Here is a 106734-nt window from a genome sequence, read left to right as displayed (position 1 = left end):
TTGTTCTTGTTCTCTTGTGGTAAACAATCGTTCAGTCATATTTATCCGCTCCCACATCTTTTTTCTTAATTATAAACAAAAGTACCCCATAGGATAGACTTTTTTCAAAGTGTCTATCGTATAGGGTACATTTTAGTCTAGGATAGCTTTTTTATGATCATACTGGCTCGTAGTTTGCTCTGCCACACCTCCAAATAGGATGGATGATCAATAGTACGGACTGTTTGAAGGGATGTCAGTGATTCAATTGCTTTGGCTGACCTCTAACCGAAATGATACAATACATGCATCTGATATAGAAAGTAAATTAAGTAAAATAGTGCACGAAAAATAAAAGTGATTCATACTAGAGCAGCATATGGAAAGGAAGAAGAACAGATGAAACGTAACCCGAACATCGGCTGGAATGTTGAATGCAGTTACCGTGAATTACCGAAAACATTTTACACAGTAGTGGAACCAAATACCGTCAGCTCACCGCAACTGGTTTTGACTAATGATGAACTGGCGGTATCGCTGGGTCTCGATGAAAAACAATTGCATTCTGAAGAAGTGATTGCCATTTTTGCTGGAAATGAAAAACTGAAAGGAATAGATCCAATTGCTCAGGCCTATGCGGGTCATCAATTTGGTAATTTCACTATGCTAGGTGACGGGCGTGCCATGCTGTTGGGTGAGCAGTTGACGCCAGAAGGACAACGGATGGATATTCAATTGAAGGGATCAGGAAGGACACCTTATTCGCGCGGTGGGGACGGACGTGCGGCCCTCGGACCCATGTTACGTGAGTATTTGATTAGCGAAGCGATGCATGGTCTGAATATCCCCACAACACGCAGTTTAGCCGTCACGGTAACGGGGGAGCCTGTTTTACGTGAAACGGCTTTGACAGGTGCCGTGTTGACAAGAGTTGCTTCAAGTCATTTACGTGTCGGTACATTCCAATATGCGGCAGCCAGACAAGAAGTCAAAGATTTACGTGCTCTTGCAGATTACACAATTCAACGCCATTATCCTGAAGTGGAATCAGAGCCACAACCATATGTAGCATTACTTGAAAACGTCATAAAGCGTCAGGCATCTTTGATCGCGAACTGGCAGCTTACCGGCTTTATTCATGGTGTGATGAATACGGACAATATGACAATTAGCGGCGAGACGATTGACTATGGACCGTGTGCGTTTATGGACAGCTATGACCCGCAAACCGTCTTTAGCTCGATCGACGTGCAAGGACGCTACTCTTATCGCAATCAACCGGGTATAGCAGAGTGGAATCTGACTCGTTTTGCTGAAACACTTTTGCCATTGCTTCACGAAGAACAAGCGGAAGCAGTGAAGCTGGCGGAGAATGAGCTTTCCAATTTCGCCATGATTTACGGCTCGGCATGGTTAACGGGTATGAGGTCCAAATTAGGTTTGTTCAATAAAGAGGAAGCCGATGAACCATTGGTAAAAGATTTGTTGACTATCATGAAAGAACATCAAGCTGACTATACAAATACATTCCGTTCGTTGACGCTTGGACAGCAAGAAGAATGGTTCGACGAGCCCGATTTTCTTGAGTGGAAAAAGCGTTGGGTTGATAGACTGCAACGTCAGTCAGAAGACGCGCAAGAAGTAGAGTTATTGATGAAGCAACATAATCCATCGGTCATTCCGAGAAACCATAGGGTGGAAGAGGCGTTACAGGCAGCTGAAACTGGAGATATGCATCCGTTTATGAAGCTACTTGAAGTTCTAGAAAACCCTTATGCATATACGGTCGAACAAGAAGAATACGTGAATCCGCCTGAAGACGGAACTACTTTTCAAACGTATTGCGGAACTTAAAAAGAGATGCCCTATTGAAAGTGACTCCACTTCAATGGGGCATCTCTTTTGCATGGAAGTGAGGTCAAAATCTATTAAATGACGATTTTTAATTGCAAAGGCTATTTGATAAATAAATTACCCATGATCAAAATCTATTTTACGCACGATTCGTATCGATAACAGAATAGATAACCATGTCAGTAGGGCGCTGACTAGTAGAACTGAGAGTGCGATTGTCCATTGATTGGTAGTTATAAGATCTGCGGTATGCAGAAAGAATTGTTGTTCTGCAACCATTCTGGGATTTTCCATGATATTTAATATGATTCTAAACGACATCATGCTCAGTAGCGGCAAGGCAATCGTTAAAGAAGTCGCCAGTACATAGCCCGCCTTAAATTGTAGCGGATAAAAGAGCGAAATGATGACGTAAAAACATCCAAGCGCGATGAGTACTTCAGGGATTGTCATCATCCGGGTAGGAAAAGGAGCAAACGTATCGAACAAGTAGATATAAAATAACACAGCGGCTGCTGACAAACCGAACCAGATGAAACCAGATGCATACTTCGCTAGTACGAATTGTTTTCTTGTAACCGGAAGGCTGTTTATTAAGACTGATTCTTTCTCAAATGCCTTATTACTTGTTGAAATAGCTATGAAATAAGCGACGAAGATTAGAAGTAAAACATGACGGACAGGCTGACCGTCTGTGAAAAAGTTTGTGAAAATAATGAACCATAATGCTGTAAGTAAGAAAGCACTCGCCTTTTGTGTGTATAAGTCTTTTCGGATCAAGGCCTTCATTCGAATCCTCTCCTTCCGGTGTAGTACATAATATCTTCGAGTGTCGGTTTTTCAACAAGCAATGACGATAGGTGCTCTAAAGGAATTTCCACGGTATCTGCCAGACATTCAAAACCAACGTCTGTAGTCCGTAGTCCAATCACAGGGTATCCATTAAGCAGAGTACGCTGATCGGTTGTACCTTTGACTAATACATAACGTTCGGTGAATTCGTCTTTCTCACCTTGAAAGATAATCTCTCCCTGATGAATGAAAACAATGAAATCCGCTATTTTCTCTAAGTCAGTCGTAATGTGCGTTGAAAAGAAGATAGCCTTTTCTTCGTCTTGTATGAGGTCTTGCATCATTTCGAGCAGTTCACGTCGGACAATTGGGTCCAGACCGGCTGTTGGTTCATCCATAATGATAAAGTCGGGATGATGAGAAAGGGCCATTGCAAGTGAAAACTTCATTCGCATCCCTTTTGATAAATGTTTGACTCGTTGTGCTGTATTCAGCTGAAACTTTCTAAGATAGTAATAGAATAGTTCATCGTCCCACTTTGAATAAAAGGGTGCAAGAATGCGCTTGTTTTTCTCGATAGTCAGGTCTTCGTAATAGAAATCAGCATCGTAAATGAAACCTATGCGCTCCTTGATATCTACAGTGTGATTTTTATGTGACGTGCCAAACACACGTACTTCTCCTTGATCAGCACGAATTAAATCCATTAGACAGCGGATCGTTGTGGTTTTCCCAGCACCATTTGCCCCGATGAATCCTGTAATGTATCCTTTTTTAATATCAAAGTTCAGGTTGTTCAGTGCAAATCCCTTAAACTGTTTCGTCAGATTTCGTACTTCCGCTATATTTTCCATTCTTTTCACTCCTCGTATAGCAATGTCAGCATATGGATTAACTCTTCCAATCCCACGTCAAATGCTCGCCCGTCTTGAATAACATTCAGCAGCTGGTCTTCAATTTTCTTTAACTGCTCTTCTTTCAATAGCTCGTGATTCTGCGCGGCAACAAATGATCCTTTTCCTGGGAATGTCTCAATAAGTCCATCCCGTTCCAGTTCTTCATAAGCTTTTTTCGTTGTGATGACACTGATCTGCAAGTCTTTTGCCAATTTGCGTATGGAAGGTAGCGCTTCTTTCTCTTTCAGTGCCCCCATTAAGATCTGCTCTTTCAACTGATTTTTTATTTGCAGATAGATGGGTTGATTCACCGAATTGGAGATGACAATATTCAATACATCACCCTTTTCCTTTCGTATACTGTATATGCACAGTATATACAGTAATAATATTCATGTCAATAAGAAAACTCTTCAGAGTAAATTCTGAAGAGTTAAGGATGGTGATCAGTATGTTAATTCAACCTGTCTGCACTTGATCATACGAATAACGATATGATTCCTTTTTTGCTCGAATAAGTAAGAAAAACAATGTCAACGGGCCAATTCTTCCTAAGAACATGACAACGCAGAGTATGACCTTGCCTGCGGAACTTAAATCATCTGTAATGCCCATGGACAATCCTACCGTGCCAAAAGCAGAAATGGTTTCAAACAAGACAGGCAGGAAAGGTATACTTTCTGTGATTGATAGTAAAAATAATGCGGTGAAAACTACACAAGAGCTCACTGCAGCGATTGCCATGGAACGTACAATTAACTCTGCTTTAATTGTGCGTTTGAAAATGTGTGGTTCATTTATGCCTCTGAAATAAGAAAGTGTCGCTAATATAATAATCATAAATGTCGTCAATTTAATTCCCGATGCTGTGGAAGCACTTCCTCCGCCGATAAACATAAGAAGAAGTGTAAGAAGCAATGAGGATTCTTCCATATCACCAATAGTCATCATATTGAAACCGGCTGTTCTTGGTGTGACGGCTTGGAAGTAGGAAGTCCACAATTTATCCGTAAAACTCATATCAGCAATGGTTTTTTCATTGTGAAATTCTAGTATAAGCAAAAATAACGTAGCAATTGCATTTAAGGTCAATGTGCCGTAAACCATCATTTTAGTATGTAAAGCCCATTGTCGTATAGAACACTTATGCCAAATGTCGATCACTACTATAAAACCGATACCGCCAATCACAAATAGACTAGATAAGATCAGGATGACAGCGGAATTTCCAGCGTACGATTCCAGATTATCTGGGAAGACGGAAAAACCGGCGTTATTAAATGCGGACACTACGTGAAACAAGCCATAATACAAGCCGTGCTTCCATCCGAAATCAGGCACCCAGAAAAATGATAATGCAATAAATGCAATACCTTCCGCCATGAAAACGAATACTAGTATTTCACGCAGGAATTTTATCGTGCCCCCAATTGACTGATAGTTAAATGATTCCTGAATAAATATGCGGTTTTTCATTCCAACCTTTCTTCCGAGAATCATCAGCAGGGCCACGGCAAATGCCATAAATCCCACTCCACCAATTTGAATCAGAAAAAGTAGAATTATTTCACCAAATAAAGTCAGTGTAGAGTTAATATCGAATACACTCAGGCCTGTAACAGTCGTAGCCGAAGTGGCGGTGAAAAAAGCATCTGTCCAGCTAATAGGTGTATATGTAGCGAAAGGTAATTTCAGAAGCAAGGTACCTATCACAATAGTAACTGCGAAAGACAAAGCAATAAGTGCCGGTGGAGAAATAGTACTGCTACGCTTTAAAATAGTTGTCATATGTTGCTCATCTCCCGTATATCGAATGCAAAACAGCTAGTCATATGTATCGATTAAAGAGTAGTTATATGAATAAAACACAAAAAGACCTGTAGCTCTTTCAATATAGCAACAAGTCTTCGTTTTATGTTCACCGAATATTATGATATGGTAGTGGACAAGGGAGTGAATGTAAATGAGCAAATGTACAATTGATCATACACAGCAGGATGTTGTGCAAAAGTTAAATGAACAACAATCATCCATGCCGCAAGAGCTAATGGAAAGCGGTAAGGTATTTTTGAATAGGCAATTGAGTCAGGAAACATTGAATGAGGTATTTCATCTATTGAAAAAGTATGACTTGGCAACAGAAATGGAACGTGCAGAACGTGATAGTAAGATGCAGCAGTTATTTCTGTGAGCGTGAAATGGACTCTTTATGATAAGTTATTACTGTACATCACTTTGTAAAAGGGAGATCGCAGATACAAGTAACTGAATATCTTCTAAGATAAAAGTTTTGATATCGGCGGGTGCAGTATCGTACTCGTCACTGAGTAGTTCAAGCTCTCGGATGAAAATAGAACTTTCTTTATAGTTGGTCATGATTGCAACCCTCCTTATAAGACAATTTACCCGCCAGGATAGTGTTTTAAACGGAATTGAAATCAAATATTTCAATCACATGACATTTTGATTGCTGACTAACTTGGGTTTCGCCGGCGACCAAGTGAGCAAGAATTCCTTAGTACGACTACTTCCGATTGATAGCAAGTCTTCCATTTGCTCTTCGTTTAGATCAAACTGTGTTGCACTATAATTTTCCACAGGAATGAAAATTATGTTTTGTACATGTTGCTTTGAGATATATTTTTCATCATGCGCGTTTCTCATTGTGGAGAATAGCGCTTCGAATAATTGCAAGGCATTTCGAATGGTACGTCCGGGTACTTCATCTTGATTGCGACTTAGTTTGAGCCCGATTACAGGTCGTTTACATGGCGATGTATCTTCATCAAAAATCCACATCGGGAAATTACTTAATACACCGCCGTCTACTACTATAGTTCCTTTTGGTGCATCGAGACGTATGGGTTCAAAAAAGTAGGGAATACCACAACTCATACGCAGTGCTTTCGCAATTGAAAATCGGTCAGAATCATATCCGTATTTCTCCAAGTCATCAGGTAATACTATCATCTTGCCGTTTGTTAAGTCAGATGCCACTAATTTTAATGATCCTTTCGGAAGATCGCCAAATGCATAACAACCTTTACGTGCGAGTTTATCAAAAAACCACTCTTCCAGCGCCTTTCCTTGATACAATCCCATTCTCCAATAAAGCGATATCCATTTCATAAAGGGAAATGGCAATAGTGTCTTTCTCGGATCTAGCAGTGCTTGGAAATCTTCTTCAGCCAACATGACTCCGATTTCATCCGCTGTATAGCCGGCTGCCAAAAAACTTGCAACAATAGCTCCTGCACTTGTACCAGCTACGTTTTCAAAACGATAACCTTGTTTCTCCAACTCCAGAACCGCTCCAACTAGCGCAAAACCTTTCAATCCTCCGCCTGAAAATACGCCATTGATCCGCACTGTATCCCTGCTTTCATTTTTATTGGTCTACTACTGTAAGGTCTCCGCAACAGAAATAGAACAATATTCATGTGGAAATGTATGAAAATTCCCTTTCGGTGAACTATAATAAAGAATCCATACAAACATGTACAGGATTCGATTATAGATTGTTGGAGGAGGTGTGCAACATGAGCATATTTATGCGAATTGCACTGACATTAGTCATTATTGGTGCACTAAACTGGGGATTGATCGGATTTTTCAATTTTGATTTGGTTGCCAGTGTATTTGGAGGACAAAACACGATTCTTGCCAAGATAGTCTATGCCATTGTGGGACTGAGCGGATTGGCAGCGATTGGACTTTTAGTTAAATCGAATGATGAGATTATTGAGGATGTGGATGAAAGGGTAGAGCCCCATAAGCATTTTGATCGAATTCGGAATGTGAATTACAACACCGAGTTTGGGGAAGACTTGGATATGATGGGGAAGAATAAAAAAGTGGATCGGTCACGTAAAGAACCAAAAGAATGATCAAAAGGGTGTTCTCGTATAAAAGCGAGAACGCCCTTTCTCGTGAGTTTATGATATTTTTGCGTCTCAATGTAACAATGCGACGGTAGGAGACGTAGCTTACGTACAGAAGGGGGTGAATTTTATTATTGTTGTAGGGCTAAAGCGTATGATGATAGCTTAGTTGTCTATACAGAATATACTGATGGAACAGAATAAGTGAAGTAAGGTGCCTTGCGGAAGTAGGCATCTTTTTTGTGCGTAAAAATAAATAAAAATGGATGTAAACTTTTTAGCCAGTGTAGAGTCTAATGTATAATAGGGCAGAGAATGGGGTGACCGTCCAATGGAGATAAAGGAAAAAGAGTTGCATGTGAAAGCAATAGCTGGGGATGATGAAGCATTTCTGGCCGTGATGCAATTGCATAAGCAATCGCTTCTGCGGACAGCCTTGGCTTTTTTGCGAAACGAGGACGATGCGATTGAAGCACTTCAAGAAATAACGTATCGTGCCTATAAAAAAGTTCGGACAGTAAATAAACCTAGCTATCTCAAAACCTGGCTCATTCGTATCATGATAAATTATTGCCAAGATCAGTTGAAACTACGTAAGCGATACACAGTAGACGATAGTGGTTTGGAAACAGTATCTGCAGAAGACATTTCGTATATTGAATTGAGAGATGCACTGGCAACTTTATCTGATGAGGAGCAACGTTTAGTTTATTTGAAATACTTTCAGGAATCAAAAATTAAAGATATAGCACAAACTGAAAATATACCAGAAAGCACTGTGAAATCAAGGCTTTACAAAACGATGCGTACGTTGAGGTCATACTTTGAAGATAAAGGGGGCAGTGATCATGTATGAGACGGAAGAAGCACGATTAAAGCAGTTGAAAGAACATTTAGATCAACAGTCGCTGCCTTTGTCTGAAGCTGACCAGGCGATTCGTCGAGGCATGGAAAGGGCATGTCGGGAAAAAAGGCAAGCGAGAAGGAGATGTAAGAGAATCTTTGGAAGTGTAGCGGTTGTGGCATTGTTGCTACTGACATTCATTACGTCCATTCGCGTATCCCCCGTATTCGCCCAGGCGGTAGCTTCCATTCCGGGTCTAGAGAAGTTCGTGGAATTGATTGCGATGGATAAAGGACTCGATGCGGTAATTCAGAACGACTATTATCAAGAAATCGGAGTGACTCAAACGATTGACGATAAAACATTGACAGTAGATGGTGTCATTTTGGATGAGACGGGAATTAATATTTTCTACACGATTAAATCGGAGCGTTCGTTGAAAGGCTTACAAGTTAACTATATCAATTTGAAGGCGGAAGGTATCCCAGAGGGTAGCTTTTCTTATGGGAATGTAATGGATGAAGAAGAGATCCATACGTATAAAGACCGTATAGACTACCAGTTTGGAGAATTGTATACTTCACAAAATCAGTCGTTTGATTTGAGCGTAGCTATCAAGTTAAAAGATCAAGAGACTGTGTTTTCTGTACCATTTACTGTACCTGAACAAGTAAAGGCAAGTGAAGTCTATACAATAGACAAAAAAGTCGATATACAAGGGCAGCAGTTCACGATTGAAAAGGTTACGGTATCCCCATTACGGGTGGGTGTAAAAATTACTATTGACCCTACTAACACGATGAAGATATTGCAATTCGAGGATATGCGGTTAGAAGATGAAAAAGGCGAGTTGTGGGGATCTATTCGAAACGGTACGACCGCGTTCGGCGGGGAAGACGGTAAATATACGTTCTTCCTGCAGAGTAATTACTTCTCGCAACCTAAAAAACTTTATTTGCGAATCAACAAAGTGCAGGCGTTAAACGTAGAAGAGGTCTTTGCGGAAGTGAATACGGAAACGGGGGAATGGCTTAATCAACCAAATGACCAAAAAATCCAGTTACTGCAATCCAATAAACATCATGCCGAATTCATAATGAAAAATATGGATGAGGAGGAATTTCCATTTTTCTTTCTTGGATCCGCTATTGATGCAAAAGGGGAAGAAGTGGAAACCCCAACGACAGGAAAGTATGGAGATGAAGAAGCGACACATTGGGACTTGAACTTCGGTCGGACTGATTATGCGAATCCATTAAGGCTTGAATTATTCGCTTATCCGAATTACCTTGAAGGCAACATTAAAATAAAGATAAAATAAAAATGCAGTGAAGGATCTTTTCCTCACTGCATTTTTTGCGTTGTTCGTTTGATAAAGCTGACATGACGTCCTGCTTGCCGGTCTTGCCGATAAGAAAAGCCCTCTGGACTTAGAAATGTACAGGTACGGTCGATTGTAATATTTGCTTCGGGTATTCCTGCCAGCTCACATTGCTTCTTCACTGTCAGTTGATTATCAATATGGTACTTTTTTGTCATCGCGTTATAGAGGATGAATTCGTCAGCGTAGCCAAGGTTATGAAGTTTCGTATAAACATCTTCATCCACTTCAAACTTTACTTGACTGAGTGCGGCACCGATTTGTACATGTACACGATTTAGATCACAGTGTTCGTATTGCTGTAGGTGGTGGAATAGCTTCCTTGTGATTTCTTTCACAGTGCCTTGCCAACCGGAATGAATTGCCCCAATTAATGTACTATCGTCACTGTGAAATAATACAGGAACGCAATCAGCTGTTAAACTGCACAGCACGATGCCTGATTCAAATGTATACAGTGCATCCGTGTCGGCAATTGCCGTTTCTTGTCGCAATGCTCCTTTACCACGGTCTTGTGCAGTCACTTTATGAAAGTTCGCGCTATGTGTTTGATTGGCAAATACGAAATCTTCTAACTCACATTGTAAAAAGTCCGCCAATTGTCGGCGATTGTTCGTCACGTCAACTTCTGACACACATGCATGCAAAGCAGTATTATTGCACTCTGGTTCATTGCAATCTTTCATGGTCATACCCTTTAGAATATGGTTGTGGTCTTGATAGATCATGGTTTTCATAATTCTTGATCCGCATTCAGTAATAGTTGTGTCAAAATTTGTGTACCGTAAATTAAGGCATCTGTATTAAAGGACATTTGTGGGTGATGTAACCCGGGCTTCAAATCACAACCTAATCCGATCATTGTCGCAGGAATAGAAGGTGTTTTCCACGTGTAGAAGTGAAAATCTTCCGCGCCTTGAGAAATACATGGTACATCCACGTTTTCTTCCCCTAATACAGAGCCGATCGCCTGTTGTGCAAGTCGTATTGCTGTGGCATTTTCCGTAGCGGCGGGTGAATAACCTTCTTCATTGTATACAATTTCCGTCTCTGTCAAAGCGGCAGTGTGTTGGATCATGTGGGTGGCTTTTGCTAGCAGAGCATCCATTGTTTCATTCGTTTCCGCACGAACATCCAATGTGAATCGTGCACTAGCTGGAATAGAGTTGCTCGTTTCACCGCCATGTAATTCGGTGATTTTAATGGAGAATTTTTTATTGCCCGTCAAACGAATTTGACGCAGTGACTGGATTAAGAAACTTGCTGCTTCGATTGGGTTATTACCTACTTCGGGTCTCGCTGCGTGCGCAGGTGTACCCGTGATTGTACCCGTAATAGTCGCGGACGAGCCGTGTAAAATCGCGGGTGCAGATTTACCGAATGGAACTTCTGTATGCGGGCGTACGTGCAGACCCCCTAGGAATAGAACATCTTCTAGCACGCCTTCTTTCATCATTTGTAATGCACCTTCCGCCAACTCTTCCGCAGGTTGGAAAATGAATCGAATGGTATGATGCAAATCCATTTCGCAGTTCTTCAAAGCAAGTGCCGTATATAGCGCCATCGTACTATGCGCATCATGTCCGCAGGAATGGTTTGCCATTACTTCACCATTGACTTCCTGTACCAATGCATCCATATCCGCGCGTAACGCAATGACACCCTGGTTATGCCCTGCGATTTCTGCAATGAATCCGTGATGGCCGGCATAGCCAGTTATACTCAATCCGGCAGCTGAAAGCTTCTCTTGTAAATACCGTGAAGTCTGCTGTTCTTGCCAGCTAGGCTCGGCAATAGCATGCAGTTCTTGATAGGTCTCTAGTATTTCCTTTTTATGACGTTCTATATAGTTTAGTGGGTCAGTCATTAAGGATTGCCTCCATTTCATGAAGTAGATGATCTTAAAAGTAAAACATATTGACTAGTAAACAGCAAAGATCGGGACGAATCATCATAAACTACTTTACCTTACAAAACTGTTACTCAACAATAGTAATGTAACTGCTGGAATCATTAATAGAAGTATCGATTGTTTTTTTCTTTTCTGAAGTAATTATAAGTGGAGGATGTTAAAATGACTTATATCAGTTTAATTGAAACAATTGAAAAGGAATAGGTGTACAACATGAGTTTATTGACAGTAAAAAATATTAGCCACGGTTTCGGTGACCGTGTAATTTTCGAAGACGTATCATTCCGTCTATTGGCGGGTGAACATATAGGATTGGTAGGTGCAAATGGGGAAGGAAAATCCACGTTTATGAATATCATTACACATAAGCTGGAGCCCGATGCAGGGACTGTCACTTGGTCAAAGCGTGTACGGATCGGATATTTAGATCAGCATGCAGCTTTGAAGCAGGGGATGTCTATCCGTGATGTGTTGCGCACTGCGTTTCAATATTTATATGATAGGGAAACTGAAATGAATAATCTCTTTGCGAAGATGGGTGAAGTAGGGCCGGATGAACTGGAAGGTTTACTAGAAGAAACTGGACAAATCCAAGAATCCCTAGAGCAAAGTGATTTTTACATGATTGACGCAAAAGTAGAAGAAGTCGCAAACGGTCTAGGGCTTGATGAATTCGGACTGGATACTGACGTGAATGACTTAAGTGGTGGCCAGCGTACAAAAGTATTACTGGCTAAATTATTGCTTGAAAAGCCCGATATTTTATTGCTTGATGAGCCAACGAACTATTTGGATGTCGAGCATATTGAATGGTTGCGTACGTATTTGCAAGAGTATCCAGGAGCATTCATTTTGATCTCGCATGATATCCCATTCTTGAACAGTGTCATTAACCTGATTTATCATATGGAAAACCAACAGGTCAATCGTTACCCTGGCGATTATAACGAGTTTTTGCGTGTGCATGAAATGAGACAGCAACAGGTCGAAGCAGCTTATAAAAAGCAACAGAAAGAGATTTCTCATTTGAAGGACTTTGTTGCGCGTAATAAAGCGAATGCAGCAACGAGTCGAATGGCAATGTCCCGACAGAAGAAACTAGATAAGATGGACATTATTGAGTTAGATTCTGAAAAACCGAAACCACATTTCGATTTCAAGACGGCAAGGACGCCTGGGAAGTATTTGTTTGAAACGACAGATCTAGTCATCGGATACGATGAACCCCTATCGAAGCCTTTGAATCTTTCAATGGAACGTGGGCAGAAGATTGCTCTTGCGGGAGCAAACGGAATCGGAAAAACGACATTGTTAAAAAGTATTCTCGGGGAAATAACCGCTCTTTCAGGTAAAGTAGAGCAAGGTGAGCATCTATCAATCGGTTACTTCGAACAGGAAACGAAAACAGATACAGATCATACGTGCCTGGAAGAGATTTGGAGTGAGTTTCCACACTTAGCGCAATATGAAGTACGGGCGGCTCTAGCGCGTGTCGGATTAACGACGAAACATATTGAAAGTAAAGTAAAGGTATTAAGTGGAGGAGAGCGTGCAAAAGTCCGTCTTTGTAAACTGGTAAATAGTGAAACAAATTTATTAGTATTAGATGAACCGACAAATCACTTGGATTATGATGCAAAAGAAGAACTAAAGCGTGCTTTGAAAGAGTATAAGGGAAGTATCTTACTTATTTCACATGAACCGGACTTTTATGAAGATGTAGTATCCACTATTTGGAACGGGGAAACGTGGACTACGAAGATGTTCTGAAAAATGATCCTGTTCCACGTGAAACAAAAAATCCAACCGGCAACGGTTGGATTTTTTGTTTAAAAATTTATAATGCCTGCTCTGATTGACTATATTTTAAACAGCTTTATTACATCTGTCTCAAAACATCTGCATAAACTTTTTCAATGCAAATGAATGATAGCTGTTCTTCCTCGTAACAATACCGAGCTTCCAAAGTAAAGGCGGCCCTTCTATAGGAATCATCTTAATATTTTCGTTAGTAAACTTCGTCGATATGGATTGGGGAAGAAGCGTGATACCCAGTTTCGCAGCGACTAGTTCAATGATCAAATCCCACTGAGAGCTTTCATACGATATAGTCGGATTAAACCCGACCTCTTTACAGGCGTTTATGATATAGCGATGTAAGGCAAAACTTTTAGAAAATAGGATGAGTTGTTCTTCTTTTAGTTCAGTTAATGCAACGGCATCTTGTTTTGCAAATGGATGTCCATGATGGACGAACAGAAAGAATTTATCTGAGATGAAAGGCTGAACATGGAAAACGTCTTGATCTGTCGGCAACACAATAATGCCAACATCGATCTGGCCTTTCTCTACAAGCTCTTCGACGACTTTGGCGCCCAACTCATGCAACTCGATTTTAATATGGGGATAATTCGTCGATAGGTTTTTGGCGATCTGTGGAAAGAACAGTGTCCCAATCAAAGGTGGCATGCCGATTTTAATTTCTCCCGACACGCCCTCGGCCAGATCTTCAAGTAAGACGGGAAGTTCACCGAGTAATTGAAGGATTTGTTTTCCTTGCTCATACACAATGTCTCCTGCATCTGTCAATCGAAGGCTACGTGTAGAACGGTTGAAAAGTCTAACATTCAAATCATGCTCAAGTCTTTTCACGGATTTACTTAAAGAGGGCTGCGAAATAAAAGAATGTTCAGCGGCCTTTGTAAAACTTAAATGATTGGCTACTTGTATAAAGGCCTGAAAGTCTTTAAGCTCGATGATCATCCAACCTTTCATTTATTCCGATTTAGAATACATTTGATTCATAATATTCATTTTACATATAAGTCAGAAATCTGTACACTATTACTAAAGAGTTGGAGGAGGTTACAGTATGAGTAAAGTGATGGATTCATTTATGGAAGCGGTTTCAGACATTCAAGATGGTGCTACGTTAATTGTAGGAGGCTTCGGGTTATGTGGTATTCCGGAAAAATCCATACAGGCGTTACAAGATAGTGGCGTGAAGGATTTAACGGTCGCTAGCAATAATTGTGGAATAGATGATGCAGGTCTTGGCAAGTTGCTTGTTAATAAACAGATTAAAAAGATGATCGCTTCTTATGTGGGGGAAAACAAAACGTTTGAAAAGCAGTTCCTTAATGGAGAGTTAGAAGTAGAACTGAGTCCGCAGGGAACGCTCGCAGAGAGAATCAGAGCGGGCGGTGCAGGGATTCCTGGATTCTACACAGCGACAGGGGTAGGTACACCAATCGCAGAAGGTAAAGAGACAAAAGAGTTTAACGGCAAGACGTATCTACTCGAAGAAGGGATCGTTGGGGACTTTGCACTTGTGAAAGCTTGGAAGGCGGATACACTTGGAAACCTAGTCTATCGCAAGACAGCCATGAACTTTAATCCATTAGCTGCAACAGCAGGTAAAATTACGATTGCGGAAGTTGAAGAAATCGTTGAAGCCGGCGAGCTCAGTCCGGAGGAAATTGATACACCAGGTATTTATGTACAGCGAGTACTACTCGGAACAGATTATGAAAAGCGCATTGAACGCTTAACAGTGAAAAAAGCGTAAAAAGGAGAGATGACCATGACGGAAACACGAAATACAATCGTAAAACGTGCGGTAGAAGAAATTCAGGACGGTATGAACGTCAACCTCGGTATCGGTATGCCCACCCTTGTTGCTAACGAAATTCCAGATGGTATGACAGTTTTATTGCAATCGGAAAATGGCCTGCTTGGCATAGGGCCTTATCCAGTAGAAGGGCAAGAGGATGCAGATTTGATCAATGCTGGAAAAGAAACGATTACGACAGTTCCAGGTTCATCCTTCTTTGACAGTGCGGAATCGTTTGCGATGATTCGCGGTGGACACATTGACTTGGCGATTCTTGGCGGTATGGAAGTTTCGGAAAGTGGAGACTTGGCCAACTGGATGATACCAGGAAAAGTGGTGAAAGGAATGGGCGGCGCGATGGACTTGGTTGTCGGTGCAAAACGTGTCGTAATCATCATGGATCATGTCAATAAACACGGCGAATCGAAAGTGAAAAAAACGTGTTCATTACCGTTGACGGGCCTGGGTGTCGTTGATCGACTCATCACGGATTTGGCTGTGTTTGATTTCGCAGAGGACGGTATGAAGCTTGTGGAAACTGCTGCAGGTATCTCTGTGGACGAAGTAAAAGAAAAAACCGAAGCAATTTTTACGATATCTCCAAACTTTACGGCTAGATAATTCGATTGACGATACCCACTAACGAAGGTGTCGTCTTTTTAATTGGAATGGGGGCAGGTTCATGGAAAGAATAGCTATCATAGGGTGCGGTACAATGGGCCACTCCATTGCACTGAGTGCTGCGTGGGCGGGATACGATGTGACGATGCATGGCATAAACGTCGAAGAACTCGAGCGCGCACTGGTAAGCATTGCGAGTAAGTTACAAGTATTAACGGACAATGACTTGTTGGAGATTGAAGAAGTGGAGTCAGTAAAAGATAGGATTACTACAGTAACAACAATTGATGATGCTGTAAAGGATGCGACGTTCATTATCGAAGCAGTGCCTGAACGTCTGAAGTTGAAGCAACAAATCTTCAAACAACTGGATAAGCTTTGTGATCCTTCCGTGATTCTGGCAAGTAACACTTCGGCAATCAGTCCGACTGACATCGCTGCGCAAACTACACATCCTGAACGCACGGTCATCACACATTTTTGGCATCCGGCGCATTTGATTCCATTAGTTGAAGTAGTTCGCGGATCAAAAACAAATGACGAAACGGTTAAACGTTCGATGGCATTAATGAATGGGATGAATAAAAAGCCGATCGAAGTGAAAAAGGAAGTACCGGGTTTTGTAGGGAATCGTCTACAATTCGCCTTGTTGCGCGAAGCACAGCATATTTTACAAGAAGGAATAGCGACAAAGGAAGACATAGACGCTGCAGTTCTTTACAGTATCGGTAGAAGATTACCTGTCACGGGTCCTTTTTTATCGGCAGATATGGGTGGCCTAGATGTATATACGGACATATCGAATTATTTATATAAAGATTTATCGAATGCAAACCAATCTGCAGCTAGTATGCAGGAATTAGTGGAAGCGGGAGAGCTCGGTAGTAAAACACGCAAGGGATATTATGAATGGGATCCTTCATTTACTGAGGAGATACATTTTGAGCGGGAAAAAGAACTGATTCGCTATGTAAAGCAAGATAGAGGAGGATAAATAAAAATGCCAGAACACCCAAAGCGGGTAGTTCTGGCATTTTTATTTCTTCATGAGTAAATAGCAAAAGTACGGTGCACCTATCAATGAAACAATAATACCTGCTGGAATACCACTCGGTTCCAAAATATTTCGCCCAATTGTATCCGCTAGCAATAGAAGGAAACTGCCTAGTAAGATCGCAATAGGTAAATTCATTTGATGGCGTGGGCCGATTAGAGACTTGGCGATATGAGGCGCCATCAGACCGATGAACGCGATACCACCTGTGACCGACACAGCGGATGCAGCTAGGGCCACGGCGGCCAGTAATAAGACTAGACGTTCTCGTTCAATCGACACGCCGATACCCGTCGCCACAGCTTCATTCAAACCGAGCATGTCGAGCTGGTGTGCTTTAAATAATGCGAAAGGGATTAATATGAGTAACCACGGCGCCAGTGCCCAAATGTAAGGCCAATCCGTTCCCCAAATATTCCCTGCTATCCATCTTGAAATGAAATCGACTTTCTCTTGCTTGGCGGATGAAGTCAGTACGACCATCACACCTGAAAGAGCCATTGAAAATCCAATACCCACCAGTACAAGGCGCATTGGCTGTAGTCCATCTTTTCTACTGTAAGCAAATAGATAAATTAAAACCGAGGTGATGAGGGCTCCCGCAAACCCAACTAACGGCAACAAGTAAGTGAACGCGCCCGACTCGATCGGTACAAACAAGAAAAATAGTGAAATAGCGACTCCAGCACCAGAATTAATTCCGATGATACCGGGATCCGCAAGGTCATTACGTGTGATTCCTTGTAAAATGGCACCTGGTAAGGCAAGCGCAGCACCAGCTAACAACGTAATGATGATTCGGGGAAGGCGAATAGAAAACAGTACAAACTCTTCTTTAAAAGTGCCTTGTCCAAGGAAAGTAGGGACTAGCCGGCTCCATTCAATAGAAGCAGATCCGAAACCGAGTGCAAGAATAGTCAGGAAGAGAATCAGTATAAGTAAACATGACCCAAGAATTCTTTGTTTTCTTCGTATATGTGGAAGTATCATGAGAATGCCTGACCTCCTTTGCGCACAATCAAAAGAAAGAACGGTAAGCCAATGATTGCAATCAATGCAGCAACAGGCGTTTCAAACGGTGCTTGTAGCATTCGTCCAACCGTATCTGCTAGCAACATGAAAGTTGCACCTAAAATGGCGGAAGTCGGGATGATGAATCGGTAATCTGTACCGACGATCGACCGAACAATATGTGGGATCATTAACCCGACAAATGCTAAGTTACCCGCTAATGCCACAGCAGCTCCCGCCAATAAGATAATCACAATAAACAACAGAAATTTTATTTTCAATGTGTTTTGTCCAAGTCCAATCGCTACTTCTTCATTCAGGCTCAATAATGTCAACTGGCGTGAAAGCACGAGCGCGACTAGAATGCCTATAACGATAACCGGGGCAATGGTCTGCAACTGTCCCCATGAAGTGCCAATCAATCCGCCGGCCGTCCACATTGCTACATCCTTTGAAATCTTAAAATACAAACCAACACCCTGTGCAATGGCGAATAAAAATGTAGAGACGGCTGCGCCTGCCAATACAAGTCGAATGGGTGCAAAGCCGCCTCGCATCGCGGAGGCAATACCGAAGACGATCAGCGCGCCGACAGCAGAGCCGATGAAGCAAGCTGTCATGATGCCGAAATAGTTGATAGTTGGAATGCATGCAAGCGCAATGGCTAATGCGGCATTCGCCCCGGCAGTCAGTCCAAGCAACCCCGGATCAGCCAATGGGTTTCGCGTCATGCCCTGCATGATAGCACCGGAAACGGCTAAAGCCGCACCCACAAACACGGCACCTATTTCACGTGGAAAGCGTATTTCGCGCAGGATGAGAATATGATCTTTTTGATTTGACTTGAATGATAGTAAGATATCTTGCCATGAAGTGTGAGCGGCACCGAGCTTCATGGCAAATAGGAAACTGATTAGTAATAGCATCGTGCTAGCAAATAATTTAAGACTAAATGGTATAGCTTTTCTAACGGGTTTGTCCATTTTATTCATCCGCTCCTTTCTTGTCATAAAAAAAGGGGTTCTTCAATGAAGAAGAGCCCCATCTTGTTTGATTACGTAGTTCCTAAAAAACTTTTGATGAAGAAATCAAGCTGATTATCAAGTGTATAGGCATCATTGAAAGAGAATTCTGCTGTATTTACCTGATAAACTTGATCATTTTTGACGGCAGGAATATTTTTGTATGTTTCTGTTTCTAGGAATGAATTATCTCCCGTATCACTTTTACTCAAGATCATATAGTCCCCGGCAAATTCAGGCAAAACTTCTGCGGATAGCGCATAATATCCGTCTTTCTTAGTCATTTCCTTTACCTTTTCAGGCATCGCCAATTTCATTTCCTGATATAAGATTTCTGTTCCTCTTCCCCAGTTATCGCCGAAGACGTAAAGTTGTTTGTCAAACTCTTCGATGACGGAAACTGTCGTATCTTTTCCGATTTTGGCTTTAATGTCTTCTCCCGCTTGCTGCGCACGTGCCTTAAATGCATCTACCCACTCAGTTGCTTCTTTTTCTTTATTCAATAACTTCCCAATTTCGATTTGCTGTGTTAAATAGTCTACTTTTCCATACGTATAGGTAACAGTAGGAGCAATTTCTTTTAGTTTATCAATATTTTTAATAGTGCTAAGTCCAATAATTAAATCGGGCTCCAGTTCAATGATTTTTTCAATATTTTCATCTGAAACTTCTTCTACATCTTTCAAAAATGAATCAAAGCTTGGATTATCTTTTGACCAAGATTCAGCTCCTACCAAATTCACGCCAAATTCATGTACAGTACCGGCAAAACTAGATAACACCACAACACGCTGCGGATCTGCGGGAACCTCCACTGGACCTTCTTCAGATTGATAAGTAATCGTGTCGCTTGTTCCTTGTTGTTTTTCAGATGTATCTTCTTTCGCAGGTTCTTCCTGTTTATTGCCGCAAGCTGCTAACGCAAGTACGATAAGCAAAAGGGCAGGTAATAAAATTTTCTTCACCAGTTATTCGTCTCCTTTTAGTAGATCATATGTGATACATAACGGTTTTCCCGTTCTTGGATCTGTTCCAATTTCGGCGTCAATTCGAAATACTTCTCGCAGTATATCTGGCCGTATTACTTCCTCGCACATACCCGCGCGTACAATTTCCCCATCTTTCATCGCAATGATGAAATCGGCAAAACGTGCTGCTTGGTTCAAATCATGAAGTACCATGACGATGGTGCGTTGTTGCTCTTCGTTGAGCCTCTGCAATAGCTCTAGCACCTCTAATTGATGTGCCATATCCAAATAGGTAGTCGGCTCATCCAGGAAGATAATATCTGTTTCCTGGGCAAGTGCCATCGCAATCCAAACACGCTGGCGTTGACCACCGGATAATGCATCGACTTGGCGATATTTGAAAGCAGTCGTATTGGTGACTTCAAGCGCCCAGTTGATAACATCCATATCATGCGCTGTCAAACGTCCCATTGCATTCTGGTAAGGAAATCTACCGTAGGATACCAATTCGCCAACTGTTAAACCACTGGCAGCTTCCTGTGTCTGTGGAAGAATAGCCATCGTTTGCGCGAGCTGCTTTGTCTTTTGTTTAATAATATTTCTGCCATCTACTATCACTTCTCCTGATTGATGCGGAATTAAGCGCGTGACAGCTTTTAGAAATGTGGATTTGCCACACCCGTTTGCTCCGATAATAGCAGTCACTTTCTTGTCAGGTATTTGAACCGATAACCCATTAACGATCAAGTGATCATCATATGAAACTTGTAGATTTTCTGTATACAAGCGAACCATTTTGTGAAATCAAACCTTTCCTACTAAGTAATCATTGATAATGATTATCAATATCGGTACAATAAAAACTATAAATTGAAATGCAAGCGATGTCAATAATTATTTGTAAGGGAGTAGATGGAATGAAAAGAGATGAGCTACTGGACGTAACGATTATCGGCGGTGGACCTGCGGGGTTATATGCTGCTTTTTATAGTGGATTGCGTGAAATGAAGACGAAAATCATTGAATACCAGCAGCAGCTTGGTGGAAAGATCCATGTCTATCCAGAAAAAATGATTTGGGATATTGGCGGCATGACACCGGCACCAGGAGCACAGGTAATTGAACGGCTTGTAGCCCAGGGGTTAACTTTTGATCCGGAAGTCGTGCTTAACGAGAAAATTGTGAAGATCGAAAAGATAGCAGACAAGCATTTTGCATTACATGGCTCGTCAGGTACCATTCATTACAGCAAAACCGTAATACTAGCAACAGGTACAGGTATTTTGAATCCGCAGAAGATTAAAGTGGAAGGCGCAGAACGCTTTGAAGTGTCGAATTTGAACTATACGGTAAAATCTTTGGGACGTTTCAAAGGAAAGACCGTCTTGATTTCAGGCGGTGGCAACGCGGCAATTGACTGGGCCAATGAACTGCAACCCATTGCTAAAAAAGTGTACCTAACTTATCGTAAAGAGAATTTAAACGGCCATGAAGCGCAAGTGCGACAACTCTTAGAGAGTGGTGTGGTCTGTCACTTTAATACAAATATATCTCGATTCATTGCATCTGAAGATCATAGCTCAATTGAGAGAGTGGAGCTACGACACAATAAAGAAGAAACAGTTACCACGATAGCTGTGGATGAAGTAATTATTAATCACGGTTACGAGCGTGATACGTCGTTAATTGGTGATCAGCAATTGGGTGTTGAACTAACGGAACATAAACAGATTGCCGGAACGTGCACAAGTGCTACGTCTATAGAAGGGATGTATGCGGCAGGGGATGTACTGAGCCACAAAGGCAAGCTGCATTTAATAGCAGGGGCATTTCAAGATGCAGCGAATGCTGTGAACTGCGCCAAAATCTATATCGACCCCGAAGCAAATGAAAATGGTATGGTATCTTCTCATAATGAACTCTTCAAGGAACGAAATCGTGAATTAGTGAAACAGCTCGTATAAAAAAGAACTGACCAACGATTTTTTATTATCGTAGCGTCAGTTCTTTTATTTAGATATTCTCGAGCTTCTCCAACCGTTTCATCAGCATGTTTTGCCACTCTTCAGCCAGTGCATCGACTTCCAGAATTCGTTTCAATCCTTCCATGTCTTTAGGACGCTGAAAATACACTTCATTTGCATAAAGAATGGAAACTTGGTTTGGATCTTGTTGAAGCGAAGTAATTGTTGAATCTGAACGAACAATTCCTTCTTCCACCACACGGCATAAATAGCCTGTGAATCCAGTGTTGACCATTCCTCTCATCAAATCGGGTAAGCCAGTTCGCTTACTAATTGTGCTGCAAGGGACTCGACCTTGTGTTACTTGAATAACTGCGTCTCCCACTGTAAACACATCTCCAATACATATATCTTTCTCAAGCATTCCATCCACTGTCAGATTTTCTCCGAAAGTAGAAGAGGGCAACGTGCAGGAAAATTTCTTTTCCCAGAAAGTATAGTGCTCACTCGGATAGACACAGACCGCTCGATCAGGACCGCCATGATGTTTCATATCCGCAATCCCGTCTCCTTGAAAACCATCCACAGAAAGAAATGCTTCTTCGACAGACTGTTTACAAATAGCACTGGAAAATTCTCCACCAGTAGTAGATTGTACGATTCGCGGCATCCCAATAGATAGCGTCCGCAATGAAGGTTCACTGTTCAATAAAAATCCCTACTTTCCGCTTGTTCATACATGTGGTATACAATAAACGCGATTTATAGAAGGGATGATTATAGCGTATGTCAGATTGCGACCATGATCAACCAAAAGATATGCATGAATAATATTGCAATATAAATAAATAATGCAGTGGTCAAAGAAATACGGACGACGATTCCTGACGAACTAACCGTTACGATATATAAAAGCAGTAAAGGTAACCCTAGTTTTACCACGTAGAACAAAGGAATACTTTGTTCATATAAAAATGATACTAGCAAATTGGCTTCTTCTATAAGACCAAACCGCAAACCATAATCAGTGAAAATGGCATCTAATAAACATAAGCAAACCAATAGAAAGCCTGCATTGATTAATCTGTTTCGTTGAATAGGAAAATCCTTAACTGTATTCATTTTATCGGCTCCTTACATACAGTGTAGTTACCTAGGGTGAGTAGTAAGTGATTATTTTATACATCGATTTACCATAATTTTTATATGATTAGTTATTTGCATTATGTTATGAAAATGCGTATAGTACATTACAACAGTAATGTACTAGGTAACCTTGAGGTGGTGAAATTCTTGCTTGAGATGGATGGAGAAAAGCCGATTTATATACAAATTGCAGAATGGTTAGAGACAGAAATTATTGATGGTACGTTACAAGCGGACGATAAAGTGTACTCGCAGTATCAATTGGCAGATCTTTTCAATATCAATCCTGCGACTGCCGGGAAGGGACTGACGATTTTACTAGATGCGGAACTTATTTATAAAAAACGTGGCCTTGGCACATTTGTCACAGCTGACGCACGTGAGAAACTGCTGACGAAGCGTAAAGGCGGTAGGTTAAGTCGTCTGGTGCAGGAGCTGCTTAATGAAGCGGCATTACTTGGGCTGGAAGAAAATCAGCTAATTAAATTAATCCAGGCAGGGCGAAAGGAGAGGTCATAATGTCAGCAATTACGTTGAAAAACGTGTCAAAAAGTTATCGATCTATTACAGTACTGGACCAGTTGAATTTAAAAATCCGTAAGAATGTCATTACGGGATTGGTAGGACGTAATGGTGTGGGAAAGACGACGTTGATGAAGATGATTGCGGGATTCATAAAAGAGTCGGATGGAGAACTTCGTGTGTTTGGTGAGCATCCCTTCAATAGTCTCAAGGTTTCCGCCAACATGATGTTCATTGACGATATGATGGGCTTCCCGGATGCACTAACATTGGATGATTTGCTAACAGAATGTGATCGCTTCTATGAAAATTGGAATCAAGATCTAGCTGTGCGTCTGCTTGAATACTTTAAATTACCGCTGTCGCTGAATCATCGCGTACTGTCAAAAGGGAAGCGTAGTACATTCAATGCAATTATTGGTATTGCCACACGTTGTCCACTCACGATGTTTGATGAGCCAATTACAGGAATGGATGCTGGGGCGCGTAGGGATTTTTACAGGGCGCTGCTGAAAGATTATATCGCTTATCCCCGCACTATTTTGTTGTCGAGTCATCACATGGAAGAAATGGAGGATTTGCTGGAGGATATTTTGGTGATTGACGGCAAGAGCATCTCGTTTCATGGACCGATAACTGAACTGCAGGAAAAATTCCTGTCACTTCAAGCGCGAGAGAGTGTGCTGAAATCCTATGCGATTCGCTATGCGGTTGTTCATCGAGCAAACGCGGGGCCAATGACGGAATGGATTGTTGACAATCAGCATACCGAAGCGGAAGTGGAAGAGTTGAAGCAGGCAGGCATCCGCGTATCGGCGGTTTCTGCAAGCCAAGCGTACTTGGCGATGACGGGCCAGGCGACGGGAGGTGTAGACGATGTTTTCAACGCAATGGAGCGTCAATGAACTGGCGAAGCGTCAGTATTTATTTAAATTGAGTACCAATGGCGCGGTATTTACTACGCTGATAGTACTACAGATTATTGGGACTATATTTATAAGTGGAGCGGGGTCCTCGTCCATGAACGAATGGGAAGAGATGATTTCTGTTAACTACACGTCCATATCAAATGATAGTCAGGTAGGCTTGACATTATTCTGGGCACTCATTGTTGGATTCTTACTGACATCGGCTGCACAGCGTAATGAATCCTTTTCATTCGTGACGAATCGTCTGACCTTTCAGCTGGCAAACCTTTATTTCATTTGCACAGCGTCATTACTTGGGGGTGTAACGACTGTGTTGATCGGGTCGGTAATGAAGATTGTTGCGCTGTTTGGCGATAATGTCATTATAGAAACGACAGGCCTTCTGTCGTCGCCGCTTGATTTCTTCTCCCGGATTCTCGTAATGACCGCGTACACATTGCTGCTTATGATGATTGGGTATTTACTTGGAACTTTAATACAGTTTAGCAAGTTGTTCATTGCCTTGTTTGGATTGATCTGGTTTGTGTATTTCACGTTCGGTATCAGCTTGTCAGTTGGCGAAGGTGATAGCGTATTGTACTTTTACTACGGAGAGACATCAATTCTGGTATTTGTTTTGAAAGTAGTAGTATCGGTTGCTGTACTGTTTGGTATCAGCCTCTTTGTGACAAATCGTTTGGAGGTGAGAAATCCATGATGTTTTTTATGGTGTTGATACCGATAATCCTACTTCTTGGTCTGGTTCCTATTGTGATATTTACGAAAAACATGAAACGTACGCGATTGAAGAAATCATTTCATCGCAATATTATTGTAGGTTATCTTGTGTTATTGTTACTCGGCGTTGTCGTGGCGGAATTCATGGAGCGTAAGGTAGAATCTCATATTCCACCAAAAGTAACGGATAAAGATATTGAATTTGATTTGCAATCTGCGATTGTAGAAAGGGCCACGATTCCTGAACGTCTCGTTCTAGCGAAGCGGTCACATGAGGTGAAAGATGAACTATCGATATCCCCCTTCACTGGTGCTTATATGTTGATTGAACGTACATCCGATAACAGTAATATGGTCGGGGAAACCGTCTACACCCCTGAGTTATTGGCAAATATCGGTGATGGTGATGGGGATGATGTGTATTATGACTTTACGGATCAGCTCGAAATTGCATTACCAATTTGGGAAAACAATTGGATGACTGTTCCTAAACAGCCTCGGAATAATATTCAGTATACATTTTATCATGATTCAAATATATTGAATCAGTTCACCGGTGAAAAAACGCATGGCTATTCCTCTGGCTCAGTGTCGGCAGCCATGATGATTCACTTGGTCATACCCGAATCGATTGAGTTGAATCTTCCTGATATTGAAAGTGAACGTGGAACCTATATAGAAATTCTTGAATAGAAAAAGACTGAAGTATAAACGCTGCATTGTGCGTTTATGCTTCGGTCTTTTGTATTATCCGCGTTCTACGGGCATTGAGCAACATCTAAAAGAGCCGCCGGATTTGATAATTTCCGAGAAGTCGACTTCAATGACCTCAAATCCATGTGCGCGTAAGTTTTTATTCACTTGTTTATTTTGTGGAAGGCTGAATACTTTGTTGTTACCAATTGAGAGAACATTGGTAACAAGCGAAAACTGTTCATCTTCGGCCACTTCAATCAGTTCATACGAATCGGCCAGTTGATGCAGTGTTTCCTGATCAAATGCCGCTGGAAAGACGAGCGCTTTTTCGGGTGAAAGAATATTAAAAACGCAGTCGAGATGTAAGTACTGCCCGTCAAATGGAATCCGCTTGAGTTGATAATCAGGAAGCTTTTCCTCCAGTTTATTTACAGCTTCCCTGGACGTACGACTACTGATGCCGATGTAGATGGTATCCCTGTCAACGATAATGTCGCCGCCTTCTATTCGATCGGTGGCGGACTGATAGGGGATGTCATGTGCAATCAGCCATTCTTTTAGTGTGATTTCTTCACCTTTTCGAATATTTGCAGCCAAGTCGGCTATGAATACGTCATTGCCGATTGTGAAGCCAATATCTCGTGTGAAAACTTGCTCGGGGTATTTTTCAGAAGGAGGAAGCGTGATGACTTCCACTCCGTTTTCCTTCAAGAGTTTTTCAAATTCTGCGTGCTGACTCATTGCACGTTGTATATCAATGTTTTCATCTTCATACTTTTTTTGTACTTCGTTAATGACTTCATCAATCGCCATAAATTTCGGCTGGCATAATATGACTCGGCGCAGTGTATCGTATTCTGTTACGCACTTTATCGTATCAATTCTTTGGTTAGTAGTTGTCACTGGCAGTGTGCCCCCATTCATGAAAGTACTTTGTATTATTCCCGTTGCCTAGATTTATAAACTACTTTGGCCATTGTTTCCACTACTTTGGAAAGGTGTTAATTTGTAGTAGCTGGTAAATGTACATATTTACAAAACAGCTCTCTCATAGGGACAGACTAGTCAATAGGAAAAAACATAGTAAACGCTTACATATTTATATTGACAAATAATTTAGAAAACGTATAAAATAGATTAACCGACTATATAACGACACATCCTATTTGGCTGAATTTGAATGGAGGGTTGCGTAGTGGAACAGAGGAAAAAAAGAGAAATTGGGTTCTGGTGGTCTCTTCTACCGTTAGTCTTAATGATACTGGTTATGATCTTAACTGTAGTTAAGCTTAAAGAGGGACCGCATATGCCGCTAATTGTAGGGACTGCCATTGCGTCACTCGTAGCCTGGCGTCATGGTTTCTCGTGGAAAGAAATTGAGGAAATGATGTACAAAGGAATTCGTTTGGCCCTTCCAGCAGTCGTCATCATTATGCTTGTCGGTTTGGTTATTGGCTCGTGGATGGGCGGAGGGATAGTTGCCACAATGATCTTCTACGGATTGAAAATCATTACACCCTCTTGGTTCCTAGTAGCCATTGCGCTGATTTGTGCAATCGTTTCATTGGCAATAGGTAGCTCATGGTCGACAATGGCTACGATAGGTGTAGCTGGGATGGGTATTGGACTCAGTATGGGGATTCCAGCTGGAATGGTAGCAGGGGCTGTCATTTCTGGCGCATACTTTGGAGACAAGATGTCACCGTTATCCGATACAACCAATTTAGCCGCAGGACTTACTGGAACGGATTTATTTGATCATATTAAGCATATGTTGTATACGACGATTCCTGGATTAATAATTGCTCTTGGGGTATTCACATTCCTCGGAAGAAGATTTGGGTCAGGTGAAACTGAATTAACATCGATTGCCAACACATCCCAGGTTATGCAAGAGAGCTTCGTTATCTCACCCTGGTTATTGCTAGTTCCTTTGGCGGTCATTGTGATGGTTGCCATGAAGATTCCTGCAGTACCGGCATTGATTATCGGGATTATAATGGGTTTTTTATCACATGTAACGCTTCAGTCGGGGACATTTACAGATGCGCTCGGTGCTCTGCAAAGTGGTTTTGCAATCGAGACGGGTAATCAGCTAGTAGATAAACTATTTAATGGCGGTGGTCTTGATAGTATGATGTATACCGTCTCTATGACTATTGTGGCCATGACCTTCGGTGGTATTCTTGAGTATTCAGGTATGTTGCGGGCCATTATGAAGCAATTGCTGAAAGTCGTGAAGTCTACATCTACATTAATTATTTCAACGATCGGTGCGTGTGTCATGACCAATGCAACTTGTTCTGAACAATACGTTTCGATTGTTGTACCTTCTAGAATGTTTAGTAAAACATATAAGGATATGGGCTTGAACTCGAAGAACCTGTCGCGTGCACTAGAAGATGGTGGAACACTGACATCCGTATTTATTCCTTGGAATACTTGTGGTGTGTTTATATTCGGTACGCTTGGTGTAAGTGTAGTAGAATACGGCCCGTACGCTATCTTGAATTTCGCTGTACCTCTCATTTCGATTCTCTATGCTTTAACTGGTTTTTCTGTTGTCAAAATGACATCTGAGGAAATTGTGAAAATGAGTGAGCAAGAAGCGAAGTTGGAACTCGAAGCGCAACTTGAATAATTAAAAAGCAAAGCCGAGTTATTAACGGCTTTGCTTTTTTACTAGATGGTAAGCTTCATTTTGTACAATGCGCGTGGTCTGCCTTGGCTGTAGGTCATTTCTTCACCAACTGAAACGACAAACTGTTGATCCATTAGTTTTTTAATTGTTCGTTCAGCGGTTCTTCTAGAGACAGCTAAATATCCAGCTAAATCATTAGCAGTGAATGGTGTGGATTGTCTAAATTCATCAAACAGCGTTAGCTTAGAAATGACTGCAGGGCTCAATGTCGTCTTTTCACTGATCTTAAGCAAATTTGGGTCGTCCAACCTCATCGCAACTGCCGGTTTTATAGCAGGCATAGGACCATGAAGTTTCTTATATTCATCTAGCATAAAGACTCCTATGTCGTCCGCTTGTTTGCTGAGTTGCAGTGCGCTCATCGCATTGTCGCTGGCCTCCAGGGTTGTGAGTCCTAATCCAAAAGACAATGTGGATGCTGATTGAAGTGATTCACAGAACTGGACGAAGGCTTTTAAAGCGAAAACAAATTCTATAGTGCCTAGAGTAGTGTAGAAAAAGAAGCTGCCCTCTTTTTCTTTCCACTGCGCCTGCAAGTAGTTCGCTAACTTTTCAATAGTGTCCTGCGGAAGTTTCTCAGGTTGGTGAACTTGTAGTACTCCTACAGCGATTTTAGTTGCTTCACTTCTTGCAAAATCTGCTTGTTGGACTGCATGTTCCATTGCACGTAAAATATTGCTTGTGGAATCCAGCATCCGGAATGATGGGATGCCTGCCGCTTGTAATTGATCGTATACGGCATGCACACTAGTTACTGCTAATTTCGACTTCCCGCTCTTAACATGCTCCATATGAAAATTCACAACCGCTTGTAAATCCGTATTGGCTTGTAATTCATGTATAGCGGGCTTCTGAATGGAAGAAAGAGGACCGAGATCCTGTAAAATCTGTTCAATATGTGTTAGCTCTTTTATATCTATAGAAATATCATGAATCGCCATATTTTTTTCTGAAGCAAGGTATAATAAAGTGACGGCGATTGTATGTTCATTTTGTTGGACATGGAATGCTGGAATTGAGAGGGTCTGTAGAACTTGTTTGGACGCTTCATAAGGCAGGGAGCCAGAGAACAAAATGGCATGACAAGGTCTCATTGTCTTTAGTAGCCGAGGAGCATCGGACGGCCTGTCGTATTGATAGTAATCAATACGCATATTATGTGGTAATACAATACTCCTTGCTTGCCGACAAAATTCTTGTGAGCCGATTAATGCAATGGTAACCTTCTTAATGGGATCCCCTCTTTTCATTAACGACTATTTAACGACAATCATACAACACAGATGAAAAGCTGCCAATAGGAAAGGAAGAAAAATAATGAAAATAACTGAAATAGAAATTTTTGCGATTCGATTACCGCTCTATGAACCCTTTGTAATTAGCTATGCATCTTATGCTGACATGCCATCTATTATTGTGAAATTAACAACAGATACAGGTTATGTAGGTTACGGTGAAGCGGTAGCGGATGACCATGTCACGGGGGAAAGCTGGGAAGGTACATTTGCCGTACTACGTCATACACTCGCTCCCGTTTTACTTGGTGAAAATCCAAGTTGCTTTGGGAAAATTCATGAATTGATGGATCAGGCGATTTACGGTGTGCCTACGGCGAAAGCGGCGCTAGACATTGCTTGCTTTGACGCAGTAGGGAAGGCATATGGTATCCCTGCCTACAATTTACTTGGTGGACGTTATCATGAGAGTTTTCCGATTACACATGTTCTAAGTATCGCTTCACCCGAACATATGGCACAAGAGGCTGCTGACCGTGTGGCAGCGGGTTATAGTTCATTAAAGATGAAAGTCGGTATCAACGCAGCGGAAGACGTCAAGCGAATTCAAGCTGTGCGCGAACGCGTGGGTAAAGAAATTGCAATTCGAGTAGACGTTAACCAAGGTTGGGTCAACAGTGCGACGACATTGCAGGCGATGAAACAATTGGAGTGCTGTGATCTGGATTGGCTCGAGCAGCCAGTAAAAGCAGATGACATCGATGCAATGGTAGAAATCAAATCGAAAATCGCAACACCTCTAATGGCAGATGAGGGATTGCGTGGAGTGCGCGAAATGCGTGAAATCATCGCAAAGCGTGCAGCAGATAAAGTGAATATCAAGCTCATGAAATGTGGAGGTATGTATCCTGCAATGAAGCTTGCACATATGGCTGAGATGGCCGGCATTGAATGCCAGGTTGGATCAATGGTGGAGTCGTCTATTGGATCTGCGGCAGGATTCCACGTAGCTTTCTCACAAAAAGCGATGACGAGTGTAGAACTAACTGGGCCGTTGAAATTCAGTAAAGACGTCGGCAATCTGCACTATGAAGTACCGTTTATTAAACTCAATGAAAAACCTGGACTGGGTATCGATGTAGATGAGCAAACGCTAGAAGAATTAACAGTGCGTAGAGAAAAGGTGACATTATGACATTGCAAGCATCCCTTTCATTGCTAACAGAAGACCAGCTACCGAAAGTTCTAGCGTTACAAGAGCGGATCATAGCGGTTCTCGAGCAACCTGAATTTCTTCAACCGCTTACGGATGAAGAGTTTGAGTATATTCTACGTGGCAACGGCATGATGGTGGGGGCTTTCGTAGACGATCGTCTCGTCGCGTTCCGTGCCATGTTGGATCCTGGTGAAGACGATGAGCATTTGGGAATCGATGTTGGGGTATTACAAAACGAATTATCCAGTGTGCTATACTCGGAGATTTCAGGTGTGGATCCAGACTATAGAGGGCATGGACTGCAAACGACATTAGGTAAATGGCTGATGGAACATGTAGAGAGAGACCGCTACCGCTATATTTGTACAACTGTTGCACCATTTAATATTCCAAGCTTGAAAGATAAATTTTCACTTGGTTTACGAATTAAAGGACTCAACGTTAAATATGGCAATAAACTTCGTTATATTTTATTCATGGATTTGCAAAAGCCTTTTCCTAAAACCACTTCACAGCAAAAATCCGTTCTAATGGGGAATACTGAACAGCAACAAAAATTGCTGAAAGAAGGTTGGATTGGGGAATTTATCGAGAAAAAAGAGAGCCATTGGTATGTACTATACGTAAAATAATAGCTTTGTAACATGTAAGACTATGCCTAAAAGCGTAGTCTTTTTTTCATCCTTCAGTAAAATTTTAAGTGCCCAACAGATCTAGAATGCAAACTCTATGGTAAAATATAGGGACTACAAATTGAAAGGTTGATATCCACAATGCAAAAGTCTTCTGTAAAACTCACTTCATTATCTTCAAAAGGAGGCTGTGGTTGTAAAATTGGACCTGCTGATTTAGCTGAAGTTCTTCGCACATTGCCTCCCGGTCTCACTGATCCTAATTTGCTGGTAGGATTGGATACAGGCGACGACGCAGGTGTATATAAGATAAATGATACGACTGCCATCGTGCAGACACTAGATTTCTTCACACCCATTGTCAATGATCCATATGACTTTGGACAAGTGGCGGCGGCGAATGCAATCAGCGATGTCTATGCAATGGGCGGTAAACCTATTACAGCATTGAACATCGTCGCATTCCCGATACATATACTTGACCGCAGTATCTTGACGGAGATCTTGCGGGGAGCTGCTGACAAATTGAAAGAAGCTGGTGCCGTTCTTGTCGGTGGCCACTCTATTGATGATCAGGAACCTAAGTTTGGTATGCAAGTAACTGGAACAGTGCATCCTGATAAGATCCGTACGAATGCAGGAGCAAAACCTGGCGATCGTCTGATACTGACAAAACCGATTGGCGTAGGTATCATGACCACTTCGTTAAAAAACGGATTATTGTCTAAAGAAGAAGAAATTGACGTGACAAAAGTGATGACCACACTCAATAAAACGGCGGCTGAAGTGATGGATGATTACAACATTCATGCTTCAACAGACGTAACAGGCTTCGGCTTGCTTGGGCATGCCTCCGAAATGGCAACAGGTAGTGGCGTGTGCTTGCGAATTGATAACGACAAAGTTCCTGTTTTACCTCGTACACGGACACTTGCAGAAGAGGGTTCGGTTCCAGGCGGTACGAAAAATAACTTTGCACATATAGAGGATATGGTTGAATATCCGGAATCATTGGATCAAGTTGGCAGATGGATTTTATGTGACGCAGTAACTTCTGGCGGTTTGCTTGTAGCAGTTGCCGGAGATGAAGCGGATCGTTTGCATGAGCATTTGCGTGAAGCGGGAGTCGATGCGCATATTATTGGAGAAGTAACTGATGATCATAACGGTCGAATTATCGTACAGTAAATCAAGGAGATGGGAAATTACATGGCACGGGACATTACATTGAGGGAAGCGCTCGAGTTACAGGAAAAGCATTCACATACATTAGTCGATGTACGCTCTCCGAAAGAGTTTAAGGAAGCAACTATTCCGGGCAGTATGAACATTCCGATTTTCACAAATGAAGAACGTGCGGAAGTGGGTATGCTATATAAGCAAGTAGGAAAACAAGCAGCAATGGATCATGGTCTAGTTATTTTCTCTAAAAAATTACCCGAATTCATTGCAGAGTTCAGGAAAATAGACACACCAATCACTGTGTTTTGTTGGCGCGGCGGGATGCGAAGTAAAACGGCGGCGACCGTACTGGAATTGATGGGAATCCGCTCAAGCCGAATTAGTGGCGGGATTCATACATATCGCCAGCGGGTTATTGCACGACTGCAAGAAACGATCAAACCTAAATTGCTTGTACTAAACGGGTATACAGGAAGCGGCAAGACGAAGATTCTTCATAAGCTGATGGAAGATGGCTATCCGGTCATTGATCTAGAAGGTATGGCGGGTCATAGAGGTTCGATATTTGGACAAATCGGTGTCGAGCCGAACAACCAGAAGAAATTCGAATTGCTACTTGCAAATAAACTAGAGAGGTATGAAAATGAGCCATATATTTTCATAGAAGGCGAAAGCAAACGCATAGGACAAGTACATATGCCGGAACTATTGTTTGAGAAAAAAGGACAAAGCCCTCAATGGATTATTCAACTACCGTTCGAAGTACGTGTCAAAGAAATCCTTTCCGTGTACGAACCGGAAAAACAACCAGATCTGTTTCTAGAAGCTTTTACAAGAATTCGCAAACGCATCCATCAACCAATTGCAGTACAAATTCAGAAGGATCTAGAGAACGGGCGGTTCACAGAAGCCGTAGAACAGTTGTTGACTCACTACTACGACCCACAATACGAACACTCTGTAGCCCGTTTTGCTACAATTGGCCAAGATGTCATCCAGGCTGCAACTATACAAGAAGCGTATGAGAAATGCTTAAAGAGATATAAAGAGCTAATGAAATAAGTGAAGGTAGACTATCTTTTGGATAGTCTTTTCTTTTGCGTAAAAAAACACTAGTTGACTGATAGTATAAAACGCCATATTTTTAAGGAAACGAGCAGTCACGGAAATTCGGGATTGCTTGTTTTTGCGTATGGAAAAGGCCCCTCTTTCCATTTAGTAATATGTGATAAGATAAATAAAGTGTAAAAGTTCATTAACATATAGATCTATTGTACGGTAATAGAAAAGGTGGGGAATTTCATGTCAAAACGGCAAGATTATTCATTCTATACAAAATCAAAGGAAGCGCAGAAGCAATTGTATAAGCGCTCTTTACTTGTCGTGATCATTTCCCAAATATTTAGTGGTGCCGGACTTGCAGCTGGAATTACAGTAGGGGCGCTATTAATTCAAGATATGACAGGGAACGAAAGCTTAGCCGGTATGCCCATTGCGCTATCTACTTTTGGTTCAGCATTCTCAGCCTATCTTGTCGGTAGGTTGTCCCAACGTTATGGTCGCCGCCTCGGCCTTGGCGCAGGCTTTATTACCGGTGGTGTAGGTGCGTTCGGTGTGATTTTTGCTGTGATGACCGGAAGTCTTGCTGTGTTATTCCTTTTTCTGTTTATCTATGGAGCAGGTACATCCTCCAATCTACAAGCCCGCTATGCCGGAACAGATCTAGCGAATGAAAAGCAACGGGCTACTGCGGTTAGTGTCGCTCTTGTTTCAACCACAATTGGTGCGGTAGCCGGACCCAATCTCGTCTTGCCAATGGGATATGTAGCAGATTTCATCGGTATACCTTCGTTAACGGGTGTATTTCTACTAGCAGGGGTCGCCTACGTATTATCCGGGCTGACATTCTTACTGTTTTTACGACCGGATCCTTTACTCGTTGCACGTGAGATTGAATTGGCGGAACAAAAAGAACGTGGAGAGTCTGATGAAGGACGTGTTGCTCGTCAACATACGGTCAAGAGGATGGGAATTTGGGTGGGTAGCATTGTCCTTGTACTATCGCATGGCATCATGGTTGCTATTATGACAATGACCCCTGTCCATATGCAGCATCACGGCGCTTCCATATCGGGAATTGGTTTAGTCATCGGTTTACATATCGCAGGTATGTATTTACCATCCATTTTTACTGGTGTATTAGTAGACCGTATTGGACGACCGATTATGGTAATTGCGTCCGGGGTGACACTTGCGCTAGCAGGTATTCTTGCAGCCTATGTGGCGGGCGAATCGATATTCTGGATGTCCGTATCGCTCATATTGCTGGGGGTTGGCTGGAACTTTGGATTAATCAGCGGAACAGCTATTGTTATCGATTCAACTGACGTGTTAAGTCGTGCGAAGATCCAAGGAAGCATCGACGTGTTTGTCGCACTGGCGGGGACAGTAGGTGGACTTGCATCAGGAATTGTCATGGCATTTTTCGGTTTTTCCATGTTAAGTTTTCTTGGAACGTATATTTCGTTACTACTTATTCCGCTCATTATTTGGATGCGTTATAAAGAAAAGAAAGTTCCAGCACAAACTGCCTGACAAAAACGGATTATTTCCTTGGAAATAATCCGTTTTTCTTTCGTAAACGACATGCTTGGCTGTGTGGCATCTTTCCTTTCCTTCACATAGACTAACAGCGTAGAAGGAAATGGGAGGGGTCATATATTGAATCAGCAAAGTGAGTATTGGATGAATCACTGGCAACATCCGCAATATCGCAGGATTTCAATGGAGCAGGCGAATGAAATCGCACGACAAAGAGTACCGGGTGAAGTGGTGAAATCAGAACTGGAATTTGATGACGGCATGTTGATATATGAAGTGGATATTCGCACAGTAGAAGGACAGAAGTATGAAATCAAAATTGATGCCGTGACCGGTGAGGTACTAAGGGTGAAATTAGATTGATTTAAAACAACGAATGGAGTTCGTTTACTTTTCCAATTCTATTATTCTATGTATGATTAACATAAGAACTGTCACAGAAAGTAGGGAATTAGTATGTATACACCCATTGATTATTCCAATGACTTACAAGAGAAGTACGCACAACTAATCACACAGTTGGATGCACTCATGTCGGGAGAGCCGAACGTCTACGCAAACTTAAGCAACGCATCCGCGTTACTCAATCAATTCTTCGACCGCATCAATTGGGTAGGTTTTTACTTGATGGACGGCGATGAGCTCGTGCTCGGACCATTCCAGGGATTACCGGCATGTATCCGTATTCCGCTCGGCAGAGGTGTTTGCGGAACAGTTGCGAAGACGAAAGAAGGCTTAGTTGTACCAGACGTTAATGCGTTCCCAGGCCATATCGCATGCGACGCAGCATCCCGTTCCGAAGTTGTTGTACCGCTGATTAAAGATGGAGAAGTATTTGGTGTGCTCGACATCGATAGCCCTGAATTAGATCGCTTTACAGAAGACGATTTGGCGGGATTGACGCAAGTAGTAAAAGCGCTCATGAAACATATCTAGTGGAATAGTGAGGTGACGGGAAGGCATAGTTGCTCGACGTTCCAGGCGGACGCTTTTCTTGTAGACCCGCGGTGAGCCAACTAGCATTTCTTTCTCGATTTGGAGATCTTCATGATACATTGAGAAATAGTAATGTACATTATGCAGTGGAACCTGGACTTACTAAGTAAGAAATCAGTACTTGTCATTTACAGATTCCAAACGCTCTCCCTATTAAAAATAAAAAGCACGCCGGAGAAAATCCCCGGCGTGCTTTTTACATGCCTAAAATCCAAGTAAAGAAAATGACGATGATTGCAATAGGTGCGAAATAGCGTACAATTACTTTCCACAAAGAGTGAAGAGCTGGGTGCATCCTTAACTCCTCTGCTGTATCTTCTTTCGTCAGTACAAAGCCGGCAAATAAAGACACAGCCAATGCCCCGAGTGGCATCGCAATTCTACTCGTCAGTATATCCGCAAAATCGAAAATAGAGTTGCCGAAAATACTAATGCCGGATAATAAACCGAATGATAATGCACTAGGAATTCCGACCAAAAAGATTAATCCGCCAAACACCCACGAAGCGCGCTTTCTTCTATCATGCTTTTTACGGATGCCTGTAGAAACTACGATTTCGAGCATCGCTATAGCAGAAGTCAATGTAGCAAATAGCATCAAGAAAAAGAAAATAATTAAAAATACGCTGCCAAATGGAATTTCATTGAAAATAGCTGGCAGGATAACGAAAATTAGTCCTGGCCCCGCTTCCGGTGAATGTCCTAACGCGAAAACTGCTGGGAAAATGACAAGTCCCGCTAGGATCGAAATCCCTATGTTCAGCATAGAGACATTAAACGCGGACTGTCCGAGCTTCTCTTCTTTCGAAAGGTAGGATGCGTAAGTCATCATCGCGGTCACACCGACACTTAGTGAGAAGAATGCCTGTCCTAACGCAACTAGAAAAGTAGTTCCGTTAAAATAACTCCAATCCGGTACGAATAGGAAACGCACACCTTCCATCGCGCCGTCTAGTGTCAGCGAACGAATGGCTAATACAATGAATGACAAGAATAATAAAGGCATGATCCAGCGGCTGGCCCGTTCAATCCCTCCGCGAATCCCGCTTTGAACGATAAAGATCGTTAACGCCATAAATAACGCTTGTGCCAATAATACTTCCCATGGATTCGCAATCGTCGTATTGAATAACTCTCCATAATCCAGCCCACCTAGTGTAAACGTAAAGGCACGCGCCAAATACGATAAAACCCATCCGCCGACGACACTATAAAAAGATAAGATGATGAAAGAAGAGGCAAGTCCCATCCATCCAACCCATCCCCACTTGCGTCCCAATGATAATTTTTTCAAAGAAGTCACTGCATCTGCCTGTCCTCTACGGCCAATGACAAACTCAGCCAATAAAATTGGCAAACCAATCAATAATGTACAAATAATAAATAACAGCACAAACACGCTGCCACCGTTCGTTCCGGCCATATAAGGGAACTTCCAGATTGCACCTAGGCCGATGGCACTGCCAGCAGCTGCTAAAACAAAGCCAATCTTGGATGTCCATTGTTCACGCTGTTTCATAAGAATCCTCGTTTCTTTTTCTAAATCACAAAGTCAATAAATCGTATCATAATTTTGAGAAAGAATCGATAGTTGTATGGTTAACAGAAAGTTTTGAAAGCAACTTGATTACTTAATGACATGGGTGTAATATTACACCAATGGATATGAAATGTAACTATGAGGTGATCTAGTGAATCAACAACAATTAATAGAACTGATTTCATTGAAGTTACGGGTGATTCGATTAGAGAAAGAATATTCCCAACAAAAAATGGCGGATGTACTAGGACTTTCTAAAAAGACGTTGATTCAAATTGAAAAAGCAAGAGCCATGGCCAGTTGGACAGCCGTTATAGCTGTCTGTGCTTTATTTCGCGATAGTGACGTATTGCAAGCTACCGTTGGCGGTGATCCGTTAGAAGTACTGGAAACTATTGCGCATGACGGTATTGACCGCCGAAAGGATCAATCGATGGGTGGTAAAGTGTGGTGGCGCGAATTGGAGGCAAAAGGAATTTTTCGTTTACAGCAAAATGTAATTAGTCAGCATTTCCGTATTTTAGATGAGGAGCATTATCGTTGGTACAGTTCATTTGATGAAGACGAGGCACGTCACCGGTTGGAGGAATTGAGCGGAAAATGAAAGGGAGGAACGCGTATGGTTGCCCCCATAGCATTTGCGGTACTTTTATTAATAGCGTTACTATTTTTCACGGGAATTGGATTGTTGTATTTATTGCTAATGGGATGGATCCACTATATACCGTTAGCGCTAAGTGCAATGATCATTTTATATGTGTGGATCGTCATGATGATCTTTCATTTCTTCAACACGCAGCAACGAAAGCGATTGTTCGGCATTATTGCAGGGGTAGTTCTACTAGGGGCGGCAGTTTGGCCGATAATGCATATATACAAGGAGAGTATTTCAACAGTGGATGCCGAAGTGGAAGTGCGTGATTATGAACCGTTTACGATTGGACAGGAATCAAAGCTTGCCGTACTCGATGAGGTGGCTACACTCGAACTGAAGGATGATTTACCAAGAATTGACGGCGCTACCGCGCTATATCCACTGTATGCAGCTTTTGTTCAAGCAGTCTATCCGAGTAAAGAATACAATCCGTATGATAGTGAAGTAATGGTCAATACAACACCTATCGCTTATGAAAATCTGTTTTCTGGCGAGGTAGATATAATTTTTGCGGCAGGACCTTCAGACGCCCAAATGAAAGAAGCCGAGCAACTAGGTCTTGAGCTGAAATTAACACCGATTGGTCGAGAAGCATTTGTCTTTTTTGTTAATCAAAAAAACCCTATTGATAATCTAGAATTAAAACAAATTCAAGATATCTATGCGGGGAAAATCACCAATTGGAAAGAGGTAGGAGGTAAAAACGAGTCGATTCGCGCATTCCAACGACCAGCGGACAGTGGTAGTCAGACAGGTTTGGAACGACTGATGGGGAATATTCCGATCATGGATGCTCCAAAAGAGAATGTGCCCGAAGGAATGGGTGGTATAATTTCAGAAGTCTCAAAGTATCGAAATTATAAGAATGCCATGGGCTATACATTCCGCTATTACTCAACGGAAATGGTAGGAAATGATGAGATTAAACTGCTCGCAATCGACGGCGTCAAGCCGACGAAAGAAACAATCCGTACTGATGACTATCCAATTGCATCTGAGTTTTATGTCATCACAGCAGGAACAGAAAATCCGAATACTGAGAAATTCATTGAATGGATGGTTTCACCGCAAGGACAGGAATTGGTGGAGAAAGTAGGGTACGTAACAGTGAAGAAGCCTTGAATAAACGGTAATCTAGTAGAATGAAAAGAGGATACACGTTATGCAAAGAGAAAAGAAACAACTAGTATGTATACTGCTCGCTTTTGTATGCGCAGCGGGTGTATTTTTCCTAAGTGATTTATTTCAAAGTATGGCGTACTGGGGTAACGGATTGATCTGGTATTGGATAGGTGTTGTACTCACTTTCGTAACCGGAATAGTAGGAACCGCATTTATTCTTCTATCGTTAAAAGTTGAAGGGCCTACAGAAAAAAGTTGGCTTACCGTTTTACTTATTTCATTAAGGGCGGTCGCAGTTTTAGCTATTGGACTGGGCTTTTTGTGGACTACTTTTGTAGTCGTTGCTGGTATGTCAGGTATGTGAAGGTTTACTAATCATGTTGAATAAACAGTACATGTTTTATACTTAGCAAATTGGAGTGATGAAGCAATGGTAAGACGATATTTGAACATGGCATGGCTTGTCATGATTCTGATTCCAGCACCGTTCTTATTTCATTTCTATGAATTCGGCCAGTATATGAAGCGAGAAGATGCAAAGTATTTATTAGTCGTGTCTGTTTTATATCTTGTGATAACAGGTATTTTATCTTGCGCTATAAAAGTTCGTTATATTTTACTTATGAATATACTTACCGCCATAGTGTCTCTAGTATTGGCTATGAATTTCATCTCAGATGATGGTGGATGGTTCAAGCCATTTGGTCGAGATATTGTCATTTTGCTAACAGCTATACCGTTTTTCATTGGACAATTAGTAATTCGGATGGTTGCTAAACTTGTTATAGACCGATAGAAAAAAAGCATGCCACTAGGTTAGAGGCATGCCATTTTTCTTATTTCTTAAGTGTATGTTTCTTACCTGCTTGATCCGTCACGATTAACTGTGTAGCGGTAACATCCATATCCCTCGCAAGAATAGTAGAAACTTTGCTGATCTTTTTATCTAACAGATTATATTTATACACACCTGTTTTGTTGAAGTAATACATCGTAGAAAGGTCGAACGCTACGGATTTATTGTTTTGACTTACTTGATTGGTTTTCGAAGTAGCTTCTACTTCATCGAAAATGACACGGGCGTCAAAGTTCAATAATGTTTTTTTGTTTTTGCCATCCATCGCTACTGAATACAGCGTCAATGGATCATCTATTGGAGTAGTAGAATCGAATGTAGAATCGAAAACTCGTTCCTTGTTTTTTTCAAGTGTATAGTAGATTCGATCGTTCCAAATGAACATATTACGGAACTTTTGATCGATTGGAATACTACCAATCGTGTAACTCCAGTCATTTACATTCAATTTCACCAGATTATATCCTACAGGCATTTTATTTCCCGCATTGATCAAGTTCCAATACGGAATGAAGAGATCATCATTGTATAGGACCATTTGATAACCGGACATGAGCAGTATTCGGTTGATTCCGTTATCCGGCATAGTCGCGCTATCTAAAAGTGTTGAACGTGTTCCAGCCTTTTTATTCTCTTTAAATAGCTTAGTGGAGTTTTTGTCTTTTGCGATCGTATAAGTAAAACCATTTTGTTCAATTGTCTTTCCTTTAACGCCTACATAGGAATGGTAATCTTTTAACTTCATAGAGTCGTCCAGTGCACGTACTAAAAATGCAGCGAACTGAGAACGTGTAACGGAGTCTGCCGGCATATATTTACCTTCAGAACCACCCGTAATGCCCTTTTTCGCAATCCCATTAATATCGGGGAATGACCAATGTGTCGGGGGTACATCTACAAACGTTGCCTGATGGTCGACAGGTATGTTAAATGAACGACGAATGATCGCAGCCATATGTGCACGTGAAGTATCCTCACCAGGACGCATGAAACCATTGTCTCCACGCAGGATGCCTTTTTCGTTCACTGTTGCGAGTATTTGATAATAGGATGACTTTTTCGAGACGTCCTTGAACTGTATTGTGGGATCCTTTACCAACGGAATTTTCAATGCTTTAATGAGCATAGAAGATGCCTGCGCCCGTGTAATGGGATCGTTTGGCTTAAAGGTACCGTCTGGAAAACCACCGATAATATTACGGTCAGCTAAATACATAATTTCTTTCTTCGCCCAATGCTTGTCTACGTCAGAAAATTGTGTGGCTGCCTGTGCTTGAAATGGCGTTGCTGCAAAAATCAATAAAACTGCTAACAACCCGACTAGTTTATTCTTCATGTAGGTAGACCTCCTTTAGGTATTCTATTCAGTATACAGGATTTTTAATGGAAAAATAAGGACCTGCAAACGTAAAAAACCGACAAATGGGAGAACTCTCATTGTCGGTCATTGAAACTTATTTTGTACTCATCTCATAGGTTTTCACAACATGGATACAACCCATGACGGATTGTAACATGGAACAATTCTTCTCTGTTAGTTCCATGACTCGAGGCATTTTTTCTACTGTAATATCTGAGCCAATGACTGTGAAGTGGAGGCGGATTTCCATCAGACGACTTGCATCATCCTGTGAACGTATCACTTCTTTCACTTCCACTGTGATATCATCTGCAGGCATACGCATTTTATCTAGAATCTTCCGCATGACGCCACCACCGCAAGCAGCAATTGACGCCACCATCAATTGAAAGGGGCGAAACCCTTTTTCTTCATTAGATGAAATGTGTAAGGTACCAAACTCAACTTCAGTGTCAAAACCGTGTTCTGTCATGTGCAACTTCATAGTGAACAACCCCTTTTTCTGTTAGTATACGTGGTTTTGGAAAAAAGACCAAATAACGTTAACTGAATGGTTCATGTTTAATTTTATCTATGCGTGGAACACTGATAGCTAGACGGAAAGGAGTGTTTAGACTTGAGTGAAAACAAACAGCCACATAAAACATTGACTGATAAGAATAATGGTCTTTCATCCACACAGGAAGTATTGTACGACAAAGAGTTTAAACGAGCAGATCAGGCTACCGAGCAAGACAATAAGAAGAAGTAAGAAGTAAAAATAGTGAATGAAGTCCGCCCCAGTAGTCGTTATCCAACTACTGGGGTTTTTCTCATGAAATCCTCCTAACGAATTCTTCGTTTTCACTGTATAATAAAAGTAAATACTAAGACAAAGAGAACGAGGATATAGAAATGAAAAAAATAAGATGGAAAACGGTTGTCGTTTTACTAGTTGCTATCTTTATTATTTTCCAGATAGCAGGAAGCTTTTTCTTCTATAACCTGGCCATCAAACGTGGTCCCAAAGACTTCCTGACAGGCAATGCTGACTTGAAAGTATCAGCTGAAACCATGGATGTGTTTTTAAATGGAGACTGGCTAGATTGGGTGGATAAACAGGAGTTTGAAGAAATGCACATGACGTCAAGAGATGGTATAGAGTTAATGGGGTATTACTTGCCTGCCAAACAGCCGACTAACAAATTAGTGATTCTGACACATGGTTATTTAGGACACGCAAAACAGATGGGCTTGTACGGTCAATTTTATTATGAAGAACTGGGATATAATCTCTTCATGCCAAACGCTAGAGGACATGGAAAAAGTGGTGGAGACTATTATGGTTTTGGATGGCCGGATCGTTTGGATTTGATTGATTGGACGAAGTTACTTAGCGAAAATATGGATCCTGCTACAGAAGTGGTCTACCATGGGTTGTCAATGGGGGCCGCTACAGTTTTGATGGCAAGTGGTGAGAAGCTTCCCGATCAAGTGAAGGCAGTCATTGCAGATAGTCCGTATCAATCCGTTTATCAGCTTTTTGCCTATCAATTAAATCGAATGTTTCATTTGCCGGCATTTCCGTTACTTGATAATATGAATTTATTGACGAACGCAAAAGCGGGATATTCATTGAAGGAAGCAGATGCGCTGAGTGCTGTACAGCGTGCAACTATACCAATACTGTACATACACGGCAACGCCGATACATTTGTACCGACAGATATGACAAAGGAACTGTACGAAGTAACGGAGAGTGAAGCGGAACTGTTTTTAGTAGATGATGCGAATCACGGGGAAGCATTCGTGATGGATCAGAAAGCGTATAAGAGAAAGGTGGAAGATTTCCTTAATGCCCATTTATCGACATCGAACTTGTCAATTGACCTCTTTCGCTAACCAATCTATACTAATTTTAAAGGGTAGGGGTAGCAGTACTCCTGATCGTAGGGTCGTGGCGTATTGGTAAAATCAACAGTAGAGAAACTTTGTAAATTACATACGGAATTGACTAATCAAGATGTGCAGATTTTGCAAGAGATGGCGTTTAGCTTACAAACCTATGCAGATCTGTCCAATTCGTATATGTTCATCGATTGTAAATTAAAACCGAGTAATCAAGCGATTGTCGTTGCAGAGGCTTTTCCAGTGGGGTGTACTCCACTGTATACTAATTCTGTCATTGGAAAGATTGTATTTGAGTCTTTTGAACCGGGCGTTTTTTATTCTTATCGTAACGGAAAGAAATCTATCATACAGCAGGCGATGACACAAGAAGGTATCGTGGTGCATCAAACCGTGGTACCCATTAAGAACACCTATCATCAAGTGATCGGTGTGTTGGTTTCTGAGAAACAAGTCACCTCACCGCTACCGGCTGACGATATAAAAAGTTTTTCGGTAGTTACAGAAACAGCGGAAGATCAACTGACGAATTCGGGTCTTGGAGTAGTCTCGGATTTATTGATGGAGATGCTTATTTTGACTGATGCTAGTAATCGATTAGTTTATGCAAATCCCTCGGGGTTAAAGCTTATTTCTGAAATGAGCGGACGGGATGATGTATTGTATCGAGATTTATTGGAAATGCTACCGTTTTTGCGGACAGTTTATGAGCAGGAAGAGGATGTATTTGTCTTTGAGTTGACGATTCAGGACAAAAACTTAATTGTAAAAAAAATAAGAATGCGTGAAAAAAATAAGTCTCAAGAAACGTTGTTGATCGTCCAAGATATTACTGAACTTCGAACAAAGGAAAAAGAATTGATGATGAAATCCGTCGTCATTAAAGAAATACATCATCGGGTTAAAAATAATTTGCAAACTGTCGCAAGCTTGATAAGATTGCAAATGCGTAATGGCATATCAGCTAATAACCGATCTGCTTTTGAGGAAACACTTAACCGGATATATAGCATTTCCTCTGTGTATGAAATTATCCTTACGAAGGAAGATGCAGACGACGATGATGTAAATATTATAGATTTGACAAGAAAAATTTGTTCCACGATGGTACTAAACGATTACAACTTAAAAGTAGACTTGATTATTGAGCCGAATGGCAATAAAATAATAACAACCTCTAAGAAAGCGGTTTCAATAGCGTTGATTATTAATGAGCTCATACAAAACTCCCTAAAGCATGCATTTCGAGGCAAAGAAGAAGGAATTATTAATGTGGAATTTATTGTGGATCATGACTTTGTAGAACTTCACGTTTCCGACAACGGCGTTGGAATGAAGAATCCGCAAACGTCACTCGGCACGGAAATTATCCACAACTTAGTAACCAATGATTTAAATGGTGAGTTCCTATATGTGCCCAGGGAAATCGGGACACATGCAGTAATCAATTTTCCAGTGGGTGCGGAGGTGGAGATTTTTAATGGGTAAACGAATCTTGATAGCGGAAGACGAATCAATTATTCGCATGGATCTAAAAATGACCTTGCAAGACCATGGCTATGAAATTGTTGGGGAAGCAGGCGACGGTGATCGAGCGATCGAGCTAGCCTTTTTGCATAAACCGGATTTGATTTTAATGGATATTAAAATGCCGAAGATGAATGGACTAAAAGCCAGTCGAATCATCGGAGAACAACTGGATATACCGATTTTAATCATTACCGCGTACAGTCAAAAGGAATTTGTGGAAAAGGCACAGCAAGACAGTGTGGTCGGCTATTTAGTCAAGCCCATTTCTGAAGCCAATTTAATTCCTGCAATTGAAGTTGCACTGCATCAATCCAGTAAAGTGCACCGGCTAAAAGACGGTATTCAGCAGGCAAAACAGGAAGTGGAAAAGCGGAAAGTCATCGAACGGGCAAAAGGTATTCTGATGAATTCAGAGAACTTAACCGAGCAACAGGCATTTAAAAAAATGCGTGATACAAGTATGTCAAGGCAAATGACAATGGAGTCACTTGCAGTGGAGATTATAGATTCGCACAAGTAAATAGACCTAAGCAAAGACGCTTAAAGAGATACCTTCTTTAAGCGTCTTTTTGTCTTCTTTTTTCAGAATTTGTCATTAGATTTAAAGGTGGTGGCAAGTGTATTAATACAAGGTGGACGGTAACACTATAAGAAAGTAATAGGGGGAAACTCAAATGGAAATGATCGGTACGGTAATTGTCTACATCATCATGGCCTGTGCAGTTGCAGGGGCATTTGCTTCAATAAAAAATCCGGAAGAGGGATTAGGTAAGGAATTCATGTCTGGATTACACGCTGTTGGGCATATCTTCGTTCCTGCAGCAGGAATCATGGCGTCTATACCCTACTTGACCTGGTTTATCAGTAAATTCATTGGTCCTGTATTTAATTCAATCGGGGCAGATCCGGCACTTGCTGCAACTACTATTCTGGCTTCAGATATGGGTGGTTATCAGTTAGCGGAAGCGCTAAAGGTAACAAATGAAGGATGGATCATGGCGCTGATCGTTGGTTTCATGTCCGGAGCAACAATCGTCTTCTCTATTCCAATGGGACTTGCCATGCTAGATAAACGAGACCATAAGTACATGGCGCTTGGCATCATGTCAGGTGTATTGACGATTCCAATCGGTGCATTTATTGCATCGGTATTAGTTGTTCTGTTCAACACGGACGTGCGTGATGTAATCAGCACGACGGCTACATCCAATTATGAGTTTGCGATTAGTTATTTACAAATCTTCATAAATTTATTGCCATTATTACTATTTGTTGTATTAATCGCGGTCGGACTGAAGTTCGTTCCACGTATTATGATTAACGGATTTATGATGTTTGGCCGTGTGATGGACGCTGCCATTAAACTTGTATTAGTGTTCTCTATTGTAGAAGTATTTACGGGTATCTTTACCAAGATCTTTGGTGTTTGGGGCTTTGATCCAATCATGGCGGATAAAGCAGACCAATTCCGTGCACTTGAAACAGCCGGATATATTGGTATTATGTTAGCGGGTGCATTTCCAATGATTTACTTGATTCGAAAGTACATGGGGACACCTTTGGAAGCCGCGGGAAAGAAAATTGGGCTTTCGCCTGAAGGTAGCGCGGGTCTACTTGCGACTGTCGCGAATATCTTGGCGATGTTCTCATTAGTTCGTTACATGAAACCAAAAGATAAAGTTATCAATATCGCATTCGCAGTGTGTGCTGCATTCTTGCTAGGTGATCATTTATCTTTCACAGCGAATTTCCAACCCAATATAATTTTACCGGTTATACTAGGTAAATTAAGTGCGGGTATCATCGCGGTTATCATTGCATACAAGCTGTCTGTACCAACAGCATTAAGGTTGGAAAAGCAAGACCGTGAAGCGGGAATTATTCGCGAAGGCGAGTATGAAGATGCTGAAACGAAAGCTCCCGCCGCTAAAGCATAAAAATATAAACGAGGAGTGTGTATAATGAGCGAAGACAAGAAACGATTTATACAAGAATTCGTTCCAGGAAAACAGATTACACTCAGTCATTTGATCGCTAATCCCGATCCAGACATGTTTCAGAAGTTAGGCATCCAGGAAGCTGGAGCTTTAGGTATTCTCACTTGTACACCGAGTGAGACGGTAATTATCGCGGGGGACTTAGCTACGAAAGCAGCAAATGTTCAAATTGGATTCCTCGATCGATTTACAGGAAGTCTTGTCATCGTAGGGAGCGTCTCCGAAGTAGAGATGGCTATGCTGGAGATTAATCGTTTTTTATCGGAGAAGTTAAAGTATACGCCAGCTGAAATCACAAAATCATAAGGAGTGAGGACGATGCGAAACAAGGCAATGCTGATCGGTGCGGTACGGGCGGGAAAGTCTACATTGACGAATGCTTTATTGGGCCGAAAAGTAGAAGCTTTCAAAACGCAAACGCTCAGTTATTATGATTGGATTGTCGATACGCCGGGCGAGTACACGGAAAATCCAATGTTCTACAAAAACATTATGGCCACCGCGCTTGAAGTAACGCACGTACTGTATTTGCAAGACGCAACGAGTGAAAAACTTATTTTTCCACCAGGTTTCAGCATGGGAATCCCGAAACTACCCATCGGGGTCATAACCAAATGCGATCTTCCGGAAGCGGATATTGATCGTTCACTTGGCATGTTAAAGACTGTAATGAACGTTGGGCCCATTGTCATGATTTCTTCCAAAACGGGTATGGGGATCAAGCATATAAAGGAATTGACAAAGCTGAACGACATTCATGCGATGCGGCATTACGTAGAGTCAGAAGCCGACAAGCACTTGATCTTCCACGGCTGATTTTCTTTACAGCCAGATAGGAATTTGATATAGTAAATTTCATACAAGTGAATAAAAACGGCAATGGCGCCTTTACATCCCATGGGAAAATCCATGGGATTGTAAAGGCGTCTTTTTTATATCAAAAGCGCAAGACGCCGTCTAGCTCCGACAGGCGTTTGTAATCTTCCCGACAAAGTGCATATTTTGTACGTTATTGGGAAGATTGAAATGACCCGGAAGCTGGTGTCTAAGCTAGATATAACTAAAAGTACAGGGCAGTAAGTAATCAGAAAGGAGTGTGGGCGTGAGCAATTTCAATAAGCACGAAACAATTATTAGTGCAGGAATTGATATTGGCACAAGCACGACAAAACTGATTATCAGTCGTTTTTCTCTACGTAATGTAGCGGGTGCAACACATGTGCCACGAATAGAAATTACAGATAAAGAAATACTCTACAAGAGCCCAGTATTTCGAACACCATTGCAAGACGCAGTGACGATTGATGTAGCGGGTGTCCAACAGATTATCCGCACGGAATACGACAAGGCAGGAATCCAGCCTTCGCAGATAGAAACAGGCGCTGTCATTATTACAGGTGAAACCGCAACCAAACGAAACGCCAGTGAAATGTTGCATCAGTTGTCTGATGAAGCAGGCGATTTCCTCGTCGCAACGGCAGGCCCTGACTTAGAAGGAATTATCGCAGCAAAAGGGTCAGGCAGCTATGAATCATCTGGAAAAAGTGGCCAGGTAATTGCCAATATAGACATTGGTGGTGGGACAGCAAATATTGCAGTATTCAAAGACAAGCAACTTCTTGGTACATGCACGATGCATATCGGGGGTCGCTTGATCGAATTTGAACACGGAAAAGTCCGTACCATTTCACCGTCAGTCAAACGGTTATTGCAAGACCAAGGCTATACGTTACAAGTCGGTGACCCCAAAAATGCATCAGCTGTATCATTCGTAACGACTTATATGGCAGAAGCGATGGCGCGTATTTTGAAGAAGGAAGTTCAGGCACAAGATCGAGTGCTTTTGCTAGGTCATGAACCGAACTGGTTGCAACCAATCGATACCATCGTCTTTTCAGGTGGTATTTCCGAATGTATGTATCATCATACTTCCGGTGAAGTCCAAATAGCGCGGTACGACGATATCGGCATGCAACTTGCGGAGGCACTGCTACAAAACACATCACTACAACACTTTACTTGGCAAGAGCCGGTAGAAACTGTACGGGCTACTGTATTGGGAGCTGGAACACAGACTACTGAAATTAGCGGAGCTACCATACAGATTGCGCCACATGAGTTGCCATTAAAGAACATTCCGATTTACCAATATGATTTTGAAGGAAATCTCGAGATAGGATTATCCCGATTTGAAGACGCGGTTCAGCAGGCGGTTACTTTATACGACTCTGCGAAAGAAGGACAAAACTTCGCTCTCTATCTGTCCAATCTTCCCTATCTCGGATTTCGCGATGTGCAGAGATTGGCCAAGGCAATTGTTCAGATCATGAACGAGAGGCCGCGCCCTGAACAACCGATTATATTGGTCATTCAATCAGATCACGCTAAAGTGATTGGCCAAACGTTGGCGGCATTACAAGTGAAACAAAGCATTATTTGTATAGATCAAATTAATGTGGAAACAGGCGATTACATCGATATCGGCAATGCGCTCACCTCAGGCGTCGTACCGGTCGTTGTGAAAACCTTAACATTCCATACAACGTAAAGGAGGTCTTGTACGTGAATTTATCCACTACATTAGGCGGCGAACGATATGTGTTCCATGACCTAAAAGAAGTGCTAGCAAAAGCGAATGAAGAGAAATCTGGAGATCGTCTCGCAGGAATTGCGGCGGAAACCGTGCAAGAACGAATCGCTGCCAAAACAGTCGTTAGTGAGTTGCTTATAAGCGACATCCGTAACAATCCACTGATCCCAATCGAAGATGATGAAGTCTCACTGATTATTGAAAATGATATTAACGAGAAGGTCTACAGTGGAATCCAGAACTGGAGTATCGCAGAACTGCGCGAATACATTTTGAGTAATGAAGTAGGGGACCGCGAATTAAAACGTCTCAGTCGCGGATTGACTTCGGAAGTCATTGCGGCTGTAACAAAGCTGATGTCCAATCTGGACTTAGTACACGCGGCAAATAAAATCGAAATCTTATCAACGTGTAATATTACAATCGGTCAAAAGGGTACTTTGTCTTCCCGCCTACAACCGAATCACCCGACGGACAATATTGATGGAATCATCACTTCGTTAAAAGAAGGCTTGTCTTACGGTATCGGTGATGCGGTAATTGGGATCAATCCTGTAGATGATTCCGTAGAAAGCGTAAAGCGTGTATTGAATGCGACGAAAGACTTTATTGATGAATGGGAAATCCCAACACAAAACTGTGTACTTGCACACGTTACGACACAGATGAAAGCAATCGAACAGGGAGCTCCTGCGGATATGATTTTCCAAAGTATCGCAGGAACGGAAAAAGCCCATCGTTCATTTGGTATTTCAGCAGAATTAATTGCGGAAGCGAAAGATCTATCGCTGAAAATGGGTACGGGTACTGGTCCTCAAACATTGTATTTTGAAACAGGACAAGGATCCGAACTGTCGGCTGAAGCGCATTATGGCGTAGATCAAGTAACGATGGAAGCGCGGAACTACGGTTTTGCACGACATTATGATCCATACATTGTCAACACAGTTGTCGGATTTATTGGTCCGGAATATTTATATAACAGTAAGCAAGTGATCCGGGCAGGCCTTGAAGATCACTTCATGGGTAAGCTACATGGACTGCCGATGGGTGTAGATATTTGCTATACGAACCATATTAAAGCAGATCAAAATGACATTGAAGATTTAAGTATCTTATTATCAGCGGCAGGTGTGAACTTCATCATCGCAGCACCGATGGGCGATGACGTCATGCTGAATTACCAGTCCATGAGCTATCATGACGTGGCGACAGTTCTTCAGACAATGGGCAAAACACCGGCGCCTGAATACTTGAAATGGCTTGAAAAGATGGGGATTTATGAAAATGGCATGCTGAGTAAACGTGCTGGAGATCTCACACTCTTCAATCGATAGGAGGTGGATGGACTTGAATGAGGAATTAATTCAGCAAATCACAAAAATGGTTGTAGAAAAACTAGGGGCTGCGAGTAGTGGTCAAACCATACAACAACAGCCAACGAACGAACAGAAAGTAGAGTTGTTTTCACAGCGACCTTTTGGGCAGTTGGAAGTGGAAACTGTGAAAAAATCGCCTAGCGGAGCGGTGGTGTTCCATAGTACGACAGAAGGGCCGAAGCGGAATATTTCCACCGTAAAACCAAAACCGACAACGGCGTATGGTAATCTGAAATCAAAACCACAAGAAGATCTTGAGGAAGACAAGCTGGCAGAATATCGTAAGAAAACACCAGCTAGAATAGGGGTCGGACGCGCAGGCTCACGTCCGAAAACGAAGACGTGGCTACAGTTCCGACTGGATCACGCAGCAGCAGTTGACGCAGTCTACGGTGAAGTACGGGATGACTTGCTCGAACAGCTAGGATTGTTCCAAGTGCAATCCAAAGTGTCAGATAAAGAGGAATACATTCGACGCCCGGATCTTGGTAGAAAGCTTTCAGACGAAGCAAGGGCTTTGATTCAAGAGCGTTGTAAAAAATCACCTGTCGTACAAATTGTAGCGTCAAATGGACTGAGTGCGAAAGCAATTGAAGAAAATTTGGAAGACGTCTACTTATCATTACAACAATCACTTAACAACTTGAATATTGATATGGGAACAACGTTTTATGTTGATAAGGGGCGAGTTGCCGTAATGGACGATATCGGAGAGCTGTTGCAGCCTGACGTTGTCGTCATGCTGATCGGTGAACGTCCGGGTCTTGTGTCTGCAGAGTCGCTAAGTGCTTATATATGCTACAAGCCTAGACATGGCACGATTGAAGCGGATCGTATGGTCATCTCCAATATTCATAAAGGCGGAATCCCTCCTGTTGAAGCGGGTGCATTTCTTGGAACGGTTATTCAGAAAATCTTGAAGTATGAAGCGAGCGGTGTATCGCTTGTTCAAAAGGAAGGATAAGGAAGGAGGAGGGCAAGTGAAAATCTATGCAGACATATTGTCGATGCAAGTCATTTCGAATGTCAGTCCGGAACTTGCTGAGAAGTTCCGATTGAAGTCTCACCAGCGTAGTCTTGGGTTGATCACGACGACAATTGACGACGTCGGCTATACAGCAATTGATGCAGCAACGAAGCATAGCGATGTGGAAGTGGTCTATGCAAAAAGTTTTTACGCGGGCTCAGCTCATTCTTCTGGTCCGTTATCGGGAGAGTTTATAGGAGTCATAGCTGGCTCGTCGCCGGAAGAAGTAAAAAGTGGTCTTGATTCGATTCGTATAACGATAGAGCACGAAGCGTATTTTGAGGCGATTAACGGAAATCGTGATCATGTGTTATATGCGCATACCATTTCCAGTTGTGGGAGTTACTTAGCTGACATGGCCAATGTAGCCGATGGACAGTCATTGGCATACTTGATTGCACCGCCTGTTGAGGCCGTTGTCGGTTTGGATGCTGCACTAAAAGCTGCAGACGTTACACTTTGTGTACTTTATGCACCTCCCTCCGAAACCAACTTTGGCGGTGGTCTACTGACAGGCAGCCAGTCTTCTTGCAAGGCAGCAGCCGACGCATTCCGAGAAGCGATACAGAAGATGGCGAAAGATCCGTTAAGTTACTGATAGATAAGTATCTAGAAAGGAGTGTTTTAATTTGGTCCAATTAATGGATAAAGATTTATTGGCTTTACAACAAATGCGTACAGCCGTCCAAACTGCAAAAGAAGCACAAGAGAAATTCATGGGTTATACTCAGCAACAAGTTGACAAGATTGTCAAAGCCGTTGCTGATGCCGCTTTTGAACAATCCGGTCGCCTCGCACAACTTGCGGTAGATGAAACAGGTATGGGGGTAGCAGCTCATAAGAAAATTAAGAACGAAGTGGGCTCCCGTGATGTATACGAAAGTATTAAAGATATGAAAACGGTCGGTGTCATCAAAGAGGACCATATGAATAAGGTCGTGGAAATCGCTGCTCCGTTCGGTGTAGTTGCCGCAATCATCCCAACGACCAACCCAACATCGACGGCGTTCTTCAAAACGTTGATTTCATTGAAGACACGAAATTCCATTGTAGTTAGCCCTCACCCTTACGCAGTGGAATGCACACACGAAGCATTAAAAGTATGTGATGCAGCAGCGGTTGCAGCTGGAGCCCCTGAAGGTTTGATTCAATGTCTCACACTGGCTTCAATGGAAGCTACACAGCAATTAATGTCGCATAAAGACGTGAATCTTATCATTGCAACAGGCGGTAGTGCGCTCGTCAAAGCGGCATATAGCTCCGGTAAACCAGCTTACGGTGTAGGTCCTGGTAATGTACCAGTTTATATCGAACGTTCCGCAAAGATTGAAAAAGCGGTAAAAGATATCGTAGACAGCAAGTCATTCGATTACGGTACGATTTGTGCAACCGAGCAAGCCATCGTGGTTGATAAGCACGTTGTGGACCTGGTTACGCGTGAGCTGAAGAAAAATGGCGCGTATATTTTATCGGATGAAGAGAAAAAAGTTATGGAAGGTGTCATCTCGCCGGTACCCGGTAAGGTGAATCCGAAAGTGGTCGGTAAGAGCCCACAGTTCATCGCGAAAATGGCAGGCATTTCTTTACCAGAAGGTACGCGCCTGATTGTCGGGATGGAAACAAAAGTCGGTAAAGACGTACCGTTTTCATTGGAGAAACTATCACCTATTTTCGCTATGTATGTCGTCGACGGTGTGAAGCACTCGAAAGAAGTGTGCCTCGACTTACTGAACCTTGGCGGACGTGGACACAGCTTGGCACTACATACCGAAATCGATGCAGTAGCTCGTGAATTCGCTATGGAAATGCCAGTATCACGTATTTTGGTCAACACGATGTCCTCTGTTGGAGCAGTTGGTGGTACGACAGGCTTAATGCCATCATTCACATTAGGTTGCGGAACATTTGGCGGCAATATTACATCAGACAATGTCACAGCTACGCATTTGCTGAACATTAAGCGGATGGCATATGGCACGAAGGAAGTACAATTGCCGAAGCATTCAGAATCGGTAGAAAGCTCAAATGATCAGCTCGTATCCAGTGTGATGAACAATGTGTCAGCCGCAACAAACAACAACATTGATCCAGCATTAGTACAGAACTTAGTCAGTGAAATCGTTAAACAACTTACAAAATAAAACACTATTAGGAGGAAATAATTATGAACAGAGAAGGTACAGCATTAGGAATGGTAGAAACTAAAGGATTAATCGGTGCAATTGAGGCAGCAGACGCAATGGTGAAAGCAGCAAGCGTAAACTTAGTAGGTAAAGTACATGTTGGCGGTGGAATCGTAACAGTTATGGTACGCGGTGATGTAGGCGCAGTAAAAGCAGCAACAGATGCAGGTGCTGCTTCAGCACAACGTGTGGGCGAATTGCTTTCTGTTCACGTAATCCCAAGACCACATAACGAATTAGAATTGATGTTACCAAAAAGCGAATAATCACTGCTGACATAGTAGAAAGGCGTGAACTAGATGAATCAGCAATTGATTGAACAAATTGTCGGAGAAATTCTTGGACAGCTGGGCAAAAGTCCCGTTCAATTGCCGGAACGAGCGGTTCCCATTGCGGTTTCCGCCCGTCACGTACATTTACAGCCTGAACATGTGGAAGTATTGTTTGGCGCAGGGTATGAGTTGACACAGCGGTCCGAGCTTTCACAGCCGGGCCAATTCGCCGCCAATGAAACGGTGATGATTGCAGGACCTAAAAGCAGTATTGAACGTGTGCGTATTTTAGGCCCTGTCCGAAAAGCTACCCAAGTCGAGGTCAGCTTTACGGATGCCATGAAACTCGGCGTCAAGCCCCCACTTCGGGAATCCGGTAATATTGAGGGATCAGCACCGATTACATTAATCGGACCAAAAGGTAGTGTGCATATAGACCAAGGACTTATTATCGCGCAGGCACATATCCATATGGCACCTGCAGATGCTACGCGCTTTGGTGTGGAAGATGGAGAGTATGTCACGGTGGAAGCAGACGGAGTCCGAGCCATTTCATTCCGCAATGTCCGTATTCGGGTGAATGAGCGTTATCGTCTCGAAATGCATATTGATACCGATGAAGCAAATGCAGGTTTCATTACACAAGGATCAATTGGTCGTCTAGTGAAATCGGGTGACGCGAAAGAAGTGGCATCTGTACAAGCGACGACGGAAGCGGTGAAGGCGCCTACTCCAGTAAATGTTCCAGAGGCATATGAATTCACAAAAAAACTTTTGTCGGCTGAAGACGTGTCTGAGATTTCAGAAAAGGAAATCGTTATTAATAAAGGCACAATTGTTACGGCGCTAGCAAGAGATACAGCACGGGAACTCGGTAAAACGATATCGAGTAGAAAGTAGAAAAAGGTGATTACGCATGCGAATGGGTAGAGTGATTGGTAACGTATGGGCAACCCGTAAAGAGGATGGATTAGCAGGGCTTAAACTGTTAATCATCCAGCCGATTGATGCATACGGAAATAATATACAGTCGCATATGGTCGCGGCAGATCGGATTGGAGCAGGGGTTGGTGACGAGGTCCTCATTACGAGTGGCGGTTCTTCACGCTTTATTTTACCGAAAGAAAACCCGATCCCAATCGACGCGGTCATTATTGGTATTATCGATTCAACAGAAGTGAAAAGAGGTGATATACATGAGTCAAGCGATCGGAATGATTGAGACAAAAGGATTGATCGGATCGATTGAAGCGGCAGACGCGATGGTGAAAGCATCCAACGTGGAGTTGGTATCACAGGAGATGGTCGATGGTGGAATTGTTACGGTCATCGTTCAAGGTGATGTTGGAGCAGTACAGGCAGCTGTTGACGCAGGTCGCGACGCAGCAGCGCGTGTAGGTGAATTACTAGGTGCGCATGTAATACCGCGTCCCGATGATTCAGTGTATGGCATGGTGAAACCCCTAGTGTCGACTACTCCAGAAATTCCGCAAGTGAAGAAACTGGCAGAAGCGAAGAAGGCACCGAAGAAAGACTGAGGAATAGGTGTGTTATAAGTGCATTCCTCATATTGAAGTCTATATAAAGGAGTGTTTTTCATGGCTTTCAAACGACATAAAATTGCGGTCATCGGAGCTGGCCACACGGGCTCTACGGCTGCATTGATGGCTGCACAGAAGGAATTAGGTGACATTGTCTTAGTTGATATCCCGGATCTTTCCAATCCGACTAAAGGGAAAGCACTGGATCTTCTTCAGACGAGTCCTGTACAACAATTTAATTCCCGTATTACAGGTACATCCAATTACGAGGATATTGAAGGCGCCGCAATGGTTATCATTACAGCAGGTGTTGCACGTAAACCAGGTATGAGTCGAGATGATTTAGTTGCAACCAATGCAAAGATTATGCGTTCTGTTTCCGAACAAGTGAAACGTTACGCGCCAGACAGTACCGTGCTGATTTTAAGTAATCCAGTTGATGCGATGACATATGTATGTTATAAAACAACTGGCTTTCCTAAAAACCGCGTAATTGGACAATCAGGCGTGCTTGATACTGCGCGTTTCACTACGTTCATCTCGGAAGAACTAAATATATCCGTAGAGGATATTTCGGGCTTTGTACTTGGTGGACACGGAGATGATATGGTTCCACTTGTACGTTATTCGTACGCCGGCGGCATCCCATTGGATAAGATTATCTCGAACGAACGGCTAGAAGCAATTGTGGAGCGCACTCGAAAAGGCGGCGGTGAGATCGTCTCACTACTAGGTAACGGTAGCGCTTATTACGCACCGGCAGCGGCTTTGGTGGAGATGGCTGAAGCAATTATTAAAGATAAGAAACGAATTATGCCGTCCATTGCTTATTTAGAGGGCGAATATGGATATCAAAACATTTATTTAGGCGTACCCACTGTTCTGGGAGGCAATGGTATCGAGAGTGTGATTGAACTTCCGTTAACAAAGGAAGAACAAATAGCACTCGACAAGTCAGCTGACTCTGTCAGAGCAGTCATCGACATTTGCGAAAAGCAAATGTCCTAATCACTACGGATCTCTCTAAGTCGTAAAGAGGACTTAGGGAGATTTTTTTGTATAAAAAGTTATAAGGTCGTGTTTTAGTCTCTAAATGATAGAGAAATCATAGGTTCTCCTCGAAAATCTACAAATGTTAACAGGGAATTACAACTTTTATATTTACAACTATTTATTTGGGTGGTACAATAAACAGAATTCACTGAATTGTAAAGCATGTCTGTAGTATATTTACTGGGGTATATATACAAAGAATTCCTTCTTTTGACTTTGTAATGTAAGCGCTATCAAATGGACAATTATCATTAAATGCCGAAAAAAATGTTCTTTTATTCCCCGGCAAGGCATATACTACGAAAAATACAAAATCCAGGAGGTAATTCTTATGAAAAACAACAACTATCAGAACAATTCATCACTACCGGAGCAGAACGAAACATTCTATTTAATCACAGGTTACTCGGAGAATGGTTTCATCCACGGAATCACGTGGGAAGAAGCATATGTTCAAGGATTGGCGGAGTGCGGCTGTCTATGCGATCAACAACTAATGTAAGTAATGAAGAACACTCTACACGGGGTGCCTAGCACAAAACGATTGTGGACGTACTCACAATGTTTTTTGCATAGGTACCCTATTTAGTTATGTCATGATTCTTCTAATGCATACAAACGCTACCACCCACTATGTTAACCATGATAAAATGATAGCAATAAAATAAATGAGTTTGCACGATGCGCTGGTACCTATCAAGGTATAAAAGGGAATCCGTCAACCGGAGCTGTCCCCGCAACTGTATACACGGACGACCGCTAGAATTAGCCACTATGGAGACATGGGAAGGCACTTGCGGAAGGATGAAGTGAAGCCAGGAGACCTGCCACGTATCGAAAAAGCGACACTTTCTTCGGGGGTTGAGGAGTGGAAGCAAAAAAGGTATCTACATCTATGCATTTTTGTGTGTAGTATATTAAAGCTGCCTGACTTTGTTTCCTCATTCACAACTATTGCAATCATTTTGCCGAAGAGGCGGAATGATTGTTTTTTTGTTGTTTACGAAAGGAGACCGCGACATGACAGTAGTGGAACAGATAACCGAACGGGCACTATTGCAGTTATTGTATAAACAAGTAGAACAACAGCGTGGAAGGCCTGCGTATACGGGATTTCATCAAGTAGTAAAGAAACTGTTACAGGATGGGTTATACGATCGATGGATCTATGATTATTCAGTAACCGAAATCAAATGGCTTGGCTTACAGATTGTTGCTGAACGTGACCAATTGATCCCTTCTGCACTGTTGCAAACATATATGAATGAGTTTGTAACATCCGATTATTGTGATAAACAGATAGGTCTGCCTCAGGAGAGATTGATGCTCATAGCAATGGCCGCCATGCAACATGAAACTGTCCAGCGTCTGCGGAAAGTACAGGAAGCGTATTGGTTACTGAGCCATGGCTATGTGACGTTACCAGTTGAAGTGATGTTGTTTTTCGGTAAAACATTCTATGAGCGAAAGACGAGAGTCCAACAATATACTATGGATATTGCTGACAACAGAATTACATCATTTTTATCAAGCAAGATAAAAGAAAAGCATATATGTATACCCGATTATTTTATGGAACAAGTACAAGCGTGTGGCTCTTGGAGTTTATTTGAAGCTGAACAAGTTGAACGCATTTTGGGATTTTCACTTAGCCACTTCAATAGGGAAAGATTTCTTCATGCCACTGACGGTCTTACTATTGACTATAAAGAAATCTCAGCTATCGGTTTGATGAAGCAGCTGCTTGAAGGTGAAGGTATTGTAGTGCATTTTTACAATAAAGAAAGACAAGAAAAAGCGGCATTATCCACATATATTCAATTACCGAATGTAATGCAGGAGACGGAGCTGGCACGTACATGTACCATACTTGTACCTTTGCTGAACGGCATTGAGGGCTTATGGGAACATCCTTTACGGGTTGAAGTGGCGGGGTGGGAAATCGCTATAGCTGACCAGAATATTGATTTGCATTCAGAGAAGGCTCTTCTGTTTATTGAAGAAGTAGCGAGAGAAATAAACCACTACTTGAACGTAGCATCCTGTGAAAGCGGAATGCAAACACCTTTGCGCAAAGCAGCCACAGTTATGCATCGATCGATCAACGAAGCGACAAAACACCAGCAAACCGCAATGATCGATCGAGTAATTGCAGAACAGCGCCATACCGATCAAGGAGGTTCTGTTACGTTGGAGAAATCTTCTACCATTGAAACAGCAGAACTTTTGCAGCTGCTCATGAAAGCATGGAGTGGTGGAATTCCTGAAGTCCGACTTACCTGAATCCCTTCTATAGGCTCAGCTAATTTTGCGCGTAGCGGAACTGTTTATCCAAGATTCCTTAAAACGAAAGCCACTGGATGAAAAAGTCCGTGTTGTAGAGTTTTTAGATTTTGACTGGCTGACAGAATCAAAGGAAGATGGAAGATTTATGGAAAATGGGACACTCCTAGGAATTGATGTCACACTCTACCATCAAGTGGTGGTTTTGGAGGTGCAGGATTTACTAGAACAGTTTTCTGTTCAGGAAATGCGTACATTCGCATCTCTTCCTGTAATGGAATCGGAGCTTTTCTTATTGGGGGTAATAGAGATATTTTTTTCAAATCTACGTCTTATTCATGGTAGGATTAATCTGTGACTCATCCTAGGAGTGTCAGGAGGATTATTTTGAATAGAATCAGAAACATCACAACATTGCAGTGGATCTTATTCTTTCTGTTAGCATTCTGCTGTACCATTTCCATTGCTTTTGTAAATCATAATTATTCATTTTATGATCGACCGATCGCCAAGGTAATCCATGCAACAATAGAGGAAGAAACTGATGTAACAGACATGCATGGCAATAAAGATACGCTATTTGTCCAACACATCATAGCTAAGATCATGAATGGGGAAGAAAAAGGTCGGGAAATCCAGTTGGTAAATGAGTATTCATCCTCGGGGGCGTATGATCAACAGTACCATGTGGGAAATGAAGTTTTCGTCTCCATTGATTCTAAGGTAGAAGAACTAGCGGGGAGTATAACAGACGTAAAACGTGATAAATACGTATTGATCGTTGCATGGATCTTCGTATTTACACTGCTAATTGTCGGGCATAAGCAAGGACTATTGGCAATAGTAGGCTTTGTGATTAACGTCATGGTACTATCATTCGCTTTAGATATTTATGTGAAATTCTATGAGGTCAGTTTACTTGTGGTTTGCGGGATATGTATCTTGTTATTCACAACCATTTCACTCTTACTAGTCAGTGGCCGAAATGAAAAAACATATGCCGCAATTGTAGCTACGCTAGTCGCAACAATCATATCTCTTTCCATTACGTCTCTTGTCATCTGGATCACTTCAGGGAATGGGCTACGTTATGAAGAAATGCAGTTTTTGACGCGTCCTTATCACACGATCTTCATGGCCGGGTTGTTTATCGGATCCCTTGGAGCTATCATGGATGTGGCTATTACAATGTCGTCTTCGATGTTTGCATTATATGAAAGAGATCACACCATATCCGTTAAAGTACTGAAAGCATCTGGCGTAGATATCGGCAAAGATATTATGGGAACCATTACAAGCATTCTATTTTTTGCGTATATAAGTGGATCTATCCCCATGCTCATCCTCTATTTGAAAAACGCTTCACCCGTAGGATTTGCACTTTCGATGAATCTATCGCTGGAATTAGCACGTGCATTAGCGGGTGGCATTGGAATTGTTTTAACTATCCCTATTGGACTCTATACAGCGATCTTCTTCATTGAACGAAAGAGGGCAAGAATATGAATGTACTAGTATGGCTTGCGGTTATTCTACTCGTATTGATGATTTGGGTTGGCGGGAGAAGTGGAGCTAGATCGTTTATTTCGCTATTTTTTAATTTTGGTGTTGTCTTTTTTACGATGTTTTTTATGTTGGATTCAAATGCGAATCCTATTGTCATTACATTTATTGCCTGCATAGTTATTGGGTGCATCAGTCTATTTTATATTAATGAGGTAAACAGTAAAACGGTACTAGCATTCATCTCAACGATGATTACCATTAGTATATTATTGTCTTTCATAGTTTTAGTATCCCAAAAGCTTATGATCCAAGGATTTGGTGAAGAGGAAGAAGAAGCAATTGCAGGTATGTCTCTCTATATTGGTGTAGACTTTGTAAAAATAGGTGCTTCCGTCATTATTATGAGTACAATTGGAGCGATCATGGACGTCGCTATATCGATCGCTTCTACTATGCATGAAGTATTTAAGCATAGTAGAAACTTAAGTAAGAAGGAGTTATTTAAGTCTGGCGTCAGTATAGGACGGGATATTTTAGGAACCGATACGAATACATTGTTCTTCGCTTTCTTTGGAGGATATTTGGCATTGCTCATTTGGTTCAAGGATTTGCACTACTCCATTGGAGATATTGTCAATTCAAAAATATTCAGTTCAGAAATGATTTTGATACTTTGTGCGGGGCTTGGTATAGCGCTAGTTATACCAATAGCATCTTGGATCAATGCATCTTTCTTAGTTAGAACTAGAGAAAAGTTGAATAAAGTACAAAAAGAGGAGCAATGAACTCGGTCTCTGCTATATATTGACGACGTATGATCATGCGCTCAAAGGTTCATAGAAAGCGCTCAGAGTAGCGGCTAGAGTGCTCTATTGAATGCGTTAACCGCTCATAACAAAAAAACATAGACGGACTTCCTCGTTAGGAGGAGAATTACATGAAAACCATACAAACCATATCAAAAATCATTTCAAAGTACTTACCACTTTGGATCGTACTCTTATCCATCATTGCCTACGTTATTCCGGGAGGAGAAGTTGCGCTCAGTATTACGATGGCAACGCTTGATACATTCATTTCTCCTGTGTTGACACCGGTTTTATTGCAGACATTTGCAGGACGTTTTATCCCTATTGAATTCTGGCCTTTATTTCTTAACATTATGTATATCGTGTTCTTTCCTTTGATTAGCGGTTTACTAATCCAGTGGAAGTTTCAACAACAAGTGGAGAAGTTTAAACCATATACCAGTGTCTTGTCCCAACTCGCGCTATTTCTGGTCATCCTTTCGGTCATCTCCAATGCCCAGCAAGCACTATCTGAGAACTTGTCTGTGCTACCGCTTGTATTCGTAGCAGTCACATTACAAGTTAGCATCCCAATGGGCGCAGGCTACTTCATCTCCAGATGGCTAGGCGTACCGGAGCGCAACGCCCGCGCGATTTTATTCCATACAGGTATTTGCAACACCGCCCTTGCCGCAACACTTGCGATGGAGCACTTCGGATCTCTCGCAGCAGTACCGGCTGTTGCCAATATGGTAATGAACTTAACAATTGGCGCCTTAATGGCGAGTCTATTCGAAAATAAATTCCGGCTTGCAGGGGAGAGTAGGAGCAAAATGCAAAAAAAGATGCAGAAGGGCGTATAGCCTTCCTGCATCTTTTCATTATTAGACTTCCACTTTACTGCGTACGAGATAATCGAACGCGCTGAGGGAAGCGGTGGCGCCGGAGCCCATGGAGATGATGATCTGCTTGTATGGCTCGTCCGCGCAGTCGCCCGCCGCAAATACGCCGGGTACGTTCGTTGCGCCTTTTTTATCGATCACAATCTCGCCGAAGCGGTTGCGTTCGACCGAATCACCGAGCCAATCCGTGTTCGGCACGAGTCCGATTTGGATGAATACGCCATCCAGTTCGATGCGATGCTCCTCGCCGGAATCACGGTTTGTATACGTGACACCGTCGACTTTATCGGTGCCGGTGATTTCCTTCGTCTGGACATTCGTCAATACCGTCGCGTTCGGCAGGCTGTTCAGGCGTTCCTGCAAGACCGCGTCCGCTTTGAGTTCCGGTGCGAATTCAAGCACGGTGACATGACTTGCGATACCTGCCAGGTCGATCGCTGCTTCGATACCGGAGTTTCCACCGCCAACTACTGCCACGTCCTTGCCTTCAAACAAAGGACCGTCGCAGTGCGGGCAGTAGGCAACGCCTTTGTTGCGGAATTCCGCTTCGCCTGGCACACCAATGTTGCGCCAGCGTGCTCCCGTCGATAGGATAACGGTCTTGCTCTTAAGAACTGCACCATTTTCCAGTTCGATTTCAATGAGATCCTTTTTTTCCAGACGTTTTGCTGTCTGCAGGTTCATGATATCGATATCGTATTCTTTCACGTGTTCTTCAAGGCTCGCCGCAAGTTTCGGTCCTTCTGTGCGATTGACGCTGATGAAGTTCTCAATCGCTGCTGTATCCAGAATCTGGCCACCGAAACGATCAGCGATGATGCCTGTGCGTATCCCTTTGCGGGCAGCGTAGATCGCTGCGCTTGCGCCTGCAGGCCCGCCACCAACAACGAGCACGTCGAATGGGTCTTTGTCTTCAAAGTCGGATGCATCCGGGCCGCTTCCCATTTCCGCAAGGATTTCCTCGATTGTTTTGCGGCCGCTTGTGAATGGTTCCCCGTTTAAGTAAACGGTCGGAACCGCCATGATGTTTTTGCTTTCCACTTCATCCTTAAAGGCTGCACCGTCGATCATCGTGTGCGTAATACCAGGATTCAGTACGCTCATGATGTTCAGCGCCTGTACGACTTCCGGACAGTTCTGACAGCTCAGGCTGATATAGGATTCAAAATGATGCGCGCCTTCGATGTTCTTCACTTGCTCGATCACCCGTTCGTCGACTTTAGGCGCTCTGCCGCTCACATGCAGCAAAGCTAGGACGAGTGAGGTAAATTCATGGCCTAGCGGAATACCGGCAAACACGATGCCGGTATCTTCGCCAGGGCGGTTGACGCTGAAACTTGGGGTTCTTTCCAGTTCTGCTTTCTCTACTTTGATGAGGGAAGACATGGAGGCTAGTTCATCCACTAGCTCCAGCATGTCCTGTGATACTTTGTCAGAGCCCACGCTGATCTTCAGTTGGACTTCCTTTTCCATCATCTCGAGATATTGGGCTAACTGCGCTTTAATATTCGCATCTAACATATGAACCGTCTCCTTAAATTTTCCCTACAAGATCCAGGCTTGGCTTCAGTGTTTCGCTGCCTTCCTGCCATTTAGCCGGACATACTTCACCCGGATTGTTGCGGACATATTGTGCTGCTTTGATTTTATTGACTAGAACGCTTGCGTCACGACCGATTCCGTCTGCGTTGATTTCCGCTGCCTGCACGATGCCATCCGGATCGATGATAAACGTACCGCGCTGTGCAAGACCTGCTTCTTCGTCCAGCACATCGAAAATGCGGGAGATTTTCTGTGATGGGTCACCGATCATGATGTAGCGCAAACTGCTGATAGCATCTGAGTGATCGTGCCATGCTTTGTGCGTAAAGTGTGTGTCTGTTGAAACAGAATATACTTCCGTATCGAGGCCTTTCAATGTTTCGTATTGGTTCTGAAGGTCTTCAAGTTCAGTAGGGCAGACAAATGTAAAGTCAGCCGGGTAGAAGCAGACTACGCTCCATTTACCTTTAAAGTTTTCCTGGGTTACTTCGATGAATTCCCCATTACCACTGTTGTACGCATTTGCTGTAAACTCTTCGATTTGTTTTCCGATCATTGACATGAATGATTCCTCCTAAAGTGTTTTTGATGACTGATGCAGTCACATGCTTAAGTTATAGAATATAATAATTCTAATTACATAATCATTATTATATAACTGTGCAGAGATGTCAACATTATTGATTCTGTATAATATAATGTCTTTATATACTATACTAAAGCAAAAAGTATACGAATCGTTTTCTCTTTTATTCTCAGTTAAATTGAAGGATTACCAGTTAGATCGAAAGTAGTGGAAGGAATTAAACTGAGCAATTTATAGATAATCCTAATCGGACAAGTCAAGTTGTGGGTGAAGAACTAATCTGTACAACTGGCAGGCGTGTTAATTTAAGAGACTTTCTGTGTGATCTGGACCGGACCGTCGTGGAAATATGTTATATTGTACGGTAATGTAGTGATTAAATTAAATGACTAATTGTTTTATAGGGCTCCGTAGCAAATCGAATGATTTTGATTATAGTGAGCAACTATTTAATGATGACGGCGGCACATGTGCTTCCAGCTGCAGCGCAGATCAAAGGATTTCAACCGCTATTCCGTTACAAAAACTATTTGGTATAAAGGATCTTCGCCTATGCATTCAGAGAAACAGGTTGTTCAGTTAAAATCTATTAGATAGGGGCACATGCAATGGATGTATGGTTTGTGATGAAAGAGCGTTATATGCTTCTTTCTATTTTTTTAATCATTATAGTGGCCAGCTTGTTTTTACTAATAGCTATTTGGAAAAATCGTTCTGACATGCCCAAAAGCCTAACCTTAATCATAACGATAATCTGTTCAGTCATCATTGCCTTATCAATATTTGCATGGGTATTTGCAGTTTCGTTTGGATATAATTTTTAAAAATACTTTAATGACCTCTACGTTAAGTATAAATATAGTACGACATAAAAACCGGTTAGAGACTAGTCTCTAACCGGTTGAACTTCATTAAAATACTCTATCACCATTGAAGAGCGAGTTCTTTACAATCACGTAATCGACAGTGCGAATTGAACTGAGAGTCTTGCCCCTGTTCCGAAAGCAGTTTTGATTTTCGTGATACAGACTTTTTCAGGTCCAATACCAACTTTTGCAGCGACGCTGTCAACGATTTCAAAGTAGCTTTCTTTTAAAATGTGTCATAGTTAGCAGCACGACTAAAATTGCGGCAAACAAAGTGATAATATAAGGAATCCATAAGTCTGAAGGTGTTAGTTCACCGGTTAATAGCTGTGTCGTAGCCGTCAGTAATTCAAGGGGATTCCAAGAAGCGGACTTGGGAAATATAGCTGCAATAAAGAATGCAATGACGACCAATAATGTAACTAGAGTTCCTCCGTAAGGTGTAGCGAACGAGGTATTCCCCCATAACGTAACCGCCAGTAAAAGTATGCCGAATACATAGAGGCAACTGACTGCAAACAACAGATGTTGGAGTTGACTTTGATCCCAATAATAAGCCGTATAAGCGTAGGTGATGGTGAATGACAGTGCGATCGCCAGTGTCCAATAGCAAAGAGCCATAAAGAATTTAGCTGTGATTACGGTACTGCGATGTAATCCTTTCGTCAGTAAAATAACAAGCGTACCTTTTTCTAATTCCTTCGACATCATGGTACTGAATAATAGTATGAACACAATTAGCCCCATTTGCGGAACGTTTTTATAAAACTGTAGCCACGAATCGAGTGCGGTAGGTTCAGGTAGATTAACGAATGTACCTTCAGGCATGAATTGTTCGAATAGAGTCGGAGTGATTTTCGCTGTAAACGGGTTCAGTATGCCTAAAATCGAAAAAATGACGATAACGAGCAATAACTTATACGTCTTCACACTCTCAAACCATTCCTTCTTCAAAAAACCAAACCATTGATTCATCCAAGCACCTCCAACACGAGCTGCTCAAGTAGACGAGTTTTGGGCTGCATCGACTGTATCAGGATTTTCTGGGTAGTGAGTTCTTGCATGAAAGTCAATTGCGTACTTTCATTAGGTAAACTTACAACTAATTGATCACTGTCGATCTTTATTTCGAATGGGGTATTTTGCAATCGATCACGAGCTTCTGCTACGGGTATCGTAAAAGTAAAAACAAATTCTCCTGTTATTCGCTGTTTTAGATTAGTCAGTTCATCCTGGAATATGATGGTTCCTTCATGCAACATCGCGACGTGATCGCAGATTTGTTCTGCATCCGATACGATATGTGTGGAAAAGAATACAGTTGTCTCTGCCTTTGCTTGCTGTAAAATGGAAAGAATCTGTGCACGACCCGCTGGATCCAAAGCAGAAGTAGGCTCGTCACAAATCAGCAATTTCGGACGATTCAGCAGTGCTTGAGCTATTCCTAAACGCTGTTTCATCCCCCTTGAATATGTGCTAATGAATGAGGGTGTATCAGCTAATCCGACCAGTTCCAATAGTTCCTGGATCCGTTCTCGTCGTTCTGTTTTCGTCATATTCGTAATAACGGCGCAGAGCTCCAAGTATTGTGTTGCGTTATGGAAGGGATAAAATTCAGGAACGTCAGGCAAGTACCCGACATACTGATTGGACTTTGTTTCGCCAAATGTTACAGATTCACCTGCAATTGTAATGGATCCTGCATTGAGTGGTAATAACCCTAGCATGCATTTCATCAATGTCGTTTTGCCGGAACCATTTGCACCGACAAATCCGAAAACTGTATGCTCAGGAATATGAAGATGTATATCTTTAAGCACTTCATGATCTCCGAAACGCTTCGTTACACCATTAATTTGCACGACTATTGTCATCACCTCTTCCAAAAACGAAATAGATTAATGGTCCGATAAATTGAATTAATAAAACTATCAACAGCCACATGACTTGATTGCCAAAGCGATAGTGAGGATGACGAATAACATGTATCGCCGAGAAAATGGCTAATCCTAGTTGCAAAATGATAAGTGGAAGTAAAAATGGTAGATACTCCATAAGTAAAGCCGTGTCGTTGTTCATGAACACCCCTCCAGCCCAAAGTGTAATCGTTGTCGTAATTCTTGCATTTCATCGTCTTGCCTAAATGGTTCAAAGAAATCGGCATCCATTGATTCTATGATCGACCGCTTAATAATCTCAGTGTTGCGCAGTGCATTTGTTCCCAAATCTAATTGTTCTAACCAATCATCCAATAAATTGAAGTATTCGTCCCCGCGTAACGAAAAGGGGAGTAAATCATGAATACATACATCCACGTACTTATTAAGATACGGATAAAGTAGCTCACGGCTAACTGAAAGTGCAGCACATTGCGCCACGCTGAAATAAAATTGCAGACACATATTCGGATGAAGTGTACGCAATTCATATAGCTCAATCAATCCATTCATCCGATGAATGGTTTCATTAAAAGTTTGTGGATTGGACGCGGAAAGCCGTAAATAGAGCGGGCTGCTACCGACTAGTTGAATGACGTTTTGATACATCATGACTTGAATGACGCGCATCGCTTCCTCTTGATCACCAAGTTGTTCGTGAGCAGTTGCCAGTAAGATTTCGTCGCCAATACTCGGTTTGATTACTCCGTCTAATAATTCCAATGTAGTTTCAGGATTGGACTGCATGAGAGAAACAGTAGCCTGTAAGGAATTAGCTTGACGCAAGACCCATACATCTTCACTTACTTGCCGAATTCGCTGTAACCAGCGACTGGTTTTCTGTAAAACAGAGGGACTATCACTACTTAACATATGATGATTAAGCAGTAATATACTCATCTGCAGTAGGAATGAAGGATCGTGGAAGTACACTTTAACTTTTTCTTCTACATCAATAAATACTGACTCAAAAGATTCTCTACCAAAACGGGTTGCGAATTCATAATAGTGATGTTGGATGATTTCTTTAGAAAGTTGTCGTTCATAGCCAAGTAGTTCATCAACGGTCAATTCGAAATACGAAGCAATTTTTGGCAACAGCGTGATATCGGGATAGCTTAATCCCTTTTCCCATTTTGACACCGAAGCCTTCGATACTTGGCAATAAGAAGCTAGGGTATCCTGGGTAATTTGAAGTCGCCTTCGTTCCTGGAGAATCACGGTACCAATTTGCAACATAACCTCACACCTTTCTCTTTCATTTAGTGTAAGGTTAAATGCTTGTTGATTCAATCAACTATTAGGTGATTATTTAGATGAGGAGTCAACTAATAAGATATTATGTATCAAGACACAAAAAATCCGGTCTATGAAAGACCGGATTTTCATCACATGCTCACTGTTGTGAAGGGTTCTAAAATATTCTTTTTTGGTTTCGTTTGAAATTGCAGAACTTTGTCAGTGGAATCGTATGAATCTCCATAGAAATCTTGGTCTTTGTAGGTGTGAATTTCTTCGTAGGTTGTTTTCATCGCGTTGAATACATCTTGTTCATCCGCTTGTGATGATTGCGGGGGTGCCCAGTATAGAATTTCGAGGATGGTTTGTTCTCCAGTAGCTAATGAACGCCGGTTATAGCCAATTTTCTGTGCGTGCGTGAATTTTTCACGTGCATAGAACTTCAGTCGCTTCATAGTATCTGGTTCGGACTCGTCTACTGGTTCAACTTCCAGTAAGATCGGTTTTTTCTTGGTTTTCAACGAATCCAGCAGTTTTTTTCCTAAGCCTTCACCACGTGCTACTGAAGATACGAAAAGATAGTCTACGAAAACGAAGTCCTCCGTTTCCACGTACATCAATACGTGTTTTGGTCCTTCTTCCTTATGGTAGACATTCCCTTTATCATTCAGTAATGTCTCCATATGTTCCTGTGACTTCATCTCTTCGATTGGAAAATACTCTTTCAATTTGTTGTACCAATGCATGTGTTAAATTCTCCTCCATAGGTAATGAATGTACCCGGAGCTTTTTGTTTGGGATCAAACAATGTGAGGAAAAAAGAGGTCAGAAAAAAATCCTCATACTTAGTATACTCTTTTTATAGAAAAAAACAAATCTAATTTTTAGCGTAAATTTTACTTTTTCATTATAACGAATCAAGACCAATATCAGGTGATGATATGACATTGGTCTTGATTATGCTTTACCTACGGCTTTTGGCGCTTGAATAAGCTCCTTTTTTATTCTTTTCATTCATTACGGTTTTGACGACAGGATATAACACCATTCCCCATTTTACTAACTTTTTAATTACTCTTATCATATATACTTCTTCCTTTCGATTTTGGAGTTGTTATTAGTAACTTCCCCCTTTCCCTCGCAAGTTAAACTTTTATTCAAGCGGTTTAGGAACAGAAGTAGGGTTTTCTATTTCCGTGAAGAGGTTGGAACTCTCGATGTTAGGCTTAGTCGTAAATGTGGAAGGAACAGTAAGGTCCAGTTGTTTGCTCATATCTTCCAATGTCAGCTGAAGTCTTGCTATGTCTTCCTTTGTCGCATATTGCTTGCGATCAATCAAGACATAACCAAGCTGTCCACTCATTTCAATAGTCGCCCATTTTACATCGTCAATTCTTTCAATCCCACTTTGCCGCAAATGCATTTCCAATTCATCCACGGTTAAGCGGAGTTTTTTCATAGTAGATATTTTGAGGATGCCATTTTCAATCACTACTTTAGATCTTCCACGTAAAATCCCTTCAAAGAAATTCCACTTCAGCGCGAGTAGTTCAAATATAAAAAGTGTCAGCACTAAAATAAAGGATAGGAACAAGGTTTGCCATAAGTTTTTACTTGTGACAGGCTGAATCAGTAATGTACCGACCGCAATCATTAAAACAGTTTGCCCAATTGTCATTTGTGAAATCGACTTACGACCGGAAATATGTAACAAAACAATGCCTGCCACAATAATGAGGACCGTTTTCCAAATTGAATCAAATTCCATTATGCTCACGTCTTTTCATGCGTTTAGCATTAATATGGATTAAACATTAAATAGTATGCATGATAATACTGATGTGTTTTTCGACAATATATTTTCTGACTGGATGGTCCATACACGTATTACAGACGGCAAAAAGAAGCTACACGCAGTCATGCAAGATGTCCGTCATATACAGGACCGACTTGCATGAAAACGTGCAGCTTTAGAAGAAGAAATCCGGCGGCTTGATCAGCAACAAGATGATATGGTCCTGTCGTAACTAAAATTAAATGCGTGTTAGGGTCTTCCCTAAATAACCAAATAGTACAGTCAAAATCGGGCTTAATAAACAGAAAAATGCAAAGGGTAAATAAGCGATCGTGGGAACATCCAGCACAGTAGTGATGAAAATTCCTGCTACACTCCACGGAACAAGAGGATTAATGACAGTTCCGGCATCTTCCATTACACGCCTCAAATTTTTATTTGCCAGTCCGACCTTTTCGTAGCTGGATTGGAAGGCCTGGCCTGTCAATAAGATAGACAAATATTGTTCGCCAATTAATACGTTAATGCCAATGGCGGTAAGTGCAGACGTCAAAATAACTGATGACACTTTACGTAACACACTTTCAATTTTTGCAAGTAAGCATTGCACAATACCTAATGAGAACAGCATACCGCCCATACTAAGTGCGAGCAAAACAAGTGAGATCGTGAACATCATGCCTTCCATTCCATCGCTGCGAGACAGCAATTCATCGACGACAGCGACACCTGTAGACCCTTCATAACCGCTAAATAAAATACTCAATACTTCGGAAACTCCATAAAAGGTATGAATATATGCAATGACAATGGCAGACAATGCACTGACAGCCAGTGTGAGAATAGCCGGTACCTTAACGAATGTCAAAATGATTAGCACTACAACAGGGATCAGCGTATACCAATGTATCAAGTTCGTACCCATGAGTGCATCACTGTATTTCTCGATTGTCGTAAAATCACTAGATGTCACGTTTGGTGATAATACACCAAATAAGATAAGTGAGATAAAGAATGCGGGAAATGTTGTCCATCCCATATTTCGGATATGTTCAAATAAATCTACACCAACAATTGAAGAGGCCAAGTTGGTCGTATCAGACAACGGTGACATCTTATCACCAAAGAATGCCCCCGAGACAATTGCACCTGCCGCAATTGGCAAAGAAAGTTCCAAAATATGCGCCATACTGATGAACGCCACGCCAATTGTGGCAACGGTTGTCAATGAACTACCGACAGATAAGCCGATAATGGCTGTGACGATGAACACGATGGCATAGAAAAAAGTGGGAGTAATGATTTGGAGTCCGGCATAGATCAAGGTAGGAATCGTCCCGCCCATCATCCAGCTACTCACAAGAACCCCGATGAAGAAAAACAAGAACACCGCGCTCATTCCGGAACTCGCACCTTCTACCAACCCACGTTCTAACTCTCTGTAAGAGATCTTCTTCCATAATCCATAGCCAAATAATAAAAGAATAGCAAATAAAATAGGTACATGTGGTACGGATTCGAATACTACGATACTGCTACTAATCATTACCACAATTAGCACTGTTAGTATGACCGACGCTTTAACGGTTGGCGTATGAATTGCCTTAATTGGAAACATGCTTATGACCTCCTGTAAATGTAGAAAAACTCCTGTCATCCCCTTAAAGGACGAAGGAGTACTCCGCTCTGTCTCTTTGCTGTTGCGAATGAAAATATGGATGATATTGATTCATTATAAAATAGATCACTCATTACATACATAGAAAGTTATCGTTTTGAATTTTATCACGTCAGAAAGATATGTCAATAGAGGAATAGACCGATTACATGCAAGCCGAACAGGGTAAAGCTATAGAAAGTATTTGAAAAGGAAGTGACCGTTCATGCAAGAGAACAGGACAATACCAAAAGTAGAAGGGAAAAGCCAGACGGCAAATATGATTCGTGAAGGGTACCAATTTTTACGTAATCGTAGAAAAGGGTTGCAATCCAATATATTTGAAACGCATGTACTTGGTGAAAAAGTCATTTGCCTGTCAGGAGAAAAAGCTGCAGAGCTCTTTTATGATACAGAGAAGTTTATTCGAAAAGGTGCTATGCCGAAGCGCTTCCAAGAAACATTAACAGGTGAAGGCGGCGTACAATCACTTGACGGAGCCGCGCATCAGCATCGTAAAGAAGCATTTATGTCACTCATGTCTGCAGATAAAATCAATCAGTTGAAAGAAATGGCGAGGGGTCAATGGGAGCGTAAGCTAAGCGACTTTGAAAAGCAACAGGAAGTGAATGTCTATAAAGAGGCACAGGAATTACTTCTGCGCTTAGCCTGTCAGTGGGCGGGCGTTCCGTTAAAAGAAAAAGAAGTACAAGAGAAAAAGGAGGCAATTATTCAACTTTTTGAATCACCTGTCACGCTCGGTTATAAGCAGTGGAAAGCGAAGAAAGCACGGCAGGTATTGGAGACATGGCTTGGTGGTCTTATTAAATCCGTTCGAAAAGGTGATTTGATTCCTTTTGAAGGGACAGCTATGAAAGTCTTTGCCTTTCACCGAGATGAAAATAATGAGTTGCTGAAGGAAAGAATAGCTGCTGTAGAAGTATTGAACATCATTCGTCCGATTGTGGCAATCTCTATCTATATTGCATTTGAAGTACACGCAATCATTCAGCATCCACAAGAGCATAAGAGATTGGCTTCAGGCGATGAAAAAGATTTGCAAGACTTCGTTCAGGAAGTACGCAGACTCTATCCCTTCTTCCCGTTCAATGCTGCACGTGTGAAAAAAGACTTTACGTGGGAAGGTTATACATTTAAAAAAGGAACGCTAACGATGCTCGACTTTTATGGAACGAATCATGATCCATCTATATGGAATAATCCCGAAGTGTTTAATCCGATGCGATTTAAGGAAGAGCCGATCACCCCATATAATCTCATACCACAGGGTGGGGGAGAGTTCGTCCTTAACCACCGTTGTGCAGGAGAGTGGGCGACAATTGAAGTGATGAAAGTGAGTTTGGATTACTTTGCGAACCGTATGACATTTGATGTGCCAAAGCAGGATTTGAGCTACAGTCTCGTCGACATTCCGAGCATCCCGAAAAGTAAAATCATTTTAAAGAATGTAAAACGAAAGAATTACTAAGCAGTTAATTGTCTAAAAAGTGATCTGCTTCCTAAAGCCGCTTTATTACAATGTAGTTCAATATCGCTCTAACATATTTCGCGAATACAGTTAATTGTAAAACATTTTGGGTATGATGAAAAAATAACTACATCTAGAAAGGAATGAACACTTGTGACAACGACACAAGAAGATTCGCGTCGACCTGAGAAGAAAAAACGCAATCTTAATGGAGTGTGGATACTCTTAGCATTCGCTACACTCCTAACCATCGTTTTACTCCCTAACCCTGCAGATCTCCCTGTAGTCGGCCAAAGAGCACTTGCTATCTTAGCATTCGCAGTTATCCTATGGGTAACAGAAGCCGTACCGTACCCTGTCAGCGCAGCCATGATTCTTGGGTTAGCCGCAGTGCTCCTCGGCCTCTCACCAAATATGGAAAACCCTGGGGAACTGCTAGGAACGCAAAATGCCTTGAGAATGGCGTTGGCCGGGTTCTCGAGTCCCGCTGTAGCACTAGTAGCGGCAGCGTTGTTCCTCGCAACGGCTATGCAGACAACCAATTTGCATAAACGCTTAGCGCTGTACATCCTTTCGAAAGTAGGCGTCAAGACCGGAGCGATTATCTTTGGTTCCATCGTCGTATCCATCGTCTTAGCATTCTTCGTACCAAGTGCAACTGCGCGTGCCGGTGCGGTCGTACCGATTTTGCTTGGTATGGTCGCTGCATTCGGGTTACCAACAAACAGTCGATTGGGAGCTTTGCTCGTCATCACGGCTGTTCAATCCGTTTCAATCTGGAACGTTGGCATTAAGACGGGCGCTGCACAGAATATGGTGGCGCTTGGCTTTATTGAGAAGGAGTTCGGTGTATCGGTTGCCTGGAGTTCATGGTTCTTGTATGCTGCTCCATGGTCTATTCTCATGTCAATCGCTTTATACTTCATCATGAAGTTGGTTATTAAACCGGAAACGCAAGTAGTAGAAGGCGGTAAGGAATTGATTCAAGGCCAATTAAAAGAACTAGGCAAAATTAAAGCTTCCGAACTCCGCTTGATTGTCGTTGCAGTTGCTTTACTATTCTTGTGGGCAACAGAAGAAAAACTGCATCCATTTGATACAACGACTGTCACTATAGTTGCCATTGCGATTTTACTGACGCCAAAGATTGGTGTATTTGACTGGAAAACTGTTCAACAAATGATTCCGTGGGGAACGATCGTCGTCTTCGCTGTAGGTATCTCACTGGGCACACTATTATTAGATACAACAGGTGCACAGTGGCTGTCTGATAAAGTGTTCGGTGCAATGGGCTTAGACACTATGCCATTGCTCGCAACGATTGCTTTACTGTCGCTATTTAATATCTTGATTCACCTCGGATTTGCCAGTGCAACGAGTTTATCATCTGCACTGATTCCGATATTTATTGCTTTAGCAACGACTATTTCACTTGATGTCAATGAAGTTGGATTTGTTTTGATTCAGCAGTTCGTCATCAGTTTCGGGTTTTTGTTGCCTGTTAGTGCTCCGCAGAATATGTTGGCATATGGAACCGGTGCTTTCTCGGTGAAGGACTTCTTAAAGACGGGTGTTCCCCTTACGATTATCGGTTACTTACTAATCTTGTTATTTAGTGCGACATACTGGCAGTGGATTGGACTTCTATAAGACTGTACGTAGCGAAAGCAGTGAGCGTTAAGTTCCCTGCTTTTTACCGTGAGGAAAGGAAAGAGTAGGTGGAATAGCACTGTTGATCTGAAGCTAATGATACGTACATCCTTCACCTGCTATATAATCGTAAGAAAGGACCGCCACAAGCAGTGTAGATTTGTGGCGGTCCTATTATCTAGTATGTCTACGAACGAGTGGCATGTGGAATTGTCAGATCTGAATTTTGTTTTGTAGGCGCTGTATCCATCACTTCTGATTCGATGGATTTACCTAATACGTAATACTCGGTTTCTTCTTGCGTTAGGCTGTTATAACGCTTGCGGATAGCCGTATAGAAGACTACTCCAACGATTGTCCAAGCGAATAACAGTATGTATGAAGGAGTTGTGAGTGTTGCTGGAGAGTTTGGCACAAGTAATAATGCCAAGAATGACCCACTCGCCACCATACCTAGTAATGCCAAGAACTTTTTTAATGGTGCAATTTCGCGTCCCATTTCTTCTTTGCCAAAAGCAAGTACTTTAAATGCTGCGAGACAAGTGAAGAAGTAGGCTACGGATACGCCCGTTGAAGACATGTCAACGATCCATGTCAATGCTTGACGACCAAACCATGGTGTCGGCAATGTAATGAATGCTACGAACCAAATCCCCCATTTAGGCGTTTGGTTAGCTGTCATCCCACGGAAGAAGTTAGGTAACGCACGTGCGCGCGCCATAGAGAATAATAGACGACTAGAAGACATGAAGAATCCATTCAAACCAGTGAAGATGCCCATGACAATCGCCACTGCCATAACAGCTAATCCTCCAACCCCTAGTGCGGATTGAACCACATCACCTGTTATCCATAAATCACCGCTTCCGATACTTGCTGATGCAGGGTATGTCCAGCTAGTTAAGCCAATCATGATTGCATAGATTATGAATGAAGTGAAAAGAGAAGCTACAATTAGCATAGTTGCTTTACGGGGAGAGAAGTTAAATTCTTCCGCGGCTTGTGGCACATTATCAAATCCAACGTATGCCCATGGTGCAATCGCCAATACTACAAGTATAGAAGTAATAATGGACTGGTTACCTTTAAACAAAGGTTGCATATTCGCAAGTGGTTGTTCGGCCCCAGCGAATGTGAAGATACCGAGTACTAGGACACCAGCAACGAGTAAGACGCTGAAATAAAATTGAATCCGACCTGAAATACTCGTTCCTGTCGTGTTAATAAACGCAAATACTAAAATCACTAAACTGGCAATGAGTATTTCGGGTATGTAGACGTCCCACCCCGCAACGTTATACAGAAACCCTTGTTTCATAAATCCAGGCGCTAAAAACTTCAGTAATAAAGTGAGTGCAGAAGCATTCAATGCGACAATTGATATATATCCGAGTGACAAGAACCAGCCGCAAATAAACGCCCATATTTTACCCGCCGCCACAAAAGCATATGTAAATCCGCCTCCAGAAACCGGAAACTTCTTGATCATTACGCCATAGCTGGAGGCGATGATCATCATCACGAGTGCTCCAATTCCTAATCCAATGACTGCGCCAAGTGGTCCGGAAGATTGAATCCAATCTCCTGGTAAGATGAACGCGCCCCAACCAACAGACGAGCCGAGTGCGATTGCGAAAACCCATGATGGCTTCAATGTTTTATTTAATTTCCTTCGTGTGTTCTCATATCCTTGATCCATGTGATCCAACCCCTAAGTTAGTAGTATAGCGATTGTATGCCCTTTCTTTAGATAATTAAAACGTGTAAGGGATCATATTATTATTTTACTATTTTAAGAAAGAAGTATTTAGTTTTGATGATGAATTCTGTATAGTGTAATAACATACGATATAAGATTTAGATGTTGACAGAGTCTACACAATCTTTTATGATTCTAAACAACAAATACTTATAAGAATAGTGGGGTTTTATAAATGAAGAAAGTACTTATACCATTTATGATCGTTTTATTGGCTGCTTTTTTGGTAGCATGTGGCGGCAAAGAAGAAAGTAAGCCTAACGACTCCGCTGAAAAACCAACAGAGCAAGACGGTCTGCTTGAAGATGTACTCGCAACCGGTGTGCTCAATGTAGGAACGGAAGGAACATACGCACCTTTCTCTTTTCATGATGAATCGGGAAAGCTCACAGGCTATGATGTAGAAGTTACACAAGAAGTGGCTAAACGTCTAGGGGTGGAAGCAAAGTTTTTTGAAACACAGTGGGATGCTGTTTTCGCAGGATTAGATGCAAAACGGTTTGACATGATTGCCAACCAAGTCGGTATTAATGAAGAGCGCAAAGCAAAGTATGAATTCTCTCAAGCATATACGCACTCGAATTCTGTTTTAGTTGTTCGTGAAGACTCTGATATTGCGTTTGATGGAATGGAAGGAAAAAAAGCTGCGCAGACATTGACAAGTAACTACGGTGAACTAGCGAAAGCTTTTGGTGCGGAAATTATAAAGATTGACGGTTTCAACCAAGGCGTCGACTTAGTCATTTCTAAACGAGTAGATGGTACGTACAATGACAAACTTTCTGCACTCGATTACTTGAAGCAAAAACCTGATGCGCCTATTAAAATTGTAGAAGAAGAAGAAATCTCCAAAGATAATCAATCGGAGAGCGCTTTTTTATTCAGACAAGGCAATGAGGACTTAATAGAGGAAATAAACAAAGCGTTGGATGCGATGCGTGAAGACGGTACATTGAAGACGATTTCCGAAAAATGGTTCGGCGAAGATGTATCTTAATACGATTGCGCTAAGTCCCGAACGGATACAGAGATTCCAGGAAATCGCATCAACATCCATCGGGCCTTTGATTGAAGGGGCTATTAAGTATACGATTCCCTTAGCAATCATCGCATTTAGTATTGGATTGATCATTGCAATATTTACTGCCTTGGCAAGAATTTCATCTAGTAAATTCTTGCGGGCAATAGCGCGGGTGTATGTATCAATCATCCGTGGAACGCCTTTGCTTGTACAATTATTTATCATATTCTACGGTTTGCCAACAATCGGAATTACCATTGATCCTTTCCCGTCCGCGATCATAGGATTTTCACTGAATGTTGGTGCCTATGCCTCGGAAATCATTCGAGCGGCAATACTGTCCATTCCTAAAGGACAGTGGGAAGCAGCATATTCTATTGGAATGAATTACTCGCAGGCATTGCGGAAGATTGTTTTACCACAAGCAGCCAGAGTTTCTGTGCCACCGCTTTCGAATTCCTTTATTGGACTGGTAAAAGATACGTCTCTCGCAGCTACGATTTTAGTAGCTGAGACATTCAGACGGGCGCAAGAAATTGCCTCCATGAACTATGAGTTTTTATTCGTCTATGTCATGGCAGCTCTTGTATATTGGGTGATTTGTTTCATCTTGTCGATTATTCAAGGAAGAATTGAAATACGCCTGGATCGTGTTGTCGGTAAGACGGGGGGATTATCATGATTTCTATACAAGGACTGAAAAAGTCTTTCGGATCACAAGAAGTGATAAAAAATGTAGATTTAGAAATCGAACAGGGAAAAGTGGTCGTGATAATTGGGCCTTCGGGTTCTGGTAAATCTACGTTGTTACGTTGTTTGAATGTGCTTGAAACACCGAATAGTGGGGTGCTGTCTATAGATGGGCAGAAGTTAGACTTTAATTCGGCGGTCTCTAAAAAATCTATCAGTGCATTCCGACGATTGACGGGAATGGTATTTCAAAGCTATAATCTGTTTCCTCATCTAACAACGACAGGCAATGTAACAGAAGGACTTACTACAGTCAAAGGACTATCGCGTAAGGAAGCTGTGAAGAAGGCAGAACTGTTACTTGATAAAGTAGGGTTGGCTGAACATAAAGACAAGTATTCTTTCCAACTTTCGGGTGGTCAGCAACAGCGTGTTGCGATTGCACGAGCGCTTGCGATGGATCCGAAAGTCATGTTATTCGATGAACCGACATCTGCTCTGGATCCTGAACTTGTTGGCGAGGTACTTCGAGTTATGAAGGATCTAGCGCATGAAGGTATGACGATGGCTGTTGTAACGCATGAAATGAGGTTCGCTAAGGAAGTTGCCGATGAAGTAATCTTTATTGATCAGGGTGTCATTGTAGAACGCGGTGCGCCAGCTGAGATCTTCAACTATCCAAAACATGAGCGTACAAAAAAGTTTTTGAGTTTATTACAAGTATAGATACAGATAACGCTTGGCACATTAGATGCCAAGCGATTTTTTGTGTTGAAATTGAAGGAAAACAGCCTTTGCGCTCATTAATTAGATTAAGCGAGCATAGTTCATCTTCCACCGCTCTATGATACTTCACGGGCGCTCTATTAACTCCCGTGAACGCTCTATTAGCTTGCCTAAGTGATCATAACGATGTACTAACCGCTCATTAACATACTTCCTTTCAATCAGGGTGCCAGCGATACGTATCGAGAGAGACACGACCATTTTCGTTGAATTGAACACCTTCCGCGAGCAATCGTTCACGTTGCGTCTCGCCTTTACCTTCTGCATTTTCCGGAGTAGAGATCCCGCCTTGTGCATTAATGATGCGATGCCAAGGCAATTCATATTTAGCACTCATCGAATGTAAAATGCGTGAGATTTGTCTTGCGCCCCGAGGGTTGCCTGCTTCTGCGGCCACTTGTCCATAGGTCATCACACGACCTGGAGGAATAGCCTGAATGATTGCCACGGCCTGTTCTGTAAATGTTTCCATAGTGATGAAAGCCTCCTTTTCAATAAAGTCTAGTATAGAATGTCGCGGGAGGTCATGCCATTATTCAGACTACATATAAAGCCAGTATGGTATTATTTATGTACAGTTAGAAAGGAGAATATATATGAACTCCAATACATTAGAGTACGCAAAAACATTAGATCAGCAAGATTTACTAGCATCTTACAGAGAAGAATTTTATTTACCGTTAGAGAAAATCTACATGGATGGTAATTCACTTGGATTATTATCAAAGCGTGCAGAGAAAAAGTTATTCGAACTGTTAGACGCTTGGAAGACACTTGCAATTGATGGCTGGACGGAGGGAACGCATCCGTGGTTTTACATGGCAGAACAAATAGGTGGAAGAATGGCACCACTAGTGGGAGGTAAAAAATCCGAAGTGATTGCGACAGGTTCCACTACGACGAATCTACATCAAATGATTTCTACATTTTATCGACCTTCGAAGAAACGAATGAAAATACTAGCGGATGAATTAAATTTTCCGTCAGATATTTATGCGTTACAAAGTCAGATTCGTGTACAAGGCCTGGATCCGGAAGAGCATCTGGTTCGTGTGAAAAGTGAAGATGGTCTGACGTTGGATGAAAACCAAATCATTAATGCCATGACGGAGGATGTCGCATTGATTGTACTGCCATCCGTTTTATATCGTAGTGGTCAAGTACTAGATATGAAAATGCTTACGCAAGCGGCAAGAGAAAGAGATATTCCAATTGGATTCGATTTATCGCATTCGGTTGGATCTGTAACGCATGCACTTCACGATTGGGACGTAGATTTCGCTTTTTGGTGTACATATAAACACTTGAATGGCGGACCTGGATCCGTTGGCGGTTTATTCGTCAACGAAAGACATTTTGGTATAGAAGCAGGACTTGCAGGATGGTTCGGCTCCGATAAGATGAAGCAATTTGATATGAATCATAGAATGACGCCTGCAACAGATGCAGGTGCATACCAAATAGGCACACCGCATATATTGAGCCTGGCTCCGCTACTCGGTTCACTCGAAATGTTCGAGGAGCTTGGAATGGAGGGAATCCGTAAAAAGTCATTGAAACTGACAAGCTTTATGTTGAGTTGTATAGAGGATGAACTAGGTGCGTATTCTTTTGGTATTGGGAATCCACTAGATGATACGCGTGGAGGCCACTTATTGCTACAGCACAAGGAAGCAGCAAGAATCTGTCAAGCATTGAAAGCACAAGGCGTCGTTCCAGACTTCCGTGCACCTGATGGTATTAGATTAGCACCAGTTGCATTGTATAATTCATTCGAAGACATTTGGCAAACAGTACAAATCCTCAAAAAGATTATGCAAGAAGATCTATATAAACAGTTTCCGAATGAGCGCGGGGTGATTGCATGACGAATCAGTGGATCGATATTACACAACCTTTGAATCAACGTATTGCGGAGTGGCCTGGCGACACACCGTTTTCCTATGAAGTAGCCGTAACGAAAGAGCAATCCGGTTCCGTTAATATCGGCAAATTAACGATGAGTACGCATATCGGCACGCATACGGATGCACCTTTCCATTATGATGATGATGGCTTGAAAATCTTGGATTTACCAGTGGATTTGTATATTGGCAAAGCTTGTTTGGTAGATGTGACAGGAGTTAGCTGTGTGACAAAGGCAGACTTGGAGCCGTTTGATTTCGGAGGCGCAGAACGCTTATTATTGAAAACCGGGAGTCATCCAACATCAACGAAGTTTCCTGAGAACTTCACGGTTATCGGAGAGGATGTCGGACCGTTATTGAAAGAGCGGGGTATACGTCTAATTGGTGTGGATATGCCATCTGTTGATTCAGAGACTAGTAAAGATCTACCTGGTCACCATTCGTTATATCGCAATGATGTGATCATCATCGAGAATCTAGTATTGCATTCATTGGAAGAAGGATATTATGAATTAGTTGCATTACCATTGGCACTAGAAGATGCGGATGGAAGTCCCGTCCGTGCAGTCGTGAGGAGGTTGCAGCCATGAAGGAGAAGGGAATTCACACCGATTTTCGTGAATCGATGACGTACGGTGAGTATTTACATTTAGATAAGGTGCTATCGAGCCAAGAACGTTTGTCAGGACATCATGATGAAATGCTTTTCATCGTGATTCATCAAGTAAATGAATTGTGGATGAAGCTGATTTTACATGAGTTGGAATCAGCAATCGAATCAATTCAGCAAGATGAGTTACCGGAAGCGTTCAAAATGCTTGCTCGCGTCTCGAAAGTTCAGACTCAAATTATTCAAGCGTGGGATGTACTAGCTACGTTGACACCTGCCGAGTACATGGAATTTCGGGACAGTTTAGGTAAGGCCTCAGGGTTCCAATCCTATCAAAATCGTTTGATTGAGTTTGCTTTAGGTTATAAGCAACCACATATTATTAAAATCTATGAAAAGGATCCCGAGCTGTCAGCGAGATTAGCGAAAGCGTATCAAGCACCAGGAATTTACGATGTAGCTATTCAAGCGTTGGCACGTGCAGGCTTTGCTATCAATACGAACTTACTAACACGTGATTTTTCAATTACTTACGAAGGAGATCCGAGTGTTGCGGCTGCATGGCTTGAAGTCTATCGCAATGTAGATCAAAATTGGGATTTGTATCAATTGGCAGAAAAGCTAGTGGATATCGAAGACAGCCATCAACAATGGCGCTTTAGGCATATGAAAACAGTGGAGCGCATTATTGGTTTTAAGAAAGGTACAGGCGGCTCTTCGGGTGTTCATTATCTAAAATCTGTACTTGATCATCGCTTTTTTCCAGAACTGTGGGACGTTCGAACTGAGATTTGACAAACTGGCAAGCTAGCGACTATTATTAAAATTACAATAATCTGAAAATAGAAAGGTGGTATGTATAATGACCAAAAAGTCGTATAGCTATGTTGTGTTGGCATTTGCCTTAGTTTTGCAAATGGCTATCCTGCCGTTACAAGCGTCTGCTGCAGATCCTGAAAAAGCACCTACGTGGATTTCACCTATTAATTATTTAGCGCTTGGGGATTCATTAGCGGCGGGTGTCACACCGAATAACGAACTAGGTAAAGGCTATACAGACTTTTTAGCAGAGGAACTGGCTACAAGTGAAGTATTGCAAGCTAGCAATAAAGGGTTTTCGTACCCAGGCTATAAAACAGACGATGTCTTAAGGGATTTTGAGATGGATGTCACGAAGCCGATTGTAGGGATCGGACATTCTGATAAAACAGCTAGCCTTCATCAATCGGTGAAAGAAGCAGATCTCATTACGTTAACAATTGGCGCAAATGATGTGTTGCCAAAGTTTACGTTTGATGACAAAGGCACACCGCAATTCAACCCAGAGGAATTACAGGCAGCTATAATGAAAGTCGGGATGAATACGCAAAAGATCTTGGCTAAAATTTATCAACTGAACCCGGCTGCACAAGTATATGTGATGGGCTATTACAATCCATTCCCTTACTTGAGTCCACAAAACCAACCCGTAGTGAATCAGCTCGTCATAGCGTTAAATGACGCGATTAAAAAAGGCATGACAGGCACTACAGCACAGTTTGTAGAGACATCAAAGAAAATTGCCGAGGATCCTTATACGTACCTGCCTAATCCTAAAAATATTCATTTAAGTCAAGCGGGCTACAAAGTAGTGATGGAGGCTTTCCATAAATCATTGATGGAGAACTATTCATGGTTTGCCAAAGATGCGCTTACTGTCACAGCCAAAAATGCGACAACAGTAGAGTTAAACTGGAAACCGGTTATTGATACGGGAATGGTCTCGACGTATCAAGTCTTTGCTGGTGATAAAATGGTAGGCGAAGTGATGTCTCCTGTATTGTCCTATGAAATTACAGATCTTGAGCCGAATAAGGAGTATCACTTCTCTGTTCAAGCCGTTAATCAGAACGGCACGAGGAGCATACAACACTTGAATACTAAATACACAGTAGATAAAGAGCCAACCATGGTGTTTACAGATATCACAAATCATTGGGCTAAAGAAGTAATCGAAATGGCAGCACAGAAAGGTATTGTTAGTGGCTATGCAGACCACACTTTCCGACCGGACGCATCACTGACACGTGCACAAGCTATTTCAATCATTGTCCGTGCGCTAGATTTAAAACCTAAAAGCACAAAATGGGCATTTACTGATTTAGCAGATTACGCGGACAGCACCAAGATGGATATTCAAGCGGCTTACGATCATGATTTAGTAAATGGAGTCAATGGTCACTTCATGCCAAACAAGCCCATTACGCGTGCGCAGTTGGCATTGGTACTTAGCCGAACGTATGAAGTAGCAACTGGAAAGCCTTTCACTCCAACAGTGGCTGCACCGTTTACAGATATTCAGAAGTTCTCAAAAGACACACAGTGGGCAATAGCAGGTCTTTATCAAATGAATATCGCAACGGGAGACAATGGCAAATTCATGCCAAACCATCCCACAACGCGAGCACATGCTGCAAAAATGGTCGTTCATTCATTGGAAGCCATTGCACAATAATATACACGTCAAAAGGCAAACCTCACATCGGGGTTTGCCTTTTACTATTGTTCAGTTTAAGGATGTGGTACTACTCGAATGTCGATTAACGATATAGTTTATGTATGATTTCGGGTAAAATGACGTTAGCGGAAATTGCAGCACGTAGAAAAGTTGAAAATCGGAGTGTCATTAAAGTTGTCTAGCAAAACAAGGATGAACAACAATATCAAATAGTATGGTAGACTTGGAAGTGTTTTATGAGAATTTACTCGAAGATGCCACAGAGGAAGATTTAGAAGTGGGCATTCGTATAGAAAAACGAGCGAATAAAAATCTTCATAAATGAGAGAGTGGTAAAATGGAAAATAGGGCCATTTGGACAAAAGACTTTATCGTTATATCTATCATCAACTTCTTCTTAATGCTAGTAATGTATTTACTTATAGTTACCATTGGGCCTTATTCAGTGAAGGAGTATGGCGTATCAACTAGTGTTGCAGGTCTCGTGTCAGGTATTTTCATCATTGGGACACTTTGTGCACGCCTTGCAGTAGGTGGGTTAATAGAAAAGGTCGGTAGCCGGAGGATTCTATTGATAGGATTGTTAGTCTCTGTATTGGCATCCGTCTTTTATCTTGGTGTAGAAAACTTACCACTATTGATGGTAAACCGATTCTTTCATGGAGTTGGACTTGGTATATCTTCGACCGCCACTGGCACGATGGTAGCTCAAATGCTACCCCCTTCACGTCGAGGTGAAGGTATTGGGTATTTCAGTTTAAGCTCGGTCCTGGCTACAGCGGTTGGGCCGTTTTTCGGTATTTTCCTAAGTCAGCACTATCATTTCACCGTACTCTTTATGTTTTGTCTAGCACTCAGTGTTAGTTGTGCAGCCATGTTCTCTTTTGTTAAGAAAAACCCTATGGTCATGCCTAAAAAGAATGGACAAACACCAACAAAGAAATTTAGAGTTAACGGATTAGTAGAAGTGCGCGCATTACCGATCGCGTTCGTGACTTTGTTAGCTGCTATTGCTTATTCTGGTGTGCTGTCATTCATTTCGTTCTATGCAGCGGAACTCAACTTAGTCAGTGCAGCCAGCTTCTTCTTTTTAGTATACGCCATTGCTGTATTGCTCTCGAGACCATACACGGGAAAACTATTGGATGTAAAGGGGAGTAAGTTTGTCGTCTATCCTTCATTATCATTATTTGCTGGCGGCTTGTTATTATTAAGTGAGACAAATGCAGGTTGGATGCTATTGCTTGCGGGTGGTGTTCTTGGACTCGGGTTTGGAAACTTTCAATCATGTGCGCAAGCGATTGCGTTGCAAGGCGTTAAACCTGAGCGCTTAGGTGTTGCTACATCCACGTTCTTCATCTTCTTGGACATGGGTTTTGGCTTTGGTCCGTATGTACTCGGATTGCTTGTACCGATTATCGGCTACCAACAAATGTATTTGGTTCTCATGGTTGTAGTACTAATCGCGCTTGGCTTATTCATGCTATTCAGTCAGATGCGCCAACGTGCTATCGTGGAATGAAATGTTAAACTGTATGAAAAGACACTACATGATAGTAGTGTCTTTTCATATGAACTTCACGTAAATTACGTCCATTGTAGCATAGAAAGATCTGTTTATAATACATGGGCGATAAAATAAAGAAACACCTGTGAGGATGCTCACAGGTGTAATTTGTTAGTTTGTGAAGTTATCGAAATAGCCTTGAATAAAGACAATAGGGGTACCTTTGTCTCCGCTACCTGAAGTCAAATCTGATAAGGATCCGATTAAATCCGTTAGCTTACGAGGAGTTGTTCCTTGTGACGCCATAGATCCCATTAAATTTGAATCTTTGTTCTCGATGAATTCGGACACAGCATTCTTTAATTCTTCTCCGCGTAATTCAGAGAAATCATTATCGGCTAAGTATTTTAGTTTCACTTCATTTGGAATACCGTCAAGCCCGTCTGTGTATGCAGGGGATACAACTGGATCAGCCAGTTCCCAAATCTTACCCACTGGATCTTTAAATGCGCCATCTCCGTAAATCATCACTTCAATATGCTTGCCTGTTTCTTTTTTTAACATGTTCTGAATGTTATCCACTATAGGCTGACAGCTATGAGGGAACAATTTGATACTGTCCTCTTGCGCTTTGTTTGCGCCAAGTAATCCGAACTCTTCATTGTATCCACTGCCGTCAATAGAAGTTCTCAAGATATCATCCAAACCGTAAATCTTTTCGGCACCGTTTGCTTCCAAAATGCGCTTTGTTCTGAAGCGTGAGTGAATATCGCAAGTCAATACAGTTTTTGTATAATCTAAAATCGTTCGCGCGTTATTGGAGAATATAACTTCATGTTCAACACCGAACTCGTCCATCAATGATTTATAGTATTCAATATAGTCAACACCTGTGAATGGGTGTTTATTATCACCGAAATGTTCACGGAACTCAGCTTCAGTCAATACGTCAGTCCACGGGTTAACTCCCTTTTCATCTAGACGATCAAGCTCGACTAAGTGGTTACCCACCTCATCGGAAGGGTAGCTAAGCATTAAAACGATTTTCTTCGCACCTTTTGCAATACCGCGTAAGCAGTTTCCAAAGCGGTTACGACTAAGAATAGGGAAAATAACGCCAATAGTATCATTACCGAATTTCGCTTCAACATCTTTTGCGATATCATCGATTGTTGCATAATTTCCTTGTGCACGCGCTACGATCGATTCCGTGATGGATACGATATCTTTGTCTTGAAACGTAATATTTTCTTTTTCAGAAGCTTCTAATACACTATCCACTACGATTTGATCAATATTGTCACCTTCATTAATAATTGGGCAACGCAATCCTCTAACAACCGTTCCAACAACTCTTCCCAAAACAATCGCTCCTTAGTGAAACTCAATTTGAACTCTCTTCTTTGTATTATACCGTCCATTTATGATATAAGTAAAATTAATATACTTAATAAGGGATATAAGGAGAGTTTATATGTCGATCAACTTAGAGTGGTATAAAGTCTTCCGTACAGTTGTGCATAATGAAAGCTTCTCAAAAGCCGCCCGAAGTTTATTTATGACACAACCTGCTGTCAGTCAAATCATATCGCAGCTAGAAGGGGCATTGGATACACGTCTATTCAATCGTACATCCAAAGGAGTGTCATTGACCGATGAAGGCTCCTTGCTCTACGAGTATGTCAATTCGGCACTGAATTTAATCGAGGCAGGCAATGAAAAGTTGCAGGAATTGAAGAATCTATCATCGGGTGAATTAAAAATAGGGGTAGGGGACACGATCTCGCGTTATTATCTGCTCCCCTATCTGGAAGCTTTTCATACGAGTTTTCCGGGTATCCGTTTCAAAATTATTAATGGTACTACATTAGAGCTAATCGCCGCGTTGAAATCTGGCGAAGTGGATATTGCAGTTTGTAATTTTCCAATAGAAGATGATTCGTTGGAGAAGCGTGTTTGTTTCGATGTGCAGGATACCTTCGTTTATGGCGAACGATTTAAAAAGTTGTTTTTGAAACCTGTGCCTTTGCATGAGCTTTCGAGGTTGCCTTTGATATTACTGGAGTCGAAATCCAATTCGCGGCAGTATGTAGAGGAGTTTCTGTTGAAGGAAGGTGTAAAGATTGATCCTGAATTTGAACTGGGGTCGCATGAGTTGTTGCTGGAATTTGCTCAAATTAATTTGGGCATTGCGTGTGTGGTGAAAGAATTCTCGGAAGAATACTTAGAACGTGGCATGCTACAGGAAGTAGAATTTCTGAAAGCCATACCAAAGCGGAGCATCGGCGTATGCTACCTAAAGGCGGTATCTTTATCACCAGCAGCCTCGAAGTTTATTGGCATATTGGAGAAGAAGTAGACAAGTAACACGTTACTAATTATTAACTTAAACCTGTGCATAAAAAGGCTGCCGCAAAAAGTGGATCTTCTTGCGACAGCCTTAGTTTGTGATTATGCGTAAATATTACGATCCCAGAAACGGTGGTGTGCAACTGCCTCAACCCACTGCTTGCCTTCACCTGAAACCGTCAAGTTCGTCAGAATGCCAGGACCTGGTTTGACTTTTGTCTTCTCCATCAACCCTTTAGCCGCTGGAGCAGAGCCAATTGGTTTGAAATGCATATACGCTTCATTGACGAAATCAGCGACATCCGCCTCGAACTTCTGTTGTTGCTTCGCCTGTCCGCCGACGACATACAACGCATCGTATAGGACGGAGTGAACTGTCAACAACGTTTCGTCTACATCGACTGTAGCTCCGTTCTTACCCGTAAGCTTGCCAAACTTCTCGCTCACAATATCAATCGTCATACCTGCATCCAATGAAGCTTTCAAAAATGGCTCAAGTGCTTCATCGTCAAACTGGTCTGCGATCAATACCGCCACTGTACGAGTATCCGGCACCTTCACCATGTTTTCCTGACTAAGGGCAGGGGAAGACTTAGATTCAGTGGACTGCGCAACATCTGTTGGTGCCTCGACACCCACTGCATCTGCAACTTGGGTGGCCATATCCATATCGACATTAGCAAACATATCTACGGCTTGTTTTCTCACATTCATATCATTCACTTTTCCAATTTCAAAGCTGAATGCGGCGATGATATGCTCTTTTTCCGGGTCAGACATACTATTCCAAAATAAACGGGCTTGTGAAAAGTGGTCCTTAAACGAATCGCTTCGCGCTTGTACTTTGCGGCCCTCTACCTTCTCTTGGTAATGTACATATCCGCCGTCTTCCCCGGGAGTCGTATCGGGTTTATTGTTGGATAAAGAATTTTTATGATAGTGAGTTTGTCCGACATTGATCGTCTGTCTACCATATCCGTCACGCTGGTTATTATGGAACGGACAGACTGGTCGGTTGATAGGCAACTCATGGAAATTAGGTCCGCCAAGACGTATTAACTGTGTATCTGTATAAGAGAATAATCTACCTTGTAGCAATGGATCGTTCGAGAAATCAATTCCCGGCACAACATTACCTGGATGGAATGCAACTTGCTCCATTTCTGCAAACACATTGTCTACATTTCGGTTTAACGTCATTTTCCCAATGATTTTTACCGGAATATCTTCTTCAGGCCATAGCTTGGTAGGATCTAAAATATCAAAATCAAATTTGAATTCATCTTTTTCTTCTAGTAATTGTACGCCAAGTTCAAATTCCACGAAATTTCCATTTTCAATCGATTCCCATAAATCACGGCGGTGGAAGTCCGGGTCTTTCCCGTTAATCTTCTGCGCTTCATCCCAAACTAATGAGTGGGCACCGAGCTTTGGCTTCCAATGAAATTTCACAAAATGAGCTTCACCTTGTTCGTTTACGAAGCGAAACGTGTGTACACCAAAACCTTCCATCATACGGAAGCTCCGTGGAATTGCACGATCGGACATTTGCCACATGACCATATGTGCGGATTCTTGATTATTCGCTACGTAATCCCAGAATGTATCATGTGCAGACGCAGCTTGCGGCATTTCATTATGTGGCTCAGGCTTCACGGCATGTATTAGGTCTGGAAATTTAATAGCGTCTTGAATAAAGAATACCGGTATATTATTTCCGACTAAATCATAGTTCCCTTCTTGCGTATAAAACTTCACAGCGAAACCTCGTGCGTCACGCACTGTTTCAGCAGAACCTTTACTTCCTGCTACACTAGAGAATCTGGTGAATACAGGAGTTTTGACACCTGGTTCTTGTAAGAATCCTGCTTTCGTATATTTCTTCATGGACTCATAGACTTCGAATTCACCATGTGCCGCAAAGCCTCGTGCATGAACAACCCGCTCAGGAATTCGTTCGTGGTCAAAATGCGTCATTTTCTCTCGGAAATGGAAATCCTCCATCAATGTTGGACCACGTGTCCCTACTTTTAGTGAATGCTCATCCTCTGAAATCTTTAAACCTTGATTTGTTGTCATAGAATGTTTGTCGTCATATGCACGGAATGTCTCCAATTGTTTGTTTTTACTCTCTTCGTTTACTTGATGTTCTTTCTTCACATAAAATCCTCCCATCGAAAAATAGTAATCTGCTATTCTTATTCCCCAATTGCCGGGAGGTAAACAGAGGACTATATTCTTCCGGAACGAATGATGGAAAATAGCAGATAAATAAACATTAGCGATGCGATGATCGCGCCGACTTCAATAAGTGGCAATTTTAAGAAGAGCGCAGTTTGCCCAGCGATAGCAGAACCGATAATCAGTCCAACCATAAGAATACTAAACGCCAATAACACAATACTTAATGAAAGGCGGTTCGCAATTTTATCGAGTCGGCGAAAAATGATATTCGTTTGCTTCAAGCCTACATCCAATTCTACTTTACCTTTTTGTATAGTTTTGATGGCTTTTTTCATATCGTTAGGCAATTCGGATAAAACTTCGGCATTCCTGATAAAAGTGTGCCAACCATTTTCCAGTAGATAGCGTGGGTCAAATTGTTTAAATACCATCTTTTTACCATACGGTTCAATAGCTTTCATAATGCTGAATGAAGGATCCAACTTTCCTAGTACACCTTCAAGTGTAAGAATCACTTTGACAAGAATAGCGATTTCATTCGGTAAGCGTATTCGGTGTCGATAAGCAATTGAGAAAATTTCCATGAATACATTGCCTAACCTTAAATCCGTAAGTGACGTCTCATAATACTTTCGCTGAATAATCTGCAAATCACGATATAATGCATCGGTGTTAGTGTTTTCATGCAAAATATTCATAGCTTCGAAGACATCGATTATTCTAGCAATATTACCTTTTTGCAATGCAATAAGTAAGGAAATGAAATGATAAGTCATTTCTTTACTTAGTTGGCCGACCATACCGAAATCTACATAATGAATAACGTTTCCAGGTGCAATGAAGATATTACCTGGATGAGGATCACCGTGGAAAAAGCCATTTTCCATTACTTGAGAAAGCATGGAATCCGCAATTCTTTCTGCAATAACTTGGCGATTATATCCTTCGCGGTCCAGTTGACCGATATTGCTCACTTTAATACCGGTGACCAATCCTGCCGTTAAAACCACACGTGTAGTGTATTCATCGTACACAACAGGAACTTGAATAGTAGGGTCTTTTGCAAATTGTTGCGAGATTCGTTCTGCGTTACGACCTTCTAGTTGATAGTCTAGTTCTTCCCGTAGAGAGTGAGAGAACTCATAAATTAAGTCTTTTATATGATACGCTTTCGCCCAGTCCATATTCTTCTCAAGAAATCCTGCCAAGTCGTGCAAGATTGCTAAGTCCGTATTGATCTGTTGTTGGATATTAGGCCGCTGTACTTTCACTGCTACTTGTTCACCGCTAGGCAAGCGAGCGGTATGCACTTGGCCTATGGAAGCCGAGGCAAGTGGTTTTTCATTGAATTCCAAGAAGAGTTCTTCAATTGTTCCACCTAATTGATGTTCAATTATTTCTTTTACGACTTCAAATGGGAAGGACTCTACATGGTCCTGTAGTTTTTCAAGTTCTGAAGCAATTTCCTCTGGTACTAAATCACGACGGCCGCTGGCAATTTGTCCAAGCTTAACAAAAGTTGGTCCAAGTTGTTCCAATGCAGTTCTTAATTTTTTGCCAACGTGGTATAAATTTAGATCAACTTGTTCATCCGTAGAAGTAAACTTTCGATCGGTCAGTCCAAGTCGAAATAAGATATGACTGAATCCATTTCTCAAAAAGACATTAATAATTTCTTGTGAACGATGTGCGTTTTTCATTCTTCGTTTTAACAAAAAGAACACCTCCGTATCAACCCTCTCTACAAAAGATACCATTGAATCCCTGTTATTAAACACTAAAAAGGTCTCCTTCTCTCTATTGAAAAGAGAAAAAGGAGACCCATTCATATTAGAAGATTTTTTTCCTGTCCCGTTCATCTTTCAAGATTTCGACCGCTTCGCGGAAACGCAGGGAATGCACGTTTTCTCTTTCTCTTAGAAATTTAAGAGAATCATTAATCCATGCATCGTCTGAGACATTGATGATCCATTGATACGTAGCGCGTGCTTTTTCTTCCGCTGCGATATCTTCATACAGATCAGCTATTGGATCTCCCTTTGCCTGGATATACGTAGTCGTGAAGGGTACACCGCCCGCATTTTCATAAAACAACGCATGGCCGTGATTGACGTAATGTGGACCAAGTCCGGCTTCTTCAAGTTGTTCAGGGGTCGCATCTTTCGTTAATTTGTAAATCATAGTGGCAAGCATCTCCAAATGGGAAAACTCTTCAGTTGCAATATCATTCAGTACACCGATGACCTTATCAGGAACGGTGTATCGCTGATTCATATAGCGTAAAGCAGCAGCCAGTTCGCCATCTGCACCGCCATATTGCTCTGCAATGTATCTCGCAAGTTTTGGGTTACACTCTTTGACTTCTACCGGATACAATAACTTTTTCTCATAGACCCACATTAACATTCCCTCCAGTAACATAGTGCATATTTGAGACTACATTTGCCATGGCCAAGGTGCTTGGTTCCAGCGCCAGCCCGTATCTATTGCTTGTTCCGATGGTATGGAATGTAAGGAAAGCGGTCCGAAACGCTTTTCGTACATTTTTCTCAGACTTGCTGCTTCTTTAATGGCAAGTCGCCATTGCGTAAGTGCTTCCTGATCGTCAGGATGCGTGTTGGTGTAGAGTGTCAGTTCGACTACCACAAAATCGGCTTGCTGCACATTCTTCAACATGTCTCTTCGTTCGGTTGCATCCATTAGGAGATCCCCTCCCTTTTTGAATAGCCGTCAACTAGCGCTGGCCACAACGACCCATGTTGCAGGGCTTCAGCAGGTGAAAATTGTGGAAGTGACGCGGGTTGAAAATTCATGAAAAGCTGAGGCGGCAAGGAAAATGTTTTAACTAGTACAGGTGGACACGGATCGCATGGAGAAATATACGGTTCATAACTTCCTCTGAACGTATCATCCATTCGTTATCAACTCCTCTTCGCAAGATATGTAATGATCTTATGGTATATGACTAAAGATAATCCCTCCGTGTAACAAATAAAGTGATCACGGTAATAGATGGCTCTTAGTATAGTTATATCTAATTAATATATTTATTAATAATGAATATTCTAGTACAATAGAAGGAGTAATAAATTATCTGAATGAATTAATTGTGGGAATATGTAGCTTCAGTAATGCCCTAAGATGAATACATATAATGAAGGGGACGTTCAAATGAAACACGGAGATGGAATAGATGGATGATTACTCCATATTTATCGGAAGACAGCCAATCTTAAATCGATCAGGAGAGATTTATGCATATGAACTATTGTATCGAAATAGCGAAGAAAACTTCTTTCCAGATATAAATCCTGAACAGGCTACAATCGGTCTATTGATTAATACTTTTCTCTCCGTTGGAATAGATCAGGTGACGAGCGGTGTGCGTTCGTTCATAAATTTCTCAGGTGAACTACTTGCGCAGGATGTATTTATGAGTCTGAACCCTGATCAGGTAGTGATTGAGATTCTGGAAGACGTGGAAATAACGTCTGCTTTGTTACGTCGGTTACAGATGTTTAAGGAAGCGGGATTTACGCTGGCGCTGGATGATTTTATTTTACAAGAACAATATGTTACATATTCTCAGTTATTTGAACTCGTGGACATTATTAAAGTAGATTTCATGCAAACGAGTATAGAGGAGAAACATCGCATCATCGCATTTTTGAAAAGCTATCCATCGATCACCTTATTAGCAGAAAAAGTTGAGACGGAGGCTGATTACCAGCTTGCATTGAAGAGTGGTTATGATTTGTTTCAAGGCTATTTTTTCGCAAAACCCGACATTATTAAAGGTGCGGAAATTCCATCTAATACATTAACCCATTTGCAAATTATTAAATATTTCCAAAATGATTCCCAGTCTATCAATCAGCTATCCGATTTAATCATGCGCGATGTATCGATTTCCTATAAATTATTACGCTTTATAAACTCATTAGCCTTCGATATACCGCGCCAAATCAGCTCCATTAAGCAAGCGATTATGATGATCGGGTTAAATGAGACAAAGAAATGGCTACAAGTTTTGATGTTGCATGAGTTAGGTCAAGGTCTACGAGATGGTCGTGTTAAAGCACTGATTGAATTATCACTTCGTCGCGCACGGGCATGTGAACTGCTAGCGAAGTATAAAAGAAAACCAAATAAAGACGAATATTTTCTTACAGGTATGTTTTCATTAATTGACGCAGTGATGCAGCGTAAATGGGAAGATGTTTTGCCACTACTTTCTTTATCTGATGTCATTATGGATACGTTAAATGGCAAGCCAACTGAAATGAGCCCTTACATGGAGCTAATAGAAGCAGTAGAGCACTTCAATTGGGAATCAGTAGAGCGGATTTCACGTCACCTGGCAATCCCTAAGAAAGAATTAAGCGAAATTTTTCTACAAGCCTTGCACTGGTCGTACGGAATAGAGAATGAAGCACACTGAATACATATGGAAAAAGGCATTTTCTCTTGAAGATGTCTTTTTTGATGTGTAATATAGACTGTTATAATCTATTTGGTAATTTCTAATTCTGTTATTTATATAGGCAGAAGTACGTTATATCTCTGGAAATCGGGGTAAAGAGTGTAGTGAGAGAGTTACCAAATGAACACTAGGAGTCGATAAGTTTGGACAAAAAGTTCTGGAAAAATCCCGTGTTCTCTATTTCTGCCGTATTTATCCTTATACTCGTCGTATTAGGAGCGACTATACCTGGACGGTTTGGTGTGGTTGCCGAAAGGCTTTTTCATTTCACGACAGATAACTTTGGATGGTTCTATTTACTTGCTGTATTTATTGTCATTATTTTTTTAGTTGGATTGACAATTAGTAAATTTGGAGCTATTCGTTTGGGTGGAGATTCAGAACGCCCAGAATATCCATTTTTCACGTGGATTGGCATGCTCTTTTCTGCCGGTTTCGGCGTAGGGCTAGTGTTCTGGGGTGTGGCGGAACCAATGAGTCACTATTTCAAGTCGCCTATTGCAGGTATTGAATCACATACGGAAGAGGCAGCACGCGTTGCGATGGGGTATTCTTTCTTCCACTGGGGCATTTCACAATGGGCCATCTTTGGTATAGTAGGACTGGTTATTGGGTTTCTCCAGTTCCGGAAAAAGAAGGACGGTTTGATTTCAACGGCGCTTGAGCCTTTGATCGGAAGTAATCGTCACGTGAAGACAGGTATCGATTCATTTGCGGTAATAGCAACTGTCATGGGTATTGCTACTTCGCTTGGCATGGGTGTTTTACAGATGAGTGGTGGACTGGAGTATGTCTTTAATATTAAGAGTACGTTTACGATTCAACTGCTGATCATTGCCGTAGTGTTCGCAGCATACATGACGTCCGCAGCTTCAGGCCTAAGTAAAGGTATTGCATATCTAGGTAACTTTAACTTGGGTATGGCGATTGCATTATTACTATTCTTCTTTTTGGTAGGACCGAAAGTATTTATATTGGAAACCTTTACGCTGGCGATTGGAGATTATATTAATAATTTCATTACGTACAGTTTGCGTCTTCAGCCTTATCAAGGCGGCACGTGGGTGAAAGATTGGACTATTTTCTACTGGGCTTGGACGATCGCTTGGTCTCCTTTCGTAGGTGCATTCGTTGCACGTGTATCGAAGGGACGAACAATTAGAGAATTCATCATGGGTGTGATGGTCATTCCACCAGCCTTTTCTTGTATGTGGATTGCGACACTCGGTGGAACTGCACTATACAGTGATTTGCGTAATGGTACACAAATCGCACAAGAAGTAGACAAGGATGTCACGTCAGCTATTTTCGCGACGCTTCAACACTTGCCGATGACGGGTCTCGTATCGTTCTTGGCGATTGTGTTAATTTTCACATTTTTGATTACGTCCGCTGACTCAGCAACGTATATTCTAGCAAGTATGACAACGCGTGGCAGTTTATTCCCTCCATTAATTGTAAAGTTCATCTGGGGATTCCTAATGACTGCAATTGCGGCTGCATTATTGTATGCAGGTGGGTTGGAAGCTTTGCAATCAGCATCACTTGTGTCTGCCTTGCCGTTTACCTTACTTCTTCTATTACTGATCTTCTCATTGGCAAAGCTACTAGCCAGGGAACCGATTACAGTCAGACCGACAGATATTCGCCAATTTGAACATGTAGAAGGCGAAGTCAAGAAAAAACGTAAACGGAAAGAAAGTGAAAAAGAAAAGAGAGCACGCAGAGAAGCAGAAAGGGCAAGAAGAATAAAAGAGAAAAACGATAGAAAATATCAAGAGCTAGAAAAGAAAAAGTATATTGAAGTAGAGAAAGAAAAGAACAAATAGAAAAGGCCGGTTCGTAGCGTTTAGCACGAACCGGTCTTTTATCACAGAGAGGAGAATATGTGTGGCGATTGTAAAAGTTAAAGACGTTCAATTTAATAGAGACGATAATCAAATCTTGCAAGGTATAACTTGGGAAATTGAGCAAGGGCAGCAGTGGGGGATGCTTGGCTTGAATGGCTCGGGTAAGACATCGTTATTATCCATTATTTCTACATATGAAATCCCTTCCAGTGGTGAAGTAGAGGTGCTAGGCAAACAGTTTGGAAGCGCATATTTACCTGAATTACGTAAAAAGATCGGCTTTGTCAGTAGTTCATTGGAAAAATTCTCTGATTACTTCTGGAATGAATCGATAGAGCGAATTATCATCAGTGGTAAATATGCGAGCTTCGGCATTTATGATGAAATTAAAGCAGAAGACTGGATACGTGCCGATTATTTAGTAAAGGATTTTCGTTTGAACCATGTGAAAGGAAAGAAATTCAGACTTCTTTCTGAAGGTGAAAAACGTCGTGTGCTGATCGCACGCGCTTTGATGGGTGATCCAGAACTATTGATTTTGGATGAGCCGTGTTCTGGGTTGGATGTTTTGGCAAGAGAGCAATTTCTTGATTCGCTTGAAATAGCTGCAAAACAGAATGTGCATCTCGTTTATGTCACACATCATATAGAAGAACTCGTGCCCGAAATTACCCATGTACTATTACTGAAAGAAGGAAAAGTTGTAGCCAATGGCCCTAAAAAAGAAGTTTTGACAGATGAATTGCTATCAGAAACGTTTCAAGTTCCTGTAACGATCGAGTGGCATGCTGAACGACCTTATATTTCAATGAATTAATGATAATCTATACAGTTTATTGCAAGATCGAGCGGGAATATTATAGTACATGTCATATCGCAATGCGAAACGTTTAGAAACATGTACATAAAAAAAGCTAGAGAAAGGGGGAGAAAGCTTGTGGCGACAGAGAAACGCAAAATGACCAAAAAGCGTATAGCTTCCTATGCATTACTTTTCGTTGCATTGCTCTACATGGGTGTTATGCTTTGGCACACGTATAAGCCATTGCCACCCGGTATTTCCTATAAAGGAGAACTTCATCAAGTAGAAAATGTGGAGTTCATTTATGATTTAACGTACTCAAAGACGAAGTCGAAAGATCACTACAAATCAGAATTACGTATTTTCGATGAAGTATTTCGAATGATTGAAGATGCGAAAGAGTTTATTGTACTCGACTTCTTTTTAATGGACGACTACTATGATGAAAAAGAAGACTTTCCTCAAATTGCAGACCAACTAACGGATGTACTCGTCGAGAAAAAGAAAGAATTTCCGGACATGCCGATTGTCTACATAACTGATCCAGTAAATACCGGCTATGAATCCTATGAGTCTGAATGGTTTAAAACATTGGAAAAGGCGGGTGTACAAGTAGTATATACAGATTTGGAACCATTACGTGATTCAATGCCTCTATACTCAGGTGGATACCGTATCTTTCTTCAGTGGTTTGATTTTAACGGAAAAAATCGTTTTCCTAACTTCCTAGCAAGTGATGCGCCTGATGTGAAACTTTCATCTTATTTGAAGTTGTTGAACGTGAAAGCAAATCATCGGAAAACACTCGTGACAGATCAAGCGGCATTAGTTACATCCTCTAATCCTCACGCAGCTAGTGGGCGACACGGTAATGTGGCATTCAAAGTGCAAGGCCCAATTCAGAATGACATATTGGAATCGGAGGAAGCTGTGCTTCAATATTCATCGGGTGGAAAGTTGCCACGTATTCAAGCGGAAGAACAAAAAGGACCTTATCAAGTGCAGTACTTGACCGAAAGCAAGGTTATGGATGCCTTGGTGAGTGATATTGAAAAAGCAAAGAAAGATGATGTGATCCGTATGGGGATGTTTTATCTTTCAGAGCAGGAAGTGATCCGTCCGTTAGAAGAAGCAGCTAATCGTGGGGTCAATGTGGAGATTGTCTTAGATCCGAATGAAAACTCATTTGGTAGTAAAAAATCTGGTTTACCTAATCGCCCGGTCGTCCAAGAGATTAGGGAAAATACAGATGATAAAATTAACGTGCGTTGGTACAATACCGTAATTGGTCAATATCACACCAAGTTGGTAACGGTTCAGACAGCAGACAAAACGTATATTACAAACGGCTCCTCCAATATAACGGAGCGCACGTTGCGTGATTATAACCTGGAGGCGAATTTACGAATTATAGCACCTACAGACAGCGAGCTGACCGATGAAATCAATGCGTATTTTGATAGGATATGGAATAACGAAGATGCGTTATACACTCTGGATGTAGAAGAATACCAAAATAGCCTGACATTCTTCCAGCGTGGAGTTTACGCACTGCAACGTTGGGCCAAGCTTACAACATATTAAAGTAGTAAAAGCATCGTACACTATTCACGATGTATCAATCATATTTGACGTGATGCACGAACATGAAACAAGAAGAGTTTCTAACATGAATAAACGATAGGAGATATAGTAGATGAAAATTGTACTATTTGGCGCAACAGGCCGAACAGGTAGTAAGATTGTTCGCCGTGCATTAACTGACGGACATGAGATCACGGCATTGGTTCGATCACCTGAGAAGTGCGAACCTCAAGAAAAACTGATGATCATTGCAGGAGACGTACGGAACCCCGATGCAGTAAAAAAAGCAATGGCGGGTGCCGATGCAGTCGTCAGTGCACTGGGCACTGACAAAACCACTACATTAACAGAAGCAATGCAAGCCATTATTGAAGGGATGAAAGAATATGGCATCGAAAGAATCGTCACAATTGGGACGGCAGGGATATTGAATAGTCGAACAGAACCGTCCAAGTTACGCTATCAATCGAATGAATCCCATCGTAAATTGACATTTGCGGCGGAGGAGCACCATAAAGTATTTACTATGTTGAAAGATTCCGGCTTAGATTGGACGATAGTATGCCCAACCTATTTACCAGATGGGGAAGCAAGCGGCAATTATCGGACGGAAAGAGAGTACTTACCGATTAACGGCACCCAGATCTCCACCGGTGATACTGCTGCGTTCGCTTATAATGAACTATCGAAACAAAATCATAAGGGATTCAGAGTAGGTATTTCCTATTAAGAAATGTCGATAAGAGGGGGGAATACATTTTAATTACTGGTATATATTGTATTAAAAATGAAGAAAATCTCATAACATCTCTTCGCTCTATGGTATAATAGGAGGATAGCACCACAGGGAAAAGGAGAATAGGAAACAAATGAGATGGTCCTTGAAAACCTTGATTCAAGTCGTGGCAATACTGGCAATTGTGTTGACCTTTCTAACGAGTACTACGGTGGCATATCAAGTGCATAAAAAAAACTTAATAAAGTCAACTCTCGAAACGAACTACGCATATGTCCAAAAATTGACTTCTACTACAGATACGTATTTACGTGAAATATTAAACACATTAGAAGTTAATGCAGAAATCGTGGTTCCGCTACTTAAGGAACCTTCTTCACAAATGCAAATGAATGCGTTGACAGAGCGGATTAGATTGGAAACAAATACATTTGACTCCGTTGCGATTGTCTCTACAGAAGGGATCCTACTAAGTACGTCCACTCCGAGCCTTGAGTTGCTTGGGGAGAAGTTGACGTCAATTGGGGCAATACAAGCTCTGAAGGAAAAGCGAAAAATAATCTCTCAGCCTTACGTTGGAATTGAAGGAGAACCGATTATATTCATCAGCGTCCCACTCTTTGAAGGTAGCGAGTATAAGGGGTTTTTAGGAGGAGCTATCTATCTAAATAAGCCCAATATATTAGAGAAACTTTTAGGGAGCCATTATTATGAAAATGGTTCATATGTTTATGTAGTAGATTATGCCGGGAAACTTATTTATCATCAAGAAAAAGAGCGCTTGAATGAGAATGTTACGAGCAATCCAGCGGTTCAGAAAGTAATTACAGGAGAAAGTAATTATACACAGCTAATCAACACAAAAGGAATAGCCATGTTAGCCGGATATGCCTATATTCCTATTGCCGAATGGGGAATCGTCTCGCAAACACAACTGGACACTTCTGTTGCTCCAGCGAAAGAAATGGTGCTAGAAATGGCATTGAAATCTCTGCCGTTACTACTTCTTTCGTTTTTCTTGGTTAGATATTTTTCAAGAAAGATTGCTTTACCTCTTCAAAAGTTGGCATACTATACAGAAAGCAGTACAGAGTCTGATCAAAAAGAAAAAATGGAAATGATCTCCGATTGGTACTATGAAGCAAGACAATTAAAAGGAGCTATGTTACATAGTTTGGATTACTTCAAAAACGAGATGAACTACTTCATTCACGAATCAACAACTGATCCTCTAACGAAGTTACCGAATCGCCGCATGATGGATAGCTATATGAGGCAATGGGTAGATGAAGGAACGCCATTCGCTCTAATTATTTTTGATGTAGATAAGTTTAAACGTGTCAATGATCGCTACGGTCATGCGGTTGGTGATAAAGTACTGATTTACTTGGCGGACTTGATGCAACGAACAATTCGTGAGCAAGATATTTGTTGTCGCTACGGTGGAGAAGAATTCGTCATCTTATTACCGAAGTCGGATAAAGTTACGGCTTATCTGACCACGGAACGCCTTCGTGAAAAGTTGGAAGACACAGTCAGTCCTTGCGGTGAAGTCATTACAATTTCAGCCGGGGTAGCTGCTTATCCACTTCATGCAAACCATCCGGCCCGACTTATTGAGTTGGCTGATCAAAGTCTGTATGAAGCCAAACGTACAGGACGTAATAAGACCATCGTCGTTTCCGATGAACCTCGGCATGAGTAATATGTCGAGGTTTTCTTTACTATCAGATCACTAGAAAGGGGATAGAGCCATGCCGGAGCACTCTATGGATAAACGCTTACACATCCAAACACTTGGTATTAGAGAGTGGAATCATCAGTCTTCTCATTATAATCGTTATGAAGCAACACCTTATGAGGTGCTAGACTATTTATTTGCCGAACATGACCTCCTAAAAGAGGGAAGCTTGATCGACTATGGCTGTGGAAAAGGAAGAGTACCTTTTTACGTAAATCACCTCTTTTGTTTGGACACGATAGGTATTGAAATGAATAGTGTGTTACACCAAAATGCAATGAGCAACTTAACGGATTATCGGCAAGCCTTTCCTAAGAGACCGGGATCTATTTCATTTGAATGCTGTATAGCGGAGAGTTACATCATTCCGGCAGATGCCGTGACGTTCTACTTTTTTAATCCATTTTCTTTGGATATTTTTCGAACTGTAGTTCAGCGGATTGTAAAGTCAGTTGAAAAATCCCCTCGTACATTGGAAATCATTCTATATTATCCGACTGATGAATATGTTTATTTCTTGCATCGTCACCCATTATTCGAAAAAATAGCGGAGATTCCGATTACACATTTGCAAATTCACGACAAAGCAGAGCGTTTCTTAGTCTATACATACAAACAGCCCTGATCCTGTAAATCAGAACTTAATTTTATTCACGTAGAATGACCGAATCGCTGAGCAATCCAGGAAATTAATTCCATCAAGAGTGCAGCCAAGATGCCTACTAGCAACCCGCTTGATAATAGAGGTTGAATGAGCTCAGGAAGTGAAGAAAACACAGTGGCTGGCAGTGTCATGATGGATAACCCAAGAAGTGCAGGTAATGCGACCCGATAGATAGTTTTAGGTTCGAATGTTAATCCTTCCACGTTGCGCAAAGCAGACCGGAATAACTGTAAATATGCTACAAATAATACCGTGTTTCCGACGCTTTGAGGGATAGTCGAAAAAAATGCACTTAACGGAGGTACGAGTCCGAGTATGATAAACAGTATGGACCCGAGAAAGAATGGAGCTCTGTCCTTTATTCCGCTTGACTGCAGAAAGCCGATAGATGATGCATAAGGTGCATACGGAACGAGGCCTAACGCACCTGCTCCGATATTCATTCCACCTGTAATGAGAAATGAAGTTTTATACTGAGTTTTAGTAGTTTCTTTTTCATATATATCTTCCGCACCTTTTAGGGTAGCGATTGTATTCGTCGTATTCAATAAACCTGTAATGATCACTGTAATCACGATACCGATCTCAAGTGTCGGTTCACCCCAAGGAAACCATTGGATAAACGGTGTGGTTTTTATCGTTTCAGTAGCTACTTGAGGAAAAATCAGCACAGCACTAATCCAACCGACCGTCATACCGATAAGCAAATTCAAGCTACTGATGATTCCTTTTCCTTTCACATGAACCAGAATTGTCAGACCCGCTAGAGCGAATGAAAATATAGTTTTCGATAAACTGATGAATTCACCGTCATTGAGACCAATCATTCCTTTTAAGAAAATGGTAATCAACTGATTAGCCAACAATAGTAAAAACACGAACATGACAGTAGGTGTAAACCATTTCTTCAGAATATCACCCATTCCGAGCATGCCAAGTGTAGCTATCAGTGCACCGGAAATCATGGCACCTACTGCAATACTACCTCCAACTGTAGTTAAGCTTAAGCCCATTGCACTCGCGGTTCCGGCCAAGCTGAGTACTACGCCCCACCATAAACCTGACTGACCTTCCATCAATGCCAATCGATGTCCAAATGCTCCTTGCAGTAAACAAGCTATTCCCGTAAAAATAAATGAGCGCTGTATAGCAGAAACAATTTCTATTTGCTCAAGCTCAAAAGCAGTACCGACTGAAATAGGGATTACAACTGTATTGGCGAACATAAAGAACAACCATTGAAATCCGGCTAACGCAGTAATTGAATACCGCATTTGTGTAGAACGCATTCACATCTCTCCCTGTAGATATCTACGTATGTCAAAAGAATTGAAATATAAAGAAAACTATAGCACAAAATTAATAGGAAGAATAATATTTCTAGTAGTACTGTGATGGAAATGTAATTTACTGACAATCACATATACTAGTAATAGCCAACAGACGTCTGTCTGCTGGCTACATTTTACGATTTTATATTAATAAGTAACTGTAAAAGTTCGTTAGGGGGTACGGGGCGGGAATACAAGAAACCTTGTGCTTCATCACATTCAAGTTTCTTGAGAAATTCGGCCTGTTCGTGAGTTTCGACTCCTTCAGCAATTACTCGTAAATGTAAGTTCTTAGCCAAATCAATAATAGCTTTGACAATAACCGAATTTGAATGCAGGTCTCTGACAAAAGATTGATCAATTTTAAGATGGGTCAGAGGAAACTTAGATAAATAACTTAATGAAGAATAGCCTGTTCCGAAATCATCGATACTAATTTTAATGCCGATAGCACGCAGCTCTTGTAAAATACTTTGGCAATAGTCCACGTCAGATGTCATACTCTCTGTAATTTCAATATTCAAATATTGTGGTTGCAGGCCCGTTTTATGAAGTGTGTCTTTAACATCTGCCACGAAACTAATACTTTTAAACTGACGTAACGAAACATTTACACTCATTAATAGTGAAGTGTAGCCTAAGTCCTGCCACTCTTTCGCCTGTCTACAAGCAGTCTCTAGCACCCACAAACCAATCGATAGAATCATGCCAGTTTCTTCTGCTATAGATATGAATTGTCCGGGAGGTATCATACCTCTAGAAGGATGTTGCCAACGTACCAATGCTTCTACACCAATTATATTTCCTGTGTTAAATTCATATTGTGGCTGGTAATGCAATGACAATTCTTTTTTATGGAGTACTTGACGTAATTCCATCTCAATTAACGTTCGTTCCATCAAGTCTTTATAAAGTTCTTCTGTGAAAAATTGATAGGTGCTTTTACCCGATTGTTTGGCTAAATACATAGCAGAATCCGCATTACGAATAAGCGTATCGTATTCTGCCCCATCGTCTGGAAACATACTGATTCCGATACTTGGTGCAATAAAGATTTCTAAGTAATCGATAAGGAAGGATTTTGATACTTCATCGACGATTCGCTGGGCGACCATTTGGGCACCTTGTTTCGTCATAGAAGAACACAATATAAGAAATTCGTCTCCACTAAGTCGACCGACCAAGTCATTTTGTCTAACGAGCGTTTGTAATCTTCTACTAACCGCTTTAAGTAGTTGATCACCTACATAATGGCCCATAGAATCATTGATATTCTTAAATCGATCCAAGTCCATATAAAGTAGGGCAAAAGGATCCTGGTTGTTTACACGGGTCTCAATCAAGTCTTCTACCGTCTGTTTTAGTAACCTTCTATTCGGTAATCCAGTTAGGTGGTCGTGAAATGCCATATGTTCGACTAAACGTTCAGCTTCTTTCCGATCGGTAATATCACTGGCGGTACCGACAACTTCGACTACATTCTCACCTTCAAAAATAGGAGAGAGATAAACTAGAAAGGTTCTGGAATGATAGTCAATTTCAAACTGTCCAACTCGGCCAAGTAAAGCCGCAAGAAGCTGTCGCTTAAATGTAGACAAGTGAAAGGTATTATTGGAGATGAGCTGATTAAGTGTATTTGCAGTGACGCCAAGTTGTTCGGCTACTTTTCCTTCCAGTAATGTTATATTGATTTGATTATTTTCATCAAAAGAATACTTGAAAATAGCATTTTGAAGATTTTTTACGGTCATTGTAAAATCATTTTTTAATGCCAATTCCAATGACTTTTCCGCTTCCATCTGAGATGTCACGTCTTGGCGAATAGAAATGTATTGAAACGGCTTACCATCGGGACCAATGAATGGAACGATAGTAGTATGGACCCAATAAAACTTTCCAAACTTAGATTTATTACGGATCACGCCTCTCCATACTCGACCCGACCGAATTGTGTCCCACATATCCGCAAAGAAGCTTTTAGAATGTGTACCCGAGTTGACTACCCGATGTGTTTTGCCGATCAGTTCCTCACGTGAGTACTCCGAAAGGACACAGAAATGGTCATTGACATATGTAATGACACCTTGCGGATTGGTAATAACCACTACTGCTGATTCATCCAGTGCATATTTAAAGTTTTGCAAGTCGGTACGTGTTTTGTGATACTCAGTTGATACCAGTTTTGATCCGGTTACATCAATATCAAGAGAGAGATAACCCGTTAAGTTTCCGGCAGTATCATACATGGGTACAATAGTGATATCCAACCAGTGTACGGTACCCGACTTAGAGTAAATTTGTATAGATTCTTGATAGACGGTATCATGGATGAAGTGCTTTGTAAGCATCTGAAGCGTCTCTTCAATAGAGAGATTTCTATTTAACTTTGCCCATGTTCTACCTATCAACTCATTTTCGCTATAACCTGTCAGCTCACAAAAAATCTGATTTACATAGGTGAGATAACCATTTACATCGATAAGTGAAATACAGAACTTTTCATCTAGTAGTGGGGATAGATGTGAAGAAATACTAGGAGTATATAACGGCATAAAGGCACATCCTTTCTTTAAATAAAGTTAGGGGAATAGAATAGTCCTTAATTTGAAAGCTAAGAGTTGTGAAATTATATAAAA

General features: G+C 41.7%; 108 protein-coding genes and 1 riboswitch. Of the genes, 69 read left to right on the top strand and 39 right to left on the bottom strand.

Translation table 11 applies throughout. The features are described from left to right. The first annotated feature begins 378 nt into the window (after window positions 1-378). Complete coding sequence (locus CSV77_RS08920; RefSeq protein ID WP_099673111.1) at window positions 379-1833, top strand: protein adenylyltransferase SelO; 1455 nt, start codon at window positions 379-381, stop codon at window positions 1831-1833. 117 nt (window positions 1834-1950) lie between these two features. On the opposite strand, the gene CSV77_RS08915 is transcribed toward CSV77_RS08920, so the two are convergent. The 4 genes from CSV77_RS08915 to CSV77_RS08900 form a co-directional block, all read right to left on the bottom strand. After that, complete coding sequence (locus tag CSV77_RS08915; protein ID WP_099673110.1) at window positions 1951-2622, bottom strand: ABC-2 transporter permease; 672 nt, start codon at window positions 2620-2622, stop codon at window positions 1951-1953. Further along, window positions 2619-3479, bottom strand: coding sequence for an ABC transporter ATP-binding protein (locus CSV77_RS08910; protein WP_099673109.1), 861 nt, complete (start codon window positions 3477-3479; stop codon window positions 2619-2621). The genes CSV77_RS08915 and CSV77_RS08910 overlap by 4 nt, the downstream gene beginning before the upstream one ends. 5 nt (window positions 3480-3484) lie before the next feature. Then, window positions 3485-3856 (bottom strand): GntR family transcriptional regulator, encoded by a 372-nt coding sequence (locus CSV77_RS08905; RefSeq protein WP_099673108.1) that lies wholly within the window; start codon window positions 3854-3856, stop codon window positions 3485-3487. Between the two features lie 124 nt (window positions 3857-3980). Then, window positions 3981-5309 carry a TrkH family potassium uptake protein gene (locus tag CSV77_RS08900; RefSeq protein WP_099673107.1) on the bottom strand — a complete coding sequence of 443 codons (1329 nt, stop codon included), beginning with the start codon at window positions 5307-5309 and terminating at the stop codon, window positions 3981-3983. Window positions 5310-5484: 175 nt separating this feature from the next. On the opposite strand from CSV77_RS08900, the gene CSV77_RS08895 reads away from it, so the two are divergent. Next, a complete protein-coding gene (locus tag CSV77_RS08895; protein WP_099673106.1) occupies window positions 5485-5712 on the top strand; it encodes a group-specific protein in 228 nt (75 codons plus the stop codon). 29 nt (window positions 5713-5741) lie between these two features. Here CSV77_RS08895 and CSV77_RS16900 read toward each other — a convergent pair whose 3' ends face one another. Beyond that, on the bottom strand, window positions 5742-5897 hold the full coding sequence (locus CSV77_RS16900) for a hypothetical protein (protein ID WP_158232048.1): 156 nt from the start codon (window positions 5895-5897) through the stop codon (window positions 5742-5744). Window positions 5898-5972: 75 nt separating this feature from the next. After that, a complete protein-coding gene (locus CSV77_RS08890; protein WP_099673105.1) occupies window positions 5973-6890 on the bottom strand; it encodes a patatin-like phospholipase family protein in 918 nt (305 codons plus the stop codon). A 170-nt stretch (window positions 6891-7060) separates the two neighbouring features. Here CSV77_RS08890 and CSV77_RS08885 point away from each other — a divergent pair, with 170 nt between their 5' ends. From CSV77_RS08885 to CSV77_RS08875, 3 genes are all read left to right on the top strand, one after another. Further along, entirely contained in the window at window positions 7061-7408 is a 348-nt protein-coding gene (locus CSV77_RS08885; RefSeq protein ID WP_099635849.1) for a DUF378 domain-containing protein, read from the top strand. A gap of 325 nt (window positions 7409-7733) precedes the next feature. Continuing rightward, window positions 7734-8258, top strand: coding sequence for an RNA polymerase sigma factor (locus CSV77_RS08880; protein ID WP_233212204.1), 525 nt, complete (start codon window positions 7734-7736; stop codon window positions 8256-8258). Further along, a complete protein-coding gene (locus CSV77_RS08875; RefSeq protein WP_099673104.1) occupies window positions 8251-9567 on the top strand; it encodes a DUF4179 domain-containing protein in 1317 nt (438 codons plus the stop codon). The genes CSV77_RS08880 and CSV77_RS08875 overlap by 8 nt, the downstream gene beginning before the upstream one ends. 23 nt (window positions 9568-9590) lie before the next feature. Here CSV77_RS08875 and CSV77_RS08870 read toward each other — a convergent pair whose 3' ends face one another. Both CSV77_RS08870 and CSV77_RS08865 read right to left on the bottom strand, forming a co-directional pair. Continuing rightward, window positions 9591-10364, bottom strand: coding sequence for a purine nucleoside phosphorylase YfiH/LACC1 family protein (locus CSV77_RS08870; RefSeq protein ID WP_099673103.1), 774 nt, complete (start codon window positions 10362-10364; stop codon window positions 9591-9593). Further along, entirely contained in the window at window positions 10361-11494 is a 1134-nt protein-coding gene (locus CSV77_RS08865; RefSeq protein ID WP_099673102.1) for an amidohydrolase, read from the bottom strand. Before CSV77_RS08865 ends, CSV77_RS08870 begins: the two co-directional genes overlap by 4 nt. A gap of 258 nt (window positions 11495-11752) precedes the next feature. Between CSV77_RS08865 and CSV77_RS08860 the strand changes: the two genes are divergently transcribed. Continuing rightward, window positions 11753-13309 carry an ABC-F family ATP-binding cassette domain-containing protein gene (locus tag CSV77_RS08860; protein ID WP_099673101.1) on the top strand — a complete coding sequence of 519 codons (1557 nt, stop codon included), beginning with the start codon at window positions 11753-11755 and terminating at the stop codon, window positions 13307-13309. A 120-nt stretch (window positions 13310-13429) separates the two neighbouring features. On the opposite strand, the gene CSV77_RS08855 is transcribed toward CSV77_RS08860, so the two are convergent. After that, window positions 13430-14296 carry a LysR family transcriptional regulator gene (locus CSV77_RS08855; protein WP_099673124.1) on the bottom strand — a complete coding sequence of 289 codons (867 nt, stop codon included), beginning with the start codon at window positions 14294-14296 and terminating at the stop codon, window positions 13430-13432. 115 nt (window positions 14297-14411) lie between these two features. Between CSV77_RS08855 and CSV77_RS08850 the strand changes: the two genes are divergently transcribed. From CSV77_RS08850 to CSV77_RS08840, 3 genes are all read left to right on the top strand, one after another. Continuing rightward, a complete protein-coding gene (locus CSV77_RS08850; RefSeq protein ID WP_099673100.1) occupies window positions 14412-15107 on the top strand; it encodes a CoA transferase subunit A in 696 nt (231 codons plus the stop codon). Window positions 15108-15122: 15 nt separating this feature from the next. Continuing rightward, on the top strand, window positions 15123-15773 hold the full coding sequence (locus tag CSV77_RS08845; protein ID WP_099673099.1) for a 3-oxoacid CoA-transferase subunit B: 651 nt from the start codon (window positions 15123-15125) through the stop codon (window positions 15771-15773). Window positions 15774-15834: 61 nt separating this feature from the next. Next, a complete protein-coding gene (locus tag CSV77_RS08840) occupies window positions 15835-16767 on the top strand; it encodes a 3-hydroxyacyl-CoA dehydrogenase family protein (RefSeq protein ID WP_099673098.1) in 933 nt (310 codons plus the stop codon). 42 nt (window positions 16768-16809) lie between these two features. Here the strand turns inward: CSV77_RS08840 and CSV77_RS08835 are convergent, their stop codons facing one another. From CSV77_RS08835 to CSV77_RS08820, 4 genes are all read right to left on the bottom strand, one after another. Beyond that, window positions 16810-17817: a FecCD family ABC transporter permease gene (locus CSV77_RS08835; RefSeq protein WP_099673097.1), complete on the bottom strand. Its 1008-nt coding sequence runs from the start codon at window positions 17815-17817 to the stop codon at window positions 16810-16812. After that, entirely contained in the window at window positions 17814-18821 is a 1008-nt protein-coding gene (locus CSV77_RS08830) for a FecCD family ABC transporter permease (protein WP_099673096.1), read from the bottom strand. The genes CSV77_RS08835 and CSV77_RS08830 overlap by 4 nt, the downstream gene beginning before the upstream one ends. Window positions 18822-18892: 71 nt before the next feature. Beyond that, entirely contained in the window at window positions 18893-19825 is a 933-nt protein-coding gene (locus CSV77_RS08825) for an iron-hydroxamate ABC transporter substrate-binding protein (protein WP_099673095.1), read from the bottom strand. Window positions 19826-19828: 3 nt separating this feature from the next. Further along, complete coding sequence (locus CSV77_RS08820; RefSeq protein WP_099673094.1) at window positions 19829-20623, bottom strand: ABC transporter ATP-binding protein; 795 nt, start codon at window positions 20621-20623, stop codon at window positions 19829-19831. A gap of 122 nt (window positions 20624-20745) precedes the next feature. Between CSV77_RS08820 and CSV77_RS08815 the strand changes: the two genes are divergently transcribed. Next, the gene (locus tag CSV77_RS08815) at window positions 20746-21792 is read left to right on the top strand and encodes an NAD(P)/FAD-dependent oxidoreductase (protein WP_099673093.1); all 1047 of its coding nucleotides are present in this window, start codon (window positions 20746-20748) and stop codon (window positions 21790-21792) included. A 49-nt stretch (window positions 21793-21841) separates the two neighbouring features. On the opposite strand, the gene CSV77_RS08810 is transcribed toward CSV77_RS08815, so the two are convergent. Beyond that, complete coding sequence (locus tag CSV77_RS08810) at window positions 21842-22462, bottom strand: MOSC domain-containing protein (RefSeq protein ID WP_099673123.1); 621 nt, start codon at window positions 22460-22462, stop codon at window positions 21842-21844. A 119-nt stretch (window positions 22463-22581) separates the two neighbouring features. After that, window positions 22582-22914: a DUF5658 family protein gene (locus CSV77_RS08805; protein WP_099673092.1), complete on the bottom strand. Its 333-nt coding sequence runs from the start codon at window positions 22912-22914 to the stop codon at window positions 22582-22584. Window positions 22915-23094: 180 nt separating this feature from the next. On the opposite strand from CSV77_RS08805, the gene CSV77_RS08800 reads away from it, so the two are divergent. The 4 genes from CSV77_RS08800 to CSV77_RS08785 are packed head-to-tail and all read left to right on the top strand — an operon-like array spanning window position 23095 to window position 25799. Then, window positions 23095-23457, top strand: coding sequence for a GntR family transcriptional regulator (locus CSV77_RS08800; protein WP_233212207.1), 363 nt, complete (start codon window positions 23095-23097; stop codon window positions 23455-23457). Then, complete coding sequence (locus CSV77_RS08795) at window positions 23457-24365, top strand: ATP-binding cassette domain-containing protein (protein WP_233212202.1); 909 nt, start codon at window positions 23457-23459, stop codon at window positions 24363-24365. Before CSV77_RS08800 ends, CSV77_RS08795 begins: the two co-directional genes overlap by 1 nt. Next, complete coding sequence (locus CSV77_RS08790) at window positions 24337-25086, top strand: hypothetical protein (protein WP_099673090.1); 750 nt, start codon at window positions 24337-24339, stop codon at window positions 25084-25086. The genes CSV77_RS08795 and CSV77_RS08790 overlap by 29 nt, the downstream gene beginning before the upstream one ends. Next, a complete protein-coding gene (locus CSV77_RS08785; protein ID WP_099673089.1) occupies window positions 25083-25799 on the top strand; it encodes a hypothetical protein in 717 nt (238 codons plus the stop codon). The genes CSV77_RS08790 and CSV77_RS08785 overlap by 4 nt, the downstream gene beginning before the upstream one ends. Before the next feature lie 54 nt (window positions 25800-25853). On the opposite strand, the gene CSV77_RS08780 is transcribed toward CSV77_RS08785, so the two are convergent. Next, window positions 25854-26705: a dimethylarginine dimethylaminohydrolase family protein gene (locus CSV77_RS08780; RefSeq protein WP_233212201.1), complete on the bottom strand. Its 852-nt coding sequence runs from the start codon at window positions 26703-26705 to the stop codon at window positions 25854-25856. 292 nt (window positions 26706-26997) lie between these two features. Here CSV77_RS08780 and nhaC (CSV77_RS08775) point away from each other — a divergent pair, with 292 nt between their 5' ends. Continuing rightward, window positions 26998-28443, top strand: a complete 1446-nt coding sequence (gene nhaC / locus CSV77_RS08775; RefSeq protein ID WP_369802748.1) for a Na+/H+ antiporter NhaC — start codon at window positions 26998-27000, stop codon at window positions 28441-28443. 41 nt (window positions 28444-28484) lie between these two features. Here the strand turns inward: nhaC (CSV77_RS08775) and CSV77_RS08770 are convergent, their stop codons facing one another. After that, window positions 28485-29753: an HTH domain-containing protein gene (locus CSV77_RS08770; RefSeq protein ID WP_144034668.1), complete on the bottom strand. Its 1269-nt coding sequence runs from the start codon at window positions 29751-29753 to the stop codon at window positions 28485-28487. Window positions 29754-29820: 67 nt separating this feature from the next. Here CSV77_RS08770 and CSV77_RS08765 point away from each other — a divergent pair, with 67 nt between their 5' ends. The 7 genes from CSV77_RS08765 (at window position 29821) to CSV77_RS08735 (ending at window position 36305) form a co-directional block, all read left to right on the top strand. Next, window positions 29821-30933 (top strand): mandelate racemase/muconate lactonizing enzyme family protein, encoded by a 1113-nt coding sequence (locus tag CSV77_RS08765; RefSeq protein WP_099630415.1) that lies wholly within the window; start codon window positions 29821-29823, stop codon window positions 30931-30933. Next, window positions 30930-31586, top strand: a complete 657-nt coding sequence (locus CSV77_RS08760; protein WP_099673085.1) for a GNAT family N-acetyltransferase — start codon at window positions 30930-30932, stop codon at window positions 31584-31586. Before CSV77_RS08765 ends, CSV77_RS08760 begins: the two co-directional genes overlap by 4 nt. 141 nt (window positions 31587-31727) lie before the next feature. Continuing rightward, window positions 31728-32774, top strand: coding sequence for a selenide, water dikinase SelD (gene selD, locus CSV77_RS08755; protein ID WP_099673084.1), 1047 nt, complete (start codon window positions 31728-31730; stop codon window positions 32772-32774). 21 nt (window positions 32775-32795) lie between these two features. Then, window positions 32796-33830 (top strand): tRNA 2-selenouridine(34) synthase MnmH, encoded by a 1035-nt coding sequence (mnmH, locus tag CSV77_RS08750; RefSeq protein WP_099673083.1) that lies wholly within the window; start codon window positions 32796-32798, stop codon window positions 33828-33830. A gap of 240 nt (window positions 33831-34070) precedes the next feature. Next, complete coding sequence (locus CSV77_RS08745; RefSeq protein ID WP_099673082.1) at window positions 34071-35363, top strand: MFS transporter; 1293 nt, start codon at window positions 34071-34073, stop codon at window positions 35361-35363. A 126-nt stretch (window positions 35364-35489) separates the two neighbouring features. Next, a complete protein-coding gene (locus CSV77_RS08740; protein ID WP_199203727.1) occupies window positions 35490-35732 on the top strand; it encodes a PepSY domain-containing protein in 243 nt (80 codons plus the stop codon). 93 nt (window positions 35733-35825) lie between these two features. Continuing rightward, complete coding sequence (locus CSV77_RS08735; protein WP_099673081.1) at window positions 35826-36305, top strand: GAF domain-containing protein; 480 nt, start codon at window positions 35826-35828, stop codon at window positions 36303-36305. A 256-nt stretch (window positions 36306-36561) separates the two neighbouring features. Here the strand turns inward: CSV77_RS08735 and CSV77_RS08730 are convergent, their stop codons facing one another. After that, window positions 36562-37884: a sodium-dependent transporter gene (locus tag CSV77_RS08730; RefSeq protein ID WP_099673080.1), complete on the bottom strand. Its 1323-nt coding sequence runs from the start codon at window positions 37882-37884 to the stop codon at window positions 36562-36564. Between the two features lie 172 nt (window positions 37885-38056). Here CSV77_RS08730 and CSV77_RS08725 point away from each other — a divergent pair, with 172 nt between their 5' ends. From CSV77_RS08725 to CSV77_RS08710, 4 genes are all read left to right on the top strand, one after another. Beyond that, entirely contained in the window at window positions 38057-38509 is a 453-nt protein-coding gene (locus CSV77_RS08725) for a helix-turn-helix transcriptional regulator (protein ID WP_099635836.1), read from the top strand. 15 nt (window positions 38510-38524) lie between these two features. Beyond that, window positions 38525-39682 carry a substrate-binding domain-containing protein gene (locus CSV77_RS08720; protein ID WP_099673079.1) on the top strand — a complete coding sequence of 386 codons (1158 nt, stop codon included), beginning with the start codon at window positions 38525-38527 and terminating at the stop codon, window positions 39680-39682. A gap of 40 nt (window positions 39683-39722) precedes the next feature. After that, on the top strand, window positions 39723-40046 hold the full coding sequence (locus CSV77_RS08715) for a hypothetical protein (RefSeq protein ID WP_099673078.1): 324 nt from the start codon (window positions 39723-39725) through the stop codon (window positions 40044-40046). Between the two features lie 66 nt (window positions 40047-40112). Further along, window positions 40113-40478, top strand: a complete 366-nt coding sequence (locus tag CSV77_RS08710) for a hypothetical protein (RefSeq protein WP_099673077.1) — start codon at window positions 40113-40115, stop codon at window positions 40476-40478. 40 nt (window positions 40479-40518) lie between these two features. Here the strand turns inward: CSV77_RS08710 and CSV77_RS08705 are convergent, their stop codons facing one another. Further along, window positions 40519-41874 carry an S-layer homology domain-containing protein gene (locus CSV77_RS08705; RefSeq protein WP_099673076.1) on the bottom strand — a complete coding sequence of 452 codons (1356 nt, stop codon included), beginning with the start codon at window positions 41872-41874 and terminating at the stop codon, window positions 40519-40521. A gap of 118 nt (window positions 41875-41992) precedes the next feature. Further along, complete coding sequence (locus CSV77_RS08700; RefSeq protein ID WP_099673075.1) at window positions 41993-42382, bottom strand: OsmC family protein; 390 nt, start codon at window positions 42380-42382, stop codon at window positions 41993-41995. Window positions 42383-42514: 132 nt separating this feature from the next. Between CSV77_RS08700 and CSV77_RS08695 the strand changes: the two genes are divergently transcribed. The 23 genes from CSV77_RS08695 (at window position 42515) to CSV77_RS08590 (ending at window position 62797) form a co-directional block, all read left to right on the top strand. Further along, window positions 42515-42649 (top strand): YfhE family protein, encoded by a 135-nt coding sequence (locus CSV77_RS08695; RefSeq protein WP_099635831.1) that lies wholly within the window; start codon window positions 42515-42517, stop codon window positions 42647-42649. A 143-nt stretch (window positions 42650-42792) separates the two neighbouring features. Further along, window positions 42793-43779, top strand: coding sequence for an alpha/beta hydrolase (locus CSV77_RS08690; RefSeq protein ID WP_199203726.1), 987 nt, complete (start codon window positions 42793-42795; stop codon window positions 43777-43779). A gap of 63 nt (window positions 43780-43842) precedes the next feature. After that, a complete protein-coding gene (locus CSV77_RS08685; RefSeq protein WP_099673073.1) occupies window positions 43843-45273 on the top strand; it encodes a sensor histidine kinase in 1431 nt (476 codons plus the stop codon). After that, entirely contained in the window at window positions 45266-45835 is a 570-nt protein-coding gene (locus tag CSV77_RS08680; protein WP_099673072.1) for an ANTAR domain-containing response regulator, read from the top strand. The genes CSV77_RS08685 and CSV77_RS08680 overlap by 8 nt, the downstream gene beginning before the upstream one ends. A gap of 154 nt (window positions 45836-45989) precedes the next feature. Further along, entirely contained in the window at window positions 45990-47252 is a 1263-nt protein-coding gene (eutH, locus tag CSV77_RS08675) for an ethanolamine utilization protein EutH (RefSeq protein WP_099673071.1), read from the top strand. A gap of 24 nt (window positions 47253-47276) precedes the next feature. Next, a complete protein-coding gene (gene eutS, locus CSV77_RS08670) occupies window positions 47277-47618 on the top strand; it encodes an ethanolamine utilization microcompartment protein EutS (RefSeq protein WP_099630432.1) in 342 nt (113 codons plus the stop codon). Between the two features lie 12 nt (window positions 47619-47630). Then, window positions 47631-48128 (top strand): EutP/PduV family microcompartment system protein, encoded by a 498-nt coding sequence (locus tag CSV77_RS08665; protein WP_099630433.1) that lies wholly within the window; start codon window positions 47631-47633, stop codon window positions 48126-48128. 286 nt (window positions 48129-48414) lie between these two features. After that, entirely contained in the window at window positions 48415-49860 is a 1446-nt protein-coding gene (locus tag CSV77_RS08660) for an ethanolamine ammonia-lyase reactivating factor EutA (protein ID WP_099673070.1), read from the top strand. A gap of 14 nt (window positions 49861-49874) precedes the next feature. Then, window positions 49875-51239, top strand: a complete 1365-nt coding sequence (locus tag CSV77_RS08655) for an ethanolamine ammonia-lyase subunit EutB (protein WP_099673069.1) — start codon at window positions 49875-49877, stop codon at window positions 51237-51239. 7 nt (window positions 51240-51246) lie between these two features. Further along, window positions 51247-52245 (top strand): ethanolamine ammonia-lyase subunit EutC, encoded by a 999-nt coding sequence (eutC, locus tag CSV77_RS08650; RefSeq protein WP_369802747.1) that lies wholly within the window; start codon window positions 51247-51249, stop codon window positions 52243-52245. After that, window positions 52205-52906, top strand: a complete 702-nt coding sequence (gene eutL, locus CSV77_RS08645; RefSeq protein WP_099673068.1) for an ethanolamine utilization microcompartment protein EutL — start codon at window positions 52205-52207, stop codon at window positions 52904-52906. The genes eutC and eutL overlap by 41 nt, the downstream gene beginning before the upstream one ends. A gap of 43 nt (window positions 52907-52949) precedes the next feature. Then, window positions 52950-54449 (top strand): aldehyde dehydrogenase family protein, encoded by a 1500-nt coding sequence (locus CSV77_RS08640; RefSeq protein WP_199173131.1) that lies wholly within the window; start codon window positions 52950-52952, stop codon window positions 54447-54449. A gap of 23 nt (window positions 54450-54472) precedes the next feature. After that, window positions 54473-54757 (top strand): BMC domain-containing protein, encoded by a 285-nt coding sequence (locus CSV77_RS08635; RefSeq protein ID WP_029053414.1) that lies wholly within the window; start codon window positions 54473-54475, stop codon window positions 54755-54757. Between the two features lie 33 nt (window positions 54758-54790). Then, window positions 54791-55663, top strand: a complete 873-nt coding sequence (gene pduL / locus CSV77_RS08630) for a phosphate propanoyltransferase (protein WP_099673067.1) — start codon at window positions 54791-54793, stop codon at window positions 55661-55663. A gap of 16 nt (window positions 55664-55679) precedes the next feature. Continuing rightward, window positions 55680-55985 carry a EutN/CcmL family microcompartment protein gene (locus CSV77_RS08625; RefSeq protein WP_099673066.1) on the top strand — a complete coding sequence of 102 codons (306 nt, stop codon included), beginning with the start codon at window positions 55680-55682 and terminating at the stop codon, window positions 55983-55985. After that, complete coding sequence (locus CSV77_RS08620; RefSeq protein ID WP_099630440.1) at window positions 55960-56301, top strand: BMC domain-containing protein; 342 nt, start codon at window positions 55960-55962, stop codon at window positions 56299-56301. Before CSV77_RS08625 ends, CSV77_RS08620 begins: the two co-directional genes overlap by 26 nt. Window positions 56302-56361: 60 nt before the next feature. Next, window positions 56362-57312 (top strand): malate dehydrogenase, encoded by a 951-nt coding sequence (gene mdh / locus CSV77_RS08615; protein ID WP_099630441.1) that lies wholly within the window; start codon window positions 56362-56364, stop codon window positions 57310-57312. A 376-nt stretch (window positions 57313-57688) separates the two neighbouring features. Next, complete coding sequence (locus CSV77_RS16895; protein WP_158232047.1) at window positions 57689-57859, top strand: hypothetical protein; 171 nt, start codon at window positions 57689-57691, stop codon at window positions 57857-57859. A 167-nt stretch (window positions 57860-58026) separates the two neighbouring features. Continuing rightward, a riboswitch (cobalamin riboswitch) is annotated at window positions 58027-58203 on the top strand. A 174-nt stretch (window positions 58204-58377) separates the two neighbouring features. Continuing rightward, window positions 58378-59640: a ribonucleoside-diphosphate reductase subunit alpha gene (locus CSV77_RS08610; protein ID WP_144034667.1), complete on the top strand. Its 1263-nt coding sequence runs from the start codon at window positions 58378-58380 to the stop codon at window positions 59638-59640. 25 nt (window positions 59641-59665) lie between these two features. After that, on the top strand, window positions 59666-59998 hold the full coding sequence (locus CSV77_RS08605) for a hypothetical protein (protein ID WP_099673064.1): 333 nt from the start codon (window positions 59666-59668) through the stop codon (window positions 59996-59998). 26 nt (window positions 59999-60024) lie between these two features. After that, a complete protein-coding gene (locus CSV77_RS08600; protein WP_369802749.1) occupies window positions 60025-61146 on the top strand; it encodes a YibE/F family protein in 1122 nt (373 codons plus the stop codon). Next, window positions 61143-61931, top strand: a complete 789-nt coding sequence (locus tag CSV77_RS08595) for a YibE/F family protein (protein ID WP_099673062.1) — start codon at window positions 61143-61145, stop codon at window positions 61929-61931. The genes CSV77_RS08600 and CSV77_RS08595 overlap by 4 nt, the downstream gene beginning before the upstream one ends. Window positions 61932-62083: 152 nt before the next feature. Beyond that, window positions 62084-62797 carry a bile acid:sodium symporter family protein gene (locus CSV77_RS08590; RefSeq protein ID WP_099673061.1) on the top strand — a complete coding sequence of 238 codons (714 nt, stop codon included), beginning with the start codon at window positions 62084-62086 and terminating at the stop codon, window positions 62795-62797. A gap of 21 nt (window positions 62798-62818) precedes the next feature. Here CSV77_RS08590 and ahpF read toward each other — a convergent pair whose 3' ends face one another. Beyond that, window positions 62819-64357 (bottom strand): alkyl hydroperoxide reductase subunit F, encoded by a 1539-nt coding sequence (ahpF, locus tag CSV77_RS08585; protein ID WP_099673060.1) that lies wholly within the window; start codon window positions 64355-64357, stop codon window positions 62819-62821. Between the two features lie 13 nt (window positions 64358-64370). Then, complete coding sequence (ahpC, locus tag CSV77_RS08580) at window positions 64371-64940, bottom strand: alkyl hydroperoxide reductase subunit C (protein ID WP_099673059.1); 570 nt, start codon at window positions 64938-64940, stop codon at window positions 64371-64373. A 632-nt stretch (window positions 64941-65572) separates the two neighbouring features. Between ahpC and CSV77_RS08575 the strand changes: the two genes are divergently transcribed. After that, window positions 65573-65788, top strand: a complete 216-nt coding sequence (locus CSV77_RS08575; RefSeq protein WP_099673058.1) for a hypothetical protein — start codon at window positions 65573-65575, stop codon at window positions 65786-65788. A 252-nt stretch (window positions 65789-66040) separates the two neighbouring features. Here CSV77_RS08575 and CSV77_RS08570 read toward each other — a convergent pair whose 3' ends face one another. The 6 genes from CSV77_RS08570 to CSV77_RS08545 form a co-directional block, all read right to left on the bottom strand. Then, window positions 66041-66805 (bottom strand): ABC transporter permease, encoded by a 765-nt coding sequence (locus CSV77_RS08570; RefSeq protein WP_099673057.1) that lies wholly within the window; start codon window positions 66803-66805, stop codon window positions 66041-66043. Beyond that, the gene (locus CSV77_RS08565) at window positions 66802-67704 is read right to left on the bottom strand and encodes an ABC transporter ATP-binding protein (protein WP_233212200.1); all 903 of its coding nucleotides are present in this window, start codon (window positions 67702-67704) and stop codon (window positions 66802-66804) included. Before CSV77_RS08565 ends, CSV77_RS08570 begins: the two co-directional genes overlap by 4 nt. Continuing rightward, window positions 67682-67909, bottom strand: a complete 228-nt coding sequence (locus CSV77_RS08560; protein ID WP_099630451.1) for a PLD nuclease N-terminal domain-containing protein — start codon at window positions 67907-67909, stop codon at window positions 67682-67684. The genes CSV77_RS08565 and CSV77_RS08560 overlap by 23 nt, the downstream gene beginning before the upstream one ends. Then, entirely contained in the window at window positions 67906-69006 is a 1101-nt protein-coding gene (locus CSV77_RS08555; protein WP_099673056.1) for a helix-turn-helix domain-containing protein, read from the bottom strand. The genes CSV77_RS08560 and CSV77_RS08555 overlap by 4 nt, the downstream gene beginning before the upstream one ends. A 149-nt stretch (window positions 69007-69155) precedes the next feature. Further along, complete coding sequence (locus tag CSV77_RS08550) at window positions 69156-69752, bottom strand: GNAT family N-acetyltransferase (RefSeq protein ID WP_099673055.1); 597 nt, start codon at window positions 69750-69752, stop codon at window positions 69156-69158. Between the two features lie 407 nt (window positions 69753-70159). After that, a complete protein-coding gene (locus CSV77_RS08545) occupies window positions 70160-70774 on the bottom strand; it encodes a DUF421 domain-containing protein (protein ID WP_099673054.1) in 615 nt (204 codons plus the stop codon). A gap of 55 nt (window positions 70775-70829) precedes the next feature. On the opposite strand from CSV77_RS08545, the gene CSV77_RS17260 reads away from it, so the two are divergent. Next, a complete protein-coding gene (locus tag CSV77_RS17260) occupies window positions 70830-70964 on the top strand; it encodes a hypothetical protein (RefSeq protein ID WP_255407074.1) in 135 nt (44 codons plus the stop codon). A gap of 75 nt (window positions 70965-71039) precedes the next feature. On the opposite strand, the gene nhaC (CSV77_RS08540) is transcribed toward CSV77_RS17260, so the two are convergent. Next, window positions 71040-72419, bottom strand: coding sequence for a Na+/H+ antiporter NhaC (nhaC, locus tag CSV77_RS08540; RefSeq protein WP_233212199.1), 1380 nt, complete (start codon window positions 72417-72419; stop codon window positions 71040-71042). Window positions 72420-72684: 265 nt separating this feature from the next. Here nhaC (CSV77_RS08540) and CSV77_RS08535 point away from each other — a divergent pair, with 265 nt between their 5' ends. After that, window positions 72685-73947 carry a cytochrome P450 gene (locus tag CSV77_RS08535; RefSeq protein ID WP_099673052.1) on the top strand — a complete coding sequence of 421 codons (1263 nt, stop codon included), beginning with the start codon at window positions 72685-72687 and terminating at the stop codon, window positions 73945-73947. Between the two features lie 153 nt (window positions 73948-74100). Continuing rightward, on the top strand, window positions 74101-75597 hold the full coding sequence (locus CSV77_RS08530) for a DASS family sodium-coupled anion symporter (protein WP_199203725.1): 1497 nt from the start codon (window positions 74101-74103) through the stop codon (window positions 75595-75597). 187 nt (window positions 75598-75784) lie between these two features. On the opposite strand, the gene CSV77_RS08525 is transcribed toward CSV77_RS08530, so the two are convergent. Next, on the bottom strand, window positions 75785-77296 hold the full coding sequence (locus CSV77_RS08525; protein WP_099673051.1) for an APC family permease: 1512 nt from the start codon (window positions 77294-77296) through the stop codon (window positions 75785-75787). 235 nt (window positions 77297-77531) lie between these two features. Between CSV77_RS08525 and CSV77_RS08520 the strand changes: the two genes are divergently transcribed. From CSV77_RS08520 to CSV77_RS08510, 3 genes are read left to right on the top strand one after another with little or no spacing between them, the layout of a single operon-like run. Continuing rightward, window positions 77532-78353 carry an amino acid ABC transporter substrate-binding protein gene (locus tag CSV77_RS08520; RefSeq protein WP_099673050.1) on the top strand — a complete coding sequence of 274 codons (822 nt, stop codon included), beginning with the start codon at window positions 77532-77534 and terminating at the stop codon, window positions 78351-78353. Continuing rightward, window positions 78343-79059 (top strand): amino acid ABC transporter permease, encoded by a 717-nt coding sequence (locus tag CSV77_RS08515; RefSeq protein WP_099630461.1) that lies wholly within the window; start codon window positions 78343-78345, stop codon window positions 79057-79059. The genes CSV77_RS08520 and CSV77_RS08515 overlap by 11 nt, the downstream gene beginning before the upstream one ends. After that, entirely contained in the window at window positions 79056-79793 is a 738-nt protein-coding gene (locus CSV77_RS08510; protein ID WP_099673049.1) for an amino acid ABC transporter ATP-binding protein, read from the top strand. Before CSV77_RS08515 ends, CSV77_RS08510 begins: the two co-directional genes overlap by 4 nt. Before the next feature lie 217 nt (window positions 79794-80010). On the opposite strand, the gene CSV77_RS08505 is transcribed toward CSV77_RS08510, so the two are convergent. Then, window positions 80011-80325 (bottom strand): MGMT family protein, encoded by a 315-nt coding sequence (locus tag CSV77_RS08505; RefSeq protein WP_099673048.1) that lies wholly within the window; start codon window positions 80323-80325, stop codon window positions 80011-80013. A 124-nt stretch (window positions 80326-80449) separates the two neighbouring features. On the opposite strand from CSV77_RS08505, the gene kynU reads away from it, so the two are divergent. The 5 genes from kynU to CSV77_RS08480 all read left to right on the top strand — a co-directional run bounded on the left by kynU (window position 80450) and on the right by CSV77_RS08480 (window position 86389). Further along, on the top strand, window positions 80450-81721 hold the full coding sequence (gene kynU / locus CSV77_RS08500) for a kynureninase (RefSeq protein ID WP_099673047.1): 1272 nt from the start codon (window positions 80450-80452) through the stop codon (window positions 81719-81721). Continuing rightward, complete coding sequence (kynB, locus tag CSV77_RS08495; RefSeq protein ID WP_099673046.1) at window positions 81718-82350, top strand: arylformamidase; 633 nt, start codon at window positions 81718-81720, stop codon at window positions 82348-82350. The genes kynU and kynB overlap by 4 nt, the downstream gene beginning before the upstream one ends. Next, window positions 82347-83165 (top strand): tryptophan 2,3-dioxygenase, encoded by an 819-nt coding sequence (gene kynA, locus CSV77_RS08490; RefSeq protein WP_099673045.1) that lies wholly within the window; start codon window positions 82347-82349, stop codon window positions 83163-83165. Before kynB ends, kynA begins: the two co-directional genes overlap by 4 nt. A 67-nt stretch (window positions 83166-83232) precedes the next feature. After that, the gene (locus tag CSV77_RS08485; protein WP_099673044.1) at window positions 83233-84864 is read left to right on the top strand and encodes an S-layer homology domain-containing protein; all 1632 of its coding nucleotides are present in this window, start codon (window positions 83233-83235) and stop codon (window positions 84862-84864) included. A gap of 340 nt (window positions 84865-85204) precedes the next feature. Beyond that, window positions 85205-86389, top strand: a complete 1185-nt coding sequence (locus tag CSV77_RS08480) for an MFS transporter (RefSeq protein ID WP_099673043.1) — start codon at window positions 85205-85207, stop codon at window positions 86387-86389. 156 nt (window positions 86390-86545) lie between these two features. Here the strand turns inward: CSV77_RS08480 and CSV77_RS08475 are convergent, their stop codons facing one another. Beyond that, window positions 86546-87736: a coenzyme F420-0:L-glutamate ligase gene (locus CSV77_RS08475; protein ID WP_099630469.1), complete on the bottom strand. Its 1191-nt coding sequence runs from the start codon at window positions 87734-87736 to the stop codon at window positions 86546-86548. A gap of 112 nt (window positions 87737-87848) precedes the next feature. Between CSV77_RS08475 and CSV77_RS08470 the strand changes: the two genes are divergently transcribed. Then, window positions 87849-88733, top strand: a complete 885-nt coding sequence (locus CSV77_RS08470; RefSeq protein ID WP_099673042.1) for a LysR family transcriptional regulator — start codon at window positions 87849-87851, stop codon at window positions 88731-88733. Window positions 88734-88825: 92 nt separating this feature from the next. Here CSV77_RS08470 and CSV77_RS08465 read toward each other — a convergent pair whose 3' ends face one another. The 5 genes from CSV77_RS08465 to CSV77_RS08445 all read right to left on the bottom strand — a co-directional run bounded on the left by CSV77_RS08465 (window position 88826) and on the right by CSV77_RS08445 (window position 93822). Continuing rightward, window positions 88826-90883 (bottom strand): catalase, encoded by a 2058-nt coding sequence (locus CSV77_RS08465; RefSeq protein ID WP_099673041.1) that lies wholly within the window; start codon window positions 90881-90883, stop codon window positions 88826-88828. Between the two features lie 71 nt (window positions 90884-90954). Next, window positions 90955-92631 carry an ABC1 kinase family protein gene (locus CSV77_RS08460; protein ID WP_233212206.1) on the bottom strand — a complete coding sequence of 559 codons (1677 nt, stop codon included), beginning with the start codon at window positions 92629-92631 and terminating at the stop codon, window positions 90955-90957. Between the two features lie 106 nt (window positions 92632-92737). Continuing rightward, window positions 92738-93307, bottom strand: a complete 570-nt coding sequence (locus tag CSV77_RS08455; RefSeq protein WP_099673039.1) for a manganese catalase family protein — start codon at window positions 93305-93307, stop codon at window positions 92738-92740. Between the two features lie 36 nt (window positions 93308-93343). Continuing rightward, window positions 93344-93607, bottom strand: coding sequence for a spore coat protein CotJB (locus tag CSV77_RS08450; protein ID WP_099630474.1), 264 nt, complete (start codon window positions 93605-93607; stop codon window positions 93344-93346). Then, window positions 93607-93822: a spore coat associated protein CotJA gene (locus tag CSV77_RS08445; protein WP_099630475.1), complete on the bottom strand. Its 216-nt coding sequence runs from the start codon at window positions 93820-93822 to the stop codon at window positions 93607-93609. Before CSV77_RS08445 ends, CSV77_RS08450 begins: the two co-directional genes overlap by 1 nt. A gap of 278 nt (window positions 93823-94100) precedes the next feature. Between CSV77_RS08445 and CSV77_RS08440 the strand changes: the two genes are divergently transcribed. The 7 genes from CSV77_RS08440 to CSV77_RS08410 all read left to right on the top strand — a co-directional run bounded on the left by CSV77_RS08440 (window position 94101) and on the right by CSV77_RS08410 (window position 102728). Beyond that, a complete protein-coding gene (locus CSV77_RS08440) occupies window positions 94101-95348 on the top strand; it encodes an EAL and HDOD domain-containing protein (protein WP_099673038.1) in 1248 nt (415 codons plus the stop codon). A 185-nt stretch (window positions 95349-95533) separates the two neighbouring features. Beyond that, complete coding sequence (locus tag CSV77_RS08435; protein ID WP_099673037.1) at window positions 95534-97219, top strand: BCCT family transporter; 1686 nt, start codon at window positions 95534-95536, stop codon at window positions 97217-97219. A 61-nt stretch (window positions 97220-97280) separates the two neighbouring features. After that, the gene (locus tag CSV77_RS08430; protein WP_099673036.1) at window positions 97281-98057 is read left to right on the top strand and encodes an ABC transporter ATP-binding protein; all 777 of its coding nucleotides are present in this window, start codon (window positions 97281-97283) and stop codon (window positions 98055-98057) included. Window positions 98058-98177: 120 nt separating this feature from the next. Continuing rightward, the gene (locus CSV77_RS08425) at window positions 98178-99626 is read left to right on the top strand and encodes a phospholipase D family protein (RefSeq protein WP_233212198.1); all 1449 of its coding nucleotides are present in this window, start codon (window positions 98178-98180) and stop codon (window positions 99624-99626) included. 112 nt (window positions 99627-99738) lie between these two features. After that, window positions 99739-100356 carry an NAD(P)-dependent oxidoreductase gene (locus CSV77_RS08420; RefSeq protein WP_099673035.1) on the top strand — a complete coding sequence of 206 codons (618 nt, stop codon included), beginning with the start codon at window positions 99739-99741 and terminating at the stop codon, window positions 100354-100356. A 139-nt stretch (window positions 100357-100495) separates the two neighbouring features. Continuing rightward, the gene (locus CSV77_RS08415) at window positions 100496-102067 is read left to right on the top strand and encodes a sensor domain-containing diguanylate cyclase (protein WP_099673034.1); all 1572 of its coding nucleotides are present in this window, start codon (window positions 100496-100498) and stop codon (window positions 102065-102067) included. A gap of 49 nt (window positions 102068-102116) precedes the next feature. Then, on the top strand, window positions 102117-102728 hold the full coding sequence (locus tag CSV77_RS08410; protein WP_099673033.1) for an SAM-dependent methyltransferase: 612 nt from the start codon (window positions 102117-102119) through the stop codon (window positions 102726-102728). A gap of 26 nt (window positions 102729-102754) precedes the next feature. Here the strand turns inward: CSV77_RS08410 and CSV77_RS08405 are convergent, their stop codons facing one another. Both CSV77_RS08405 and CSV77_RS08400 read right to left on the bottom strand, forming a co-directional pair. After that, window positions 102755-104056 carry a uracil/xanthine transporter gene (locus tag CSV77_RS08405; RefSeq protein WP_233212197.1) on the bottom strand — a complete coding sequence of 434 codons (1302 nt, stop codon included), beginning with the start codon at window positions 104054-104056 and terminating at the stop codon, window positions 102755-102757. Window positions 104057-104232: 176 nt separating this feature from the next. Further along, the gene (locus CSV77_RS08400) at window positions 104233-106650 is read right to left on the bottom strand and encodes an EAL domain-containing protein (RefSeq protein ID WP_099673032.1); all 2418 of its coding nucleotides are present in this window, start codon (window positions 106648-106650) and stop codon (window positions 104233-104235) included. Between the last annotated feature and the right edge of the window lie 84 nt (window positions 106651-106734).

It is taken from the genome of Sporosarcina sp. P16b, from assembly GCF_002743065.1.
Lineage (GTDB): Bacteria > Bacillota > Bacilli > Bacillales_A > Planococcaceae > Sporosarcina.
The sequence above is the reverse complement of the archived record's forward strand: the minus strand, read 5'-3'. Positions and strand labels throughout refer to the sequence as shown.

Bases quoted from the DNA above. Each gene is read 5' to 3' on its own strand.
- CSV77_RS08920 (WP_099673111.1), top strand. From the start codon at position 379: ATGAAACGTAACCCGAACATCGGCTGGAATGTTGAATGCAGTTACCGT.
- CSV77_RS08915 (WP_099673110.1), bottom strand. From the start codon at position 2,622: ATGAAGGCCTTGATCCGAAAAGACTTATACACACAAAAGGCGAGTGCT.
- CSV77_RS08910 (WP_099673109.1), bottom strand. From the start codon at position 3,479: ATGGAAAATATAGCGGAAGTACGAAATCTGACGAAACAGTTTAAGGGA.
- CSV77_RS08900 (WP_099673107.1), bottom strand. From the start codon at position 5,309: ATGACAACTATTTTAAAGCGTAGCAGTACTATTTCTCCACCGGCACTT.
- CSV77_RS08895 (WP_099673106.1), top strand. From the start codon at position 5,485: ATGAGCAAATGTACAATTGATCATACACAGCAGGATGTTGTGCAAAAG.
- CSV77_RS16900 (WP_158232048.1), bottom strand. From the start codon at position 5,897: ATGACCAACTATAAAGAAAGTTCTATTTTCATCCGAGAGCTTGAACTA.
- CSV77_RS08885 (WP_099635849.1), top strand. From the start codon at position 7,061: ATGAGCATATTTATGCGAATTGCACTGACATTAGTCATTATTGGTGCA.
- CSV77_RS08880 (WP_233212204.1), top strand. From the start codon at position 7,734: ATGGAGATAAAGGAAAAAGAGTTGCATGTGAAAGCAATAGCTGGGGAT.
- CSV77_RS08875 (WP_099673104.1), top strand. From the start codon at position 8,251: ATGTATGAGACGGAAGAAGCACGATTAAAGCAGTTGAAAGAACATTTA.
- CSV77_RS08870 (WP_099673103.1), bottom strand. From the start codon at position 10,364: ATGAAAACCATGATCTATCAAGACCACAACCATATTCTAAAGGGTATG.
- CSV77_RS08865 (WP_099673102.1), bottom strand. From the start codon at position 11,494: ATGACTGACCCACTAAACTATATAGAACGTCATAAAAAGGAAATACTA.
- CSV77_RS08860 (WP_099673101.1), top strand. From the start codon at position 11,753: ATGAGTTTATTGACAGTAAAAAATATTAGCCACGGTTTCGGTGACCGT.
- CSV77_RS08850 (WP_099673100.1), top strand. From the start codon at position 14,412: ATGAGTAAAGTGATGGATTCATTTATGGAAGCGGTTTCAGACATTCAA.
- CSV77_RS08845 (WP_099673099.1), top strand. From the start codon at position 15,123: ATGACGGAAACACGAAATACAATCGTAAAACGTGCGGTAGAAGAAATT.
- CSV77_RS08840 (WP_099673098.1), top strand. From the start codon at position 15,835: ATGGAAAGAATAGCTATCATAGGGTGCGGTACAATGGGCCACTCCATT.
- CSV77_RS08835 (WP_099673097.1), bottom strand. From the start codon at position 17,817: ATGATACTTCCACATATACGAAGAAAACAAAGAATTCTTGGGTCATGT.
- CSV77_RS08830 (WP_099673096.1), bottom strand. From the start codon at position 18,821: ATGGACAAACCCGTTAGAAAAGCTATACCATTTAGTCTTAAATTATTT.
- CSV77_RS08820 (WP_099673094.1), bottom strand. From the start codon at position 20,623: ATGGTTCGCTTGTATACAGAAAATCTACAAGTTTCATATGATGATCAC.
- CSV77_RS08815 (WP_099673093.1), top strand. From the start codon at position 20,746: ATGAAAAGAGATGAGCTACTGGACGTAACGATTATCGGCGGTGGACCT.
- CSV77_RS08810 (WP_099673123.1), bottom strand. From the start codon at position 22,462: ATGCCGCGAATCGTACAATCTACTACTGGTGGAGAATTTTCCAGTGCT.
- CSV77_RS08805 (WP_099673092.1), bottom strand. From the start codon at position 22,914: ATGAATACAGTTAAGGATTTTCCTATTCAACGAAACAGATTAATCAAT.
- CSV77_RS08800 (WP_233212207.1), top strand. From the start codon at position 23,095: ATGGATGGAGAAAAGCCGATTTATATACAAATTGCAGAATGGTTAGAG.
- CSV77_RS08795 (WP_233212202.1), top strand. From the start codon at position 23,457: ATGTCAGCAATTACGTTGAAAAACGTGTCAAAAAGTTATCGATCTATT.
- CSV77_RS08790 (WP_099673090.1), top strand. From the start codon at position 24,337: ATGTTTTCAACGCAATGGAGCGTCAATGAACTGGCGAAGCGTCAGTAT.
- CSV77_RS08785 (WP_099673089.1), top strand. From the start codon at position 25,083: ATGATGTTTTTTATGGTGTTGATACCGATAATCCTACTTCTTGGTCTG.
- CSV77_RS08770 (WP_144034668.1), bottom strand. From the start codon at position 29,753: ATGAAAAGAGGGGATCCCATTAAGAAGGTTACCATTGCATTAATCGGC.
- CSV77_RS08765 (WP_099630415.1), top strand. From the start codon at position 29,821: ATGAAAATAACTGAAATAGAAATTTTTGCGATTCGATTACCGCTCTAT.
- CSV77_RS08760 (WP_099673085.1), top strand. From the start codon at position 30,930: ATGACATTGCAAGCATCCCTTTCATTGCTAACAGAAGACCAGCTACCG.
- selD (WP_099673084.1), top strand. From the start codon at position 31,728: ATGCAAAAGTCTTCTGTAAAACTCACTTCATTATCTTCAAAAGGAGGC.
- mnmH (WP_099673083.1), top strand. From the start codon at position 32,796: ATGGCACGGGACATTACATTGAGGGAAGCGCTCGAGTTACAGGAAAAG.
- CSV77_RS08745 (WP_099673082.1), top strand. From the start codon at position 34,071: ATGTCAAAACGGCAAGATTATTCATTCTATACAAAATCAAAGGAAGCG.
- CSV77_RS08735 (WP_099673081.1), top strand. From the start codon at position 35,826: ATGTATACACCCATTGATTATTCCAATGACTTACAAGAGAAGTACGCA.
- CSV77_RS08730 (WP_099673080.1), bottom strand. From the start codon at position 37,884: ATGAAACAGCGTGAACAATGGACATCCAAGATTGGCTTTGTTTTAGCA.
- CSV77_RS08720 (WP_099673079.1), top strand. From the start codon at position 38,525: ATGGTTGCCCCCATAGCATTTGCGGTACTTTTATTAATAGCGTTACTA.
- CSV77_RS08715 (WP_099673078.1), top strand. From the start codon at position 39,723: ATGCAAAGAGAAAAGAAACAACTAGTATGTATACTGCTCGCTTTTGTA.
- CSV77_RS08710 (WP_099673077.1), top strand. From the start codon at position 40,113: ATGGTAAGACGATATTTGAACATGGCATGGCTTGTCATGATTCTGATT.
- CSV77_RS08705 (WP_099673076.1), bottom strand. From the start codon at position 41,874: ATGAAGAATAAACTAGTCGGGTTGTTAGCAGTTTTATTGATTTTTGCA.
- CSV77_RS08700 (WP_099673075.1), bottom strand. From the start codon at position 42,382: ATGAAGTTGCACATGACAGAACACGGTTTTGACACTGAAGTTGAGTTT.
- CSV77_RS08690 (WP_199203726.1), top strand. From the start codon at position 42,793: ATGAAAAAAATAAGATGGAAAACGGTTGTCGTTTTACTAGTTGCTATC.
- CSV77_RS08680 (WP_099673072.1), top strand. From the start codon at position 45,266: ATGGGTAAACGAATCTTGATAGCGGAAGACGAATCAATTATTCGCATG.
- eutH (WP_099673071.1), top strand. From the start codon at position 45,990: ATGGAAATGATCGGTACGGTAATTGTCTACATCATCATGGCCTGTGCA.
- eutS (WP_099630432.1), top strand. From the start codon at position 47,277: ATGAGCGAAGACAAGAAACGATTTATACAAGAATTCGTTCCAGGAAAA.
- CSV77_RS08665 (WP_099630433.1), top strand. From the start codon at position 47,631: ATGCGAAACAAGGCAATGCTGATCGGTGCGGTACGGGCGGGAAAGTCT.
- eutC (WP_369802747.1), top strand. From the start codon at position 51,247: ATGGACTTGAATGAGGAATTAATTCAGCAAATCACAAAAATGGTTGTA.
- eutL (WP_099673068.1), top strand. From the start codon at position 52,205: ATGAAGCGAGCGGTGTATCGCTTGTTCAAAAGGAAGGATAAGGAAGGA.
- CSV77_RS08640 (WP_199173131.1), top strand. From the start codon at position 52,950: ATGGATAAAGATTTATTGGCTTTACAACAAATGCGTACAGCCGTCCAA.
- CSV77_RS08635 (WP_029053414.1), top strand. From the start codon at position 54,473: ATGAACAGAGAAGGTACAGCATTAGGAATGGTAGAAACTAAAGGATTA.
- pduL (WP_099673067.1), top strand. From the start codon at position 54,791: ATGAATCAGCAATTGATTGAACAAATTGTCGGAGAAATTCTTGGACAG.
- CSV77_RS08625 (WP_099673066.1), top strand. From the start codon at position 55,680: ATGCGAATGGGTAGAGTGATTGGTAACGTATGGGCAACCCGTAAAGAG.
- CSV77_RS08620 (WP_099630440.1), top strand. From the start codon at position 55,960: ATGAGTCAAGCGATCGGAATGATTGAGACAAAAGGATTGATCGGATCG.
- mdh (WP_099630441.1), top strand. From the start codon at position 56,362: ATGGCTTTCAAACGACATAAAATTGCGGTCATCGGAGCTGGCCACACG.
- CSV77_RS16895 (WP_158232047.1), top strand. From the start codon at position 57,689: ATGAAAAACAACAACTATCAGAACAATTCATCACTACCGGAGCAGAAC.
- CSV77_RS08610 (WP_144034667.1), top strand. From the start codon at position 58,378: ATGACAGTAGTGGAACAGATAACCGAACGGGCACTATTGCAGTTATTG.
- CSV77_RS08595 (WP_099673062.1), top strand. From the start codon at position 61,143: ATGAATGTACTAGTATGGCTTGCGGTTATTCTACTCGTATTGATGATT.
- CSV77_RS08590 (WP_099673061.1), top strand. From the start codon at position 62,084: ATGAAAACCATACAAACCATATCAAAAATCATTTCAAAGTACTTACCA.
- ahpF (WP_099673060.1), bottom strand. From the start codon at position 64,357: ATGTTAGATGCGAATATTAAAGCGCAGTTAGCCCAATATCTCGAGATG.
- ahpC (WP_099673059.1), bottom strand. From the start codon at position 64,940: ATGTCAATGATCGGAAAACAAATCGAAGAGTTTACAGCAAATGCGTAC.
- CSV77_RS08575 (WP_099673058.1), top strand. From the start codon at position 65,573: ATGGATGTATGGTTTGTGATGAAAGAGCGTTATATGCTTCTTTCTATT.
- CSV77_RS08570 (WP_099673057.1), bottom strand. From the start codon at position 66,805: ATGAATCAATGGTTTGGTTTTTTGAAGAAGGAATGGTTTGAGAGTGTG.
- CSV77_RS08565 (WP_233212200.1), bottom strand. From the start codon at position 67,704: ATGACAATAGTCGTGCAAATTAATGGTGTAACGAAGCGTTTCGGAGAT.
- CSV77_RS08560 (WP_099630451.1), bottom strand. From the start codon at position 67,909: ATGAACAACGACACGGCTTTACTTATGGAGTATCTACCATTTTTACTT.
- CSV77_RS08555 (WP_099673056.1), bottom strand. From the start codon at position 69,006: ATGTTGCAAATTGGTACCGTGATTCTCCAGGAACGAAGGCGACTTCAA.
- CSV77_RS08550 (WP_099673055.1), bottom strand. From the start codon at position 69,752: ATGCATTGGTACAACAAATTGAAAGAGTATTTTCCAATCGAAGAGATG.
- CSV77_RS08545 (WP_099673054.1), bottom strand. From the start codon at position 70,774: ATGGAATTTGATTCAATTTGGAAAACGGTCCTCATTATTGTGGCAGGC.
- CSV77_RS17260 (WP_255407074.1), top strand. From the start codon at position 70,830: ATGCATGATAATACTGATGTGTTTTTCGACAATATATTTTCTGACTGG.
- nhaC (WP_233212199.1), bottom strand. From the start codon at position 72,419: ATGTTTCCAATTAAGGCAATTCATACGCCAACCGTTAAAGCGTCGGTC.
- CSV77_RS08535 (WP_099673052.1), top strand. From the start codon at position 72,685: ATGCAAGAGAACAGGACAATACCAAAAGTAGAAGGGAAAAGCCAGACG.
- CSV77_RS08525 (WP_099673051.1), bottom strand. From the start codon at position 77,296: ATGGATCAAGGATATGAGAACACACGAAGGAAATTAAATAAAACATTG.
- CSV77_RS08520 (WP_099673050.1), top strand. From the start codon at position 77,532: ATGAAGAAAGTACTTATACCATTTATGATCGTTTTATTGGCTGCTTTT.
- CSV77_RS08515 (WP_099630461.1), top strand. From the start codon at position 78,343: ATGTATCTTAATACGATTGCGCTAAGTCCCGAACGGATACAGAGATTC.
- CSV77_RS08510 (WP_099673049.1), top strand. From the start codon at position 79,056: ATGATTTCTATACAAGGACTGAAAAAGTCTTTCGGATCACAAGAAGTG.
- CSV77_RS08505 (WP_099673048.1), bottom strand. From the start codon at position 80,325: ATGGAAACATTTACAGAACAGGCCGTGGCAATCATTCAGGCTATTCCT.
- kynU (WP_099673047.1), top strand. From the start codon at position 80,450: ATGAACTCCAATACATTAGAGTACGCAAAAACATTAGATCAGCAAGAT.
- kynB (WP_099673046.1), top strand. From the start codon at position 81,718: ATGACGAATCAGTGGATCGATATTACACAACCTTTGAATCAACGTATT.
- kynA (WP_099673045.1), top strand. From the start codon at position 82,347: ATGAAGGAGAAGGGAATTCACACCGATTTTCGTGAATCGATGACGTAC.
- CSV77_RS08485 (WP_099673044.1), top strand. From the start codon at position 83,233: ATGACCAAAAAGTCGTATAGCTATGTTGTGTTGGCATTTGCCTTAGTT.
- CSV77_RS08480 (WP_099673043.1), top strand. From the start codon at position 85,205: ATGGAAAATAGGGCCATTTGGACAAAAGACTTTATCGTTATATCTATC.
- CSV77_RS08470 (WP_099673042.1), top strand. From the start codon at position 87,849: ATGTCGATCAACTTAGAGTGGTATAAAGTCTTCCGTACAGTTGTGCAT.
- CSV77_RS08455 (WP_099673039.1), bottom strand. From the start codon at position 93,307: ATGTGGGTCTATGAGAAAAAGTTATTGTATCCGGTAGAAGTCAAAGAG.
- CSV77_RS08450 (WP_099630474.1), bottom strand. From the start codon at position 93,607: ATGGATGCAACCGAACGAAGAGACATGTTGAAGAATGTGCAGCAAGCC.
- CSV77_RS08445 (WP_099630475.1), bottom strand. From the start codon at position 93,822: ATGGATGATACGTTCAGAGGAAGTTATGAACCGTATATTTCTCCATGC.
- CSV77_RS08440 (WP_099673038.1), top strand. From the start codon at position 94,101: ATGGATGATTACTCCATATTTATCGGAAGACAGCCAATCTTAAATCGA.
- CSV77_RS08420 (WP_099673035.1), top strand. From the start codon at position 99,739: ATGAAAATTGTACTATTTGGCGCAACAGGCCGAACAGGTAGTAAGATT.
- CSV77_RS08415 (WP_099673034.1), top strand. From the start codon at position 100,496: ATGAGATGGTCCTTGAAAACCTTGATTCAAGTCGTGGCAATACTGGCA.
- CSV77_RS08410 (WP_099673033.1), top strand. From the start codon at position 102,117: ATGCCGGAGCACTCTATGGATAAACGCTTACACATCCAAACACTTGGT.
- CSV77_RS08405 (WP_233212197.1), bottom strand. From the start codon at position 104,056: ATGCGTTCTACACAAATGCGGTATTCAATTACTGCGTTAGCCGGATTT.
- CSV77_RS08400 (WP_099673032.1), bottom strand. From the start codon at position 106,650: ATGCCGTTATATACTCCTAGTATTTCTTCACATCTATCCCCACTACTA.